The organism is Eikenella exigua (genome assembly GCF_008805035.1).
GTDB classification, from domain to species: Bacteria; Pseudomonadota; Gammaproteobacteria; order Burkholderiales; family Neisseriaceae; genus Eikenella; species Eikenella exigua.
Genome location: NZ_CP038018.1, coordinates 1 through 112,149, shown reverse-complemented (window position 1 = coordinate 112,149; position 112,149 = coordinate 1). Strand labels below are relative to the sequence as shown.

Here is a 112,149-nt window from a genome sequence, read left to right as displayed (position 1 = left end):
CAACTCAGCACCATTAGACTTAAACACTCTCACACGTCTAACCTTGCCATTCTCATCAATCAACTTAATACCAACTCGATCCGCTTTCTGCGTCTCTTTGTTATAAATAGCGACGTTTGAAATGTGAATAGGCATATTTTTAACAACCACACCACCCTCAATATTACGCATAGGATTAGGCTTTTGGTGCCTCCTAACAAGATTCACTCCCTCAACAACCACCTTATCACCTAACAAACGGGTAACTTGCCCCTGCTTACCTTTATCTCTACCCGAGATAACAACAACATGATCGCCCTTAATAATTTTACTCATAATCTTATCTCTCAGATCACTTCAGGAGCCAACGAAACAATCTTCATAAACCGCTCAGTACGCAATTCACGCGTTACCGGCCCAAAAATGCGCGTGCCCATAGGCTCAAGCTTAGTATTCAGCAGTACAGCAGCATTATTATCAAATTTAATTAACGCACCATCTGCACGACGAATGCCTTTAGCTGTACGAACAACAACAGCATTATATACATCACCTTTTTTCACTCGGCCACGTGGAGCCGCATCCTTAACCGATACCTTAATAACATCACCAACGCTTGCATAACGGCGCTTAGAACCGCCAAGCACCTTAATGCACATAACGCGACGAGCACCAGAGTTATCAGCCACATCCAAAATAGTCTGCATCTGAATCATGTCATTACCTTTTTAAAACCAACTTAACCTATCATTAGTCTCAAATAGATGACCAGCATCTACCAAAATAGATCAGTTTTGGCCCCGACAGGGAGAAACTCCTAGGAAACTAGAAGCTAGAAAGGCGAGGAGTTTACAGCTTTTTCTTTCCTACTGCAAGACCTCGCCTACAAAAATACCAAAATTACAACTAAATTTCTTGAGACTTCTCAAGCAGGCTTTGGACAACCCATGACTTTGTCTTGGACAAAGGGCGACCCTCAGCAATTACCACCACATCACCCACTTTGCACTCATTTCGCTCATCGTGAGCGTAAATTTTAGTGGATCGCTGGATAATCTTACCATACAAGGGGTGTTTTACTCTGCGCTCAATCAAGACGGTTACTGTTTTATCCATCTTGTCGCTGATCACCCTACCTTGCAAAGTTCGAATAATTTTGGCATCACTCATTGCCAACCCCTTTCTCAGCTAACTTGGTTTTTACGCGAGCAATATCACGACGAACGCGCTTCAGCTCACTATTCTTGCTTAGCTGGCCAGTAGCATGTTGCATACGCAAACTAAATTGCGTCTTTAACAAACCAACCAGATCAGCCTCCAGCTGCTCCAATGATTTTTCTTTTAAATCAATCATTTTCATCATTTACCTACCTGCCTGGACACAAATGTTGTACGTATAGGCAATTTTGCAGCCGCTAAAGCAAACGCCTCTCTAGCCAAGGATTCTGATACTCCATCCATTTCATAGAGCACTTTGCCAGGCTTGATTTCAGCGACATAATACTCTACAGAGCCTTTACCGCCACCCATACGTACTTGGATTGGTTTTTCAGTAATAGGTTTATCTGGAAACACACGAATCCAAATACGCCCACCACGCTTAATATGACGAGTCATAGCACGTCGAGCCGCTTCAATCTGTCGAGCCGTTAATCTGCCACGACCAATTGCCTTCAAACCAAAATTACCAAAGCTGACATCATATCCATTAGTAGCGACACCAGTATTGCGACCTTTATGCTGCTTGCGATATTTCATTCTAACCGGCTGTAGCATGGCGGCCACCTCCTTTTCTACGCTTATTCTCAGTGTTGGTATTTTCCAACAACTGCCCAGTCTCGCCCTTATAAACCCATACTTTCAGGCCTATAACACCATAGGTGGTATGAGCCTCGCTAGTGGCATATTCAACAGCTGCTCGCAAAGTATGCAACGGCACACGACCCTCACGATACCACTCGCTACGAGCGATATCCGCGCCATTCAGACGCCCTGAAGTCATAATTTTGATACCTTTAGCTCCAGCACGCATAGCATTTTGCATAGCGCGCTTCATTGCGCGACGGAACTGTACACGTTTTTCCAACTGCTGAGCGATACCATCAGCAATAACTTGCGCATCCAATTCAGGTTTACGAATTTCTTCGATATTCACATGAACAGGAACACCAAGCAATTGGTGCAAATCTTGCTTCAATACCTCAATATCCTCGCCCTTTTTACCAATCACGACACCAGGGCGTGCAGTATGAATGGTGATGCGAGCAGATTTAGCCGGACGCTCAATCACTACGCGGCCTACTGAAGCATTAGCTAAGCGCTTATGCAAATAATCACGCACATCGATATCCTGCTTCAATACAGCAGCAAATTCTGTGCTCTTAGCAAACCACTTAGATGACCAGTCTTTATTTACAGCTAGGCGAAAGCCAGTTGGATGAATTTTTTGTCCCATAGCTTTTCCTTAGTTTCCTACTGTCACATTAATATGACACGTTTGTTTTTCAATACGGTTGCCACGACCTTTTGCCCGGGCACGGAATCGTTTTAAGCTCGGCCCCTTGTCCACAAAAATCGTTACAACTTTAAGCTCATCAATGTCAGCGCCTTCGTTATGCTCAGCATTAGCGATAGCAGACTCTAATACCTTTTTAATCAGCTCAGCACCTTTCTTTGTGCTAAATGCCAAAATATTAAGAGCTTGCTCTACCTCTTTGCCTCGAATTAAATCAGCAACTAACCGGGCTTTTTGAGCAGAAATACGGGCATTTTTATGTTGTGCAGATACTCTCATAATTCACCTTATTTCTGAGCCTTTTTATCAGCCAAGTGTCCTTTAAAAGTACGAGTAAGCGCAAACTCACCCAACTTATGGCCAACCATATTATCGCTAATAAACACAGGCACATGAGTGCGGCCATTATGTACCGCAATAGTCAACCCAATAAAATCGGGGAGAATTGTTGAGCGGCGAGACCATGTTTTAATAGGACGCTTATCATTACCGGCGCGAGCAGCATCAACCTTTTTCAGTAGGTGCAGATCGACATATGGACCTTTTTTCAATGAACGAGCCATATCAATTAACCTTTATTTGAATAGCGGCGACGAACAATCATATTGTCCGTACGCTTATTATTACGAGTTCGGTAACCCTTAGCCGGAGTACCCCATGGGCTGACAGGCTCACGAGCCTCACCGGTACGACCCTCACCACCACCATGTGGGTGATCCACAGGATTCATTACCACACCGCGGACGGTCGGACGAATACCACGCCAGCGATTAGCACCAGCTTTACCAATTTTCTTCAGACTTTGCTCTTCATTACCAACTTCGCCAACAGTGGCACGGCAATCGATATGGATCTTACGCACCTCACCTGAACGCAGACGAACTTGAGCGTAAACACCTTCTTTAGCCAGCAAAACCGCGGAAGCACCAGCTGAACGAGCAATCTGAGCACCTTTGCCAGGTTTCATCTCGATACAGTGGATGGTGGTACCAACCGGAATATTACGAATCGGCAAAGCATTACCAACTTTGATTGCAGCTTCTGCGCCAGAAACCAACACGGCACCCGCTTGGATACCGCGAGGAGCAATAATATAACGGCGCTCACCATCAGCGTAGCAAAGCAGCGCAATGAAAGCAGTACGGTTCGGATCGTACTCAATACGCTCAACTTTCGCAGGAATATTATCCTTATCGCGTTTAAAATCTACTACGCGGTAGTGATGTTTATGCCCACCACCTTTATGACGAGTAGTGATATGACCGTTATGGTTGCGGCCAGCGATAGAGTTTTTCTTCTCCACCAGCGGCGCATAAGGAGCACCCTTATGCAGACCCTCTGCAACCACGCGAACCATGCCGCGGCGGCCTGCAGAAGTCGGCTTCATTTTTACAATAGCCATAATATTTATTCCTTATCTGCAGCTGCTGCAACAGATTCCAAATCCAGCTCCTGTCCGGCAGCCAAGCTGACATAAGCTTTCTTCACATTACTGCGGCGACCCAGAGTGCGACCAAAACGCTTTACTTTCCCTTTGATTGCAACTGTAGTCACAGAGGCTACCTGAACACCAAACAACAATTCAACAGCAGCTTTAACTTCTGCCTTGGTTGCATCAGGCAACACTTTAAAAGTCATCTGGTTGCGTTTCTCAGCCAACAAATTGCTCTTTTCAGAAACAACAGGAGCCAAAATTACTTTCATCAAACGTTGTTGATTCATACCCATTGCTCCTCAAGTTGTGCAACCGCTTCCTTAGTTACCACTACTTTTTTATAGCGAAGCAAGCTGTACGGATCAATCTGCTGAGCTTCCAGAACCAACACATTTGGCAGGTTACGTGAAGACAGATATACGTTTTCGTCCAGCTGATTGGTAACAAACAAAACCTGCTCCATACCCAAATTTTTCACTTGCTCAGCAAAAGCTTTGGTTTTAGGAGTAGCAACAGACAGCTCTTCAATCACAAACAAGCGCTCATCACGCACCAACTGGGACAAAATAGTCGCCATACCGGCACGGTACATCTTACGATTAACCTTCTGAGTAAAGTTTTCATCGGGTTTGTTTGGAAACGCACGACCACCCCCTCTCCACAACGGAGAGGAAGACATACCAGCACGAGCACGACCTGTGCCCTTCTGACGCCACGGCTTTTTGGTGGAGTGTTTTACTTCAGCACGAGTCAGCTGTGCACGGTTACCAGAACGGGCATTTGCCAAAAAAGCAGTAACCAGCTGGTGGACCAATGCCTCGTTATACTCACGGGCAAACAGCGCATCGGAAGCAGCAAGGCTACCTGAAACCTGGCCTTTAGCATCAATTACTTTTAATTCCATTACGCACCTACTTTCATGCTGGGGCGAACAACCACATCACCATTGGCGGCACCAGGAACCGCACCCTTAACCAACAGCAGATTGCGTTCCGCATCCACACGAACCACTTCCAAACGCTGCACGGTCGCAGTGGTATTACCATACTGACCAGCCATACGTTTACCCGGGAACACACGACCCGGATCTTGGTTCATACCGATAGAACCAGGAACACGGTGAGAACGGGAGTTACCGTGAGAAGCACGTTGCGCACCAAAGTTATGGCGCTTGATAGTACCGGCAAAGCCCTTTCCTTTAGAGGTGCCGGTTACATCCACAAACTGGCCAGCTTCAAAAATAGCAACAGTTACTTCGTCGCCCACTTTCAATTCAGCCAATTTTTCTTCAGTCAAAGCAAACTCATGCAAACCACGACCTGCCTCAACACCCGCTTTCGCAAAGTGGCCGGCTTCCGCCTTGTTTACACGATTGACTTTCTTCTGACCAAAGGTAACCTGAACAGCAAAATAGCCGTCGGTATCTTTGGATTTTACTTGAGTGACGCGATTAGGAGACATTTCCAACACGGTTACCGGCACGGAAACACCTTGCTCAGTAAACACGCGAGTCATGCCCACCTTTCGCCCAACCAGACCTAAAGTCATGATTCTTCCTTATATAACAACGGGTCAGCTACGATTGGCCGACCTTTTGAACAAAACAAAAACTTGGCCAAAAATGCCAAGATACTAACTATACTATATTTTCACCAAAACTTTCAAGTAGAACCTTTGCCTTAATCCCACACAGTAAGGCTACCTGAAATTAATGCATGCCTTCCAAATGCAAGCATATAGCCACGCGTTATATCGACATGGCAACAGAACAGGTTTCAGGTAGCCTCAAGGCCGTTGTTAAAATAACCATAGCGGCATAACGCCTGCCAGTTTCACCAACTAATCTCGAGGAACTCATCATGTACAGCTTGGGGGGGCATGAACTGCAACACCCCAATCGACATCGTTTTCTCCTTTGAAGAATTCCGCTTGTGCGGCAGGCCTACCGATCGACACGACGATAAGCCCTGCGCCAACTCGCCGATGGCCGAGTTTGTGGTAAAAACCTACCAAATCAAATCCACCAACGTCATCGCCCACATCCGCAAGGCTACCCAAGGCAGCGTCGGCCTGGCCAACACCCACCCCTTCATCCGCGAAATATTGGGCAAATACTGGCTGTTTGCCCACAACGGCCACCTTGGTGGTTTCCAACCTAAAGAAGGCAAATACTACCGCCCCATCGGCAGCACTGACTCCGAACGTGTTTTCTGCTTTATATTAACTGGAGCAACTGCACAGCCGTTTTGAGCACAAACTGCCGATGGGCAGACTATTTACCGAAGTGGCCACATTCACCGCCCAAATCCGCCATCACGAATTATTCAATTTCATGCTGTCCAACAGAGAAATCCTGTTTGCCCACGCCAGCACTCTGCTGTATTACATCATCCGTATCATCCGCCCCCCCTTTCGGCGAAGCGCACCTTATCGACAACGACGTAACTGTAGATTTCGCCGCGGCGACTACGCCCACGACTGCGTGACCATTATTGTCACACAACCCCTGACCGCCAACGAACCCTGGACACGAATGCCCCGATAACCCGCGCTACCTCAGCCAACAAAAGGCTTGGCCATCGCCCGCGCTGCCGACATGGCCGCATAAATCCTTTCGCGCCGCAATAATCTAGTTGTTCTGCAGACAGATTGTTTTCATTATTGCCACACCTCAAGCATTAACACTTGAAAAAATTTTGATTTACCCGCTTGACATACACCTCGCCTTTCCTTTACTTTACAGCCATGCCTTTGCGTAAAGCTGCGAGGTTTGCCGCAAATGAATGTACAAACATTGATCCTCGTCAACCTCACGGTAAGGGCGATTGATGCAACGGCATCTTCAGAAATGAAGTTCTTCAACCACAGAGACAGGCCGTCTGCCCGAGACCGCTGCTTCTCATTAATATATGGATGGATATCATGAATGAATCTCAACATACCGACACCCCCCAATTAGACGAAAGTCAGGTCATGGCAGTTCGTCGCGAGAAATTGGCAGAAATCCGCAAGCATGGCGTAGCATTCCCGAACGACTTCCGCCGCAATGCTTTTGCTGGTGACCTGCAGAGCCAATACGGCGAACTGTCTAAGGAAGAGTTGGAAGAAAAGAACGTAACCGTCAAGGTAGCCGGCCGCATGATGCTGCAACGCGATATGGGTAAGGCCAGTTTCGCCACCCTGCAAGACGTTTCCAGTCAAATCCAGCTCTACGTAAATGACCAAGGTGTTGGTGAGAAGATTCACGAAGAGTTCAAGCACTGGGACTTGGGCGATATCCTCGGCGCAGAAGGCGTGCTGTTTAAAACCAACCACGGCGAGCTGACCGTACGCGTAAGCCAAATCCGCCTGTTGGCCAAAGCCCTGCGCCCCCTGCCTGATAAAGTGCACGGCCTGAAAGACCAGGAAACCCGCTACCGCCAGCGGTATGCCGATTTGATCGTAAACGCCGAATCGCGCGAAGTCTTCAAAAAACGCGGCCGCATCATCCAAACCATTCGCAACTTCATGACTGGCGAACAGTATCTTGAAGTGGAAACCCCGATGATGCACCCGATTGCCGGTGGTGCAGCAGCCCGTCCGTTCGTTACCCACCACAACGCGCTGGACATCCCGCTGTTTATGCGAATTGCTCCCGAGCTCTATCTGAAACGTTTGGTGGTAGGCGGTTTCGAACGCGTGTTTGAAATCAACCGTAACTTCCGTAACGAAGGCGTGTCTGCCCGCCACAACCCCGAGTTCACCATGATGGAGTTCTACGAGGCATTCTCCGACTACCACCGCATGATGGACATGACAGAAGGCGTGATCCGCGCTTGCGCCAACGCCGTTTGCGGCAGCCTGCACGTTCCTTACAACGGCAAAGAAGTGGATCTGGAAAAACGCTTTGACCGCCTCACCATCGTGGACGCGATCAAAAAATACAATCCGCACTACACCGACGAGCAGCTGAACGATGAAGAATGGCTGAAAAAAGAAGTGGTGAAACACGGCGAAGACCTGCCTGCCGCCCCAGGCATCGGCAGCCTGCAGCTGGCCTTGTTTGAAGGCTGCGCCGAAGGCAAGCTGTGGAACCCCACCTTCATCATCGACTATCCGGTTGAAGTGTCTCCCTTGGCTCGTGCTTCCGATACCAATCCGAAGCTCACCGAACGTTTCGAACTGTTTGCAGTAGGCCGCGAGCTGGCCAACGGCTACTCAGAGCTGAACGACCCGGAAGACCAGGCTGATCGCTTCAGATCACAAGTGGCTCAGAAAGAAGCCGGCGACGACGAAGCCATGAACTACGACGCCGACTACATCCGCGCCATGGAATACGGCCTGCCGCCCACTGGTGGCTGCGGTATCGGTATCGACCGCTTGGTAATGTTGCTGACCAACGCCCCGAGCATCCGCGACGTTATCCTGTTCCCGCATATGCGTCCGGAAGAAGGCCAGAACTAATCCTTCAGGCTTAATCAAAGGCTACCTGAAATTTCAGGTAGCCTTTTTATTGGCCGCTGCGCTTGTGAAGGCTACCTGAAAAATAGCTCTTTTCTGACAGTCTTCAACATTACAGCAGCAAGCTGTTTCTTCGCACCTGCGAAGAAATGAAACCGGGCAGCAAGTCTCCGACAGTAAAGACAGTGCAACAAGTCTAGGGAACACTGCATTCTTTAAGAATACCAATAAAGTTTACCACCTGCCGATACATCCGCCATCACAGGCTACCTGAGACCGCTCAGTAACAGGTAATGCCAATCCATCACGCTCAATAGCTTTTAGGTAGCCTGTTCAACCAAGAAGGCTACCTGAAAACATCTTCCTCAAAAAACATAGAGAATGATAACAAGACTGCGCTACTGCATTGGCTCATCTAGCCGAACTGCTTGCACATCCACCCCGCCCGCCTTGTTCCACACTTTTTAACCCACTATAAATCCTACCACTCCAAACAAAAGGCTACCTGAAACCCTGTATCCGGTTTTCAGGTAGCCTTTGATACCCAATTTAAACGGGCTGTTTAGCTCAATTTGCCGTGGCACTGTTTGTAGCGCAGGCCGCTGCCGCAGGGGCAGGGGTCGTTGCGGTGTACCATTTGGCCGCGGGCAGCCAGGGCTTCGGGGCTGAAGTCGTCTTCGGCAAAATCAGCGGCTTCGGCGGCGTTGCCATTGGCAGCCAGGTAAGTGATGTCCGGTGCCGGCGCATGCGTTTCTTGATAAGCTATTTGCGCGGGCGCACTTTCCTCGGCCACCGGCTCGTTCATCTCGAAGCGAACTTGCGACAGAAGCTTGGCGGTTTCGCCGCGAATGCTCTGCCACAAGTTTTGGAACATCTCGAAGGATTCCATTTTGTATTCCTGCTTCGGATTCTTCTGAGCATAGCCGCGCAGGTGGATGCCTTGGCGCAGATAGTCCATAGCAGAAAGATGTTCGCGCCACTGGCTGTCCATCACTTGCAGGAAGATATTGCGCTCAAACTGACGCATCAACCCGGCACCGACCATTTCGGTTTTAGCGGCATAGTCGTCTTGCGCCAGTTTCCAAGCACGCTCTTTCACGTCTTGGTTGTCGAGGGTGGGGTCTTGCTTGAGCCACTCGGCCACCGGAGCATGAATGTGGAAGTCGGCAAACAGCTGCTTCTCCAGCGCCACCAAATCCCACTGCTCTTCGATGCTGTCGGCGGGCATATACAAATCAACCAAGTTATCGAGCGCTTCTTGGCGCATCTCGGTCATCATGGCAGAGTTGTCTTCGGTTTCCAGCACTTCGTTGCGGCGGCTGTAGATAACCTTGCGCTGGTCGTTGGCCACGTCGTCGTATTCCAGCACTTGTTTACGCATGTCGAAGTTGCGGCCTTCCACTTTGCGTTGGGCGCTTTCAATCTGACGGGTAAGCAAATTGGCTTCAATCGGCACACCACGTTCCGGCGCCAGTTTATCGAGCAAGGCAGCGTGGCGGTCGAGTGCGAAGAGGCGCAGCAGCGGGTCTTCAAACGAGAGATAGAAGCGGCTGGAGCCGATATCGCCCTGACGGCCGGAACGGCCGCGCAACTGGTTGTCGATACGGCGGCTTTCGTGGCGCTCGGTGCCGACAATATGCAGGCCACCGGCAGCGATCACACGATCGTGCTCCTCCTGCCAGCCATCTTCCAGTTCTTTGATGCGGGCGGCTTTTTCCTCTTCGCTCAAATCCGGATTGTTACGGATGATGTGGCTGAGGTGTTTCACGTTGCCGCCGAGCACGATGTCGGTGCCGCGGCCGGCCATATTGGTGGCCACGGTAATCATGCCGGTTTTGCCTGCCTGCGCCACGATATCGGCTTCGCGGGCGTGCTCTTTGGCGTTCAAAACGTTGTGTGCCAAGCCGGCGCGGGAGAGCATGTTAGACACCAGCTCGGAGTTTTCAATGCTGGTGGTGCCCACCAGTATAGGCTGGCCTTTGGCATGGCGCTCTTTAATATCGGCCACCACGGCTTCGAATTTCTCTTCGGCAGTACGGAACACTTGGTCGTTGAAGTCTTTGCGGATCATCGGCCGGTTGGTCGGGATGATCACGGTTTCCAAGCCGTAGATGCTTTGGAACTCGTAGGCTTCGGTGTCGGCGGTACCGGTCATGCCGGAGAGTTTGCTGTAGAGGCGGAAGTAGTTTTGGAAGGTAATAGAAGCCAAAGTTTGGTTTTCTTGGCGGATTTCCACACCTTCTTTGGCTTCCACGGCCTGATGCAGGCCTTCCGACCAGCGGCGGCCGGTCATCAAGCGGCCGGTGAATTCGTCCACAATCACGATTTCGCCGTCTTGCACCACATAATGCTCGTCCAAGTTAAACAGACTGTGGGCGCGCAGAGCAGCCATCAGGTGGTGCATCAGGGCAATGTTGGCGGTGGAATAGAGCGAATCGCCTTCTTGCAGCAGGCCCATTTTGGTGAGGATTTGCTCGGCATGTTCGTGGCCAGCCTCGCTGAGCAATACGGTGCGATTTTTCTCATCCACCCAATAATCGCCCTCACCCTCTTCTTCTTTCTGGCGCACCAGTTGGGCGGGCACTTTATTCATCACCAAATACAAATCAGTGTTGTCGTCGGCCTGGCCGGAGATGATGAGCGGAGTACGGGCTTCGTCGATCAGAATGGAGTCCACTTCGTCCACCACGGCGAAGTTCAGCTCGCGCTGCACTTTGTCGCTCAGCTGGTGCACCATATTGTCGCGCAGGTAGTCGAAGCCGAACTCGTTGTTGGTGCCGTAGGTGATGTCGGCGTTATAGGCTTCGTGCTTGGAGGCCTGATCCATATTGGCCACAATCACGCCCACTTTCATGCCCAGGAAATTGTAGAGCGGGCCCATGATATCGGCATCGCGGGAGGCAAGGTAGTCGTTTACCGTTACCACGTGCACGCCTTTGCCGGCAAGCGCGTTCAGATACACGGCCAAAGTGGCCACCAGGGTTTTACCCTCGCCAGTGCGCATTTCGGCAATTTTGCCTTGGTGCAACACCATGCCGCCGATGAGCTGCACATCAAAATGGCGCATGCCCAGCGTACGACGAGAGGCTTCGCGGCACACCGCAAAGGCTTCTTCCAAAATATCATCCAAGCTTTCGCCTTGGGCGAGCCGTTGTTTGAATTCTGCGGTTTTGGCTTGCAGCGCCGCATCGTCGAGCTGCTGGATATCTTTTTCCATGCCGTTGATGCGTACCACGGATTTGCGGTATTGTTTCAGAAGCCTGTCGTTGCGGCTGCCGAACACTTTCTTGGCCAATGAAGTAATCATAAAATATTTAATCCCTTATGCGGTATTGCTGTTGCCCTGTGTGCTCGATTCAAACCGCGGCAGCACTGCCCGCCGGCTTATTCCGGTTCAAATCTAATCCACTGCGATAGTAAAATAACGGGTAATTCTAGCATAATCAAACCTGTTCGCGCTTAGGAATATGGCTCGCCCTGGCAGGATTTCAAGCGCATCGGGCAGGCTTTTTTGCTTGCAGCGGCAGTTTGCCTGTTTTCAGGTAGCCTCTTCCCGCACTATCAACGATAATGTTTTGAGGTACAGCCTGCCTGCTTTGATTTTGCCCAACCACACTTTCAGGTAGCCTTTAATTATGTCCGACCTCAACCGCCTCAACCCCGGCCGCCACAGCCTGCACAGCCACGACAACCTCAGCCGTGGCGAATCGCTGCTACACGATTTAATCGTACGGGCCGAGAGCTGGCGGCATGCCGCCCAAGCACTGGAAGCACGGCTACCGGCCAAGCTGCAACAGCATTGCCGGGCGGTACGGGTGCGCGAAGGGGTTTTGGTTTGGTATGCAAGCAACAATATGGCAGCGGCACGGCTGCGGATGCTCGCGGCGGGACTGCTGCCGGCTTGGCGAGCGGTGTGCCCGGAGGTGCGCGAAGTGCAGGTAAAAATCAGCCCGCCGGAGCAGGAGCGTCCAAAAGAAAAACAGGCCAAACTGAGCCGCACCGCTGCCGAACAATGCTTAGCGGCAGCGGATGATTTGGCGCACCACCCAGAGCTGGCGGCGGCGCTGCGGCACTTGGCAAGGCATGCAGAGGAAGACGAATAAGGCCGCTATCGGTTGGCAGCCAACGGTAGCAAATATTTTTTCAGGTAGCCTCTCCCCCACACATAAAAACAGCATGACATAAAATCATGCTGTTTTCTTGTTTCCCACTTCAGGCTACCTGAAAGCTTACACTCAATGCGCACAGCCGCAATGTCCCCCGCCGCAACCACCGGCTGCGTGGTGGTTTTCAGGTAGCCTTTCCACCGCCTCACCGGTTTCGGCATGGTATGACAGCGGCACCAAATCCAGCTTGGCCATCAGCAGGCGGTCGCCGTCTTCATCGAGGTTTTCCGTGGTTAAGAGCTTGTCGCCGTAAAAAATCGAGTTCGCGCCTGCCATAAAACACATCGCCTGCATGGATTCAGGCATATTGCTGCGCCCGGCAGAAAGGCGAACGAAACTGTGCGGCATGGTAATCCGCGCCACGGCAATGGTGCGAACGAATTCCGTCCAATCCAAATCTTCGGCATCGGCCAGCGGCGTGCCTTCCACTTTCACCAGCTGGTTAATCGGCACGCTTTCCGGCTGCGGGTCGAGGTTGGCGAGGCTGGCAATCAGCCCGGCGCGCTCGGCGCGGGTTTCGTTCATGCCCACAATGCCACCACAGCAGATTTTCAGGCCGGCGTTGCGCACCTTGCCCAAGGTGTCCATGCGGTCTTCGTGTTTGCGGGTGTGGATGATGTCGTTGTAGCGCTCGGGGTCGGTGTCGAGGTTGTGGTTGTAGTAGTCCAGGCCGGCTTTTTTGAAGTCTTCCGCCATGCCGTCTTCCAGCATACCGAACGTGCCGCAGGTCTCCATGCCCAAACCCTTCACGGCTTTGATGATTTCGGACACCACCGCCACATCTTTCGGCTTCGGCCCGCGCCATGCCGCACCCATGCAGAAACGGCTGGCACCGCGCGATTTGGCGATTTTGGCTTTTTCCACAATTTCGCCCACATCCATCATCTGCTCTTTGCCCAGATTGGTGTTGTGGTGCGCCGATTGCGGGCAGTAGGCGCAGTCTTCCGGGCAGCCGCCGGTTTTGATGGAAAGCAGGGTGGAAAGCTGGATTTCGCGCGGATTGAAATTTTGGCGGTGGATTTCGGCGGCACGGAATACGAGGTCGAGAAAGGGCAGCCCGAACAAGGCTTCAACATCGCATTTTTTCCAATACTGCGCAGTGGGATGCGGCTTAGGCTCGGATTGACGGCGCAAAGCCACCGGGGAGAGGGTGGTCATAGGAGTGTTCCTTCAATAAGAGTTTGCGGCGGCGCAATGTCGCCGACGGGCAACGCCGGGTCGCAATGTCCACGGCCTGCCCTGACTGGTCGGAATCTTTGTCCCGAAGGCGGCAAGTGTAGCCAAAAACCAAACGGCAGGCTACCTGAAACATTCAAATCCCGTTTCAGGTAGCCTTTTCATTACAGCATTCGGGAAACAAGCCCGCACGTACGGTTTATTCGCCTTCCAACCGCTCTATTTGCCGATACAGAAGCGGCTGAAAATCACGCCCAGGAGATCGTCGGCGTTGAATTCGCCGGTGATGGTATTGCAGGTGTTTTGTGCCAGGCGCAGGTGTTCGGCGAAGAGTTCGAGCTGGTGGCGACCACACAGGGCGGCAAGTTCGAGCTCGGATTGGGCGGCTTCCAGCGCGCGCAGGTGGCGGCTGCGGGCGAGAAACAGGCTTTCGCTTTCGCCCTGCCAGCCGATTTGCCGCAGCAGCGCCTGTTTGAGCAAATCTAGCCCGGCACCGTTTTTGGCGGAAAGTTTGATCAGGGTGTCGGCGCCGCTGGGTTGGCCGCTTTGCCCGCGGCTTTCCGCCGCTTCGCCGCTGAGGTCGATTTTATTGCGGATTTCAATGCGTTTGAGCCCGGGCGGCAGCTGGGCGAGGATTTTACAGGTAGCCTCGTTCAGCCCTTCGTTCGGGTCGATGAGAATCAAGGCCACATCGGCCTGCTGCACGGCCTGGCGGCTGCGCTCAATGCCGATTTGCTCTACCGGGTCGGTAGTATCGCGCAGCCCGGCGGTGTCGATGATGTGTACGGGGATACCTTCGAGCGTAATCTGCTCGCGCACGGTATCGCGGGTGGTGCCGGCGATGTCGGTTACGATGGCGATGTCGTCGCCTGCCAAGGCGTTGAGCAGGCTGGATTTGCCCACGTTGGGCGCGCCCACCAGCACCACGTTCATGCCTTCGCGCAAAATCGCACCCTGCTCGGCCTGGGCGAGCACTCGGGCAAGACGCTTTTGCAAGGCGGCAAGGCGCTCATCCACCTTGGCTTCGGCCAGGAAATCGATGTCTTCTTCGGGGAAATCCAGCATGGCTTCCACCAGCATGCGCAGGGTGATAAGCTCGTCCACCAGCTCGTAAATCTGCTGGGAAAACGCGCCTTTGAGCGAACGCACTGCCAGGCGGGCGGCGGATTGACTGGCGGCATCGATAAGGTCGGCCACGCTTTCGGCCTGCGCCAAATCGAGCTTGCCGTTTAAGAAGGCGCGCTTGGTGAATTCGCCCGGCTCGGCCGGCTGCGCGCCCAGATCGAAGCAGCGTTGCAGCAGCATCTGCAACACCACGCGCCCGCCGTGGCCGTGCAGCTCGATCACGTCTTCGCCGGTGAAGCTGGCGGGAGCGGGGAAATAGAGCAGAAGGCCGTTATCGATGGTTTCGCCGGCGGCATCAACAAAATCGGTGAGGAGCGCACGGCGCGGCTGCGGGGTTTTGCCGCCGCTGATTTGCTGCGCCAGCGGCAGCAGCTGCTTGCCAGAAAGCCGGATAACGCCCACCCCGCCCTGCCCGGCGGCAGTGGCGATGGCGGCGATGGTGGGAGTGGATGGCGATGACATAAGGCTACCTGAACCGTAAAAATAAAAAGCAATATAACACAACCACAAAAGGCTACCTGAAAACTTGAAACACGGTTTTCAGGTAGCCTTTTATATGATGGGGCTTATTCGTCTTCGTCCTCTTCCTCGTCGCCCAAATCCACTTTCTCAAGCGGAATCACCCGGGTGCGGTAGCGTAGTTTGTGGTAGAGGTAGAAACCGAAGAATATGGGCAGGCCCATATAGGTCACCACAATCCGTTGCCAATCGATTTCGCCGCTCATCACCAGCTCGGTGTCCTGACCCAGAATCACCAACACACACAACACCAGCGCGATCAGCGGGCCGAAGGGAAACCATTTGGCGCGGTAATTCAAGTCTTTCAAATCAAAACCCTGGGCGATATAGGCGCGGCGGAAGCGGTAGTGGCTGATGGCGATGCCCAGCCAAGAGATGAAGCCGGTTAAGCTTGAAGCGGCCAGAATATATTCATAGGCGTGGTCGTTGAAAATTTCGATTAAAAACAGCAGCAGCACCACCGCTGCCGTGGCCAGCACCGAACGTACCGGTACGCCGAAGCGGTTTACCTTGCGGAAGCTCTTGTACGCCATACCGCTTTTGCCCATGGCATACAACATGCGCACCGAGGCATACATGCCGGAATTGCCGGCGGAGAGGATGGACGTGAGGATCACCGCGTTCATCACCGCTGCCGCCATGGCTAAGCCAGCGCGCTCAAACACCAGCGTAAACGGTGATTTGGCAATCTCAGACACGTTTTCCGCGCCCAACAGCTCCGGGCTGGTGTATGGAATCAGCAGGCCGATCACAAAAATCGACAAGATATAGAAAATCAGGATGCGCCAAAACACCTGTTTCACGGCTTTCGGGATGCTCTCTTTCGGGTTTTCTGATTCACCGGCGGTGATGCCAATCAGCTCCGTCCCTTGGAAAGAGAAACCGGCGATCAGGAACACGCCCAGCATGGTTAAGAAGCTACCTGAAAAACCGTCACCTAAAAACGGCGCGTCGCCCACGGTAAAGTTAGCCAGACCCACATAGTCGCCGCCAAGAATACCGAAAATCGTCAGCATGCCCACGCCGAGAAATACGACAACCGTAACCACCTTAACCAGCGAAAACCAATATTCCGATTCGCCGAAAGCTTCTACCGACAACATATTCAACAGCACAATCAGCCCGAAAAACAGCAGGCTCCAGCCCCAAGGCGGCATAAAGCGCATCGGCTCCCAATACGTGATTACCAGCGCGGCAATGGAAATGTCTACTGCCACTGTGATGACCCAACTAAACCAATAATTCCAGCCTAGGGCATAACCCAGCGAGGGATCGACAAACTTGGCGGCATAAGTGGAAAACGAGCCGGACACCGGCAGATAAGTGGCCATTTCGCCCAATGAAGTCATCAGGAAATACACCATCAGGCCGATGGCGGCATAAGCCACCAATGCGCCGCCTGGGCCTGCCATGTGGATGGCGCTGCCGCTGGCCATAAACAGGCCGGTGCCGATACTGCCGCCGATGGCGATCATCGAAAGATGGCGCGACTTTAAATGACGACGCACTTTGGTGCTGCCGGAAGAAGCCGGTGCGGACGCCACGGCCACCGCCGCAGCAGAACTACCATCGAAAGAACTCATTTCGGTTCCTTTCAAAAAGGCGTATAGCCAAAACCTTTTCTGCCATAAATTATTGAACAGCAACGAAAAATGATTTTAGCTATACGTTGTTACGCACAGCGGCGCACCAGCACCGCAACTCAATTTTGGGCGGATTATAAACCCTGATCGCCCGCTGCAAAACCCATAATTTTCCCTGGCAGCCAAATCAGCCAAATTAGCTGCCTTTTTTAATTGACACATTCCTCAACCAGCACCAAACCCGTTGCCCTGAAAGCCGCTTGATACCTGGCCTCACGTGCCAAGCAAGCCCCGCGTTGCCGCTGCAGCAAAACGTAACATAAAAACCACATTTGGCCAGGGGACTCTGCAAAAACACTTACAGGCTACCTGAAAACACCAGATCAAAACGAAGATGCCGCCCTCAGCTGCACTTCCCGAGTTTCAGGTAGCCTTCACCTCCCAATCACGGCCTACCGCGCATCACTACTCGCCGCGCCGGAACACCCATTCATTTTCCGAAGAAGCCGCCGCACAGAAGGCGTAGCCCTCGCTGTTGAAATCCAGCAGCTGCTCCGGCTCAGTGATGGCGCGTTCGGCAGCATAGCGCAACATCAGGCCGCGGGTGCGTTTGGCGTAGAAACTAATGATTTTGTAGCGGCCGTTTTTCTCGTCTTGGAACACGGGGGCAATCAGGCGGCCGCCGAGTTTGGCCGGTTGCACGGCTTTGAAATATTCCTGCGAAGCCAGGTTCACCAACACATCGGTTTGCGCCTCGGCCATGCGTTCGGCCAGCAATTCGGTAATCAGGCCGCCCCAGAAGGCGTATAAATCCTTACCGCGCGGGTTGGCCAGCTTGGTGCCCATTTCCAAACGGTAGGGCTGGATTAAATCTAAGGGGCGCAACAGGCCATAGAGCCCGGAGAGCAGGCCGGCATGGCCTTGCAGCCAATCGATTTGCGGCAGGGTGAGGCTCTCGGCATCGAGGCCTTCATACACATCGCCGTTAAACAAATACACCGCCTGCTTGGCATTTCGCAGGCTAAACGGCGGCCGCCAGGCCGCATTGCGCTCGGTATTAAGACGAGCGATTTTGTCCGACACGCCCATTAACGCCGACAAATCCTGCGGCGCCAACTCGCGCAGTTGCTCCATCAGAATGGCAGACTGCTCAAGCAGCGCAGGCTGGCTGTGTTCCTTGGTGGGCGCGGCGGAGGTTTCGTTTAGGTTTTTAGCGGGCGAGAGGATGAAAAACATGGCGTTCTCTTTAATTAAGGGTGTGCAAATTGGCGGGCAGTTTAGCCGCCTGCGGGGTAACAGGCAAACGGCGGAATAAATCGGCGTGATAGTTTTCAGGTAGCCTTCACCCCGCCTGCCTCATTAAAATAGCCGCCTCCATAAAAGGCTACCTGAAAACCATGTTCGGCATCATCAATCCCCTCTCCTACCTAATCGGCACCATCATCCTCATCATCATGCCCGGCCCGAACAGCATGTTTTGCCTCTCCGTAGCCGCACAACACGGCGCACGCAAAGCCTACCGCGCCGTATTCGGCGTGCTGCTGGGCGATTTAGTGCTAATCCTGCTTACTGTACTCGGCGCCGGCACCGTGCTCAAGCTCTATCCCGCCCTATTTCACGCCATGAAGCTCGCCGGCGGCCTGTATCTGGCCTACATCGGCTTCGGCCTTTTGCGTGGCGCATTGCGCAAATGGTTTGCCCCAGCGCCCGTTTTGGCAGCCGGTTTGCCGCCCACCCCGCCCGCCGGGCACATCTTCAAACGCGCCCTACTGCTCAGCCTCACCAACCCCAAAGCCATTCTGTTTTTGCTGTCGTTTTTCGTTCAGTTCGTCGATCCCGCCTATCCGCACCCCGCCCTCTCCTTCCTGCTGCTGGCACTGGTTATGCAAACCGTCAGCTTCAGCTACCTCACCCTGCTCGTTTTCGCCGGACACCGCCTCGCCAACCTGTTCCGCCGCCACCGCCGCGTTACCACCGCCTGCACCGCCGCCACCGGCCTGCTCTTTATCGGCTTCGCCGTGAGCCTGTGGCTGGCCGGAATCGAGTTTTAGCTACAGTTTCAGGTAGACTCATTCAGATAGAAATAACTGCTCAGGCTACCTGAAAAGCAAAACAGATTGCCGTATAATTGGCGGCATTTGGCCTCGCGCCCCATCTTTGCCGAATTTAAGGAATCCTCATGCGCAAACTCATCCCCCTCCTCTCCGCCCTCGCCCTTTCCGCCTGCTCCAGCCTCGGCAACCAAGCCTTCAGCGGCGAAAGCGCCACTTTCGGCAGCGACAACATCCTGCGCGACGACGTGCTCAAAGTCGTGCGCACCGCCGAAGCCGCCTCGTTCAACTGCCGCAACATCGAATCCATACACAGCAAAATCAACAGCGCCCACAAAGTGCACAGCCGCATGCAGGTGCGCGAAGTGTGGACCGTCCGCGCCTGCGGCCAGGCCCACCGCTACAACATCGGCCTTTTCGAAGACGCACGCGGCGAAACCGACTTCACCGTCAGTCTGATTTCCCGTTAAACACCAAAGAAAGGCTACCTGAAAATAAAATAATGTCTTGCTGAGCAAGGCTGAGTTTCTACGAAGCTAAAAAGGATTGGCAGGCTTTCAGGTAGCCTTTTGAAGCAAGGACTATTCAAGCATTCTTTGAATCCTCAGTAGAATGTGTGCCTCAAGGCACGCACGCGGTGAGTTGAGGTTGCCGGGAAAATGGAGAACGCGTGCGGGCGTACCGCACACGCCCTACATGCGGGCTACGGCTTGCTTAGGAAATATTTCAGGGGAAATATTTCAGGGATACCATATGTCATAATAATGTAATTATTATATAAGATGAGGATAATAATATGTCTGAAGGATTCATTATTGTTAACAAAGGCGTTTTTGAAAAACTAATCATTGGGAAATTTGAGCTAGAAATTAAACCCAAACCTAATAAAGATGGAATAGTAAAAAGATTTTACAGATATGATGAACGTGGCCACAAAAGATATATAGCTGTTGCCGATGAAGACAAAAATGATTTTAGAATAGATAAAGAAATTTATACTGAACTAGACCTTTAATATTCTTACAACTTAGAACTAGAGACCCCACTCATGCCCAAACGTACCGACCTAAAATCCATCCTTATCATCGGCGCCGGCCCTATCGTTATCGGTCAGGCCTGCGAATTTGACTATTCGGGCGCACAGGCCTGCAAAGCCTTGCGTGAAGAAGGCTATAAAGTCATTTTGGTAAACTCCAACCCCGCCACGATTATGACCGACCCTGAAATGGCAGATGTTACCTACATCGAGCCGATTATGTGGCAGACGGTGGAGAAGATTATCGCCAAAGAGCGGCCCGATGCGATTCTGCCCACGATGGGCGGCCAGACCGCGCTGAACTGTGCGCTGGATTTGGCGCGCAACGGCGTGTTGGCGAAATACAATGTCGAATTAATCGGCGCGACGGAAGACGCCATTGACAAGGCGGAAGACCGCGGCCGCTTTAAGGAGGCGATGGAGAAAATCGGCCTCTCCTGCCCAAAATCCTTTGTCTGCCACACAATGAACGAAGCTTTGGCGGCGCAGGAACAGGTCGGCTTTCCGACGCTGATTCGTCCGTCTTTCACGATGGGCGGTTCGGGCGGCGGCATTGCCTACAATAAAGACGAGTTTTTGGCGATTTGCGAACGCGGTTTCGATGCGTCGCCTACGCATGAGCTGCTGATTGAGCAGTCCGTGCTCGGCTGGAAAGAGTACGAGATGGAAGTGGTGCGCGATAAGGCCGACAACTGCATCATCATCTGCTCGATTGAAAACTTCGACCCGATGGGCGTGCATACGGGCGACTCGATTACGGTTGCACCGGCGCAAACGCTGACGGACAAGGAATACCAAATCATGCGTAACGCAAGCTTGGCGGTATTGCGCGAAATCGGCGTGGACACGGGCGGCTCGAACGTGCAGTTTGCGGTGAACCCTGAAAACGGCGAGATGATTGTGATTGAGATGAATCCGCGCGTGAGCCGTTCGTCCGCGCTGGCTTCCAAAGCGACGGGCTTCCCGATTGCGAAGGTGGCGGCGAAGCTGGCGGTCGGCTTTACGCTGGACGAGTTGCGCAACGACATCACCGGCGGCCGCACGCCCGCGTCGTTCGAGCCTTCCATCGACTATGTGGTAACCAAAATCCCGCGTTTCGCGTTTGAAAAATTCCCTGCCGCAGACGACCGCCTGACCACGCAGATGAAATCGGTGGGCGAAGTGATGGCGATGGGCCGCACGATTCAGGAAAGTTTCCAAAAAGCCCTGCGCGGCTTGGAAACCGGCTTGTGCGGCTTCAATCCGAGAAGCTCCGACAAAGCGGAAATCCGCCGCGAACTGGCCAACCCCGGCCCCGAGCGTATGCTGTTTGTGGCAGACGCATTCCGCGCGGGCTTCACGCTGGAAGAAATCCACGAAATCTGCGCCATCGACCCTTGGTTCTTGGCACAAATCGAAGACTTGGTGAAAGAAGAGCAGCAGGTAAGTGCAGGCTGCCTGCAAGATTTGGATTTCGCCGCCTTACGTCGTCTGAAACGCAAAGGCTTTTCCGACAAACGCATCGCGCAGCTTTTAGGGCTACCTGAAAAAGCAGTGCGCGAACACCGCTACGCGCTGAAGCTGCATCCCGTGTACAAACGCGTCGATACCTGCGCCGCCGAGTTCGCTACCGAAACCGCCTACCTCTATTCCACTTACGAAGAAGAATGCGAAGCGCGTCCTTCCGACCGTAAAAAAGTGATGATTCTCGGCGGCGGCCCGAACCGCATCGGTCAGGGCATCGAGTTTGACTACTGCTGCGTTCACGCCGCGCTCGCCCTGCGCGAATCGGGCTTTGAAACGATTATGGTGAACTGCAACCCCGAAACCGTGTCCACCGACTTCGACACCAGCGACCGCCTGTATTTCGAGCCGCTGACGCTGGAAGACGTATTGGAAATCGTCCGCACCGAAAATCCGTGGGGCGTGATTGTTCATTACGGCGGCCAAACCCCGCTCAAACTGGCCAATGCCTTGGTGGCAAACGGCGTGAACATCATCGGTACATCCGCCGACAGCATCGACGCCGCCGAAGACCGCGAACGCTTCCAAAAAGTGTTGAACGACCTCGGCCTGCGTCAACCGCCTAACCGCATCGCCCACAACGAAGAAGAAGCCCTCGTTAAAGCCGAAGAAATCGGCTATCCGCTGGTTGTCCGTCCTTCTTACGTCCTCGGCGGCCGCGCCATGCAGATTGTTCACTCTGCCGAAGAGTTGCAAAAATACATGCGCGAAGCCGTACAAGTTTCCGAAGACAGCCCCGTGTTGCTCGACTTCTTCTTGAACAACGCCATCGAAGTGGACGTAGACTGCGTTTCAGACGGCCAAGATGTCGTAATCGGCGGCATCATGCAGCACGTCGAGCAGGCAGGCATCCACTCCGGCGACTCCGGCTGCTCGCTGCCGCCCTACTCGCTCAGCGAAGAAATCCAAGACGAAATCCGCCGCCAAACCAAAGCCATGGCATACGCGCTGGGCGTGGTCGGCCTGATGAACGTACAGTTTGCCGTGCAGGACGGCGTAGTGTTCGTGTTGGAAGTGAACCCGCGCGCCAGCCGCACCGTTCCCTTCGTCTCTAAAGCCACCGGCGTGCCGCTCGCCAAAGTCGGTGCGCGCTGCATGGCAGGCATTTCCCTGCAAGAGCAAGGCGTGGGAAAAGAAGTCGTCCCCGATTTCTATGCCGTTAAAGAAGCCGTGTTCCCCTTCATCAAATTCCCCGGCGTGGACACCATTCTCGGCCCAGAAATGCGCTCCACCGGCGAAGTGATGGGCGTAGGCGAGACCTTTAGCGAAGCCTACCTCAAAGCCCAGCTCGGCGCAGGAGAACGCATGCCCGCCACCGGCAAAATCTTCCTTTCCGTGCGCGAAGAAGACAAGCCGATCATCGTCCAAACCGCGCAAAACTTCCAAGCCTTAGGCTACGGCGTCTGCGCCACGCGCGGTACTGCAGGCTACCTGAAAGAGCACGGCGTGGTGGTACAGGCAGTCAACAAAGTGCCCGAAGGCCGCCCGCACATTGTGGACGCGATTAAAAACGGCGAAATCGCGCTGGTGGTAAACACCGTGGCCAGCAACCCGCAATCCATCGCCGACAGCCACAGCATCCGCCGCAGCGCCCTCACCCAACGCGTACCGCAATACACCACCGTGGCCGGTGGCGAAGCCATGAGCGAAGGGATGAAAAGCTTCAACCTCCTTGGTGTGTATAGCGTGCAGGATTTACATGCCCGCTTGAAAGGCTAGCCGGCATCTGCGAACATGCCATGAAAGAATGGGGGCTGCTGCGCGAGAACCTCGTACGCAAAATCAGCAACCCGAAAAAAGGCAGAGAGAGAACTAGGTGGCCAACCGAACAAGAGATTACCAATATCTGCGCCGCTCTCTTATATCAGCCGGACGGCAAGTCGGAACTGATTGTACAACGGGTAGCCATTGCCGTTCTATTCACCATCGAAACTGCCATGCGGGCAGGCAAAATTTACGGCCTGAAATGGGCAGATGTGGCTTTCACGCGCCGCCTTGCCCATCTACAGATTACCAAAAATGGCGACAGCCGAGACGTGCCATTATCCAAGCGTGCGCTGGAACTGCTCGAGCAACTGCGCAGCATTGATGATGTGTGGGTATTTAACGTGGATGCCAAAAGTTTGGACGTGTTATTTAGGCGGGCGCGGGATAACTGCGGCATTATCGACCTGTATTTTCACGATACCCGCCGCGAAGCTCCCACACGTTTATCCAAAAAAGTACCGGTTGAAGTGCTGGCAAAAATCAGCGGCCACCAGGATTTAAGAATACTGCTCAATGTGTACTACCGCCCTGATATGGCGGATATTGCGCAAATGCTGGACTACCTTGGCCATGCCTTAATCAACCCGTCATGCCGTGCCGCACAGTCGTTATACAGATGCACCACTTCCAGCGCCCACGGCAGCATCACCTTGCCCGTTGTTCCCGACAATTCGGGCAGCCTTGGGCAGGGCATAGCCAAATCGGCCGGCGGCTCAATGGCGCTCGGCAATGGCGGCGTTGAGGACTTGCACCCCGGAAGCATCAACGCAATCGCCAGTAAACACAGGCCGCTCGATAATTTGCTGTACCACTTCACGCCTTACCCTCACTTTCTCGTCCGCTTTGGACTTCTCTTGTTGATATTCCACGCTTGCCGCATGGGCGGTTTTTTGATGCTTCTGCTTTTGCTCGGCCAGTTTGGCATTGATGGCTGCCGTGGCCGCATCGTAGCCCGCTTGGTAGCGTTGCCTACCATACCAATATTCCCCGCCTACCACCGCCGCCAACAGCACGGCAAGGGCAAGTGGTTTCCAGTATTTCAATATCCATGTCATGGGATTCCTTTCTTCTTCCTGTTTACATCTGCAAACACTTTCACTATAATCAGGCTACCTTAACCAATCGGACAGTCAGCATGAGCAAGCACCCCGACAAACACATCAGAGCTGCATTGGCTTATGCCAAGCAGCACGGTTGGGCGGTTGTTCCCGCCGGCAAGTCCGCCCATGCGTTCTGCCGCTTGCGTTGTCTGCAAGGACATACCGAACACCAAATGAGCGTGTGGAGCACACCGCGCAATCCGGAAAACCATGCCAAACAAATCATCCGTAAAGTAAACGAATGCCTGCCCGAACAGGAGTGACCCATGAATACCTACCATTTCAGCATCCTCATCCGCGATACCGACCTGCACGATTTGGAAGACCGCCTGTATGAAGCGGGCTGCGACGATGCGCTGCTGTGCTTCTATAACCAAACCCCATATCTCGAATTCGACCGTGAGGCCGAGAGTGCCGAAGCTGCCGTGCGCAGCGCCCTAGACAATATCCGTGCTGCCGGTTTCGGCAATTTGGTGTTGCAGGAATCCGGTGTGGCTACCTTGGCCGAGATGGCCGCCCGCGCCGGACTGACCCGCGCTGCCCTCTCCAACTACGCCACCGGCAAACGCGGCGGCGGCTTCCCTGCGCCGATGTATGGGGTGGGCAGCGGCTCTGCCCTGTATTCGTGGCCGGAAGTGGCCGGCTGGCTGCACCGGCACGGCCAGCTGTCGCAGGCGCAATACGATATCGCCCATGTGGCCGGATAGTTTCAGGCAGCCCGCAGCATTCCCCGCTGCGGGTTTTGTTTACGCCTCGTTTCTGCTCAGCTTCCCGTCGCTCTGCAACAGCGGCAGCGTATAGCGCCCTTCTGCGGGATAAGCGGGTTTGCCGCCTTTGTTCGGCCACAGGTAGGCAATCACGCGGCTCTTGGCAAACGGTTTGATATTGACCGCGTCGCCCTGGTTGCCGCCCAATACCATCAGGTTGCCCTGCCTGTCCTGCCCGACCACAAAGCCCACATGCCCGCCGCCCTGCCGCTCGAATACCACGATGCAGCCGTAGGCCGGCTTCGCCAAACGGGTTGCGCCTTTTGCCCAGGATTTCGCCCGATACCATTCTTTTGCAATATCCCTGCCGGCTGCCTGCAGACAGTGGCCGACAAACGTTCCGCACCACGGCGTTTTGGTATCGCTCCACCAGCCTTTCAAAGCCCGTACCCACATAGGGATGGTTTTTAAGCCGCGGGCATCCCGTTCGTGCATACCGATGTATTTTCTTGCTTCGTCAATCCACGGCAATTCTGTCATTTCGTTTCCTTTCTGGTTTTCAGGTAGCCTAAAATTCTGCCGTCTAGCGGCGTGCCTTGAAGGCGGGATTAGCGCGGCAGCTGTCGGCAAACTCTTCCAGCCTTTTGGTGTACACGGCGGCGGTGTGCAGGGATTGGGTCAGCAGTTCCACGGCCTTGTCTTGGCCGGTATCCCCTCCACGAAGGCGCGCTCTTCGCTCAAACGCCAAGCGGCCGAATTACCGTTCAAATCGGCCAGGGCCTTATCGGTCAGCGCATAGCTTTCCAGCATGCCCATACTGTCTTTGATGGTAACCGTGGTTGATTTCTCCGGCTGCACACCGTAGTTCAGCATACGCCAAGTACCCTGCGGCAGGCCGCTGCGCACCGTGGTCTTATGCTCGGTGAAACCATTGGCTTCCAACCAAGTGGCATCCTCCAAGATTTCGTTGGTTTCCGTCAGCATTTCGATGATGTCGGAGATATTCCCCTTGTCATCCATGCGGCTGGCCACATCGGCCAAAGTCGGATTGTTGTGTTTCAATACACCCATTGCTTACCCCTTTTAAGGATTCATGTTGCTTGCGTTGTAAAAACTTTGCGCAGAACGCGCCTCACCCTTGTTGGCATTGACCATACCGTCTTCCCGCAAAGTCAAACCAACCCGGTAGAACATCCGGATAAAGGCCGGATGGTTGCCCAAGCCGGACTAATTGAGCAGGTCAGTCAGTTCCGGCGAGCCGTATTGCTGCAAAGCGCGCTTCGCCACCGCCATGTTTTCGTTCAGCTTGTTCTTCCTCTTCCTCGCGGATAAGGTTGTCGGCTTTATCCATCATGTGCTTGATGATTGCAGCCCGCAACCTCTGGGCTTAGCCCGTCTATGATTTCATTCAGCGTTGTGCCTTGGATAAGGTTTATGCCGCGCTGCAGTACCTTAATGGCGCGGCTGCCCTTCCAATCTGTATTGCTTTACATGATGTTCTCCGTTAATTGGCGGCAAGGACTGCCACGCACTCTTGCCATGTGGGCATGGGTATATCGAGCGGCTGGCGCTCTTCATCTCTGTCAAGCAGGAAATCATCTATCCAGCTTTCCCATGTGGCTTGGTCGTTGAGGTCGTAGTTCTCTTCGCCATCTCTGATGGATACTTCCGCCCATTCGCGGATGATGGCGCTGCGGTATTCTTTCTCCAGCCGCAGGGCTTCGGCTTCCCGCCTGCTCTCTTCGTCCTGCTCGGCGATGATACAGTCCAGATAGCTGCCCAGCATGCCGTCGTAGTCTGGTTGGATGCAATACATAAGGCTCTCTCCTTATATCGAATGTTTAATCAAGCCATCTCCTTGAAATGGCTCTGTTAAAAATTCGCCTCGGCTTTTACTCGCCAATTTTGTTCTGCTGCCCGCTAGGGCTTATCGGCCTTGCCCCCAGCTTTTAAACTGGGCTTGCCCTCTTGTATCCCGCCAGGGCTTGGCTCGTGCGGTCTGTTTCGTGTTTCGTTGGGGTGTATTAAACACTATATTTACACGCAATGCAACACTTTGTTTAAATATTTTGTGTAGTTTTTGCGTATGTGTTTAATTTTTGTTGAATTTATTTTTTTGCGGGCAACAAAAAAGCCGCACTTGGCGGCGGGAGTCGGCTACGGGTTTACGGTTGGGATTGCTTAAATCTTGTTGCAACTGTAAAATAGTTGCATATAGCAAACAAAGGCAAAATAATGGGCAAGGCGGAAAAACTGCTGGCACGGCTGTTGAGCCTGCCGCGTGATTTCACTTGGGGCGAGCTGACTGCCGTGATGAACAAACATGGGTTTGTGCTGCACAAGGGCAGCGGCTCGGGTAGGAAGTTTCTGCATCGGGAAACGGGGATTGCGGTTACGCTGCACGAACCGCACCCGGGCAAGATTTTGAAGCGTTACCAACTGCAAGACGTGATTGAGGGCTTGCGTAAAATTGGAGTGATGGATGATGAATGATTTATTGAGCTATAAAGGCTACGAAGGCACGGTGCAATACAGCAAAGAAGACGACTGCCTGCACGGGCGGGTGCTGCATATCCGCAGCGTGCTGGGCTATGGCGGGGAGACCTTGGCCGAAGTGAAGGCGATGTTCGAGCAGGCGGTGGACGAATACTTGGCGATGTGTGCCGAAGAAGGGATCCCGCCGGAGAAGCCTTATAAGGGCAGCCTGAACGTGCGGCTGGGGGCGGAACTGCACCGGCAGGCAGCCGCGATGGCGGCACGACAACATACCTCACTGAATGATTTGATTGTGCAGGCGGTGGAAAGGCAGGTGCGGGAAACACTGCCTGCCTGACTTTTAATTACGGCGAATTCGCCATATTTGAATTGAAGGAGCGGTAAATGAAAATGCAAAAATTTGATATAGCCGAATACTTGGACAGCGAGGAAATGATTGCGGCCTATCTTTCTTCTGTGCTGGAAGACGGGGATGCGGACGAATTTATCGCCGCGCTGGGAGACGTGGCGCGAGCCAAGGGGATTAGCGAGCTGGCCGCGCAAACCGGGCTGGGCCGGAAAAGCCTGTATAAAACCCTGTCCGGCAACAGCAAGCCGCGTTTTGATACGGTATTGAAGATTACCCGGGCGCTGGGGGTGGAGATGACCTTGGCTCCGGCTGCCTTGATTGGATAATAGACACAATCGCCTGTGGGCGGTTTTTTGATGGGCAAAAGAAAAGCCAGCCCGCACGGGCTGTGGTTGAATTAATTAAGCGAAAGCGTGCTGCATCATTTCTTGATGCTGTTCAGCGTCCTCCGCTTGCCTACGAATTAGGATAGCTTCGGCAATGTTCCTTTCTGTAATGCCGTTTCCGTTTCGCAAGCGGAGTTTATTTTTAACCTTGTCCCATCCGTAGATTTTTACCAAGATGGCAATGCTTTCATCAGCAAAAGAGCCAGAGATAACATCAACACCTTGCAGGTCAATTATAATTCTGCTAACGGCTGGGTTCTCAAAAGCTTTAATAATTTGGTCTCGGATTGGGATGGCAGCTCGGCGGTAAGCAAGACTGCCTCTTGGCAAGTGGATAATTCTTTCCATGTCAGCCTCCTTTAATTTAACCTATTAATGTATCTAATATATCTGCAATTTCTGCATTAGCAGACGGTGTTGTGATTTGGTTTAGATTACTAGTCTGCAATCTGCATTGGATAATTACCCCATCCCCAAATAGGTCTTGGGGAAGAGTAAATTATACGGGCGTAGAGTCTCTACGAGGCTCGTTATTCATGACTCGTCTGAGGATGTCTAGCTCGCGTTGCGCGGCTTCGTTTTGGATCTCTTGAATCCTTTTCCACGACTCCTGGCTCTGCTGTTGCCTGTCCGACTGGGCTGTTGCTAGTCGATTGCCCTTTACTTGATATTCCATGCTGCACCTCTTTGACTTCTGCCGCATCTTGGCTTGACGGCAAGAATAATTCTACAAACGGCTAATTATTACTGATATTTCTGATAATTGTCGTTTCTATCTGCTTGAATATTGCAATCATTGTATCACATGGGGCAAAAACTTCTAGGAACAATTCAGCAGCTTCTTTGCGGTCAATCACAAAGCCATGAGACGGGTAGCCACCAACCAAGCGGTTTAGTGCATCCGGTTGTAATGCGTGCGTCATCTCATTCAGCCTGAACCCGTATTCTTGGGCTATCCCGATGGCTCGCTGATGCTCTCCTATTTTAATGGGGTCGATTTGGCAGGCAATCGGCTTGATAATGGAGTCGGTAAGTTTTGTTGCAATCTCGGCAGAAAGCTTGGTTGTAATACCTGTTCCGGCTTTGATGTCAATCATGTACTTACGCAGTTCCATCAACGCTCTATCTTCAAGAAAATTTACTGCCTTAAAAATATCCAAGCCGGAGCTTTGTTCAAAAATTTCATCTCGTTTTTGAAGTTGGATATCGAGTGGTCCAAGTTCCCCTTGGTTGCCGATAATCAAATTATTGGCGGCAATAGCCAATAACGTACCTGAACTCTTGCAATAACTGGGTGCATAAATTGCCACCCGTCCCGGGTAGTGGTGCTAAAGGCAGCGTCCAATACGATAGGCCGCATTCGGATCGCCACCATAGGTTGCCAAGCATAGCAACAGGTCTTTCTTTTTATCCTCCATCCCATCTAAATACTGCGATATTGTATGATAGCCGAAGCGGTTAATGTCTCCGCTGTATACATAAATATCCGTATTTTCAATGTTTAAATTAAGTTGTTGCATAACTTCCTCCTATCTCGATTCGACACACCGCCTACTCCTCCCCCAACCCCTGCGGCAATATCCCGCCCTGCCACAGCACCTCAATCCAACACGCTCCACCAGAACACGCGGCCTATGACTTGGATGCCTTCTAAGCTGGCTTCCTCCTCAGGATAGACGGCCTCGTTATGGCTTTTGATTTTCACGCGGCCACCGGGTAGGCGGCTGAGGTATTTCACGCGGAACAGGTCGTCATGGCGGAAGGCGTAGATTTTGCCGTCTTTGATGGTGTTGTCGCCAATATCAACGGCAATGGCCGCTCCGTCAGCTATGCGCTCTTCCATGCTGTCGCCGGTAAGGGCGCAGCAAAACACGTTATCAGGCCGGATGCCTTTGCGGTGCAGGGTGGACTTGCCGAACGGCAGGCGGAAGCCGTTGTAATCCGGGATTTCAAACGAACCATTGCCGCCGCAAAACTCCGTTTCTTTGAGGTAGGGGGCGAAGGTGTAATCTTCTTCGGGCAGCGGGTCTTTGCTGCTCCATAGCGCCGGGCGGTGGATGCCGGTTATCTCGTTTTGGCGTTGAGCTGTATACCGCATCTCCCCTTCTCCACTATTCAACCATTCGGGCGATATGCCCATAATTTTTTGAATATCAAGCAACCCTTTCTTTGAAATGCCGCGCGTTTCCCAATTTTTCACAGTTTGGGAAGAGGCGTTGAGCATGCGGGCAATCTCTGCCTGCTTGTCTATTCCATGCAGTTCTTTGGCTGCTGCATACAGCCGTTCCATTGTTTTATCCATAGCTCATATTTTCCAACGAATTAAACAAAACGTGTTATACAAAATGTTTGACTTTTGTTTAAACGTAGTGTGTAATAATGCTTATATTTGTGTAAGAGGTAAGCAAAATGAATGCTGAACAAGTAATTACTAAGCTAGGCGGTTCTGCGGAAGTCGCCCGGCTGATGGGCTACTCGAAGCATCTCGGCACGCAGCGCGTGAATAACTGGAAAAAGCGCGGTATCCCGGCCAAGGTACGGCTGGAACGTCCTGATTTGTTTCCGAGAGTGGCAGGCTAGGCCATGACTTAATTATCGGTAGAAGTGATAACAAAATCCCATAAGGTGCAAGCTACTGTTTTGAGAATGCTTGCGGATAAATCACAGCACGAAATAGCGCTGATGCTTGGTGTGGATGATGCCACCGTGAGCCGTTGGAAGTCTGACGAATGCGGGCTATTGAAGGCGGCGCGAATGATTGCTGCCTGCGGCGGCAAGGTAGTGGATGAAGATGCTGTGGTTGTGAACGCCGAAGAACATCGGCTGATGTGCCGTATCTCGGCTGAATATTTTGGCCGCCGGGCGGATAGATGACGGTCGCAAATATTTTTGAGGAAAGGAAAGAAGATGAGGGAAAGACAAGAGATTGAGCAAGTACTGTCTTTGGAAGACCGCAACGAGATTATCAATGCGTTGCTGCGGACGGCGGAGGCGCATCCGATGATTGACCTGCGGGCAACGGCTTACGGAATGTGCCGTGCGGTTGCCGCCGTGCGGCGCTATGACGACCGTCTGACGGCAACGGATGGGCTGCCTATAGAAGCCGGGCCTTGCAGCCAAGATTCGGATGACTGCGAAATTAGCGAAAAAGATTTTGCAAACGCAATTGCATCAATGGCTCTAGGTTATGCCAGCCGATATTGGAAAGCTCAGCAATGACGATGCTGTCGTTGAAATCGGTTACTTCAGCCTGGTCATGACTTCTTTGATGCTGAGTGTGGTGGAAACCAACCAAGCGGATTCCAGTAAATGAATGGTGCTGATTCCCCCAATGACTTTAATGACGTTGGTTAGTCCGGAGTAGCCTCTCCCTGGTTTCTTCAGATCGTAGCTGATTAGTAGGTAGCGGGCCATGATTTTACCTTTCGTGGTGGGTTGTTGTGAGATGTAGCCATTCTGCCACGGCGGGCAAAGCGGAAAGACGCTTGGCAGCCCGGACAGATGATGGGCAAAAGAAAGCCCGCTAAGGCGGGCTGGAAAATCACACTTCTTTAACCTGGGTGTTAGCAGTAGTGGATTTAACTAAGTCTATCGAATGGGAACAACTTTGTTTGGATGCGTAGCCTTCGGAGCTGACGGCAATGATTTCATGATTACCGGCTTTTAACCGCCAGCGCCATTCATTACGGGCATCTCTATACATTTCAAAATACATAAAGGAACTCCTATGGATTATGCGAAAAAACGAATACACGTTCTCCTACCGTTTCAAAGGCAGGACGTGGTCATTGAGCATTTGGGCGGACAGCCCGGAGGAAGCTAGGGAGAAACTGGGGGCTGCGGCCAATGCGCGTTATGACGGGCAAATCATGCAACGGATTTATGTGCCGGTCAAGGCTGCTTGGTTTCGGCGGTTTCGGGAATGGTGGGAGTGAAAAAAAGCCCGCCGGAGCGTGGCGGGCAAAAGTCGTATGAAGAAATTCCCTTTTCAAGGAGACTTGATTATGACAAATAAAGCCATGCAAAGCAAGCGCAAATCGATAACAAAAAAACTTAGGTTTGAAGTTTTAAAGCGAGATTCCTTTACTTGTCAGTATTGTGGCAAAGCCGCCCCTGATGTGGTGTTGGAAATACCTTATCGCTATCTGCACAATACGGCGTTATACGGCATTAGGCTGGATTAAGGATAATGCGAAGCAAAATAAAACACCAGCCCGCCTGCCGGTGTCTTGTTTTTCAGGTAGCCCAATCTGTTGCAATCAAGGCTTGGGCTTGGCGGTATCGCTCCCGCAGATAGTCTGAATACCATTGCATCATCTCCCGCCGCTCGGCCAGATACTCCGCCCGGTTGTAGGCGGCTCTAATCCGGTTGCTTTCTTCATGCGCTAACTGGCGTTCTATGGCATCTGGGTTGTAGCCCTGTTCGTTCAGGATGCTGCTTGCCAAACTGCGGAAGCCGTGCGGTGTGGCAATGCCCTTATAGCCCATGCCGTTCATGATTTTGCCTAGGGTGTTTTCGCTGATATGGCCGTTTTGTTTGGTACGGCTGGGGAATAGATAGGAGGTATTGCCGGTTAAGTCTTGCAGCTCCCGCAACAGCTCTAGCGCCCAATCGGAAAGCGGCACGGTATGGCTGCGTTTCATCTTCATGCGCTCGGCGGGAATAATCCATTGCGCTGCGGCAAAATCCACTTCTGCCCATTGTCCGCCGCGTAGTTCGGTATTACGTACAAACACCAGCATCAGCAGCAATAGGGCGATTTTATTTGCCGGTTCAATCTCGGCCAGTATCAGGCGGCAGTAAAACTCCATCAGTTCTTCACGCGGCAGGGCTGCTCGGTTTTTGGGCGGTTGCTTGGCAATGTATTTGCGCAATGCACGGGCGGGGTTGCGGTCGGTTACTTCCAGCATGGCCGCATAATCGAAAACTGCGCCTATCCATTCCCTTACTTTTTCGGCGGTGTTGCTCACGCCCCGCGCTGTGATGCGGTCTAAGACTTGTTTGATTTGCCCTACCGTGATGCTGTCTATCGGTATTTCTCCAATCAGCGGGAAAACGTCGGTTTCAAAATAACGCATGATGCGCTCTGCATGGTTTGGCTTCCAGCGGTGCAGATTGTCGGCGTGCCAGCGGCGGGCAAGGGCTTCAAAGGTATTTAGGGCGGCGGCTTTTCGCTCTTGTTTTTCCTGTTGCTTGGCGGCAGCGGGGTCTTGCCCGCCTGACAGCAGACGGTGGGCGTTTTCGGCAGCTTGCCGGGCTTCGGATAGGGAAACGGCAGGATACTTGCCGATAGTCAGCGTTTTTTCTTTACCGTCGATACGGTATTTCCAGCGGAAGATTTTACCGCCTGCCGGGGTAACTTCCAGATACAGGCGGCCGCCGTCAAATAGCTTGGCTTTCTTTCCTGTGCCGGTAGGTTTCGCGTTCTTGATTTGGCGGTCGTTCAGGGGCATTCTGGGGGTATATTTTTGAGGGTATTTTCTGGATGCCCCCAATCATACCCCCACAAAAGGGGCAATTCAATTAGACGGCATTAGACGGGATTAGCTGAATAGGGAAGGGGAAAGGATAGACTGAATCAGCCTGAAATCCTTGCCTGTATTGAATTTGGCTAATTGCATTGGATGGCGTTAGACGTAAAAAAACAGCCCGAAAAATTGGGCTGTTTTGTGAAGATGGTGCGGACGGAGAGACTCGAACTCTCACACCTCTCGGCGCCAGAACCTAAATCTGGTGCGTCTACCAATTTCGCCACGTCCGCGGGAAAGGCGGCATTATACTGCAATATGCCGGTTTGGCAAGATGCTGTTTGAAATCGGATTATATTGTGGAATAACGAATCAACCGACACCGATACAGCTTTGGCATGCCCTGCATGAAAAAATGTGCAGCCGCCCTACTCTTTTTCTTCGAGCTTCGGCCGCCACAACACCAGCTGTTTGCCGATGTGCTGCACCAGTTCGGCGCCGGTGGCGGCACAGAGGGCTTCGGCAATGGCGATGCGTCCTGCCTGTCGTCGCCGGCCACTAGCACTTTAATCAGCTCGCGGGCGGTAAGGCGGGTGTCGGTTTCTTTGATAACAGCCTCGGTGAGCCCTTGTTTGCCGATGAGCACGGTGGGGCGCAGTTGGTGGGCTTGTTGTTTGAAGCAGTGGATGTCTTCGTTGCTGAGTGTTGCCATTTTATTGATTGGTATTTGCTAAGTGATTGGAATTGGAAAAGGCTACCTGAAAATGCCGAACGGGCTTTCAGGTAGCCTGTTTCAGAAAGATAGACACTTAAGCAGCCACGCTTTCAAAACGGCGGGCGGCTTCGTCCCAGTTTACTACTTGCCAGAAGGCTTTGATGTAGTCGGGGCGACGGTTTTGGAATTTCAGGTAGTAGGCGTGTTCCCACACATCCAAGCCGATAATCGGGTAGCCGGACACACCGGATACGGCCTGTCCCATCAGCGGGGAGTCTTGGTTGGCAGTGGAAACGGCTTTGAGCTTGCCGTTTTCATATACCAGCCAAGCCCAACCAGAGCCAAAACGGGTAGCAGCAGCTTTTTCAAACTCGGCCTGGAAAGCTTCCACGCTGCCGAAATCACGCTCGATGGCGGCTTTGAGCTTGCCTTGCAGAGTGGTACCGGTTTTCAGGATTTGCCAAAACAGGCTGTGGTTGGCGTGACCACCGGCATTGTTACGCAGAGGAGTACGCACGTTTTCGGGCAGCTCGGCAAGGCGGGCAATCAGCTCTTCGGCGGACAGTTTTTCCCACTCGGGCAGTTTGGCCAACACGGCATTGGCATTATTTACATAGGCCTGATGGTGCTTGCTGTGGTGGATTTCCATGGTTTGCGTATCGAAATGTGGCTCCAGCGCGTCATAAGCATAGGGTAGTTCGGGCAGTTGGTATGCCATAATTTGTTTCCTTTTTCAGATGTGTTTTGCATAGCTGAAGCAATTATTTCTTCCTGCTACGTTGACTCGCCTTGTTAGGAAGAAATAATTGCTTCAGCTACAAGGGTGGCAATGATAAGTGTTATCCCCTGGCAATTCAAGGTTTTTTACAGCCTTCCATAATAGGGGTGATACGGCTTTGACTCACCTTGCCGTACTATTTATACTTATACCATCTACAGCTCGCCACCTTGTCTCATCCCTATTGGGAACGACTACACAAGATGGAAGTTTACCTGAAACTTTCAGGTAGCCTTCCCCTTCCCTGCCCTTAATCCCTCAGCTGCTGCAAAATCCTGTTCCACAGGCCGCGCAGCAGGTCGATGTCTTCGCGGCTGGGGGAGGCGCGGTCGAAGAGGCTGTGCAGGCGGCGCATCATGCGTTCTTGGTTGCGGCGGTTGGCAAAGCCGGTTTGCTCAATGATTTGCTCCAAGTGGTCCACCATGCCGCGTGTTTGGCTTTGTGTAGCGGGCGTGTGTGCCTGTTGCAGCTGGCTCATGCCGATGCCGGTTTGGCTGAAAATTTCGTAGCACACCACTTGCACGGCCTGGGCGAGGTTGAGCGAGAAATAGGCGGGATTGCCGCTGATGGTGAGCAGGCGGTTGCAGCGCTGCACTTCGTCGATGTTCAGGCCGAAGGTTTCGTTGCCGAATACGAGGGCTACCTGAAACCCTTGCTGCGCGGCCTGTAATAGCTCGGGCACGAGTTCGCGCGGGGTGTGTAGCGGGGCGGAGAGTTCGCGGCGGCGGCTGGTGAGGGCACAGCTCAATACGGTGTCGGCCAGCGCTTCGTCCAGGGTGGCCACAATTCGCGCCTGTTCCAGCACGTCGCGCGCGCCGGAAGCGAGGATGAAGCTTTCTTCCGGCAGCCGGAACGTGGCAGCCTGGGCGGCATCGAAAGTGGGCGGCTCGGGGGTCATCGGCGTGGCCATCAGGTTGGGCGCGACCAGGGTGAGGCGGCTCAAGCCCATGGTTTTCATAGCGCGGGCAGCGGCGCCGATGTTGCTAGGATGACTGGTGCGGGTGAGCACCACATGAATGTGGCGCAGATCATCGGGAACGGTGGGGGTGTCTGTCATATCACTTGGTTTCGGCTATAGCTAAAGCAATTATTTCTTCACTACTGTGTTAGCTTACTGCCTTGTATAAGAAAATAATTACCTCGGCTAAGTTTGGTTTTCACGCAGAGGTAGAGACAAACGCTTCTTATGGCGCGGCTCGATACCGCGAAACAGCGCGGCCAGGGCGGCGTGGTCGGCGACCATATCATCGGTGGGGGTAAACAGCGGCAGGAAGCGCACTTCGCGCCGCCCGTAGTCGATCGCCACCGGCAATACCGGCACACCGGCGCCGCGGGCAATCCGCCAGTAGCCGCTTTTCCATTTGGGCGCGGCGTAGCGCGTGCCTTCCGGCGAAATGCCGAGAAACAGCTGCTCGCTGCGGTGGAAGGCGGCCACGGCCTCGTCCACCACGCCGCCGGCGCGCTCTCTATCCAGCGGCATCACGCCAGCCCAGCGCAAAAACGCTGCCAAGCCGGGCACGGCAAATAGGCTTTTCTTGCCGAAGATGCTCATTTTCAAATCTAAGGCCAGCATGGCGGGCAGCACATACAGCCCGTCGAAATTCGACGTGTGCGGCACAGCCACCACCACGCATTTGGCCACATCCGGCACGCTGCCGGCTATGCGCCAGCCCAACAGCCGGAGCAAAGCGGCCGCCACACGGCGGCTGATTCCGCCGCCCCGGCGCGGCACTTGCGGCGGAAGCGGCATCATGCCTTTGCCCTCTCCGCCAGAATCCGCGCCACGGTGTCTACAATCACCTGCGTTTGCGGATCGATTTCCACATTCACCCGCTCGCCCGCCTGGCGGCTGCCAAACAGCGTGCGGCTCAAGGTTTCGGGGATTAGGTGGACATTAAATTCGCTGTCGGTTACCGTGCCGATGGTGAGGCTGCAACCATCCAAACCTATGAATCCTTTTGAAAATACATAACCTTTCAGATTTTCAGGTAGCCTAAACCACACGGTACGGTTCAAGCCGTGGGGTTCGATGCGGCTGATTTCGGCGGTGGCCGTGATGTGGCCGCTCATGCTGTGGCCGCCGATTTCGTCACCGAAGCGGGCGGCACGCTCGATGTTTACCTTGTCGCCCGGCTGCAATGCGCCCAAATTGGTTTTGGCCAGCGTTTCGCCCATCAGGTCGAAATCCGCTGCGCCGTTTTCGTGTATGCGGGTAATGGTGAGGCAGCAGCCGTTGTGCGCCACCGATGCGCCCACACGCAAATCGGCATCCGCGCCCTCGGGCAGGCGCACGGTGTGGCTGCGGAAATCGGGCGCACGCTGATCCACGGCCAGTACTTCACCCAAGCCTTGTACGATTCCTGTAAACATGGTTTCTCCTTGATTGCTTTATGGTTGGATAGGCTACCTGAAGGCTCCCTCATCCTATTTTCAGGTAGCCTTTTGCTGTTGTAGGGCTACCTGAAAATTTAGCTTCGCAGAAACTCCACCTTGTCTGCGCCAAAGCCTCGTTTTTAGGCAGCCTTTCTCAGCGCACTTCCTGCCGCCTAATCAGCCAGACGGCGACAACGGCAAACACCGTGCCAGGCAGGATGGCGGCACCGAAGGGCGGCATGCTGGAGAGTTGGGCAACGTAGCCGGATAGCAGGCCGGCGAAGTGGAAGGCGAGGCCCAGGCAGATGCCGAGGAACAGGCGCACGCCGATGTTGCCGTGGCGCGAGCTTTGCGGGGTGAAAGCAAGAGCCACCAAGGCCATTACCGTGCAAATCAGCGGGTAGAGCAGTTTGCGCCACCAGGCGGTGGCATAGGCGGCGGTTTGCTGGCCGTTGCTTTGCAGGTGGTCGATATACATTTTCAAGCTGCGGGCCGACATTTGGTCGGCGTTTACCAAAAGTACGCCGAGCAGCTCCACGCCCACATCGCTTGGCCATTCGGCGCTGGCAAGCCGTTCGGTTTGGGTGCGCTCGGCGGCAATATGGGTGCGCGCCACCTGTTTGAGCGTCCAAGTGTCGTTGCCGTTTACGCGGCCTTCGTCTGCCTGCCAGGCGGATTCCAGCGCAGCGTGTTGGTTGTAGCGGTAGATGCGGATGCCCAGCAGGCGGCCGTCGGGCAGCATTTCACGCACGTTGATGTTGTCGCTGCCCTGCCGAAACCACAGGCCGCTGCTACCCAGGCTCACGGTTTGCTGCACGGCGTACAGACGCAGCCGTTCGGCGCGTTGCTCCATATAGGGGGCAACCCATTCGCCCAAAGCCACGCCGAGCAGCCCGGCCAGCAAGCCCACCGAAGCCACAGTGGCAATGATGCGCTTGAGCGGAGCGCCGCTGGTGCGGATAACCGTCCATTCGCTGGCGGAGGCGAGCTGGCTCAAGGCGGCCAGGCAGCCGATGAGCACAGCCAGTGGCAGCAGGGTATACATATGCCCGAACAGGCGCATGCCCACATACAGAATCAGGGTGAGCACGGTGTAGTTGCCGTTGCCCACGTCGTCCACGGCATTAATCACTTCAAAAAACGAAAACAGCGCCACTAAGGCCAAGAGCGCATACAGCGTGGCCGTGCCCAAACGGCGGATCAGATAACGGGTGAGCAGTTTCATGCCGGCTTGCCTCCTAAGGCCAGGCGCAAGGCCTGCCAAAATGGCCGTGAAGGCTGGCTGCGTACACGCAGCAGTAATACGGCTAGCATCAGCATCAAGAGATGCGGCACAATCAAACCCGGCCACAGCGGAATCTTGCCGCTGCTGATGCCATCGCGCACCAGCGTGAGGCCGTTCTGATAGAGCAGAAACATGCCGATGGCGATTAAGAGGCTGTAGCTGCGGCCGCTGCGGTTATCCATATATGAAAGTGGTAGCGCCAACAGCGCCAAAATCAGCACACTCACCGGCATGGTGATACGCCACATTAATTCGCCGCGCAACTCTGGGTTGGTATTGCCCCACAGTTTGGCGGTGGGCACGGTACGGCGGTGAATATCGCGCTGCACCAGCTTGGGCGCGGTGCCCACCACCAAATGCAGCCGCTCAAACGATACTTCGTCGTAATCCGCCATGCCGGGTGTGCCGCTGTAGCGGCGGCCGTTAAACAATTCCAGCGTACGCTTATTGCCTGCTTCGGCAAAACGGCCGCGCTCGGCGGTAATCAGCGTGTCGCGCCCCTGCGCGTTTTGCTCGCGGATAAACAGATTGGCTGCATCACCACTGCCCGCATCGAATTTTTCCACAAAATACACGCGCGGTGTGCTGCTGCCGAATTCCTGAAACACCCCCGGGCGCACCATGGAAGTATCCTGCCGCTGCTTTAGCACCTCGGCAAACTCGTGGCTACGCGCATCCGCCCACGGCATCACCAGCATCGACACCAGCGCCGTGAGCAGGGCGAAAGGCACGGCAAAAGCCATCAGCGGCTTAATCCAGCCGTAGAGGGAGAGGCCGGAAGAAAGCCAAACCGTCATTTCGCTGTCGCGCCAATAGCGGGAAAATACCGTGAGCGCGCTGATGTAGGCCGTGAGGATGAGCACGATGGGCATCAGCGCCACCGTCCAAAACGCCACCAGCGTGGCCACTGCATCCGCCGCCACCTTGCCGCCGGCTGCACCGCCCAACAGTTTCACCGCCTGCACCACCACCAGCGTAGCCAAGAGCAGTACGAATACGCCCACCGCCGTTTGCGACACTTCTTTAATAAATTTTCTTTGATAAACCATATCGTTCCGTAGTTGTGCCGATTTCAGGTGGTCTGAAGCACATTCTTTCATACAAGGCGAACCACTGTTGTAAAAAGAAATTAAGTGCTTTAGCTATATAATAAAGAAACGGCGCGGATTGTACGGCAGAAGGCCACTGCCTGTCATGCCGTGCGCTGCAAAGCCGTAATCTTGATTTCCACTTTCCAGCCTGCATCTGCTAATGCGGCTTGTACGCAGGCGCGGGCGGGGGCTTTGCCAGGGGCTACCCAGGCATCCCAAACACGGTTCATGCCCGCGTAGTCAGCCATATCGGGCAAATAGATTACCGCTTCGCAGATATGTGCCTTGTCTGAGCCGCAGTCGGCCAGAATCCGGTCGATTTGCGCAAGCACATCGGCGGTTTGCGCTTCGATATCGGCTTCGGGGTTGGCAGGTACTTGGCCAGAGAGGAAAACGAAACCGTTGGCTATCACAGCTTCAGAATAGCGTGCGGTGGGGAGATGGTGGCAGATAGTCATGGCAAATCCTTTCTTTGGAGGAGTGGGAGAAACGGGGGAAGGCTACCTGAAATTTTTAATTTCGTTGAAACTCATGCTTTCAGGTAGCCCGTAGGCTGGGTATGAGTGCCCGACTTATTGCGGCTGCGGATTGGACAAAAATTCCAACAAAATCATAGACATTTGCACTACAGCTCATCATAACCAGCATTTTATAAACATTTGCTGGCGGCTATACAACGTGCTGACATCCCAGTTTATCAACGCAACCCATAAAAACAAAACTGCTGCACCAATCACTTCAACAAAATCGACTCGGGAAATCCAGCCGTTTTGAAACCATAGGTAAAAAGCCATCAACCACACCTCCAGCGGGCCACCTAATAGTGCGCGAACAATCGGCACCCGCCATGGGTAAGGCGGTTTGGCGGAAACTGCTTCTTGCGGTTTGTTTTGTTCCATTTCCATTGACCTTTCTGTATCACTGTGAGGCTACCTGAAATGTTAGCTCCGCAGAAACTCAGCTGCCTTTGGAAACCTCGTTTTCAGGCAGCCTCTTCCAATGCCATGCATATGGCTTCGGCGATCCGCTCGCTAGCGCCTTGGTGCGCTTGGATAAAGCCGGCGGCTTGGGCGGAGAAGCATTCGCGTTCAGCGGGGTTGGCCAGCCAGCGTTGCACGGCGGCATACCATTCGGCGGGGGTGGCGACCTGAAGCGCGGCGCCTGCGGCCAATGCGCCCGCGCAGGCGGCGGCGAAGTTGTAGGTGGAATAGCCAAATAGGGCAGGCTTGCCGCATGCGATGGGTTCGATGATGTTTTGGCAGCCGGTGTCCACCAGGCTGCCGCCCACAAAGGCCATATCGGCGGCCAGATAGTAGGTGAACAGCTCGCCCATGCTGTCGCCCAGCCACACTTGCGTGTCGGGGCGCACGGCGGCTTCGTCGCTGCGCCGCTGCACGCGCAGGCCGAGTGCAGCCGCGCCTTCGGCCACGGCATCGAAGCGCTCGGGATGGCGCGGCACGATTACTAAAAGCGCATCGCCTTGATACTGCCGCCACTCTTGCAGCAGCAGCAGCGCTTCGTCTTGGTTTTGATGAAACCGCGTGCTGGCGCACACCACAACGGGGCGGCTGCCGATGCGTTGCTTAAATGCCGCGGCCAGCTCGCGCATGGCTGCGGGCGGGGCGATGTCGTATTTCGTGTTGCCGCACACCAGCACGTTTTCCGCGCCGATGCTGCGCAGGCGCTCGGCATCGGCTTCGGTTTGGGCGAGCACGCGGCGGAAGGATTGCAGGGCGGGGGCGAACAGGGACGGCCAGCGTCGATAGCCCTGCGCGGATTGCTCGGAGAGGCGGGCGTTGGCCAGGAATACGGGCAGATTGGCCGCGCGGCATGCGGCCAGCAGGTTCGGCCAGATTTCGGTTTCCATGATGATGCCGAAACGCGGCTTATGCTGGGCGAGGAAGGCGGCTGTCCAAGCCGGGTGATCGTAGGGCAGATAGCGGCATTGGGCATCGGGAAACAGGCTCTCGGCGGTGGCGCGGCCGGTGGGCGTCATTTGCGTGAGCAGCAGCGGGGCATCGGGAAAACGGCGGCGCAAAGCCTGCACCAGCGGCACGGCGGCGCGGGTTTCGCCCACGGACACGGCGTGCACCCAAATGGCGTGCTGCACAGGATTATCCAGCGGCTCGCCGAAACGCTCGCCTTGATGCAGCAGATAGGCGGGGGAGCGGCGGCTGCGCTTGGCGAGCAGGTGGCGGGCCAGCGGGCGGCCGAGGAGGCGGGTGAGCAGGCGGTAGAGGGCGGGGAGCATGGGATGGTTTGTTTTTGCAGAGATTCAGCCTTGGCTGCGCCAAGACATTATTTTAGCTGCACCGAAGCTTACGCTTTCAGGTAGCTTGGGGGTAGTTTGGAGGCTACCTGAAAAAATGAATTTGGTGAAGTGAAATATGACGCTACGGCCGGTTTTTTCAGGTAGCCCTTAGTTATTGCGTGGATGAGGTTACCTGAAAACGAGATTTCCGAAGGAAGCCGGGTTTCTGCAAAGCTAAAATGTGAGCTTCAACGCTGTTCAAACGGGCAACGCAAATTTCCGCACAACCAAACATCCAGCCAAGCCAAAACTTTGTAGCGGCAGCAGCTTGGTCGAATGGCGCGCTAATCGAAGCGGATGGTGTAGCGCACTTCACCGCCCACAGAGTCAGTGCCCACGCGGCTGATGGCCTGTAGGGTGCTGTTGATCTGCCAAATCAGCTTCACGGCCTGGTTGGCGCTGGTTACGCTGTATTCGTAGCCTAGATAGAGCTCGTTGGTGATGCGCTTGCCGAAGGTGATGACTTGTTCGGCGGGGTTGAGCTCGCCGGTTTGGGTGTTGCGGGTACGGCGGGTGGTCATGCCGAAGTCGTCGAGGAGGCCGATTTTGTCGTTGATGTTGCCGGCCAGGAAGGCGCCGGCGGCAGCGGCCACGGTGGCTTCGTCACTTTCGTTGCCGCTGCTGGCGCGGCCGAGGATGAGCCAGGATAGTTTATCTTTGTCGCTCATCGGCTCGTTGGATACCAGGCTCACGCGCGGGTTGTCGAGACTGCCGAGCACTTCCACGCCGGCGCCTACGGGGGAGTATTTGCGGGTGGCGCGCAGGTTGAGGTTGGGCGAGGCGATGGGGCCGACGAAGGAGATGTGGCCTTTATTGATGACGAGGTCTTGGCCGTAGGCTTTGTATTGGCCGCGCACGATGTTTACGGTGCCCACGGCGCGCACATTCTCTTTAGGTTTGGCGCTGAGGGTGAGCTTGCCGCCGAGCAACACATCCAGCCCTTGGCCGCTGAAGCGGAAGTTGTCGTTCAAGTCGAGGGTTATGTTCATCTCGATGGGGGTGGCGGTGCTGGTTTCGGCGGGTTTTTCTTCGCCGAGCACCACCACGTCGTCATCGAGCCCGGGCATGCTGGATTTTTGGAAGCCGAAGTGGCCGCTATCCACTTTGAGCTCGCCGTTGAGCGCCATGCCGCGCCCGGGGTTGTAGAGCAGTTGGCTGTTACCGCTGAGGGTGAGCTTGCGGTTGGGGTTGTCGAGGATGGGATAGCGGGTGAACTGGGCGTTGACGTCTACATCGGGGGTGGTGCCGGTGAGGTTGACGCGGCCTTTGAGCTCGACGCTGCCGTCTTTGCGGGTGAATTTAAGCGAGTCGATCACCCAGTCGCGGCCTTGGAAGCGGGAACTGAGGCTGCCGTTATCCAGAATCACGCCGGTGTTGCGGTCGCGGTAGTAGAGGTTTTTGCCGGTAGCGGTACCGTTGAGGTGGGGCTCGCCCACGTTGCCGGACACGGTGGTGTCGATGGCGAGTGCGCCTTTGGCGCTCATGCCGCCGGGCAGGAGGTTACGGATGGCGTCGAGCTCGGGGATGTCGAGTTTCAGGTAGCCGTTGATCGGGGCTTGGCTGATGGCATTGCCGAACTGCTGGCTCACGGCCACGGAGGCGTCGAGCGTGCCGTAGCGGGTTTTGCCGGTGAGGCGGTTGTCGATGCGACCACTGTGGAAGCGGGTGTCGAACACGAGGTTGCTCAAGCCCAGCGCCTGCTGGCGATAGGGGATAACCACGTCGCCGGATTGCTGGGTGAGTTTCAGGTAGCCTGTGGCGTCGCGGCTGTAGCGCAAGTCCCAATCGCCGGCCACTACGAGCTGCAGCTTGACGGATTTGTCGTCTTTGCCCAGGCCGATCAGGTTGTCCAGCTCTTGCAGGTGCAGATTGGTGGCGTTGCCTTTGCTGCTGATGCCGGTTTGTTTTTCCCACATGAACGTGTGCAGATTGAGGCTGCCGCCCATGGCTGCCCAGCGGGCGTTGTCGAGGCGCACGTGTTTGGCGCCGGCTTCGATTTGGATGGGGTTGAGCAGCTTGAGGTTGAAGGCGCCGCTGATGTCGAGCTGGCCGATGCGGCCGTTCCATTGCTGCTCGTTGTTCAGCCCGCCGTTGGCGGCCAGATTAAGGCGGAAGGGCTTGCCGCTGAGGCTGAGGCTGCTGTTACCGGTGATGCTGTGGTTTTTGCCGCTGCCGTTGGCGTTGAGGTTGATGTTGTCGATTTGGGTGCTGCCGATGTGGATTTTCCGGCCGTCGAGCTTGATGTTGAGCGGCTGGTTGAGATCGGGAGAACCTTTGAGGTCGAAATCGAGGCGGTCGATGTGCACGGCGTTTTGCACGGCAAGGCTGTCGGCGTGGCCGCGCAGGTCGGCAGTGAGCTTGGCGGGATCGCCGGAAAGGAAGCCTTGGGCTTTCAGGTAGCCTGTGAGGCCGAAGCCGAAGAGGTTGAGGTTGGGCGCGTCGATGTCGAGATTAAGGCGGTCGCCTGCCTTACCGAAGCTGCCGTCGGCGTGGATGCGGTTGCGGCCGAGCAAAAGGTGGAGGTCGGCTTTGGGCAGGTGGTCGTTTTGATAACGCAAATCGGCCTTACCGGCGAGCGGTGCGCCGGAGAGCTGGCTGTTTTGCCAATCGAGCAGGAGGTGCAAATCGGGGTTTTGGCCGAGGCTGCCGTCGAGCTTCACGCTGCCGTTCACGCTGCCTTGCGGCAAATCGGCCAGCACGGCGGCGGGGTTGAAGCGGGTGCTGTTAACGCGGGCGGTGATTTTGCGGCCTTGGAAGAGCTCGAGCAGGGCTTCGCCATGCATTTCGCCGCCGTTTTCGGGAGTAATTTTCACTTGTTGCAGGCGGATGCTGCGCTGGCGGTTGGTTTTGTCGGTGAGCAGTTGGAAGGTGCCGCTGGTGGCGGTTTGGCCGGCTTTAAGCTGCCAATCGGCCTGCGGGCTGCCGAGGCTACCTGAAAGCTTGATGTCGCCGTCTAGGCTGAGGTCGAGCTTTTGTTTGAGGATGTCTTGCAGTTTGAATTGCTGCACGGCGGCATCCACGGTCATGTTTTGGTTGGCGCTGTCGATGTTGCCGTTGAAAGTGATGCGGCCGCCGGCGGCCAGCTCGGTATCGACATTGTCCAAATGCAGTTTGCCGCTGGTGTCTACTTTGAGTTTGCCGTTGATGCCGGCTACGGGGATGCCGTTGCCGTTGATGGGCGCGGGGGCTTGGTTGCGCACTTCGAGCAGGCCGGCGAGGGTGTCGGCTTCTTCGGCGGGATTGAGCGCGAGGTTGAACACCAAATCGGCGGCGGGCAGGGAGGGATCAAACCATGCGGGGTTGATTTGGCGGCCGTCGATGTTGAGGTTGACGATTTTGCGGTTGAGCAGCGGCTCAAAGGGGCGTAGTTTGCCGTTTACGGCAAAATGGGAATCGCCGTTGTCCAGCTGGACGAGCAGCTCGGGGTTTTGCAGGCTGCCGTTCATGGCCACGGCGCTGTCGGCTTGTTTGCCGTCCAGCTCGCCGCTGCCCACGATTTGGCCGTCGAGCTTGAAGGGCGTGGCGGTGTTGAGCGTGGCGTTACCGCTGAAATTGTGCCAGGGCAGGCGCAGGGAAACGATGTTGAGCTTGTGGTTTTGGTGGTCGAACTGGTAGCTGACCACGCCGGATTCCACCACCGGGTTGTTGCTTTTGCCCAGCAGGATGCGGCCGACTTCGATTTTCTCGATCTGTACGCCCAAGGGCAAATCCACGCTTTCAGGTAGCCTCATCGGCGGACGGTCTTCTTTGGGCGGGGTGGGCTTGCTGATGATGCGGATATCACCTGCGGCCAGGCGGTTGACGTGCAGCTGCCGGTGCCACAATTCATTGGGCTGCCATTGCAGCGCCACGCTGCTGATGTCTAAATCGGTACCCTCGGTGGCTACCTGAATGCCACTGCCTTGAAAGCCGCGCCACAGGCTGCCGTTCAATTCCTTCACGCTGATGTTCACACCGAACCAGGAAGGGATTTTGGTGATGCCGAAGCGCAGGCCGGATTCGGTGCCCACCAGCCACACCACGGCGGCCACCAGAAGCGTGAGCAGCAGCAAAAAGGCGGAAAGCAGGCGGCGCAGCCAGCGGCGGCGCGGCTTCTTCGGTGGAGTGTTGCCTGCAGCGGCTTCATTTTCGGCTTCGGGCGGCAGGGTGTCGGAATCAACGGGTAGGGCGGTGTCGGTCATTTAGAATCGGGTTCCCAGGCTGATGTGCCAGCGCAGTTTGCGGTCTTGGTGGCCGTAGGCCAAATCGAAGGAGAAGGGGGCAATCGGGCTAAACCAGCGCAGGCCGACGCCGCTGCCGTGATGCCAGTTCATATTGGTGAAGTTGTGGCTCACCGAGCCCATGTCGTGAAACAGCGCCAGCGCGAAGTTTTTGCCGATCGGTTTTTGATATTCGAAGCTGGCCACGGCCAAGGTGCGGTCGGGCAGCACAGAATTATTCGGGCCTTTGCGGCCGATGCTGTCTTGTTCGTAGCCGCGCACGCTGTTGGCGCCGCCGCTGCGGAACAGCAATACGGAGGGCACATCCAAATCTTGGTTGGAATGGGTATAGCCCAGTTCGCCGCGCGCGATGAAGGTGCCGATGTTTTTGTGTTCTTCAGGCGTGAAATAGTAGCCGGCGCGGCCGTGCACGCGCTGCACCACGGCGGACGAGCCGAGCGAGCCGACGGTGGAACCTACCTTGCTTTCCAAATAATAGCCGTTGGCCGGACGCAGCAGGGTTTCGATGTTTTGGCGGCGCCAGGCAGCAGTGAGCATCAGCACATTGCTGCGGCCGAAGTCGGGGCCGCCCACAACGCGACGTGATTCGGTGATGTATTCCAGCCCGAAACGCGCTTCGATGCCGTCGCGGTCGCGCACGCGCCAGATGCCGGATCGTAGGGTGTTTTTATCCAGCTTCTGCGTGGTGGAGCTGTCGTAGGCGATGTTGCCCGTCCAATACCAGCCGTTGCTGTTGCGCGGCTGGCTCAGGCCGATGCTGGCGCTTTTTTCGTAGCGGTTTACGTCGGTGGCGCCGGCAAACACATAGCCTCGGTTGAACACATTGTAGTGTTCGTAGCCTAGGCGGATGCCGGGGCCGTCTTTGGAATCGTAGCGCAGGCCGATGTCGAACTTCTGGCGCGGCACTTCGCTCACCGACACCAACAGCGGTACGCGGTCGTTCACCATTTTGGAAAAATCAGCCTCCACCTGCGCGCGGCTGTAGTGGCTGTCTTGTTCCAGCGCCTGCTGGTAATCCAGGATTTTGTCGAAATCGTAGGGTTCGCCGGGCTTGAACTGTGCCATGCCGGTAATCACCGAGGCGGGGTAACGTTCGTTGCCGCTCACTTGAATATCGCCGAAATACACCGGCTGTTTGCTGTCCACGCTCACGGCGAGCACGGCTTGGCTGGTTTGCGGATTGATGGTGGCGCGGCTTTCAGTGAGCGAGGCCAGCGGGTATTTATAGCGGCGCACGGCGGAGAGAACCGCATCTTTGCTGCTGCTCCATTCGCTGTTCACAAACGGCTGGCCCACCGGCAAGGCCCAGTTGGCTATGGCGCGTTTGTAGTAGTTGGCCAGCTCGGCGTCTTCCAACACTTTACCCACAATCGACACTTCCACATTACTCACCCGCGTGCGCGGCCCGGGTTTTATCGTGATGCGCCAACCGCGGCCATGCGGGGCTACCTGAATATCGGCGCGGAAATAGCCTTGCGAACGCACAATCTGTTTGATTTCGTCCGGCGCTTCCTCGGCCAGAAACTGCATTTGTTCATAATCAATATCCGCGTCCGGCTCGGTTTGGCGGTTGATAATAGAAAGATGCTCGCGCAAAAGTGCGGCCAAATCGGCAGGCGCATTGATGGAAATGGGGAAAGGCAGTTTGTTTGGATTAACCGTGGTGGGCTGCTCGATTGATTCTTTTTCTTTATTTTTTTGCACCGAATTAGCAGCCGCCTCTCCTGCCTTGCCGTCGGCACGGGCGGGCAGGCTCAATAGCAGGGCGGCGATCACGGCAAGGGGAAATAGTGGGGTTCTCATGGGCAATCTGTAATCGATAAACATCAAGCCGGTGTGTGCGGCAAACGGCGGCATATTAGCATTTTTGCCTTACGTTTTATAGTAAAGGCAGGCAAAAGAAATCAAGGTAGTAAAGGCTGCCCGAAAGGTATGGTTGAGTTTGATTATCTAAATTGCCTGTTATTGTGTTTTTCAGGTAGCCTCAATCCATCTAAAGGTTACCTGAAAAACTTGCCTGCCCCGCCACAGGCGGCCCGTGCAGGCAGTTGCTGTTGGTAAATATTTGTGCTGATACGTTCGTTTCTGTTAAACTGGGCTCCTTTTTTTCACCCGGAACCATAGCTGAAGCGAGCCGATACACTAGAAAACAATGGGCTTTAGCTATAACAATCACACAATCTAGGGATTCGTATGCAAAACAACACTCAAAGGAAAAGCCCGTTCGGCCTTTTCAGCAGCCTGGGGCTGGTAACGCAGATTGCCATCGGCCTCGTGCTCGGCATTTTGGTAGGCGTACTGGCGCGCAACACCACTGCCGCCGGGGCAGTGGTGGAAGTAGGCGTGATTTTGGGCAGCCTGTTTGTGGGCGCGCTCAAAGCTGTGGCACCGATTTTGGTGTTTGCTCTGGTAACTTCCGCCATCTCGCAGCACCGTAGCGGCAACCCCACCAATATCCGCCCGATTTTGGTGCTGTATCTGGTGAGCACGTTTGCTGCCTCGGTAGTGGCCGTGGGTGCGAGCTTCCTTTTTCCCTCGCAGCTGCTGCTCAGCGGCGTGGAAGCGGCCAGCAATGAAGCGCCCACCAGCATTGGCGAAGTGATGCGCCACCTGCTGATGAACCTGGTTTCCAATCCGATTCAGGCACTGGCCAATGCCAACTATATCGGCATCCTCGCCTGGGCGTTGGTGCTCGGCACGGCTTTCCGCCAAGCCAGCAAACAAACCCGCACACTGATCAACGACATGGCCGAAGCCATTTCCAAAGTGGTGCGCGGCGTCATCCGCTTTGCCCCCTTGGGCATTTTCGGGCTGGTGCTGGTTACCATCGTGAAAGAAGGCTTCGACAAACTGGGCTTCTACCTGCACCTGTTGGCCGTATTGCTGGGCGCGATGCTGTTTGTGGCACTGGTGGTGAACCCCATCATCGTGTTCACCCAAACCCGCCGCAACCCCTTCCCGCTGGTGTTTACCTGCCTGCGTGAAAGCGGTGTAACTGCCTTCTTTACCCGTTCTTCCGCTGCCAATATCCCGGTGAACATGGCTTTGGCGAAAAAACTCGGTTTGCATGAAGACACCTATTCCGTATCCATCCCGCTGGGTGCTTCCATCAACATGGCTGGTGCCGCCATCACTATTACTGTGCTCACCTTGGCCGCAGTGCACACCTTGGGTATCACCGTGGATTTCTGGACGGCTCTGCTCTTAAGCGCGATTGCCGCCATCGGCGCCTGCGGTGCATCTGGCGTGGCCGGCGGCTCGCTGCTGCTGATTCCCATGGCCTGCAGCCTGTTCAACATCTCCAACGACATCGCCATGCAGGTGGTGGGGGTGGGCTTCATCATCGGCGTGATTCAAGACTCTGCCGAAACCGCCCTTAATTCCTCCACCGACGTGCTTTTTACCGCTGCCGTGGATCAGTCAAACAAACGCTGATTGTTTGGATTAAGAGCTAAATAAGAAAGGCTACCTGAAAATTTTCAGGTAGCCTTTCCCATCTATCTGCCGCAAACCTATAACTCACTACCGCGCGGATGGGTTTGCCAAACGCTGTGTTCAGCTTCCAGGGCGTGTTGCAGTGTTTCTTTTGCTGCTTCAGGCCGCAGGTGGCCGCAGAGGAAGATATCGATGGCGGCGAAACCGTGTTCGGGCCAGGTGTGGATGCTGAGGTGGGATTCGGCCAAGAGCAGCACGCCAGTTACACCACCTTCGCCACCAAAGGTGTGGAAACGGCTTTCGAGTACAGTGGCGCCGATGTGGTGGGCGGTGTGCTCCAATGCGGTTTTCAGGTAGCCTTCGTTGCGCAGCAATTCAGGCGGGCAGCCGTATAAGTCAAGCAGACCGTGGCTGCCGGGGCTGTGGCTCATTTATGCCATCCAGAAGAATAGCCACCACCCACGCGCGAGCCGTTGTAGGAACGGTTGCTGCCGCTGCTGCCCATGAAGCTGTAGTTGTAAAAGGTGCTGACCAGCATAGCTATGATGCTGAAAATCAAATAAGTATTTCTCGACATTTTGTTTCACTCATCTTCATCGTCGTCATCGCCACTGAACACATTGCCGCGTTTCCCCAGGAAATACAGCACCATCACCGACAGCATGGCGGCAAGGGATACATCTTCTTCTGAAGCCAGCATATTCAACCACGCCGGCACGTTGATGATGACAAACACTATTATAAGCAGCAGCATCAGCCCGTTCGACGGACGGTCCGCATGCATATTGGTGCTGTATTGCGGAGTATCGTTCTCGATACCGAACCAGCTAAACACGGTACGGTAGGGAACGGTGGTGCTTTGGCTCCAGGCGGCTTCGTGCCGGTTGCATTCGGCGCAGAGTTTGCCGTTGCTGTTGAGGCGGTAGTCGCTGTAGAAATCCACATCACCTTGGCGGATGTGCCAGTAAAACGCGCCGGCGGCGAAAACCACGCGGCCACCATAATCGTAGAGTTTGGGTAGGCATTGCGGCTGGAACAAATCGCCATACAGGCGCGGCCACACATTGAGCGTTTCCGACACGCTCCATTCACCGTCACCGCTTTCCACCAGCCACATAAAGCCGGCCTGCGGCTCGAAGAGCAGGTATTCCGTCCAACGCCCGACGGGCACGATGCCGAGCGGCTTTTGGCCGAACATCAGGTTGAACGCATCTTCCGGCTCCAGTTCGTCTTTACGCACCGCGCCGATGAGGGTGTAGGTGCGGTTGTTAATGCGGGCTTCCGAGCCGATTTTCAGGGTGAACGCATAGGCTTGCGCATCGCGCCTATTATTGGCTTCTAGCAATTCCAGCTTGCCTTCTGCCGCATCCAGACCGCTGCCGCAGCTGGGGCAGAGGATGGAAGGCGTGAGGCCGGTAATCCATTGGACGGGCGAGCCGCAGTTCGGGCAACTTTCGGCCTGGCGTGTGCCTTTTAGCCGACCTGCACTATCGGCCACCTGCTCGCTGCTACGGATGTTGGCGAGTTGTAAGTCGGCCAGCCTCACTCCCTGCCCGATAAAGATTTCGGGCGGCGATTCGGCATAATCCAGTGTGAGGAAGGCTTGCTCGCAGCGCCAGTCGGCTACTTGGTTCTTCATCTGCGGCGGCACGGCAAAAGGCAGCTCGCCCTGTGCGGCGGCCTGCTCCAGCACAATATCACGCACGTCGGCCGCCCAGAAGCGTTTGTTGCGGTACACCAAGTTGCTGCGGCCGGCCACTAAGCTGGAAAAATCGGGGATTTCCTGCAAGGGCTCGGCAGCGGGCAGGGTGAATACGTATTGGTCGTCCGATTCGGAGAGCCAACCGTTGCTGCCGTCGTCAAACTGCACATACCACTCATTCCACATGCCGGCATCGTATTTGGCCTGCAGGCGGCCGATGATGGAAAACGGGCGGTTGGCGAATGTGCCGGTCGTGCCGATTTGCAGCGGGCTAAAGTCTTCCAAAAGGGCAGAATCGCGGCCGCTGTTGATAATGTCTTCGCCCTGGCACACCAAGAGGCTGTGGCAGAAGCCGCACACCAGCGTAACCACCGTGGCCGAATGCGCGTGCACGGGCGCGCCGCAGCTGGGGCAGTCGGCTTTGAAGAAGGGTTCGCTCATGATGGGTTCCTAAAGGGCGGGCGGTTTGGCGGCAAATTTAGCAGCAATCTCGGCGGCCGTTAAATCGAAGCCGTCGCACAAACGGGCATAATCACGGCTGGCTAATTGGGCAACGGTTTTCAGGTAGCCTGCAAACTCCAGAAAGATAGGCTGGTTTTGCGGCGTAAGGCAGAAAATGCCGTTAATTTGATGCGAATCGCGGAGGCAGTTCACCACGGCGCTGAACGCATCCCAATCAGCGGCAGCCTGCTCCAGCGCCACAGCCTGCAAGTCGGCAATGGCTTGCAATTCCTCTGCAAAATCGAGAAAGTGGGCCGAGTTTGCAGATGCTGGGCGATGACTTGTATGGGGTTTGTGGTTGGCATGATGGTGGGGCTTGGCTTTCAGGTAGCCTCAGCGGATCAACCAATCAGCTGCTTGAGCACTTCGGCTTTGGCCTTCTCGTAGTCTTCGGCAGAAATCAGGTTGCCGTCGAGCAGAGTTTTGAGTTTGGCCAGCTTGGCTTGCGGGTCTTCGGCGGCGGGAGCAGCCGGAGCAGCAGGCTGGGCGGCAGGAGCGGGGGTGGCTTGGGCAGGCTGTTGAGGCTGCGTCATGCCGCTCATGGCGCCGGCCATGGCCTGACCAATACCGGCACCCACACCGAGGCCGGCACCGATGCCGGCGATGCCGCCTTCGTTTTGCGCGGCCATCGGAATGGCGGTGGCGGTTTGGTATTGGGTGAATTTGCCCATGTCGCCGATGATGCCCATCGACATTTTGCTGTCCAGCGCTTTTTGCACATTTTCGGGCAGGGTCACGCTTTCCACGGTGAAGTTTTCCAGCGTGAGGCCGAGTTTGGCAAACTCAGGCAGCAGCAGCTCGTTCATTTTCTGTGACAGCAGCACTTGGTTGGCAGCCATATCGAGGAAGGGGATGCCGGAGGTGCCGAAGGCGGCGGCCAGCTGGGTCATGGCGAGGTTGCGCAGCTGCTGTTCGAGCTGCTCGCCGCTGTAGGAAGCGCCCACGCCGGTGACTTCGCGGAAGAAGGCGGTGGGATCGCTGATGCGGTAGGCATACATGCCGAAGGAGCGCAGCTGGATCACGCCGAAATCGGCATCGCGCACGGTAACCGGCTGGGAAGTGCCCCAGCGGTGGGCGAGCTGCTGGCGGGTGTTGAAGAAGTAAACGTCGGATTTGAAGGGCGACTGGAATAATTTATCCCAGTTTTTCAGGTTGGTGAGGATGGGCAGGGTTTGGGTGGTGAGCGTGTAGCGGCCGGGCTGGAACGCGTCGGCGGCTTTGCCTTCGTCCACAAACAGGGCGGCCTGCGCTTCGCGCACGGTGAGGCTGGCGCCGTTTTGGATTTCCTGGTCGGCCACGGGGAAGCGCCACATCAGCAGCCCTTCTTCGGGATTCGGCCATTCGATAACGTCGATAAACTGCTTCTTGATGAAATTGCCCAGCATGGGGATTCCTTTCTTGATTAGGATAAGGGGAAGGCTACCTGAAAACGAGGTTTCCGCAGGAAGCTAAGTTTCTGCGAAGCTAAAATGGGACAAATTTCTGTGAAACGAAATTTCAGGTAGCCTGTTGTGCATGCGTTATTACGCCAAACAGGCGGCGTTGAGCAGCCCCACCGCCACGGAAATCACGGCACAGAGCGTGCCCACGGCCACGTTATTGCCAGCCAGCTCGGCAGCGGAATCAGGCACGAGGCGGGTGGCGGCGAAATACACCACAATCTGAATCGCCGCAGCAGCCCAACCCCAAAGCACGAAATCCAAAAGCCCAACGCTGTGGGCGATGCTGGAGGCCAAAGGCAGGCAGAAGCCGATGAGCGCGCCACCGAAGGAAAGGGCGCAAGCCAGGTTGCCGTTTTTAATCAGCTTCAATTCGTCGGCCGGGGTGATGCGCAGATACACGGCGGCAAACAGTGCGGTCATGCCCAGGCCCACGGCCAGGTATTGAAGGTACGACAGATATTGTTGCAGGGAAATGCTCATGGGTTGCCTTTGTAATCAGGGTGGAAAGAGAAGCCGCGGCGGCGGTAGCTGAAACAATTATTTTTTACCAGGCAAGCCGGCGCAGTAGGAAGAAATAAGTGTTTCAGCTATATTATGATGCGACTGATTATGCCACACAAAAGCCCGTTGTTCATCCAGCATCTACTGCCTGCTATATAATTCGGCACATAATCAAAGCTACCTGAAAGCGTCAGCTTCAATGAAGTTAAAAATTAAACCCGACCGTACCCTAATCATCTCCGTTTTCATCGTGGCCAGCTGCGGGCTGGCGTATGAACTCATCATTGCCGCGCTGGCCAGCTATTTGCTGGGCGACAGCATTTTGCAGTTTTCCTCCATCATCGGTCTCTACCTCTTCGCCATGGGCATTGGCGCACATCTCACCAAATACATCCGTGATGAAGACGCACTTTCGCGCTTTATCGAAATCGAATTGCTGGTGGGCATCATCGGCGGGGTGTCGGCCTTGGTATTGTTTGTGGTGTTCGGGCTAGCTGCCGCGCCGTTCCGCACGCTGCTGTATGCGCTGGTGCTGGTGGTGGGCATCGTGGTGGGCATGGAAATCCCGCTGGTGATGCGCGTGCTGAACCGGCGGCAGGCCGATTTTAAAGACCTGGTGGCCAAAGTGCTCACCTTCGACTACCTGGGCGCGCTGGCCGTGTCGCTGCTGTTCCCGCTGGTGCTCGCGCCCCGGCTAGGCATGGCGCGTTCCGCCCTGCTGTTCGGCCTGCTCAACGCCGCCGTGGCCGTGCTCACCGCGCGCGCCTTCAAAGCAGAGCTGCCGCGCTACCGCGCCATCCAGCTGCGCGGCGGCATCGTACTGGCCTGCCTGCTGGCCGCCTTCGCCGCCGCCAACCGCATCACCTTTCTGGCCGAACAAAGCTATTTCGGCGACCCGGTGGTATACGAAAGCCATTCACCCTACCAGCGCCTGGTGATCACCAAATGGCACGATGACTTGCGCCTCTACATCAACGGCAACCTGCAATTTTCCTCGCGCGACGAAGCCCGCTACCACGAAGCCCTCGTGCTGCCCGCCATGCAGATGGTGGGCGGGCAGGCGCAAAACGTGCTGATTCTGGGCGGTGGCGACGGCCTGGCCGCGCGCGAAGTGCTGAAATACCCGCAGGTGAAGGGCATCACCCTGGTCGACCTCGATCCGCAAATGACCAACACCTTCCGCACCTCCGCCGAATTAAGCCGCCTCAACGCCGGCTCGCTCGCCAGCCCCAAAGTGCGCGTGGTGAACGACGACGCGGCCAAATGGCTGGAACAGGCGCAGGAAAAGTTCAACGTCATCATCATCGACCTGCCCGACCCCTCCAACTTCTCGCTGGGCAAGCTCTATTCCGTGCCCATGTATCGGCTGGTGGCGCGGCATCTCGCGCCCGGCGGCAAAATCGTGGTGCAATCCACCTCGCCCTATTTCGCCCCGAATGCCTATTGGTCGGTGGTGGCCACGCTGGAGGCCGCCGGGCTCGCCACCGCGCCCTACCATGTGTATGTGCCTTCTTTCGGCGAATGGGGCTTCGTGCTAGCCGCCCGCGAACCCGATTTCCCCGTGCCCGCGCAATTCAGCGTGCCCACCCGATTTTTAAACGCCGACACCGCCGCCGAAATGTTCCGTTTCCCGCCCGACATGGCGCGCCGCGATGTGCAGCCAAATTATTTGAACACGCAGATTCTGGTGCATTATTTCGAACAGGATTGGCGCAATGTGATGCGCTGAGAAAAGGCTACCTGAAACTTTCAGGTAGCCTTTCCCAACCGCTCAAACAAAACAGCCTGATTAAGAAAGCCTTTATCGAGCAAACATAGGGTTTGCCCGCCGCAAACCGCGTATTGATTTCCCTATGTCCAGCCCCACTTGTTCTTTGTATTTGCAGCGGCAACACCTCTGCCCTACGGCTCTCAGCAAGCCCAGCCTCGCGTTCATCGCAAGAGGTGCCTCCTAATTTTTATCCATTCCACGGAATATCCAATATATGAGTGCCAACCAGAAAACCTACTACGACATCCTCGGCGTGGCCAAAGATGCCAGCCTGGCCGATATCAAAAAAGCCTACCGCAAGCTGGTGCGCCAATACCATCCCGACATCAGCAAAGACCCCGATGCCGACCAAAAAACTAGCGAAATCAACCTCGCCTACAACACCCTGAAAGACGAGGCCAAACGCGCCGAATACGATGAAATGCTGGCCAACCCCTTCGGCCGCGCCGGCAGCGCCCACGGCGGCGCGGGCGGTTTCGACCCCGGCCAAGACTTCGGGCAATACTACCACTTCGACAGCAGCCGCTTCGGCGAAGGCCAGCCCTTCGGCAGCGGCGACTTCCGCTTCGACGACATCTTCTCCGCCTTCGGCCACGCCGGTGCAGGCCGCCAGCGCCAAACCGGCCCCATCCCCGGCGAAGACCAGCATGCCGAACTGACGATCGACCTCGCTGCGGCCTACACCGGCGGCGAACGCTCGCTCAGCCTCGATATGCCCACCCTCGGCGCGGGCGGCCAAATGGCCTACGAGCGCAAAACCCTGCAGGTGAAAATCCCCAAAGGCATCAGCGAAGGCCAGCAAATCCGCCTGCGCGGTCAAGGCCTGCCCGGCTTCAACGGCGGCGCAAACGGCGACCTCTATTTAAAAATCCGCTTCCGCGAAAGCGACACGCTGTATGTGAAAAACCGCAAAGACGTGTACCAGCGCATCGATGTGATGCCCTGGATAGCCGCGCTCGGCGGCAAAACCGCCATCGACACGCCCGCCGGCAAACTCAATATCAACATTCCCGCCAACAGCCGCAGCGGCCAAAACCTGCGCCTCAAAGGCAAAGGCATTCCCGCCAAAGAAGCCGGCGACCTCTACCTCATCATCAACATCACCCTGCCGGAAACCATGAGCGAAGCCGACCGCGCAGCCTGGCGGCAGCTGGCCGAGCATTACGGCGTGAAAGGATAAACCATGAACCGCGAACAAGATATTCAGCTCACTTTCAACGAAATCGTGCGCGCCTGCGACGGCGATGCCGATTGGGTGGTTAATGTAATCGAGGAAGAAATCATTTCTGTGCAGGGCAGCCCACGCGAGGCCGGTTTCAGCGGCTGGCAGCTCGCCCGCATCCGCCGTGCCCGCCGTATCAGCCGCGATTTCGAAGCCAGCGTGCCCGCTACCGCGCTGATTCTGCAACTGCTGGATGAATTGGAAACCCTGCGCAAAGGCCGCTTGGAGGATTCAAACCGAGCTTTGCCGCTGTAATGTCGCTAAGTAAAAAGGCTACCTGAAACTTTCAGGTAGCCTTTTTCGTTTTAGCGAATCTCTTCGCCGAACACTTCGCGCCATAGTGCGGCCACTTGTTCGTAGTGTTCGCGCAGGGTGTCGTCCACTTGTACTGCGCCGGCGCCGTGCAGCTGCTGGCGGTGTTGCACTTGGCGGTAGTGGCGGTAGGCGGCAGCGGTGCGCGCGGCGGCATCTTGGCTGAGCAGGCCGCGGCGGGCGGCCATATCGAGCAGGGCGATGTTGCCGTAGTTTTCCAATAGTTCGGGATACTGCCGGGCATGGAGCAGCACGAAGAATTGCACGATGAATTCCACGTCCACCACGCCGCCGCGGGCGTATTTCACGTTGTCTTCGCGGGCGGGGTGGGTGGGCAGCATTTTTGCTGCGCATTTGGGCGACTTCCTGCCGCAGCGGGTTTTCTTCGCGCGGCAGGCTGAGGATTTGGCGGCGGACGGCTTCAAATTTGCGCCCCACTTCGGGGCTGCCGGCCACGAAACGGGCGCGGCTGAGGGCTTGGTGTTCCCAAATCCAGGCGTTTTCGTGCTGGTATTTGGCGAAGGCTTCGAGGCTGTGGGCTTGGAAGCCGCTGTCGCCGTTGGGGCGCAGGCGCAGGTCGGTTTGGTAGAGGCTGCCGGCGCCGGTGTTGCCGGAGAGCCAGGTGGTGAGGCGGCGGGCGTATTTGCTGTAGATGTCGGCGGCTTCGGGCGCGCTGTCGTCATACAGATACACCAAATCCAAATCGGAGCCGTAGGCCAGCTCTTTGCCGCCGAGCTTGCCGTAGCCGATGATGGCGAAGCGGGGGATGGGGCGGTGGGTTTTGGGCATGGCCTGCCATACTTGCTGCATGGTGTGTTCGAGCAGGATGTCGGCCAAGTAGGAGAGCTGGTCGCTCAGGGCTTCGAGCGGCCAGCGGCCGGCCAAATCCTGCACGGCCAGGCGGAAGGTTTGGGCGTGTTTGAAGCGGCGCAGCACGTCCATTTTGGCTTCGGGGTCGCCGGCGGCTTGGAGGCTACCTGAAAGTGCGCCGATGAATTGCGGCCAGTTGGGGTGTTCCATTAATTGGGCGGACAATAATTCGTCCAGCAGCACGGGGTGTTGCTGCAAATATTCGGCCAGCCAGGGGCTTTGCGCCATGAGCTCGGCCACTTGGGCGAGCGCGGCGGGGTATTCCTGCAAAAAGGCGAGATAGGCGGAGCGGCGGCTGATGCTGTCGAGAAAGTCGAGCAGGCGCGGCAGGGCGGCTTCGGGGCGGCTGCTTTCGGCGGCGGCGGCCACCACGCGCGGCAGCACGGCATCGAAACGCTGCTGGGCGCGGGCCGACAAATGCCGGTAGCGGCTGCTGCTGCGGATGTGCGCCAGCCGCTCGGCGGCTTCGGCTGCGTTGGCAAAGCCCAAATCGGCCAGCTGCGCCGCCCATTCGGCTGCTGCGGCATCGTCTTGCCATAGGCCGGCCAGCGGCTGTTCGGCTTCGCTGTCGTTCTCTTCGGGGCTGCTTAAGGTTTGGTTGAACTGAGCGCTTACCTGGGCGCGTTGTGCGTTGAGGCTACCTGAAAATTCTTCGTAATCGGCAAAACCCATGCTTTCGGCCAACAGCTGCTGCTGTTCGGGGTTTTCAGGTAGCGTTTGGGTTTGCTGGTCGTCCCAGTATTGCAGGCGGTGTTCGAGGCGGCGCAGGAAGCGGTAGGCTTCGAGCAGCTGGGCGGCAGCTTCGGGCGCGAGGATGCCGGCTTCGGCCAGCGCGGCCAGTGTTTCCTGCGTGCCTTTGAGCTGGAGGCTGCGGTTTTGCCCGCCGCGGATCATCTGGAACACCTGCGCGATAAATTCCACCTCGCGGATGCCGCCCGCGCCGAGCTTGATGTTGCCGGCCATGCCTTTTTTGCTCACTTCGCTGCGGATTTGGCGGTGCAGCCCGCGCAGGGCTTCGTAGGCGCCGTAGTCCAGATATTTGCGGAACACGAAGGGCTGCACCACGCTGCGGATGCCGTTGGCGTGCGGCGTGACCACGCGGCCTTTGCACCAGGCATAACGCTCCCACTCGCGCCCCTGCGCCACCAAATACTGCTCCAGTGCGGTTTCGCTCAACACCAGCGCGCCGCTGTCGCCATCGGGGCGCAGGCGCATATCGATGCGGAACACTTGGCCGTCGGCGGTGATGTCGTTCAATAGCGCAATCAGCTTCTGCCCCACCTTGGTGAAAAATTCCTGATTGCTGCGGCTGCGCCGCCCGTCGGTTTCGCCCGATTCGGGATAGACGAAAATCAAATCCAAATCAGACGACACGTTTAATTCAAACCCGCCCGCCTTGCCCATGGCCACCACGCTCAAATGCTGCGCCGCGTCGCTATAGCGGCCGATGGGCGTGCCGTAGAGCGCGGTGTAGTGCGCTTCGGCAAAAGCGAGCGCGGTGTTCACCGCAAAATCGGCCAAATGCGTGATGGAAGCCGTTACCTCCGAAAGCTCAGCCGCGCCGCACAAATCGCGCACCATAATCTGCGCGAGCACATAACGGCGCAACAGCCGCAACTGCCGCGCCAATTCGGCCTCATCCGCCGCTGCCGCGATGTCTACCCACGGCGCGAAGCCGGCCAAATCCTGCGGCTGCAAAGGCTGCGCGAGCATAGGCTGCAAACGTGCAACATCGATTTGCCCGCCATCCAGCTGGCGCGACAGCCAAAGGGAAAAACGGCGGGCGTGGGCAATCATATCGGCAGGCATGGGGATTCCTTGTGTGCGGAGGGTATAAATCAAACGGGCAGATTATAGGCTACCTGAAGCTTTCAGGTAGCCTTAGATTGAGTAGATTAAGAATGGAGGGGCAGATTCGGCATGGCTGCCAGCTAAAACAGGCTTTCCTGCCGGGTGTTGGTTTCGGGGGTTTCGGGCTGCGCCAGCATATAAGTGCGCACAAAGGTGAAGAAGTCTTCGCTGATTTCAAAATGGCCGTAGCGCAGCCGGGCGGCATATTTTTTCCATTCCGGATGAGTGCGGATAACGGCAATCGGGCATTCGCGCCGGATTTCGGCATAGGCCACGTTGCGGCGGAAGGGGATAAAGCTTGCGCTCATCTGAAACGGGTAGGCCTGGTCGTCGGTAATCTGCCCGAGAGCGGTGAAGGCTTGCAGTTTGTCGTGGCCGTCTAAGCGGATTTTCGGGCTGTAGTAGAGCAGCCAGTCGCCGCGTTGCATACGGTTGAGCGGCGCGGCTTTGCCGTGGCACACTTGGCAAAAGCCACCTGCCACGCCGCGCAGGACGTGCTCTTTGGAAACCGTGCCGATCCAGTATTTCATGGGTGTCCTTTTTCAGAAGGGTTTCAGGTAGCCTCATCGGCGGGCAGAAGGCTACCTGAAAATTTATTTTGACGGCTTGGGCAGGAATACTGATAACACGAAAGCCGCTGCCGCGCCGCAGGCAGTAAAGGCGAATCCGCCGAACATATCCATCACCAGCCACCAAATGCCCGATAGCAGCGCTCCCACAGCTGTCATGGCGGCGATGCTGGGCAGGTTGCGCTTCAGGCGCAGCAGCATAGACAAGAGGCCGGTGAGGAAGGCGGGAATGCCGCCTACCGGGTAGCTGAATAGAGTGGCAATAGGAATCAGCCGGAAAGCCTGCTGCGAATTGGGGTCGGACAGGCCGATCAGCAACAACACCGCGCCCAAGGGCGGGCCGAACAGGCTGTAAATAATCAGCACCCGCCACGAATACGGCGGTTTGGAGGCGGGGTGGTGGTTATCTGATTTGATTTCTTCAAGCATTTCTTTTCCTTGCAGGCTACCTGAAAATTATGCGGCAGTAAGCGTAGCCCGGATACTGGTATCCGACAAAACCTGCAACGCTGCCATTATTACCCGTTATCGTCATGCCTGAAATGTCGGGTTCAAGAATCCGATCTGCGGCTGCTTCGCCCAAACCTTTTTCAGGTAGCCTTTACTTGAGTGCAGGCCAGATTCTTGAATCCACCCTTCCCAATCAATTAAAATTATTGAATAGTTTCCCCATCGCAAAAGGAGTTTACCATGGTCCAACTGCAAAAAGCCCTGTCGCATGTTTCCCTCGGCACGAATCAATTCGAGCAGGCCGCCGCCTTTTATGATGCCGTACTCGCCCCGATGGGCATCCGCCGCGTGCTGGATTTGAGCGAACACCGCGCCATCGCCTATGGTCGCGCTTTCCCTGAATTCTGGATTCAGGCGCCGCACGACGGGCAGCCCGCGCAAACCGCCAACGGCGTGCACATCGCCTTTTTGGCAGAAAACAACGCACAAGTGGACGCCTTCTACGCCGCCGCCCTCACCCATGGCGCGAAGCCAGACGGCGCGCCCGGCAAACGCCCGCACTACGGCGACGCCTACTATGGCTGCTTCGTGCGCGATTTGGACGGGCACAAAATCGAAGCAATGGCTTGGAACGAATAGATTCGGCGGAGAGAGAGGCTACCTGAAATTTTCAGGTAGCCTTTTTTCTCTCGGCAGTAAGCATAGGTCGAATACCGGTATCCGACAAACCCTGCAACGCTGCCATGATTGCAACCTGTTGCCGTCATACCTGAAATGCCGGGTTCAAGAATCCGAGCTGCTGCTTCGCCCAAACCTTTTTCAGGTAGCCTTTCCCTGCCCGCTATGCCGCTATTTGCTCGGCGCAGCGGGCTTTTTCTCGGCTTCGGGCGTGTCGCTCGGCGGGAAGAACAGGCTTTTGGGTTTTTGTTTCACCAGCGAGATGGTGCTGCCGATGATTTGCAGCGGGTTGTCCAGCACGGCGTCGCGCGAGCGTAGGGCCACCCATAGGGTGATGGAGAAGCTCACCAGCAGGTTCACTGCGCCGATGAGCAGCACCATCAATAAATGGGCGGCGAAGGAGAGGAAGCCGATGTCGCCGCTCACGGCGGCGTAGCCCAGGTTGGCGGAGGAGAAGGCAACGTGGCGGATGTCGAGCGGCAGGCCGGTGAGGTGGCCGAGGTAACCGGTCATGCCGAGGAGCCAGCCGAAGCAGAAGTTGCCCATGATAGCGCCGTAGTGGTTGTGGATGTAGTCGGCCAAACGCTGCCGCCAGGCGGCGGGCAGGATGCGTTTGAGCAGGGGGTGTTCGCGTAGGCGCAGTTTGAGGTTGAGGTAGTCGGCGCGGTTGTCGAAGAAGCCGGCTATGATGCCGGAGCAAAACAGCCACACGCCGGCGATGGCGGCAAACAAGAGCGCGGGGGTGCTGAACACGGCGAGGGATTTGAGCTGGTAGGCAGTAGTGGTCGTATCCAGCAGGGGGCTGCCGAAATGGTGGGCGAAGGCGTGGCTGATGAAAACGGCAAGCAGCACAGACACGATGACGTTGCCAAACACGGCCACGCCCTGCGAGCGGATTACGTCAATCAATAACTGGGCGAGCTTCTGGTTCACAGCGCGGCCGCTGCTGCTGCGTTCCACGGCTTGGGCGAAGCGGGCAGCGGTCATGGCGGGCTGTTTGGTAGCCACGGTGAAGTGCAGCATGTGGATGAGCACGAAGCCGATGCCGTAGTTGAGGCTGGCGAGCACGGCGTGGTAGAGGTGGCCGCCGGGCAGGCTGCCGATGTGGATTTTGAGCAGCGCCATCAGGGCGATGAGCATGCCGCCGCCGGCTGCAGAGCGCAGCATGCCCCAGTATTCGCTGCGGTTGCGGGTGATGTAGTGTTCGCCGTGGCGGCTGGAGTTTTGGCTGATGCTGCGGGCGAGCATTTTCACGTTGCTGCGCCACAAGGGCATGATACGCCGCTGCGCCACCACGGCCACGGCGATTTCGTTGGCCAGGAGCAGGGTGCGCAACAGGCTTTGGGTGCGGGTGCGCGCGGCAAACAGCGCCATGAGCCGTTCCATGCGGGTGAGGGTTTGCTGGAGGCGTTGCAACAGGTGCGCCACGGCCATGGAAGAGCCGGCGCCAGCGCCGGTGCCTTTGCGTTGCAGGCGGTCGATGAGGGTGCGGCATTGCGCCAGCATCACGTTTAAATGGCCGGCATCGTAGGTGGTGCGGGAGCCGGGCTGGCGGCTGCGTTGGAAGTCGAGCCAGTCGGACACTTCGCGCATGAGGCCAACGAAGGGCGAATCCACATCCAGCAGCCTGGGCTCGAGGCGGATGAGGTCGTGATCGAGGTCTTCGGCGGCCACCCATATGGAGAGCATTTCCACGGCATACAGGCTTTCGTCGCGCAGGTGGCGGCCGCACATTTCGCGAACGGCGGGCTCGGTTTGCCGTTGGATGGTGCTGAGGAGGCGCAGCCAGGCGGAAAGCGGGATGGCGGCGAGCCATTCGCCGTCGTTGCTGCCGCAAAACAGCAGCGCGAGCACGTCGCGCAGGTCGTTGCAGTCTTTGTAGGCGGGATTGATGTGCTCGTAGAGGCGGTGGCGGAATTCGTGGCCGAAGCCGGAGCGGGAGAAGATGCCGATGGTGATCAGGGTGGGATACACGCGCACGCTGGAGAGCCAGCGGCATAACAGGGTGGCGATGGTTTTGCCTTCGCCGCCCTCTTGCCGCAAATGGCGGCACAAGATGCCTAAACGCACCGGCGCACCCGCCGCGCTGCCCTGCCGCAGCCAAGTCGCCACTGTCTGCAACACGCGCAGCGCATTGCCTTCGGCGGCGGCGCGGCTGATGGTTTCAGGTAGCGTGTGTTGGGGTTTGCGTGTGAACATGGGCTTCCTTTTTGTTGCTCCGGCCAGAGTCGGCAGCGGATGTGCGAAAAACTGCGGCCACCTTTTCAGGTAGCCTTTATCGGTATGGCATCAGGCTACCTGAAAAATGTTTTTAGAGCTTTCAGCTAGCCTGTGGCTATTAATGGCTCTTGGCTTTGAATTCTTGCAAATGCCGGCTGCCGGCCAGCCAGGCGCCGGCCATGCCCAGGCCGCACACCACGGCGATAATCACGGCCATTTCCCAGCCGTGGAAGAAGCGCCAGTCTAAGTTCAGGCCGTAGGGGCTGAAAATTCGGTCTACCAGCGGGCGGGTACTGCGCATCAGCCAGCTGCACAGCACCAGGCTCAAGGCGGAAGACAGCACGCCCTGCCATAAGGCCTGATAGAGGAAGGGGCGGCGGATGAAGGAAGCGGGCGCGCCCAACAGCTTGGTGATTTCTATTTCTTCGCGCCGGCTGAGAATTTGCAGGCGGCTGGTGTTATACGCCACCAACACCAGCGCCGCGCCCAGCGTGATCACTAAGAAGCGGAACACCTGATGCACGAATTCGTTGATTTGGAACAGGGTTTGCATCCATTCGGCATCCATCTGCACGCTCTCGGCCTTGGGCAGCGCGGCCAAATCGGCCCGCAGGGCGGTTTGCTCTTCGGGGGTGGCGCCGTCTTTGGGCGTGATCACGAAGGCATCGGGCAGCGGGTTGGCATCGAGCATCGACACCAAATCCTGCCCCTGAAACGCCTGCTGCAGCTCGGCCATGCCCTGCTGTTTGCTCACGTATTCGGCTTTTTCGATGCGGCTGTCTTCCGCCAGCTTGGCGCGGATGGCGGCGATGTCGGCCTCGGCGGCTTCGAGCGTGAGGTAGATTGTCATCTGCGGGGCTTGGTTGAGCCGACCGAGCACTTCGGCGCTGCTTTGCACGCCCAAATAGAGCATCAGCGGCAAGGTCATAGCGGCGGCCAGCATCAGCAGCACCATCAATGTGCCCAAGGGCTGGCGCACGAGGCGGGCAAAGGCCTGGCAGGCGGCTTCCAGATGCAGTGAGAGATAGTGTTTCATGCGGCAAACCTGCCTTCCTGCAAACGCAAAATGCGGTGGCCGTAGTCGGCCATCAGGGTTTCGTCGTGGGCGGCCACGATGACGGTGGTGCCGGCTTCGTGGAAGGTTTTGAAGAGCTCCATAATATCGAGCGCGTAGGCGCGGTCGAGGTTGGCGGAGGGCTCGTCGGCAATCAGGAGGCCGGGCTGGTGAACCACGGCGCGGGCAATGCACAGGCGCTGCTGCTCGCCGCCGGACAGGGTAATCGGATCGGCCGTTTCACGCCCGCCCAAACCCACTTTTTCAATGGCGATGCGGGCGCGTTTTTCGGCAGTTGCGCGGTCGTAGCCGATGATGCGCAGCGGCAGCAATACGTTTTGCAGCACGTTGCGGTCGAACAGGATTTTGTGGTCTTGAAACACCAGGCCGATGTGTTGGCGCAGATAGCCCAGGCGGCTGTCGTTGAGCGTGCCGAGGTCTTGGTTGTTCATCCACACTTTGCCGGAGGTGGGCTTAGTGATGCCGGCAATCAGCTTGAGTACGGTGGATTTGCCCGCGCCGGAATGCCCGGCCACGAAAATCATCTCGCCCTTGCTGATTTTGAAGCTGACGTTTTGCAGGGCGTGAAAACCGCCGGGATAGGTTTTGGAAACTTGTTCGAAACGGATCATGATGTGAGGTTTGGAGTGAATGGGTTTCAGGTAGCCTTTTGGGAAACGCCGTTTGAGGCTACCTGAAAACAGCCTGCAGATTATACGGCAATTCCCGCCCGCCCAACACCAAGCGGCGGCGCAGAAATGGTATCATCCGCACTTTATTATCTTGGAAGAGCTGCCATGACTGCCTGGCCCACCCCCGATTTCGAACGCAAAATCTGCCCGCCCGAGGCACTGGCCGGGAAATTGGCCGGGCTGCCGCGCCCATTGGTGTTCACCAACGGCTGCTTCGACATCCTGCACCGCGGCCACGTTACCTACCTCGCCCAAGCCCGCGCGCTTGGCGCGGCGATGGTGCTCGCGCTCAATACCGACGCTTCCGTGCGCCGGCTGGGCAAAGGCAGCGACCGCCCCATCAACCCGCTGGCCAACCGCGCCGCCGTGGCCGCCTCGCTGGCGAGCGTGGATTTGGTTACCTGGTTCAACAGCGACACCCCGGCCGAACTCATCGAATTGGTGCGCCCCGATATCTTGGTGAAAGGCGGCGACTGGCTACCTGAAAACATCGTCGGTGCCGCCGAAACCCTGGCGCGCGGCGGCAAAGTGTATTCCATCCCCTTCCTGCACCAAACCTCCACCACCCAAACCCTGGCCAAAATCCGTGCCGCGGAGCAAGGCTCATGATGCAGGCCGTACACTGGCAGCTGCTGGCCGCCTTGGCAGACGGCCGGCCGCACCACGTTACCGAGTTGGCGCGCCGCATCGGCCGCAAGCCGCCGCAGCTCAACGCGCTCTGGCAGCAAGTGCCGCCGCACATCCGCGGCTTGCTGCGCCAGCAAGACGGCCGCTGGCGGCTGGTGCGACCCTTGGCAATTTTGGATAACGCTATTTTGCAACAGCAGGCTGCAGCCGCCGGCTGGCAGGCCGAACTGCTGCACGAGCACCCTTCCAGCAACAGCTACCTCATCGCACAAGCCAAATCCGGCAGCCCTATCCACCGCCGCATCGCGTTTGTACACGATCAAACCCAAGGCCGCGGCCGCCAGGGGCGCAGCTGGCAGAGCCGCATCGGCGAATGCCTGATGTTCAGCGCCGGCTGGTGCTTTTCCCGCCCGCCCGCCGAACTGGGCGGCCTCACGCTCTCCGCTGTGCTGGCCTGCTGCCGCGTGTTGCGTGATTTGGGTGTGCCCGCGCAGATTAAATGGCCGAACGATTTGGTAATCGGCGGTGAGAAGCTTGGCGGCATCCTCACCGAAACCGTACGCTACAACGGCCAAACCGCTGTCGTGATCGGCATCGGCATCAATTTCGTGCAGCCCAAGGCCGTGGCCGATGCAGAAGCCGTGCAGGGCAGCGCGCCCCACATCGCCGTGAGCCGTCTCACCGAACGCCTGCTGCCCGAGCTGGCGAGCACTTTCGAGCAGTTCGACCGCGAAGGCCTCACCCCCTTCCTCTCGGGTTACCATGCCTGCCACCGCGACCAAAACCAGCCCGTGCGCCTGCTGCGCGATGGGCAAAACCTGCTGCAAGGCACGGCCTTGGGCGTGGATGAGGGCGGTGCGCTGCGGATTCTCGACGCCGAAGGCACGGAGCACCATGTGGTGAGCGGCGAAATCAGCCTGCGCCCGCTGCACAATCAAAATGCCACAGCGTCCGATGATAAACAGGGCAAAATGCTGCTGCTCGATGCCGGCAACAGCAAGCTCAAATGGGCATGGGTGGAAAACAGCCGCATCACGGCGTCAGACAAAGCGGCCTATTGGAATCTCGAGCCGCTTGCCCACAGCTGGCAGCAGCACGGCGGCGAAAACGTGCGCATCATCGGCTCGGCAGTGTGCGGTGAAGCCAAACAGCAAGCCGTGGCCGAACAACTTGGCCGCGAGCCGGAATGGCTCAGCTCCATGCCGCAGGCTTTGGGCATCCGTAACCACTACCGCCGCGTGAGCGAGCACGGTGCCGACCGCTGGTTCAACATCCTCGGCAGCCGCCTTTTCACCGAGCACGCCTGCGTGGTGGTGAGCTGCGGCACCGCCGTAACCATCGACGCCCTCACCGCCAACAATCACTACTTGGGCGGCAGCATCATGCCCGGCTTCAACTTGATGAAAGAGGCGATGGCGCAACACACCGCCAATCTCAATCGCCCCGCCGGCCGCGCCTACCCCTTCGGCACCACCACCGCCAACGCCATAGCCGGCGGCATGCTCGATGCCATATGCGGCGCGGTTTTGCTGATGCACACCCGCCTGCAGCAGAAACACCCTGGCCAAACCGTGGCCGTGATTATCACCGGCGGCGGCGCTGCCAAAGTAAAACAAGGGCTACCTGAACAATTTGCTTTGGACAACCCCATTCAAATTGTGGATAATCTCGTGCTTCACGGATTACTCAACTGGGCTGCACAAACATGAAGTGGCTGTTTGCTGTTTTGGTGGCATTAAACATCATCGTCTTCGGCGGGATGCTGGTAACGCGTATGGCGCAACAACAGCAGCCCGCGCCCGTTGTGCAGCCGCAACAGCCGCAGCCCACCACCGTAGTGGTGCACGCCGCGCCCGCCCAGCACGCTGCACCGCAGCAAACGGCCACACCCGTGCTGCCGGTGGACGCAGGCCGCCCCCGCACCGCACCTGCCGCCCCCGGCCGTTCCAACACCCCGGCTAAACCCGCCGGCGAAGCCCAGTCCAAGCCCACCCCCGAAAGCGGTATCCGCGCGCCCAACACCGCCTGCACCGCCGTGGCCGTGTTGCCGGAAGACGACTACCACCGCATTAAAGGCCTGCTCGCCCGCTGGCCGCACGCCGCCACCCGCGTGGTGGAGCGCCGCCGCGATTCCGGCCGTCCGCAGCGCGGCAGCGAACGCTACCAAGTGAGCGTAACCATCGAAGGCGACGTGCAGGAATTCACCGCCAAAGTGCGCTCGCAGGGCTTCCGCAATGCCAGCGTCGCCGGCGGCCGTATGAGCCTCGGTTCGTTCAGCAGCGAACAGCAGGCCGAGCAAACCGCCGCCAGAGCCCGCCAAGCTGGCCTCAATCCGCAAATCATCCGCACCGGCTCAAGCGGCGGCGAACAATCTGCCGAATTGGGCGAATCCAAAATGCAGATAACGTTTATGAACGTAGACGATAACGCTGCCGCCGGCATCAGCAGCGTTATCAGCCGCTACTCCCACCTACGCCGCGCCCCTTGTCGTAGATAAACGATTTGAGCGAATAAGCAAAAGGCTACCTGAAATTTCAGGTAGCCTTTAAGCATATTGGCAACTAGGACAGCATAGATACGCAAATCAGACCCATAAAGCTCAATCGAACAATGCGAGTTGCTGCGAAGCTAAATTCAAAAGGCGCGAAATTTAAAATATTGGCCTAACAATGCTGAGCTGCAATAGCTGCGCGGTAAAGCAACGTTGCCCCGCGCCGCCGTTTTGAGGCTACCTGAAATTTTTCAGGTAGCCTTTCCCATCACCGCCCTGCCCTGCTAAAACGAACGTCCAAACTGGATAAACACGTTGCCTTTGCGGTAGGGGTAGAAGAAGTGGCTGCTGTTTACGCGCTGCCAGGTGGCCACCAGCTGCGGGGTAATGCCGGCGAACTGGAGCTTGCGGTGAGAGAGCGAGAGGCTGGCGGTAAGCTCGTGGTCACGGCGAGTGATGCGGAATAGGTCGGGGGCGTCGTAGCTGCGGTGGCCGGCGCTGATTTGGGCGGAGGTGGTGAGCCCCCAGCCCCATTGTTGCGTCCAGCCTAGGCGCAGGCCTTTGCGGGTATAGGATTCGCTGTTGTCGACGGCGGTTTTACGCAGCCAATCGAGGCCGAAGCTGAAATATTGGGTGTGACGGCGCACGAAAAGCCAGGTGCCGGAAGCGGTGTAGCTGTCGCCGTCGAGCCAGCGGCGGCGGTCGTGGCGCTGCTCGCCGATTTCTAACGCGCTCAATATTTTATGGCGCGGGGTGAGCCAATATTGCCATTCGGCGCGCACGCCGACTTCGCGCGAGTATTTGTGTGTGCCATACCAGCGGCGTTCGTAATAGGGGGTAACGGCGGCTTCGACACGGGCGGTTTTATAGGCGGGGCCGCTGCTGAAGCGGGCGATTTGGTCGTCGTATTTGTGGTTGTTCCAATAGAATTTGCCGTAGTCGTCGAGGCTGAGCCGCCAGTAGAGGTTGCCGTGTACGTTCCAGTCGCGATCGGCGTTGAGGCGGTAGGCGAAGCCTTGGGCGGATTCAGGCTCGGGCAGCGTCCACACACCGCGCGGGGTGCGGATTTCGCGCTCGCGGCCGGCGTTGTTTACATTGCTGTCGCTGATAAAGTTTACGCTGCCGCCGAAGCTCCAGCGGTCGCGTTTGCGCAGGGCTTCGAGGTATTGCCCGGCAATCTGTTGCAGCTCGGGCGCGAGATTGGGGGTTTGGCGGAAATGTTCGAACTCTTGCCGCGCATCTTTGTCGGCACGGTTTTCAAACAGGCTCTGCGCCAGCGAAAGGCGCACGGGTGGGATGTCGGGGTCGGCTGCTAATACGGCGCGGTAGAGGCCGATGGCGTGTTGGTAGTCGCCCTCAGCGCGAGCAATCAGCGCCTGTGCCAAAGCCACCAGCAGCGCATCGTGCGGCCCGGGCAGTTCAAGATAAATCGGCAGCAACAGCGCCGCGCCTTCGGCATTGTGGGTGAGCACGGCATAGCTGAGCGCCTGTTGCAGCATCTCGGGGCGTTGCAGCAGCTCTTCGCGGCTCATTTGCAGGCGCCTGTCGGGCGGCGCGGCGGGTGTGGGCGGGGTTTCCGCCTGCGGCGCGGCAGCAGGTGTGATGTCGAAACCGGTATCTGGCTCGGTTGCCAGCCTATCTTCCGGCGGTGCGGCTAAGGCCACCTGAAAAGGCAACAGCAGCAGGCAGGCAACCACCAGCCAAGGCTTTCTCTGTATGCTCATTAAACGCTTTCCTTGAGGCAAATCCATAAAACGGGCGGATTATAGCGGATTCAGTATGCCCACCAAACCTAAACCAACATTCGTAAAACACAGAAAACTATAACGATTACACTCTTCCACAGTAGGTTTTGTAGAAAAAATGGCGAATTTCCATTCTGTTTTCAAGCAGGTTAGCTGCTTTATCTCAACCATTCACGTCCTCTTTAATGCACTTTATATCCAAAAAAAGAACATAACTTTTATTGCCAAAATTAACCAACAAGCTTGTCGCTATCACGCTATAAATTCCAAATATTTTAATATTCACCCATATTTCCTACCAAGAGGCGTGCTATACTGTCTCTGCTTTAAGCAGTGTTCCCTGAAAAATGAAAGGATTTCGCCATGAAAAAACATCACACTCTTTACATCATGATTACAGCCCTCGCTTTGGGAGGCTGCGGCAGCGCCGGCAACTCGCTGGCCAATGCGATTACCGACCCGTTTACACCAAAGCCGCACGGTAAACCTTCTCTTGCGATTAACGACCAGAACGGTAACGGATTGTTGCGAACTGGTAATAATATGGTGGCAGACACAATCAATATTGACGGTCGGGATTATAGGAATAACAGCACGTTGGATATCGGCCATAACTGGCAAAACAGGCTAACCGGTTTTCACTATGTACTGAAAGATAACGGTCGTAGTTTGGAAGACGGCCAATTAGAGATGTACAAACGTTCTTATAGCGCTATCGTTGGTGCGCACGTTAGAAACCGCTATGCTCCAGATGGCACGGCGACAAGAGCAAACGAATTCCAGATCAGAAGCATCCAAGGCACGCTTACTCAAGAAAACCAACTGCCAACCACCGGTACCGTTCGTTATCAAGGCCATGCTTTCGCCGGCTCGGATGAACGCAACGGCAGGTTGGATTACAGCATCAATTACGGCGGTCGTACGGGCTCCGGCCGAATTACCGGCCTGCCGGATTTCGGCGACATCACCCTGCGCACCGGTAATTTAGACCGCCATAATTCCAACATTGCCGGCGTTGCCGAATCCCAACGCCGAGGAAACGGCAATTACCATCTCAATATCTTCGGCCCGAATGCCAACGAAATCGCTGGTAAAGCACATAACTTTACCACCCCTCCCGGCAGTGTTAATCGGGAAGTCGGCTTCTCTGGCAGTCGTGTGAATTAACCCTGCTTAAAGCGATAGCTGAAAAGTTTTGCTCATGCGTTTTTTCTCGGTTTCCCAACAAAAACGCGCCAACCCATAACGGCAAAACACAGCCATCGCAAATTGCAAAAGGCTACCTGAAAACTTTCAGGTAGCCTTTCCTACATCTGACATAGCACAAGGCATTCAACTGTTTTGCACTCCTACAGCACCCGGGCTGACGGCATCGACAGCTTTGCAGCTGTGCACAGCAATATAGCCCATGGTTTTGGCCGGGTCGTTGAAGGTGCGGTACATCCGTTTGAAGGCGGCGCGGTTTTCGGCTTTGAGCGCGTTTTTCACGATTTGGAAGGCGCGCCGCCAGCCTTCGTCGTAAATCAGGCCTTTGGGCGAAAGCAGGGTCATGCCGCCGCTGATGGTGGTGATGTTGCTGAAGCCACTGCGGTGGAAAAGATCGGTCCAGGCGCTTTCAGTGAGCGGGGTAACTTTCACTTGGATGGTGTCACGCAGGCGTTCCACGGCTTCTTCGGTGTTGTGCTCGCTCACCACCACATCGTGCGTGAGCAACACGCCGCCAGGTTTGAGCACGCGGAAGTATTCGGCCACGGCCATTTCTTTGTTGGCCAGCGGCAGCATGGTGAGCATGGCTTCGTTGATGACGACATCGAAGCTGTTGTCGGGGAAGGGCAGCTCGGTGGCGTTGGCGTGCTGCACCTGCACCAGGTGTTCCAGCCCGGCGACACGGATGTTTTGCCGGGCTTTCTCCAGCGCGTTTTCGTCCAAATCCACGCCGGTGATGTGGCAGCCGAAGCGCTGCGCCAGCCCCACGGCGGTGGTGCCCATATTGCAGGCCACTTCCAGCACCTGCGTATCGGGGGCGAAGCGGGTTTGGTTGATCAGCCATTCGGTAGCGAAACGGCCGCCGGGGCGCAGGCGGGTTTTGCCGAGGCGGGCGAGGAAATGATGGCCGGTTTGGTCTTTCTTCATAAGATTCTCCTATGCGGATGCGGTGAGCGGGGCTGCCGCGCCAAAGGGCTTGCGTGTGTCATGACCACGCAAATGATTTCCGAAAGGCTACCTGAAAAACAGGCGGCGGTTTCAGCCACACGCGCTGATGCGGTGCGGCTGGCGGCAGTTTGGGAAAACGGAAAAGTGGCTTGAAGCGCCGATGAATGATGGTGTTGTTTTATGTGGCGCGGGGTGGTTATACTGCAAAAACGTGCTCGCGGCAAGCGGCTGGCTACCTGAATAAAGAAAGGCTACCTGAAACGCCCTATCGGGTTTCAGGTAGCCTTTTGTGCGTTTGGCTGCCGCCTTAGTCGAACAAATCGTTTTTCAAATCGCGCAGTTTGTCCATAAACGATTTCTGGCGCGGGGTTTGGGCGCGGTCGAGGCCGGTGGAAATTTTTTCAAACTCTTCCAGCAATTCGCGCTGGCGCTCGGTGAGGTTGACCGGGGTTTCCACCACGATGTGGCAATACAGATCGCCAATAGAGGAAGAACGCAGCGATTTCATGCCCTTGCCTTTCACGCGCATGCGGCGGCCGGTTTGGGTTTCTTTCGGAATATTCAGCTTCACGCGGCCGTTGAGCGTGGGCACTTCCACTTCGCCGCCCAGCGCGGCGATGGTGAAGCTCACGGGCAATTCGCAATGCAGATCCAGCCCGTTGCGCTCGAAGATTTCGTGGCGGCGGATGTGCACCACCACATACAAATCGCCGGCGGGCGCGCCGTGCGAGCCGGGCTCGCCCTCGCCGGAGAGGCGGATGGGCTGCTCGTTCTCGATGCCGGCGGGGATGTTCACATCCAGAGTTTTGCGGCTCTTCACGCGGCCTGCACCGTGGCATTTAACGCACGGCTCTTTGATTTCACGGCCGGAGCCGCCGCAGGTGGGGCAGGTTTGCTGCAATTGGAAAATGGCCTGGCGCACGTGCACCACGCCGGAACCGTGGCAGGTGGAACAGGTGGTGGCAGAGGTGCCGGGTTTGGCACCGGAGCCGTGGCAGATGTCGCACTCTTCGTGCGAAGGGATGGTGATGCGTTTTTTGCTGCCGGCTGCGGCTTCTTCCAGCGTGATTTCAATATCGTAGCGCAGGTCTTTGCCTTGGAAGTTCTGCTGGCGCGCACCACCCCCGCTGCCAAACATCTGGCTGAAAATATCGCCGAAATCGAAGCCGGCTGCGCCGCCGAAACCACCGAAACCGCCGGCATTGCCGTCTACGCCGGCCTGGCCGAATTGGTCGTAGTGGCTGCGTTTTTCGCGGTCGGAAAGGATTTCGTAGGCTTTTTGGATGATTTTGAATTTCTCTTCCGCTTCCTTATTATCGGGGTTGCGGTCGGGATGGTATTTCATCGCCAGCTTGCGGTAGGCCTTTTTGATTTCGTCATCGGAAGCATCGCGGGAGACGCCGAGGGTTTGATAATAGTCTTGATCGCTCATGGTTGCTAATGGGTAAATAAACGGTTTGCCGCGCAAGATTAGGGCAGGAGCGGGAAAAACAAGCTCTATGGCAGATTAACTTTGCTTCCACCCGCCGGCGTTGCAGCGTGTGAATCCGCTGCACCACCCCGCCCGCACAAATTCACCCGTTTTAGCTATCGCGGGAAACGGGATTTTCAGGTAGCCTTAGCGGCTTCCGCAGCTATGTAAAGAAAAGAAACGCCATGCCCAACACCATCTATCTGGCCTCGGCCAGCCCGCGCCGCCGCGAAATTTTGGTTTCATTAGGTTTCCAGCCCGTGCTGCTGACGGCGGAAACCGACGAAACGGCGCAGCCGGGCGAGGCGGTGGCGGATTATGTGGCACGAATGGCACGGCAGAAAAACGCGGCAGCACGCCGGCTGGCGGCGCAACGCGGCCTTGCCTTGGCACAGCCGCTGTTGAGCGCCGACACGGTGGTGGCGCTGGACAATGCCATTTTGGGCAAACCGCGCGATGCGGCGCACGCCCGCGAGCTGCTGGAAAGCCTTTCCGGGCGCGAACACCAAGTGTGGACGGCAGTGTGCGTGTCGCTCGGCCAGCAAACGCTGGAAGCGGCACAGCGCAGCGATGTGCGGTTTAAAGGGCTGAGCGCACAGGAAATCACTGCTTATATCGCTAGCGGCGAACCGCTGGATAAAGCTGGCGCATACGGTATCCAAGGCATCGGTGGCGTGTTTGTGTCGCACCTTTCCGGCAGCTTCAGCGGCGTGATGGGGCTGCCTGTATTTGAAACCGTGCAGCTGCTGCGCCAATTGGGCGCGCCCGTGCCGCCGTTTGCCGAGGCTAGCTGAAAAACTATTGCAAGCATAATTAAAGCATTAGCTGAAACAATTATTTTTTCATACAAGGCTGTAAGCCGCAGACAGTATGAGTAATACGGCAAGATGAGCCAACGCAGTAGGAAGAAATAAGTGTTTTAGCTGTACCTGAAAGCCTGCCGCTGTTTTTCCGGTAGCCTTCCCTGTTTGACCCTTACCCTCAAAATCAAAATCGACACCTCATGAATCTGCTTTCCCAAAACCATCCCGTTGGGCATGGCCTTCCGCCCCTTCTACCCGCTGGCCGCCCTCTACGGCACGCTTTCCATCCTGCTGTGAAGCTTCGGCTATCAAGGCACGGCCGCGCTGCCCAATTATTTCTGGCATGCCCACGAAATGATTTGGGGCTATGCCAGCGCCATCATGGTGGCCTTCCTGCTCACAGCAGTGGCCACTTGGACGAAACAGCCACGCACCTGGGTACGCCTCCATGCCGCTGGCGTTTTGGCTGATGGCAGCCGCTGCGCTGGCGCGTGCCGCCACGGCAGTGTTGATGTATCTGCTCCCCGCCGCCTACCAGCCCGGCCTGTGGCTCTCCGGCCTGCTGTTTGCCGCTTCGCTGCTGCTCTACACCTGGCGCTACCTGCCCTGGCTGACCGCGCCGCGGGTGGACAGTAAGGAAGGCTGAGTTGCAGGCTACCTGAAACCGCGCCGACATTTTTCAGGTAGCCTTTGGCTGGCTTATAGAGGCTACCTGAAAACAGAATAAACGCTGCTTTCTATCAAACACCAAACGAAAACAGGGCGGGCAAAGATTGCCCACCCTGTTTTTTATTGATACAGCAATAGCCTTGAACCCGCAGGCTGAGGCTACCTGAAACCGCCAACTCAATGATGGCTGCTGCCGATCTCGAAGGTTAGCGTGGCATAGGCAGTCAGCTGGTCGCATACAGCCTGATCGGCGAAATCGGTTTTGTGCACCACGCGCACTTTCCAGCTGCCTTGGCGCAGCGGAATGTGCTCACCATGCCGTCGGCGCGGGTGGTGCCGGAGAACGCCTGTGGTTCGAGGCGGTGTGATTTATCGACCGGATCGCGGTGGGAGAAGCCATCAAACGTGGCCACCACCGTAGCATCCGGTAGCGGCTCGCCACGGAACAACACCCGCACCGGCAACACTTTATCCACGCGCACGTTGGCCGGGTTTTGCAACGGCACAATCTCCAGCAAATCACCCACCAGCCGGCTGATCAGCTCCTTACTCGCGCTCTCGTGCCCTATGTTCACCACCGCTTTGCCAAACATACTGGTTTGCTCGCAATAAGTGGCATCTTTCATCTGCGTCAGGTTCTGCCACCGCACGCGGCATTTCAAACTGATAATTATGCTGCCCGCGCCGCATCAAATCGATTTTGCCCTGTGGCGTGAGCAATTGCAGTGGCTTGGGAAACAGCAACAAACGGTCGGCAGTAATCGGCCCCAACTCGGGATAGTGCCCATAGCTCAGTTCGGCCTTCAACACCCCGCCGCCATGCGTGTGCGCAGCATTCATCCACACCTCATGACCGTGCGCGGCCACTGATAAGCCGGCCAACAGCACGGTAGACAATGAACGGCGAAAATAAAAACTCCTTTGCAGATTGTTTGCACAAATTGGATGTTATACCATAACTATTTCATCCAAAAAACATATATAACAAAAGCACTTATCTCTTCTTATGGCATTAGCTCGCCTATTCGGGAAAAATCGCCCAGCCCTGTCGCCGCCCTTCCCGAGCAGCACAGCTTACGTGTAAGATGCGCAACAGCCTCCTTACCATATCGACATTCATTACCATGCAAGGCAAACCAGACTGGAAACGATACCGGCAGCAGCTGCAGGCAAAACTGCAAGCCCTGCGGCAAAAACAGCAAGCTAAGCCGAACGCCCGGCCATCCAAATGGCGGGGAAACTTGCGCGCTCAGTGGCAGAAACTGCGGGGAAAACTGCGTACCCTGCCACAGCAAGTGCGTGAAAAACCGCAGCTGTTGGCCGTAGCCGCCGTAGTGGCCGGCTGCCTGCTGCTCGCCTTCGGGCTCTTGGCAGGCGGCAGCCGCAAACATCCTGCCCCCGCCGCTGAGACTGCGGCTTCACAGGCCTCGGCATCGGCCGCAGGCAGCGCATCCGGCATCGAAACAGCTACTGTGTCGGTTGAGCTGGTTACTCCCGAAGTGTCGGACGGCAATACCGAAGACGACCCGCTCACTGCTGCTGAAGCCAACCCCGAACCGGAGCACGCCCTGCCGCCCACCACTGCCGACCACATGAACCCCGTGTGCGAAACCTATTTCCAACGCGCCCGCGCCTGCTTCCGCCAAGCCCCCGACGGCCAGGCCGATGCACTGTTGCAATCGCTAGAAGCCACACGCGGCGACCTCTCGCAATTAGATGCCGAAGGCTGTGAAGTGGTGAGCCGGCAGTTTGAAGAAATGGTGCAGCAGATGGATTGCGAACAAAAAGCCGCAGACAGCAAGCCGGCTAATACCAACCCGCCGCCAGCCAAGCCCGCCGAAGCCAAACCGCAAGCTGCTTCGGCAGTGCATAAGCGCTGAAGCAAAATGATCAAAAGGCTACCTGAAATACTTGATTGGCTTTTCAGGTAGCCTTTTACACAGTTCGTATAGCTAAGGTACTTCACTGCATACTGCGCTGGCTCACTTTGCCGTACTAGCTGTGCTGTCTGCGGCTTGCTGCCTGGTATGAATCAATAATTGCCCCAGCTATAGCAGGCTACCTGAAAACCTAACCCCCATCAGCCAGCCAAGCCACCCGACCACGAAAAAGGCTGAAACCGCTTATTACGGTTTCAGCCTTTTGCTTTTCAGGTAGCCTTATTCGGCTTCATCCACCTGCTCGTTCACTTGCGCCTCGTGATGCGCCTGCCACTGCGCACGGCGGCTGCGGTGGTAAGTGAGGCCGGTACCGGCCGGAATCAGCCGGCCGACAATAACGTTTTCCTTCAGACCGCGCAGGTCGTCTTTCTTGCCCATGATGGCGGCTTCGGTAAGCACGCGGGTAGTTTCCTGGAAGGAGGCCGCAGAAATGAAGCTGTCGGTAGAGAGCGAAGCCTTGGTGATACCCAGCAGGATATTGTCGAAGCGTGCCGGTTCTTTGCCTTCGGCAACGGCGCGTTCGTTGGCCTGCATTACGTCGCCACGCTCCACCTGCTCGCCGGTGATGAAACCGGTTTCGCCGGCGTCGGCAATGTTCACGCGGCGCAGCATCTGGCGGATGATCACTTCGATGTGCTTATCGGAAATGCGCACACCTTGCAGGCGGTATACTTCTTGCACTTCCTGCACGATGTAGCGTGCCAGCGCTTCGATGCCTTGCAGGCGCAGAATGTCGTGCGGGTCAACCGAGCCGTCCACGATAATCTCGCCGCGATTCACCACTTGGCCGTCGTGCACCAGAATCTGTTTCTCTTTGGAAATCAGAGTTTCGTGTGCCGCACCCTCCAAATCAGTAATCACCAGGCGCTGTTTGCCTTTGGTTTCTTTACCGAAAGACACCGTGCCGGTTACTTCGGCCAGCATGCCGGCATCTTTGGGCACGCGGGCTTCAAACAGCTCGGCCACACGTGGCAGGCCACCAGTAATGTCGCGGGTTTTGGAAGAGGCCTGCGGGATACGCGCCAGTACGTCGCCCTTGCCCACTTCCTGATCTTCGCGCACGGTAATCACCGCACCCACGGGAAAGGCCATGGAAACAGGAGTTTCAGTGCCGGGCATAGTTACCTCTTCGCCGTTCCCATCCAACAGTTTCACGGTGGGGCGCAGCAGCTTGCTGGTGCTGGTGCGGCGTTTACCATCGATCACCACCAAAGTGGAGAGGCCGGTGATTTCGTCAGTTTGACGGGTAACGGTTACGCCTTCTTCCACGTTTTCAAAGCATACACGGCCGGCGTATTCGGTAATCATCGGGCGAGTGTGCGGATCCCAAGTGGCTAGGGTTTGGCCGGCTTTAACCGCAGAGCCGTCCTGCACCAGCAAAGTGGCGCCGTAGGGCACTTTGTGGCGTTCGCGCTCGCGACCTACTTCGTCGTGAATCACTAACTCACACGATCGGCCGATGACCACCAACTCGCCTTTGTTGTTGGCTACATAGCGCATCTGGCTGCTGAAGCGGGCAGTGCCGTTGGATTTAGCTTCCACCTGGCTGGCGGCGGCAGCACGGGAGGCGGCACCACCAATGTGGAAGGTACGCATAGTCAACTGTGTACCGGGCTCACCGATGGATTGGGCGGCAATCACGCCCACGGCTTCGCCGGTGTTCACCAGCTTGCCGCGCGCCAAGTCTCGGCCGTAGCACTTGGCACACAAACCATAGCGGGTCTTACAAGTAATCGGGGTGCGGACTTTCACTTCGTCCACGCCGGAACGGTCGATTAAATCTACCAGCTGCTCGTTGAGTAGGGTTCCAGCCTCCACCAAGGTGGCGCTACTGGAGGGATCCACCACGTCTTGTGCAGTTACGCGGCCCAAAATGCGGTCGCGCAGGGCTTCAATCACATCGCCGCCCTGTACCACAGCTTTCATCACGAAGCCGTCGTTGGTACCACAATCGTCTTCCACTACCACCAAGTCTTGGGTCACGTCCACCAAGCGGCGGGTTAGGTAACCTGAGTTGGCGGTTTTCAGCGCAGTATCGGCCAAACCTTTGCGTGCACCGTGAGTAGCAATAAAGTATTGCAATACGGTGAGGCCTTCGCGGAAGTTTGAGGTAATCGGGGTTTCGATAATCGAACCGTCAGGCTTGGCCATCAGACCGCGCATACCGGAAAGCTGTTTAATCTGGGCGGCAGAACCACGCGCACCAGAGTCGGCCATCATGTAGATGGAGTTGAACGACTCCTGATCCACTTCTTTGCCTTCGCGGTCGATCACTTTCTGTTTAGAAAGATTATCCATCATCGCCTTGGCAATTTTATCGCCGGCACGACCCCAAATATCTACCACTTTGTTGTAGCGCTCGCCATTGGTAACCAAACCTTGGCGGTATTGATCTTCGATTTCCTTCACTTCGGCGTTGGCTTCGGCCAAGAGTTTGACTTTCTCTTTCGGTACCTCCATATCATCCACGCAGATGGAGATGCCACCTTTGGCTGCAAAGCTGAAGCCGGTATACATCAGGTGGTCTGCAAAAATCACTGTATCGCGTAGGCCACACAGGCGGAACGAGGCATTAATCAGTCGCGAGATTTCTTTTTTCTTCAACGCCTTGTTGATGTATTCAAACGGCAGGCCTTTGGGCAGAATTTCGGAAAGCAGGGCACGGCCGACTGTGGTTTCATAGCGCTTGGTAATCGGCTCGAACTCGTCTTGGTCGTCTTTCACCCATTCCTGCAGGCGCACGGTAATTTTGGTGCCCAATTCCACCTGCTTGGTGTAGTAAGCGCGGTGCACTTCTTTCACGTCGGAAAACAGGCTACCTTCGCCTTTACCATTGATTTTGTCGCGAGTCATGTAGTATAGACCCAACACAATATCTTGAGACGGCACGATAATCGGCTCGCCATTAGCGGGAGAGAGCACGTTGTTGGAGGCCAGCATCAGAGTGCGGGCTTCCATTTGTGCTTCCAGGCTCAAGGGAACGTGTACGGCCATTTGGTCGCCATCGAAGTCAGCGTTGAACGCGGCGCACACCAAGGGATGCAGCTGGATAGCCTTGCCTTCAATCAAAATTGGCTCAAAAGCCTGAATTCCCAAGCGGTGCAGAGTCGGGGCACGGTTGAGCATAATCGGGTGCTCACGGATGACTTCGTCCAAAATATCCCACACCACTGGCACTTCCTGCTCCACCAGTTTTTTGGCAGCTTTCACGGTAGCCGCCTCGCCGCGCACTTCCAGTTTGTGGAAGATGAATGGTTTGAATAGCTCCAAGGCCATGCGTTTGGGCAGGCCGCACTGGTGCAGGCGCAGATAGGGGCCGACGGTAATCACAGAACGGCCGGAGTAGTCTACGCGCTTGCCCAACAGGTTTTGGCGGAAGCGGCCGCCTTTGCCTTTAATCATGTCAGCTAGCGATTTGAGCGGGCGTTTGTTGGCGCCGGTCATGGCCTTGCCGCGACGGCCATTATCCAACAGGCTGTCCACCGCTTCCTGCAGCATGCGTTTTTCGTTGCGCACGATGATGTCGGGCGCATGCAGCTCCAGTAGGCGTTTGAGGCGGTTGTTGCGGTTGATGACGCGGCGATAGAGGTCATTCAAATCGGAAGTAGCGAAACGCCCGCCATCCAACGGCACCAGCGGACGCAAATCAGGCGGCAGCACGGGCAACACGTCCATAATCATCCACTCCAGCTTCATGCCATTGCGCTGGAAGACTTCCAGCACTTTCAGTCGTTTAGCTAGCTTCTTGATTTTGGTTTCGGAGCTGGTGCTTTCCAATTCCTGTCGCAGGATTTCGATTTCGGCTGGCACATCCAATGAGCGCAACAGTTCGCGGATGCCTTCGGCGCCCATTTTGGCATCGAAGTCTTCGCCATACTCTTCCAGCTTGGCGTAGTAGTCTTCCTCGGTCAGCAGCTGGCGGCGTTGCAGCGAGGTCATGCCAGGGTCGGTTACCACAAAAGCTTCGAAATACAGCACGCGCTCAATATCGCGCAAGGTCATATCCAACACCATGCCGAGGCGGGAAGGCAGTGATTTCAAGAACCAAATATGGGCAACAGGCGCGGCCAGCTCAATATGCCCCATGCGCTCACGGCGTACTTTAGAAAGGGTAACTTCCACACCGCATTTTTCGCAGGTTACACCTTTGAACTTCAATCGCTTATATTTTCCGCACAAGCATTCGTAGTCTTTTACCGGGCCGAAGATTTTGGCGCAGAATAAGCCGTCGCGCTCGGGTTTGAAGGTACGGTAGTTGATGGTTTCCGGCTTCTTCACTTCACCGTAAGACCAAGAGCGGATGGTTTCGGGCGAGGCAATACCGATTTTAATGGCATCGAATTCTTCTTCCATGCCGGCAGCTTGCAGCGGGTTAAACAGGTTCGACAGATTCATTTTTGCTCCCAATCAGGATTTTGTATTTTGCTCACTCTGTTTCAGACAGCCTGTGAGGCTACCTGAAAAATATGGGCGGGCGGCTTGGCCGGGTTTTGCTCGGCGGCAAACGGCGGCTCGGCGGAAAATATCGCGCCGGCACAATGGCCGTTTCTATTTTCAGGTAGCCTCAGAGGCTACCTGAAAAGCCCCGTTTAATACCGCTCCATATCGATATCCAAGCCCAGCGAACGGATTTCCTTTACCAACACGTTAAACGATTCGGGCATGCCGGCTTCGATTTTGTGTTCGCCTTTAACGATGTTTTCATACATCTTCGTACGGCCGGTTACGTCGTCCGATTTCACGGTCAGCATTTCCTGCAGCGTGTAGGCGGCACCATAGGCTTCCAGCGCCCACACCTCCATCTCACCGAAACGCTGGCCACCGAACTGGGCTTTACCGCCAAGCGGCTGCTGGGTAACGAGTGAGTACGGGCCGGTAGAACGGGCGTGCATTTTTTCGTCCACCAAGTGGTGCAGCTTCAGATAGTGCATCACGCCCACGGTTACCTTGCGGTCGAACGGTTCGCCGGAACGGCCGTCGTACAGGGTGATTTGGGTCTTGGTGTCGTTGAAGCCCAGTTTCTGCACTTCGGGATCGTCGCTCGGGTAGGCCAATTCGAGCATATCGTAGATTTCCTGCTCTTTGGCACCGTCGAACACCGGCGAAGCGAAGGTGGCACCGCCCTTGAGGTTTTCCGCCAAAGTGAGGATTTCTTCGTCGCTGAGCGATTTCAGATTCTCTTTTTTGCCGCTGCCGTTATAGAGTTTTTCTAGGAAAGCACGGATTTCTTTCACTTTGCGCTGTTCGGCCAGCATTTTCTCAATGCGTTGGCCAATACCTTTGGCGGCCCAGCCCAAATGCACTTCCAAAATCTGGCCGATGTTCATACGCGAAGGCACGCCCAACGGATTGAGCACGATGTCCACGGTGCGGCCATCGGCCATGTAGGGCATGTCTTCCACCGGCAGAATGCGCGATACCACGCCTTTGTTACCGTGGCGGCCGGCCATTTTGTCGCCTGCCTGCAGGCGGCGTTTGATGGCGATGAACACTTTGACCATTTTCTGCACACCGGGCGGCAGCTCGTCTCCCTGGGTCATTTTTTTCTTCTTGATCTCATATTGCTCGTCAGCCTCTTCGCGTTTCTGCTGCAGGCTGAGCTTAATCAGCTCAAGCTGTTTGGCCAGCTCTTCGTCCGACAAGCGGATGTCGAACCAATCGTGTTTGGTCGGTAGGGAAGCCAGGTATTCGGCAGTAATTTCTTTGCCTTTGCCCAGTTTCATTGGGCCACCATTGGCTTTTTGACCAACAATCATGCGCTCGATACGGTCGAAGGCATCGTTGTCAAAAATACGCAGTTGGTCGTTCAAATCCAAGCGGTAGCGTTTCAACTCGGCATCAATGATGGACTGGGCACGTTTGTCGCGCTGGATGCCTTCGCGGGTAAACACCTGTACATCGATTACCGTGCCGCTCATGCCGGTGGGCATGCGCAGCGAGGTATCTTTCACGTCGGAAGCTTTTTCACCGAAAATGGCGCGCAGCAGTTTTTCTTCTGGCGTGAGCTGGGTTTCACCTTTGGGCGTTACTTTACCCACCAATACATCGCCGGCTTCCACTTCGGCACCGATGTACACGATGCCGCTTTCATCCAAACGGTTTTGCATGCGTTCAGATAGGTTGGGAATATCGCGGGTGATTTCTTCCGCACCCAGCTTGGTGTCACGCGCCACCACATTGAGTTCTTCGATGTGGATGGAGGTGTAGCGGTCGGCGGCAGCCACTTTCTCGGAAATCAGAATCGAGTCTTCGTAGTTGTAGCCGTTCCAAGGCATGAAGGCGATGGTCATGTTCTGACCAAGCGCGAGTTCGCCCAAGTCGGTAGAGGCGCCGTCGGCAATCAAATCACCGCGCTGCAACACGTCACTGACCTTCACAGCGGGGCGTTGGTTGATGTTGGTAGATTGGTTGGAACGGGCGAATTTCACCAGATTGTAGATGTCCACACCCACTTCTCCGGCAGCGGTTTCTTCGTCGTGTACGCGCACCACGATACGGTTGGCGTCCACATATTCCACCACCCCACCACGACGGGCCACGATAGCAGTGGCAGAATCCACGGCCACGGAGCGTTCGATGCCGGTGCCAACCAGCGGTTTTTCGGCACGCAGGCAGGGTACAGCCTGACGTTGCATGTTGGCACCCATCAAGGCACGGTTGGCGTCATCATGCTCCAAGAAAGGAATCAGAGAGGCAGCCACAGACACCACTTGGCCGGTAGCCACATCCATATACTGCACGCGGTCGGCGCTGGCCATGATGGTTTCGCCTTTTTCGCGGCAGGTAATCAAATCACCTTTCAGGTAGCCTTTCTTATCCACTTCGGCGTTGGCCTGCGCAATTACATAACGGCCTTCTTCAATGGCAGACAGATAGTCGATTTTATCAGTAACTTTGCCATCCACCACGCGGCGGTACGGAGTTTCCAAGAAGCCGTAATCGTTGGTGCGAGCATAAACAGATAATGAGTTAATCAGGCCGATGTTCGGGCCTTCAGGCGTTTCAATCGGGCACACACGGCCATAATGAGTCGGGTGTACATCTCGCACTTCGAACCCAGCACGTTCACGGGTCAGGCCGCCCGGACCGAGTGCAGATACACGGCGTTTATGGGTTACTTCCGACAGCGGATTGGTCTGATCCATAAACTGTGATAGTTGGCTGGAGCCAAAAAATTCTTTGATGGCAGCCGATACCGGTTTGGCATTGATCAAATCGGTCGGCATCAGGTTGTCAGCTTCCGCCTGATTCAGGCGCTCTTTTACTGCGCGTTCCACACGGGCCAAGCCGGAGCGGAACTGGTTTTCAGTCAATTCGCCCACGGAACGCACGCGGCGGTTACCCAGGTGGTCAATATCATCCACTTCGCCATGGCCGTTGCGCAATTCAACCAGCGTGGCAATAGAAGCAACAATGTCTTCCGTGCTAAGAATAAACCCACCTTTTTCAGCTGCACCGGCCAGGGTTTCGTTTAACAGACGGCCATACCAAGACCGCTGCTGGTCTTCAGACAGTTTTTGCTCATAGGTGCGGGTATTGAATTTCATGCGGCCAACGCGCGACAAGTCATAGCTGGCCTCATTAAAGAACAGGCGATCAAACAGCATTTCTACTGCTTCTTCGGTGGGCGGTTCGCCAGGGCGCATCATGCGGTAAATGGCAATACGTGCGGCCATTTGGTCAGCAGTTTCATCTACTTGCAACGTAGAGGAAATATAGCCGCCATACCCCAACTCGCTGATATATAAGGTTTGGATTTCATTCACCCTCTGAATTTCCAACTGTGCCAGCAATTCTTCGGTAATTTCGCTATTGGCTGGCGCCAGAATTTCACCGGTATCGGGTACAATAACGTCTTTAGCCAGCATTTTGCCGATCAAAGCCTCGGCATCCACCCGTAAGCGCTTCAAGCCAGCTTTCTCAATATCACGCAACCCTTTGGCGGTAACCCGCTTGCCCGCGGCAACCAGCACCTTGCCGTCCGCATCGTAAATATCGGTTTTCACGGTTTCACCCTTTAAACGCGACAAAACCAGCTCGGTCTCCACTCCATCTTTGCTTAGGTAAAATGTTTCTTTGTCATAGAAGGTATCCAAGATCTGCTCAGCGCTGTATCCCAATGCTTTCAGCAAAATGGTTACCGGCATTTTGCGACGGCGGTCGATACGGAAATAGAGCAAGTCTTTCGGGTCAAACTCCAAATCTAGCCATGAGCCGCGATAGGGGATGATGCGGGCAGAAAACAGCAGCTTGCCTGAAGAATGGGTTTTACCCCGGTCATGCTCGAAAAACACGCCCGGAGAGCGGTGCAGCTGAGACACGATGACACGCTCAGTGCCGTTAATGATGAATGAACCATAAGGAGTCATCAGCGGGATTTCGCCCATATAAACTTCATTCTCGCGCACTTCTTTCACCACATTAGGCTTGGAAGATTCTTTATCTAGAATCACCAAGCGAATTCGGGCTCGTAAAGGGGCAGCATAAGTAATGCCACGCAGTTGGCATTCAGCAATATCAAATAAAGGTTCACCTAAGATGTAATGAGTAAATTCCAACCGAGAATATCCATTGTGGCTCACAATCGGGAAAATAGAATTAAATGCGGCCTGCAAGCCTTCATCCAAGCGCTTATCGAAAGCAGTTTCCTGCTGGAGAAATTTGTGGTAAGACTCCAGCTGGGTAGCCAACAAATACGGCACTTCCAACACGCTATCGCGTTTGGCAAAACTCTTTCGGATACGCTTTTTTTCGGTAACTGAATAACTCATTGTTGAACACTCCAGATAATGAGAAAGGTTGACTCCAACTTGAACAGCAGCAATATCCGCCGCCACCTGAAATTTGCATATATTTGCCATTTGAGTGGCGGCATATGGTAAATATATGCAAATTATTATTTATTCCCAATCTCCAAGCAAAACAAGGCTGGCAGAAACCTGCCAGCCTGTTAGCAAGAAAATACTTATTTGATTTCCACTTTGGCACCAGCTTCTTCCAGCTGTTTCTTGATTTCTTCAGCTTCAGCAGGAGTAACTCCTTCTTTGATGGTTTTCGGAGCGCCGTCAACCATATCTTTGGCTTCTTTCAAGCCCAAGCCAGTAATGGCACGAACCACTTTAATCACGCCTACTTTCTGATCACCAGCAGCAGCCAAAATTACGTCTACCTCAGACTTAGCTTCAGCTTCACCACCAGCAGCACCAGGACCAGCAGCAATAGCAACGGCAGCGGCAGAAACACCAAACTTGGTTTCAAATTCTTTTACCAAGTCGTTCAACTCCATTACAGTCAAACTGCCAATTGCTTCCAAAATGTCTTCTTTAGTAATAGCCATGCTATCAAACTCCTAAATTTAATGAATAAGTAAAATATAAATAATGGTTAAGCAGATGCTTCTTCAGCAGCTTTTTTCTCAGCCAGAGCAGCCAAGCCGCGAGCCATGCCAGACAATGGAGCCTGCATGAGGAACAGCAATTTGGACAGCAATTCTTCACGACTCGGAATTGCAGCCAGCTGACCCACCTGAGCGGCATCCATCACCGCACCGTCATAAGAGCCTGCTTTAATGATCAGCTTCTCATCTTTTTTAGAGAATTGGTGCAACACTTTTGCAGCAGCTACAGCATCTTCAGATGCTGCATATACCAACGGGCCAACCATATGTTCGGCTAACCCTGCAAAAGAGGTGCCTTCTACCGCACGACGAGCCAACGTGTTTTTCAAAACACGCAAATACACACCTTCCTTACGTGCATTGGCACGCAATTCGGTCATGCTAGCAACGCTGATACCGCGGTATTCGGCAAGCACCATGGTCTGAGCATTGCCGATACCGGCAACAATCTCTTCCACAACTGCTTTTTTAGTTTCAATACTAAGACTCAAGGTCTACCTCCTACTGTTTATCAAAGAATGTCTAATGACATCCACCAGTTCGGCAACCTGAAAAGACATTTTGCAAGCAATTGCTTGCTCATAATCTCAGGACCACCGTCTACGTAGGGTAAAATATTAAATCTTACGATCCCTACGGTCTTGGACTCTACTTACAATCAAGTATAAGCAGTCCATATTTCAGGTAGCCTCAGCAACCCGCAAAGGCTACCTGAAAATTTCTTTTAACTAGACACGCTACCAACATCTACACGGACACCAGGTCCCATAGTGCTAGATAATGCGATTTTCTTCAGATATTGGCCTTTGGTAGCAGCGGGCCTCGCCTTTACTACCGCATCCAACAAAGTATTAAAGTTTTCGCGCAAATCAGTCGCCGCAAAAGAAGCGCGGCCAATGGTAGCATGCACTACACCAGCCTTATCAGTGCGATACTGAACCTGACCAGCCTTGGCATTACGCACGGCCTCTGCCACATTTGGCGTAACCGTACCCACCTTCGGATTTGGCATCAAACCGCGCGGCCCCAAGATAGTACCCAACTGACCAACGATACGCATCGCATCAGGAGAGGCAATAACAACATCAAAATCTAAATTTCCTGCCTTTACTTCTGCAGCCAGATCCTCAAACCCAACCACATCAGCGCCTGCTTCTTTTGCAGCCTCAACATTGGCACCTTGAGTAAACACTGCCACACGAACAGTTTTACCAGTACCTTTTGGCAACACAACAGACCCACGGATTACTTGATCAGATTTACGCGAATCCACGCCCAAATTGATAGCAACATCAACAGACTCATCAAATTTGGCTGTAGCAGTTTTCTTCACCAATTCAATTGCTTCATCAATTGAATAGTGCACATTTGAATCAACAGAAGAGCGCAAACCCTGGAAACGTTTAGATAACTTAGCCATTACACACCCTCCACATCCAAGCCCATGGAACGGGCAGAACCAGCAATAGTACGAACCGCCGCATCCAAATCAGCCGCAGTCAAATCAGGCTCTTTAGTCTTGGCAATTTCTTCCAACTGGGCACGAGTAACCTTACCCACCTTGCTAGTCAACGGATTTGAACTGCCTTTCTGCAAACCAGCAGCTTTTTTCAGCAAAATACTGGCCGGAGGAGTCTTCATTACAAATGTAAAAGACTTATCTGCAAACGCGGTAATTACCACAGGAATCGGCAATCCAGGCTCCACATTTTGCGTAGCCGCATTAAATGCCTTACAAAATTCCATAATATTTAAACCACGCTGACCCAGTGCCGGACCAACTGGAGGAGAAGGATTAGCCTTCCCTGCAGGAATCTGCAACTTAATATAACCTACAATTTTCTTTGCCACATTTAGCTCCTAAATAACGGGTAATACGCAGAAATTCTGCTCCCCAAAAAATCAAGCCGTATATTATAAATAAAATCCTACTTATTGCCAAGCAATCAGGCTAAATCTTCTCTACCTGACTAAAATCCAATTCAACTGGCGTTTCTCGACCAAAAATTTGCACCAAAACTCGCAACTTATTGCGTTCATAATCAACAACATCAACCAACCCATTAAAATCAGAAAATGGGCCTTCGCTCACCCTAATCTGCTGCCCCACCACAAACTCAACTCGCGGCCTAGGCTTTTTCTCAGAACCAGCAACATCCGACACTTGGGACATGATCGCATCAACTTCTCGCTGAGAAATTGGCAAGGGCCTATTAGCCATACCTCCAATAAACCCATTAACCCTGGGCGTACTCTTAACCAAGTGCCATGACTCATCCGTCATTTCCATCTCTATTAACACATAACCTGGAAAAAATTTACGCTCACTAACCGTCTTCCGGCCATTCTTAATACCAACAACTTCCTCAACTGGCACCAGAATCTGACCAAAAAGCCCCTCCATCCCCTCTCTCGCAATCCGCTCCTTTAAAGTTTTCTGAACATTCTTTTCAAATCCAGAATATGCTTGGATAACATACCAATCTTTAGCCATTCTCTCGACACCCCCCTGCAAATTACGTACTTTGCGTAAATAACCACACTAAAAAAGAATCTACCAGCCACAAGAATAAAGTCAGCACAGCCGTGAACACTAAAACAAAAAATGTATTCCGCCAAGCCTCATTTTTAGGCGGCCAAACAACTTTCTTAATTTCTACAACAGAATCTTTGATATATCGAATTAAACTAGGACTGGCATCACACCAAAAGAGAACAATTAATCCAGACAGCAACAACGGAACTCCTAAAATAGTGCCTCGCACATACAGCGGCTGTTGGGACAAAAATGAAAAGCCAATCACCCCCCCGGCAACTAAGACAGCTGCCAAACATAATTTAGCGACATTTTCTCTTCCAGTCTTTCGCTGAACATCCCGCCTTCGATCACGCAACTCCTGGCGAGACTGTTTCAGCGAGGCTACCGCCATCTCTTTTACCTTCTGCTTACGATCACTCATTTGCAACCACCCTAAATTTCATATTTTTCTATTTAATATAAAACAAAAGACTAACCGGTTGGCCGGTTAGTCTTTCTTTTGGCAGGCCAGGAGGGTCTCGAACCCCCAACCCTCGGTTTTGGAGACCGATACTCTACCAATTGAGCTACTGGCCTCTACCCTTTAAGCAATCACGGAAGCCACCACACCGGCACCTACCGTACGACCACCTTCGCGAATTGCAAAGCGCAGGCCTTCTTCCATAGCAATCGGAGCAATCAACTCTACGATGATTGTTACGTTCTCACCGGGCATGACCATTTCCACACCAGGCTCCAGCTCTACGGCACCGGTTACGTCAGTGGTACGGAAGTAGAATTGGGGGCGGTAGTTGGCAAAGAACGGGGTGTGACGACCTCCTTCTTCTTTGCTCAGCACATATACTTCGGCTTTGAATTTGGTATGCGGGGTAATAGTGCCGGGTTTGGCCAACACTTGCCCGCGCTCCACTTCTTCGCGTTTGGTACCACGTAGCAGTACTCCTACGTTATCGCCTGCCCGGCCTTCGTCCAACAACTTGCGGAACATTTCCACACCAGTACAGGTAGTTTGCTGGGTGGGCTTCAGACCAACGATTTCGATCTCTTCACCCACCTTGATAATACCGCGCTCTACACGACCGGTTACCACGGTACCGCGACCAGAGATAGAGAATACGTCTTCAATCGGCAACAGAAAAGGTTTGTCTACGGCGCGCTGGGGAGTGGGGATGTAACTATCCAGAGCGGCGGCCAGTTCGAAGATTTTTTCTTTGTAGCCAACATCTCCCTCGAGGGCTTTGAGGGCGGAACCTTGTACGATCGGGCAGTCGTCGCCAGGGAAATCATAGCTGGAGAGCAGATCGCGGACTTCCATCTCAACCAGTTCGAGCAGTTCGGCATCATCTACCATATCGCATTTGTTCATAAATACGAGAATGTAGGGTACGCCTACCTGACGGGCAAGCAAGATGTGTTCGCGGGTCTGCGGCATGGGACCATCGGCAGCGGACACCACCAGGATAGCGCCGTCCATCTGGGCAGCACCGGTAATCATGTTTTTTACATAGTCGGCGTGACCAGGACAATCTACGTGAGCATAGTGACGGGTCTCGGTTTCATATTCTACGTGAGCAGTGTTAATAGTAATACCGCGAGCTTTTTCTTCCGGGGCGTTGTCAATCTGGTCATAAGCCTTGGCCTGACCACCGAATTTTTCGGCCAAAATGGTGGTCAATGCTGCTGTCAGTGTGGTCTTACCATGGTCAACGTGACCAATGGTACCAACGTTTACGTGCGGTTTGCTACGTTCGAATTTTTCCTTAGCCATGGCAATTTCCTATGTAGTTAAACAAGTAAAAAATGAGGTGGTGCCCATGGGCAGATTTGAACTGCCGACCTCTCCCTTACCAAGGGAGTGCTCTACCCCTGAGCTACATGGGCTTTAAAAATTTATTGGAGCGGGCGAAGGGAATCGAACCCTCACTGTAAGCTTGGAAGGCTTCTGCTCTACCATTGAGCTACACCCGCCCTTAATGCCCCAAGCAATAGCAATAGTATTGGTGGTGGGAGAAGGATTCGAACCTTCGAAGCTCTCGCAACAGATTTACAGTCTGCCCCCTTTGACCGCTCGGGAATCCCACCAAAAGAGAAAATAAATATAGCGGTTTTCCCAACCGCTCGTCAAGCAAAATTTGCCCGTCTTTCTAAAATTAACTGCAAATCAGTATTTTTAATTGGAATTCTAGCTTATCCCCCTTTCAACAAAATAATCTTTTCATACTTAGCACGCAGCTGTTCTTCAGTTTCTGGATGCTCTTCATCAATCAAAATACAGTCCACCGGACACACCTGCTGGCATTGTGGCTCATCGTAATGTCCAATACACTGTGTGCACAGATTCGAATCAATCTCGTAAATTTCCTCACCCTGTGAAATGGCATCATTCGGGCACTCCGGTTCACACACATCACAATTGATACACTCATCGGTAATAACAAGAGACATGCTTTCCTCTTAATATTTATTCTTCTAAAATTATCCAAAATTAAAGAGTGAGATTATAGCATAAGCCCTCCTTCAGGCAGCCTACACCCTTAGCAAGACATAAAGTTTTCTTCTTTGATAACAATTATTAAAGCCACTTATTCCCACTCCTTCTTGAGCAGTGCATACTTACTCAAACCCGATCGTCCTACGTTCAATTCCAACAAATAATCAGGCCAAACAGGCAAATCTCCTGCTTCAACATATATATATGCACCACTATGCAAATGCCGCTGCAAGCGCATAAACAGTTTAGCCCATTCTCGCCAAGTAAATGGCGGATCTAAAAACACCACATCAAACTGCTCATGTGTTTTTGACAAATATTCAAAAGCATCAAGTGCTCGAACTTCCATCTTTTCGGATAGTCTCAATTCTTGTATTTGCTGTTGTAAACTTGCTGCAGTCCGCCGATTATTTTCTACCAGCACAACCCGTTTCACCCCTCTCGAAATAGCCTCAAAGCCCAGCGCCCCGCTACCAGCAAACAAGTCCAGCACCGTTCGGCCTGTTAACTCGTGTCTCAACCAGTTGAATAAACGCTCACGCACGCTATCGGCGGTTGGACGTAGACCTTCTGCATTTGCAAATCGGATTTTCCGCCCACGCTGCTCACCGCCAATGATGCGGATTTGATTTTTGTGTTTGTTGTGCATGTTGTGTTTTTGCATATCTATTCCACAAAGAATACGTAGAATCCATAGCTGGTTATTTTTAATAATACAGCTAAACATTTACTTTTTCATATAGTGTCAATTTACTTTACCTTGTCAAGTAAACCTCTTAACCACAAAAAGCCGAACAGAGACTCCGTTCGGCTTCGATATTATCTGCAAGTAGATTACTGAACCTTGATTTCCACATCCACCCCGGCCGGCAAATCCAGCTTCATCAATGCATCGGTAGTTTTATCAGTCCAATCTACAATATCCATCAAACGCAGATGAGTACGGATCTCCAACTGCTCGCGTGAGGTTTTGTTCACGTGCGGAGAACGTAGGATATTGAAACGCTCGATTTTGGTCGGTAGTGGAATCGGACCTTTTACTACAGCACCAGTGCGCTTGGCGGTTTCAACGATTTCCTGAGCAGAACGGTCAATTAGGCTGTAATCATAAGCTTTCAGACGGATACGGATTTTTTGATTTGCCATTTACTCGATATCCTTCTTTAAGCAATCACGGAAGCCACCACACCGGCACCTACCGTACGACCACCTTCGCGAATTGCAAAGCGCAGGCCTTCTTCCATAGCAATCGGAGCAATCAACTCTACGATGATTGTTACGTTCTCACCGGGCATGACCATTTCCACACCAGGCTCCAGCTCTACGGCACCGGTTACGTCAGTGGTACGGAAGTAGAATTGGGGGCGGTAGTTGGCAAAGAACGGGGTGTGACGACCTCCTTCTTCTTTGCTCAGCACATATACTTCGGCTTTGAATTTGGTATGCGGGGTAATAGTGCCGGGTTTGGCCAACACTTGCCCGCGCTCCACTTCTTCGCGTTTGGTACCACGTAGCAGTACTCCTACGTTATCGCCTGCCCGGCCTTCGTCCAACAACTTGCGGAACATTTCCACACCAGTACAGGTAGTTTGCTGGGTGGGCTTCAGACCAACGATTTCGATCTCTTCACCCACCTTGATAATACCGCGCTCTACACGACCGGTTACCACGGTACCGCGACCAGAGATAGAGAATACGTCTTCAATCGGCAACAGAAAAGGTTTGTCTACGGCGCGCTGGGGAGTGGGGATGTAACTATCCAGAGCGGCGGCCAGTTCGAAGATTTTTTCTTTGTAGCCAACATCTCCCTCGAGGGCTTTGAGGGCGGAACCTTGTACGATCGGGCAGTCGTCGCCAGGGAAATCATAGCTGGAGAGCAGATCGCGGACTTCCATCTCAACCAGTTCGAGCAGTTCGGCATCATCTACCATATCGCATTTGTTCATAAATACGAGAATGTAGGGTACGCCTACCTGACGGGCAAGCAAGATGTGTTCGCGGGTCTGCGGCATGGGACCATCGGCAGCGGACACCACCAGGATAGCGCCGTCCATCTGGGCAGCACCGGTAATCATGTTTTTTACATAGTCGGCGTGACCAGGACAATCTACGTGAGCATAGTGACGGGTCTCGGTTTCATATTCTACGTGAGCAGTGTTAATAGTAATACCGCGAGCTTTTTCTTCCGGGGCGTTGTCAATCTGGTCATAAGCCTTGGCCTGACCACCGAATTTTTCGGCCAAAATGGTGGTCAATGCTGCTGTCAGTGTGGTCTTACCATGGTCAACGTGACCAATGGTACCAACGTTTACGTGCGGTTTGCTACGTTCGAATTTTTCCTTAGCCATGAGCTAATTCCTTTTCATATAAAGATCGATTATAAAGAACAAAAGCTACCTGAAAATCGGCTTCATCACCTGAAATGGTTTTCAGGTAGCCTGAAATGGCTGCCCATCTCAACGGACAGCCTAGATTGCAAAGTTAACCTTTGCGGTCTGCTACAACTTTCTCTGCTACATGAGCCGGAGCTTCTGCATATTTCTTGAACTCCATGGTGTAGGTGGCACGACCCTGGGTAGCTGAACGCAGGTCGGTTGAGTAACCGAACATTTCAGCCAACGGTACTTCGGCACGAACTTTCTTACCGCCAATACCATCGTCGTCCATACCCAGTACGACGCCACGGCGACGGTTCAAGTCGCCCATCACATCACCCATGTATTCTTCCGGGGTTTCCACTTCTACAGCCATAATCGGCTCCAGCAGAACCGGAGCGGCCTTACGCATACCGTCTTTGAATGCCATAGAAGCGGCCAATTCAAACGCGATTTGCGAAGAGTCCACATCGTGGTAAGAACCAAAAGTCAGACGAACGCGGACATCTACCACCGGATAACCGGCCACGATACCGTTTTGCAGCGTATCACGGATACCTTTATCGACAGACGGAATGAATTCGCGAGGAATCACACCACCTTTGATTTCATCGACAAATTCGTAGCCTGCGCCGCCCGGCTCCATCGGTTCCATTTTGATCACAACGTGACCATACTGACCTTTACCGCCAGACTGTTTAACGTGTTTAGCTTCGGATTCCACTTCTTTACGGATGGTTTCGCGGTAGGCTACCTGGGGTGCACCCACATTAGCCTCCACACCAAACTCACGCTTCATGCGGTCCACGATAATTTCCAAGTGCAGCTCGCCCATACCAGAGATAATGGTTTGGCCAGACTCTTCATCAGTGCGCACACGGAAAGACGGGTCTTCTTTGGCCAAACGGTTCAGAGCGATACCCATTTTCTCTTGGTCGGCCTTAGTTTTCGGCTCAACGGCAATGTGGATTACCGGCTCGGGGAATTCCATGCGTTCCAAGATAATCGGAGCATTTTCTGCACACAGAGTTTCACCAGTGGTTACGTCTTTCAAACCAATAGCAGCAGCGATGTCGCCAGCACGTACTTCTTCAATCTCAGTACGATCAGCGGCAGTCATCTGCACCAAACGGCCGATACGCTCACGAGTGCCTTTAACAGAGTTCAGTACAGTGTCACCAGATTTCACCACACCAGAGTAAACACGGATAAAGGTCAGCTGACCAACGTATTTATCATTCAGCATCTTGAAAGCCAAAGCGGAGAATTTCTCGTCATCGCTGGCTTGGCGGCTGTCGGCTTCTTCGGTATCAGGGTTAACACCTTGAACCGGAGGAATATCGGTCGGAGCAGGCAACAGTTCAACCACAGCATCCAGCATACGCTGAACACCTTTATTTTTAAATGCAGAACCGCACAACATCGGCTGGATTTCACCGGCCAACGTACGCTGACGCAGCGCGCCAACGATTTCTTCTTCAGACAGCTCTTCACCGCCCAAGTATTTGTCCATCAGCTCTTCGCTGGCTTCGGCAGCGGCTTCGATCATATTCTGACGCCACTCTTCGGCAGTCGGAACCAAATCAGCCGGGATATCGCCATATTCGAAAGTTACGCCTTTGTCGGCTTCATTCCAAATAATAGCTTTCATCTTCAGCAAGTCCACCACGCCTTCGAATTTATCCTCGGCACCAACCGGAATCACGATCGGCACAGGATTGGCGCGCAGACGGGTTTTCATCTGCTCAACTACGCGGAAGAAGTTGGCACCTTGACGGTCCATTTTGTTTACAAATGCCAAGCGCGGAACTTGGTATTTGTTGGCTTGGCGCCACACAGTTTCAGACTGAGGCTGCACACCACCTACCGCACAGTAAACCATTACTGCGCCATCCAATACACGCATAGAACGCTCCACCTCTACGGTGAAGTCAACGTGTCCGGGAGTATCAATGATGTTGAAGCGATGCTCAGGGAACTGCTTCGCCATACCAGACCAATAGGAAGTTACCGCAGCAGAGGTAATGGTGATACCACGCTCTTGCTCTTGTTCCATGTAGTCGGTAGTAGCCGCACCGTCATGCACTTCGCCCAACTTGTGGGTCAAGCCAGTGTAGAACAGGATACGTTCGGTAGTGGTAGTTTTACCCGCATCGATGTGGGCAGAAATACCGATATTACGGTACAAATTAATCGGGGTTTTACGAGCCATTTCAATCGCCTTTCAAAATTAGAAGCGGAAGTGAGAGAAGGCTTTGTTGGCTTCAGCCATGCGGTGTACTTCTTCACGTTTTTTCATGGCACCGCCACGGCCTTCGGCAGCATCAATCAGCTCACCGGCCAGGCGCAAATCCATGGATTTTTCGCCACGTTTGCGGGCTGCGTCGCGCACCCAGCGCATTGCCAAGGCCAAACGGCGGGAAGGACGAACCTCAACAGGAACCTGGTAGTTGGCACCACCAACACGGCGGCTTTTCACTTCCACGATGGGTTTGGCATTGTCGATGGCTTCGTTAAACACTTCGATTGCTTCTTTGCCCTGTACTTTCTTGGCAATTTGCTCCAGAGCACCGTACACGATGCGCTCGGCAACCGATTTTTTACCGTCAACCATCAAGACATTCATAAACTTGGTCAGTTCAACGCTGCCGAACTTCGGATCCGGCAATACGTCGCGCTTGGGGACTTCTCTACGTCTTGGCATTTCAATTTCCTTTAATCTATTCAGCTGGGATAATTCCCGCGAATGCCCATTGGGGAGCATTCACTTACTCGGCCGGCTTATATCAGCAATAACGGCCGACGTGCCTGTATTAAAAAATTATTTCGGGCGTTTAGCACCGTATTTGGAGCGTGCCTGTTTGCGATCTTTCACGCCGGCAGTATCCAAAGAACCACGAACAGTGTGGTAGCGCACACCCGGCAAGTCTTTCACACGACCGCCGCGGATCAGCACCACGCTGTGCTCTTGCAAGTTGTGGCCTTCACCGCCGATATATGAAATCACTTCAAATCCGTTGGTTAGGCGCACTTTGCACACTTTACGCAAAGCAGAGTTCGGTTTTTTCGGAGTAGTGGTGTACACACGGGTGCATACGCCGCGTTTTTGCGGGCAGGCTTCCAATGCGGGCACCTTGTTTACGTACTCGGGCTTTTTGCGACCCTTGCGTACTAACTGATTAATAGTTGGCATATTTTCTCGTCCTGTTGAGTTAATATTTGCCGACACCATGCCGGCAAGAGCGGAATTATAGTTCTTTTGCAAGCAGTGGGTCAATGGCAGCAGCGGAATATACCTTAGCTTTTCGTGGTTTACGGTCGGAGCTGTTGTTTTCTGCACAGAAGCAGAGAGGCTCTCCGCATCAACCGACAAACAACGAGGCTACCTGAAACCATCCTAGTCGGTTTTCAGGTAGCCTTTTAATACTCTATATAAAGCATCTGCTTTTGGCTTGGCCGAGTCTCTGTTTCTAGCAGCAAACCCGGCTACAACTTTCAGGTAGCCTTTACTTTATCGCGCTGCGGATCACTCCCATAATGCTGCGGGTAATGCTGCGGGTGATCTGCTTGTTCACCTGACTGCCGAGCGAATCGGCCAAATCGTAGCCCAAGCCTTGGTTGGCGCGTTTGCGGCTGCCGAATAGGCCGCCGAGGAAACCGTCCAGCACGCCGCCTTTGTTGCTTTCAGCTTTTTGGGCAGACGCGGCTGCAGCATTTTGCGCTTTGGCTTCGGCTTCTGCCTGAGCGGCGGCGGCCTGTTCCTGCTCCAGCTGCTGCAAGGCTTCGTAGGCGGAGAAGTTGTCCACCGCATCTTTATAGTGCCGGTAAAGGATGTCGTTTTGGAAGCGGCTGTTGCGCTCAGCGGCAGAAAGCGGAGCAAGCTGGGATTGCGGCGTTAGCACGAAGGCGCGCTCCACAATACCGGGCATGCCTTTTTCATCAAGGAAAGACACCAGCGCCTCACCCACGCCCAATTCAGTAATCTCCTGCGCCACATCGAGATTCGGATTGCTGCGGAAGGTTTCGGCAGCGGCACGCACGGCTTTTTGATCGCGCGGGGTAAAGGCACGCAGGGCGTGCTGCACGCGGTTACCGAGCTGGCCAAGCACAGTGTCGGGCAAATCGAGCGGGTTTTGGGTAACGAAATAGACACCCACGCCTTTGGAACGGATCAGGCGCACCACTTGCTCAACTTGCTTGAGCAGGGTGTCGGCGGCGTTGTCGAACAGCAAATGAGCCTCATCGAAGAACATGACGAATTTGGGTTTGTCTAAATCACCGGCTTCGGGCAGGGTTTCAAACAGTTCGGCCAAAAACCACAGTAAGAACGCGCTATAGAGGCGCGGCGAACGCATTAGTTTTTCGGCATTTAGAATATTGATTACACCCTGTCCGCCTTCGGTTTGCAGCCAGTCTTGCAGATTAAGCTCCGGCTCGCCGAAAAACATATCGCCGCCCTCGCTTTCCAGCTGCAACAGCTGGCGCTGAATAGCGCCGACGCTGGCGGCGGAAACGTTGCCGTATTGGGTGCGGTATTCCTTGGCGTGCTCAGCCACGTATTGCAGCATGCCGCGCAGGTCTTTCAAATCGATCAGATGCCAGCCTTTGTCGTCGGCAGCTTTGAATACCAGGTTGAGCAGACCTTCCTGCGTGTCATTCAACCCCATCAGGCGGGAGAGCAGCAGAGGGCCCATTTCGGAAATGGTTACGCGCACGGGAATGCCGGTTTCGCCGTATACATCCCAAAAACGCACCGCGCAGCCTTTCAGGTAGCCTTCCGCATCCAGCCCGAATTGGGCCATGCGCTCGCCCACCTTGCCCTGCCCGTCGCCCGGGTTGGCGATGCCGGAGAGATCGCCCTTCACATCGCTCATAAACACGGGAATGCCTTGCGCGCTGAAGCCTTCGGCCATTTTGCGCAGGGTAACGGTTTTGCCCGTGCCGGTGGCGCCGGCAATCAGGCCGTGGCGGTTGGCCATCTGGCCGAGCAAGAATAAATCGCGGCCTTCGGCCACGGTTTTGGCAATGTGGAATTCAGCCATTGCGCCTCTCCAACTGAAAAATTGATAACGGGCGATATTGTAACGGAATTGTGGCGTTTGACGGCAAATTTGTTTGGCTGCGGAGAGAGCATATTTTCAGGTAGCCTGTTGCGCCAGCATAAGGCTACCTGAAAGCACTCACTGCCACGAAGTATTAAAGAAGTGAAAACTGCTCCTCCAAATTTTCAGGCAACCTGATTGCCAATTTTAAAGGAGCTCGCTGAAAGTATGCGGCTGTCTGAAATATATACAGTGGATTTAAATTAAGAATGAGACAAGGCGGCGAGCCGCAGACAGTACACTCGATGCGGCAAGGCAAGCCAACGCTGTCGCATTCTTAATTTTGATTCACTATAGCAGCCAGACCTCCCCACTGTTTTCAGGTAGCCTCTTCCCGGCAAACAGCGCATAATACGCCCGTTTGCCAACCCGCCTGGAGCCACCCATGCCCAACCCACTCTACGGCCAGCACCTCATCTCCATCCCCGACCTGAGCAACGAACAGCTCGAATGCCTGCTGGATACTGCCCTACGCCTCAAGCGCGAACCGCGCCGCAACCTGCTTGAAGGCCGGCTCATCGGCTCCTGCTTCTTCGAGCCCTCCACCCGCACCCGCCTCTCCTTCGAAACCGCCGTGCAGCGGCTCGGAGGTAAAGTTATCGGCTTTTCCGACGGCGCCAACACCAGCGCCAAAAAAGGCGAAACCCTGGCCGACACCGCCCGCATCATCTCCAGCTACACCGACGCCATCATCATCCGCCACCCCAAAGACGGCGCCGCCCGCGTGCTTGCCGAATTCTCCGCCGTGCCCGTCATCAACGCTGGCGACGGCACCAACCAGCATCCCAGCCAAACCCTGCTCGACCTCGTTACCATCCAAGAAACCCAAGGCCGGCTGGACAAGCTCGTTATCGCCATGGCCGGCGACCTCAAATACGGCCGCACCGTCCATTCCCTCGCCCAAGCCATGAAACGGCACCAAGCCGAATTCATCTTCGTCTCCCCGCCCAGCCTCGCCATGCCCGACTACATCACCGAAGAACTCGACGAAGCCGGCTGCCGCTACCAAATCCTGTCCAGCCTCGAAGAAGCCGCCCGCCACGCCGACATCCTCTACATGACCCGCGTGCAGCGCGAACGCTTCGACGAGCAAGAATTCGCCAAAATCCAAGGCAAATTCAACCTCGAAGCCGCCACCCTCGCCCAGGCCAAACCCAACCTGCGCGTACTGCACCCTCTGCCCCGCGTCGACGAAATCCATCCCAACGTGGATGGCACGGTTTATGCTTATTATTTTGAACAAGCAAAAAACGGTGTATTCGCACGCATGGCCATGCTGTCATTAGTGTTAAACGAAATAATCTAACCCCGGTATCTAGACAGACTGCCTAAAAGCCGATCCCCTAACAAAAGTAATATAAAGGCTGCAAACCGGCCTGATTTGCGGTGCTGGCGAACATCATCGACTTGCTTGAATGACTAAATTCTGTCTAGCAAAGGAATTTGAATAATGCACGTAAAAAACATGTTAGCCGTTATGTGCCTGGGCGTACTGGCCGGCTGCGGTGACGGCAAAAGCAGAGATGGACAATCAGTACAGTCGATACGATTTGCCAACGGCAGTGGCAGTTCAGGGCAATCATTGACAATGTCCGTCCCTATGAAGCAACAGAGACAGAATCAAGAGCAACCTCAAAATCAGCCACAACCGCAGCCTCCGCAACCGCAGCCTCCGCAACCGCAGCCTCCGCAACCGCAGCCTCCGCAACCGCAGCCTCCGCAACCGCAGCCTCCGCAACCGCAGCCACAGCCCCCTTCCAACGGTTGCGAAAGTGCGACTGATGCGTCAGGACAATGGCGCAGCCTCAAGTGTTATGAGTTTAAAGATAATAATGTGCCAAATGATTGGGAGGCAAAAACCATACTCAACCATTTAGGCAGCCACCTCTCTTATCTTCCCGGAAATATTGGATTCGTAAATAATGATTTCGCCAGAATTACCACACGCCGCCATTGCGTGCGGAATGACAGCGAAGCCCTAACCGACAGCAACACCAGGGAAACACCCTGCCAGGCCGGTGAGAAAACCAAATACTCAAGCGGCAGATTGGAATCCAAACCCATAGTTGATGCCAGCAAACCCTTCCGCGCCGAAATCCGCGCCCTAATCAACTGGAACGGCTCAAGAGGCATGCGCACGGCGCTATGGATGCGCAATAGCGAAACCTTGCAAAATTGCGGCAGCAACCCTGCTGCCAACGACCCCTATGGTGAGCTCGATATTCTCGAGTGGTATTCCTCTGCACGGGCATATGCTTGGTCCTCAACACATGCCAGCTGTTTCTATAGCCACAAAAGGAGCTCTTGGCGTACGCGCGTTTTCGCACACCGTTTGGAACAGCACATCAACCGGCAAGCCACACCGTTAGATGGCGAGTGGCATGTATGGGCAATCGAGTTTGACGGCCAGAAAGTGCGCTACTATCTAGACGGTAAGCTCATCCCCGTGTCCCACTACACAGTGGACGACAACACCACAGTGGATGTGATCGACCGCAGCCGCACCGACGAATCAGGTGGCTACCCTTCCACCATGCCGGATGAAGACTTTGCAAAACTCAACGTTAACCGCCAAATGCTGGATCAGATATTCAGAACCAAAGGCCCTTGGTATTTCATTCTGAATGACTACGCGGAATGGGAAGACAAGCTCAAGCCACCACGCCCCACCGATAACTTCCGCATCCAAACCACCTTGATCGACTACGTGCGGCTGTATCAGAAAAACTAACCCAGCTCTTGCAGGCTACCTGAAATTTCAGGTAGCCTGTATTCCATCCAATCCCCATCGGAAATCCAAATGGACAAGAAAAGACTCAGCGTCGAAGCCATCGAAAACGGCACCGTTATCGACCACATCCCCGCCGGCCTCGCCCTCACCATCCTACGCCAATTCAAACTGTTGCGCGAAGGCTGCGCCGTAACTGTTGGTTTCAACCTGCCCAGCAAACGGCATGGCCGCAAAGACATCATCAAAATCAACGGTATCAGGCTCAACGAAGCCGCCGCCAACCGCCTCGCCCTGTTCGCCCCCGAAGCCACGGTGAACCTCATCGCTAACTTCAAAGTCGAACAAAAAATGCCGCTCAGACTGCCCGAAACTATCAGCGAAGTCTTCCGCTGCCCCAACCTCAACTGTGCCAGCCACAACGAACCTGTTTCCAGCCGCTTCTACGTGCGCCGCCCGGGCGGCCAAACCCGCCTCAAATGCCACTACTGCGAAAAAACCTACGACCGCAGCCTCGTGGCCGAAGCTTGAAACAGCAGGCATAGCAAAAGCTATCTGAATTTTTCAGGTAGCCTCTATATTAGGCAAACACCCTCATCCCAAAATATAATTTGATCAATCTACATACTTAACTAAAAAGGAGAACCACCATGAATTCTGACGAACGCTACCACGCCCCGCAAAGTGAAGGCCTCGGCTCGGGCACCGGCCAAGAAGCCCCTGAGCTGTGGAACCCAAACGTCGCTGCCTGCTGGTCGCTGCTATTTTCGCCCGTATTCGGTGCAGCACTGCATATGCTCAATGCCCGCGCCATGGGCGACAAAGAATTGGAAAAACTGAATAAAGGTTTCTTGTGGGGCATGGTGGTCGTTATCCTAGTAGCCATTCCAGTCATCCTCATTTTCGATATTGCCAACAATGTTCTCAGCATTGCGCTGTTGGGTGCTTGGTATGGTGCAGTGGGGCGCAAGCAAGTGACGCTGGTCAAAGATAAATTCGACACGAATTACCCGCGTCGCTCGTGGGGCAAGCCGATATTGTTCGGCATTCTCGGCGTGGGAGGGTTGTTCTTATATGCCAGCGTTGTTGTCTTTATACTTATACTGATGGGTGCGCCCTCTTCATAACGAAGACGGCTGTGTTTCCCTAACATTTTATTTTAGTCTTTCAGGTAGCTTCTTGAAAAAGGCTACCTGAAAATTTGTTCCGCCTGGTTTTCCTTTTCCCTATAGACTACCCGAAAGACTACTATGACCCTCACCTGGCACACCTTTCCCACTCCCGCCGCCCAAGCTACTGCACTAGCCGAAGCCGTGGCCGGCAGACTGTGTCGATACCTGCAGGTGCAAAGCCGCGCTGTGCTGGCCGTATCTGGCGGCCGCTCGCCCGTAGCATTTTTTGAAGCCCTGGCACAGGTAAAACTAGATTGGCTGAACGTTATCGTCACTCTGGTGGACGAACGGCTCGTGCCGCCACAGCACCCCGACAGCAATGCCGCACTGGTGCGCCGCCACCTGCTGCAACACGCTGCCGCAGCCGCCCACTTCCTACCGCTGGTGAATGAACAAACCGATGTGTCCGACCCCGCCGCCGCCCTGGCCGAAACCGAGGCCGGCTTTCCCATGCCCGACATCGCCGTGCTCGGTATGGGCACGGACGGCCACACCGCCTCGCTGTTCCCGCAAGCCCCGCAGCTGGCCGCAGCCGTGTCGCCCGACTGCCGCACCAAACTGGTGCACACCAGCCCGGTTACCGCTGCACACGAACGTATCGGCATGAGCCTAAACACGCTCGCCGCCGTACCGCAGCTGTTTTTGTCGATTCAGGGCGCAGACAAACGTGCCTTACTGGAACAGGCTGCCGCCACGGCCACGAGCGAATATCCCATTAGCCTGCTGCTGCACCAAACAAACGTACGCTGCGAAGTGTATTACATCGATTGAAACGGCGGGATCGGTAACAAGCTTTCATGCCCGGCCATGCCATGCTGAAAGGCTACCTAAACTTTTCAGGTAGCCTTCTTCTATTGCAAAAAACAATCCATAGTCTTTGACAATTTTTAACCGCTATCCTAATATTTGTCCGAGGCCTGCTGGCGAACAACAGGCCTGTATTTAATTGTTTCTTTATTTTCAATGGGGATAAGCCATGATAGAAGTGAACAGCTACTACACCCTGATTGCGGCCACTTTGGTGCTGCTATTAGGCAAACTGATGGTTAGCAAAATCAAATTTCTGCGGGATTTTAACATTCCCGAACCGGTGGCGGGCGGCTTGGTGGCAGCCATCTGCCTGTTTAGTCTGCATAAATTTACAGGCATCGGTTTCCAGTTCCAAAAACCACTGCAAGATGCGTTTATGCTGATTTTCTTCACCTCCATCGGCCTGAGCGCGGATTTCTCCCGTCTGAAAGCCGGCGGCATTCCATTGGTGGTGTTTACTGCCATCGTGGGCGCATTTATCTTTATTCAAAACGCTATCGGCGTGGGCTTAGCCAGTGCCTTCGGCCTACACCCGATGACCGGCCTGATTACCGGCTCCATCACCCTCACTGGCGGCCACGGCACGGCAGCTGGCTGGGCGCCCGATTTAGTCAAATACGGCGTACCTGCCGCAGCCGAGCTGGGCTTGGCTTCGGCCACCTTCGGCCTAGTAGCCGGCGGCTTAATCGGCGGCCCAGTTGCTCGCCGCCTCATCAACAAAATGGGGCATAAACCCTTGGATTCCGAAACCGTACAGGCTGAACACCTGCGCTGTGCCGACGACGATCCGGACAACAACACCGACAATATGTTTGAACGCGCCGAGCAAACCCGCCTGATTACCGCCACCTCGGCTATCGAAACCCTGGCCATGTTTGCCGCCTGCCTCTCGTTTGCCGAAATCCTGGACGGTATCGACAAACAATATCTATTTGATCTGCCTAAATTCGTGTGGGCACTGTTTGGCGGCGTGGTATTGCGCAACGTATTGGTGAGTGCATTTAAATTCAATATGTTCGACCGCGCCATCGATGTGTTCGGCAACGCCTCACTCTCACTCTTTCTGGGCATGGCGCTGCTGAACCTACAACTATGGCAACTCACTGGTTTAGCAGGGAAAGTTACTATAATCCTACTGATTCAAACCATAGTGATGATTCTGTATGCCACCTTTGTTACTTATGTATTTATGAACCGCGACTACGATGCCGCCGTACTGGCTGGTGGCCACTGTGGCTTTGGCCTCGGTGCCACCCCCACGGCCGTGGCTAATATGCAGTCCATCACCGAACACTTCGGCCCTTCGCACAAGGCCTTCCTGATTGTGCCGCTGGTGGGTGCGTTCTTCGTGGACATCATCAACGCGCTGATTTTATCGGGCTTCGTGAACTTCCTGAAATAAGCCGCCCCGATGTGAGCAAACGGCATCCAACGGCCGAGTGTGTTTCGAAACCTGCGACTACTTCACCGACCAAATCCAACCCCCCGCCGACACCTTCGACCATCTCAACTGGAACCGCATCAATCCCACCACCAGACTCCTGTTTGTGAAAGGCGCCGAGCCGAGAGGCTCCCTACCGGCACAGGCATGGCCGGCAATCGGCTGGAACGCGGACGCATCAACATCGTGCCGTGGAGGACGGCCACATTGTCTTGTTTGGCTAAAGTGCGCCTGCCGCCCAACCCGATGATCGGCGTTATCGGTACCGCACAATCAACTGTGGCACGCCTGATGCACACGGCGGCAATATTGGGATCGAAACCATCGCCAAAGGCACCACATTCCTCTTGCCGATAAATGTGCCCGGCGCACTGCTGGCCATGGGCTATTTACATGCTGGCATGAGCGGCGGCAAGGTGGGCATCTCTGGCTTGGAAATCAAAGGTGTGATGGAAGTGGAAGTGAGCGTCATCAAAAGCCACCTCTATCCCCTGCCACTAGCCGTTACCACCGACTGCTGTACACCATCGCCTCCAGCCCCGATTTGGACCAGGCCACCGAAACCGCCACCCTAATGGCCACCGGCCTACTCACCGCCCACGGCGGGCTCGACACCAACCAAGCCATCGCCCTGCAAAGCATCGCCGGCGATTTGCAGATTTGCCAAGTGGTCGATCCCAACAAAACCTGCTGCTTCGCCATGCCGCGCACGGTAACGGAACAATTAAGGATGGAGAGGATGGAGTTGCCGTAACACATTTGGCCTAGGGCTAAACAGCAAAAGGCTACCTGAAAACGGAAAAACTGTTTTCAGGTAGCCTTTGGTTTATTGGCTGCTGTTGTTGCCTTCGCTGCTAGTTTTCCCGCTTGAAGACGGGAGGATTACATTGAGGCGTTGCAGGGTTTCCTGCAATACGGGTTTATCACCACCTTTGCGCTGGGCGGCCTGCCAGATAACGATGGCTTCGTTTTTGCGGCCGAGTGTCCACAGCACTTCGCCAAGATGGGCTGCCACTTCGGCTTCGGGCAGTTTGGCGTGGGCGCGCTGCAAATATGGCAGGGCGGCTTGAGGTTGGCCTTGCTTGAACAGCACCCAGCCCATGCTGTCTTGGATTTCGGGCGAATTGGGGCAGCGCTGCAAGGCTTGTTCAATATAGCGGCGCGCCTGGGCCAGGTCGGGGTTGGGCAGGGAGAGCATGGTGTAGCCGAGGGAGTTGAGGATATCGGGATTTTTGGGCACGAGTTCTTGTGCCTGTTTGAGGTCGGCTACGGCTTTCTCGGGTTGTTGTAGGCGGTCGGCATACAGGATGGCGCGCTGCTCGAGGATGATGGCGATCATGGCGGGCGGGGCGGAGTTGTCGCTGTAGCGGCGATAGAGGCTACGGATGCTGTTGAGGGCTTCGGCAGGCGGCTGCTCGCGGGCGATGCGCAGGTGGGCAACAAGGAGGTCGTCGGCATTGAAGATGGCATTGCTGCGGCCAGCCGATACAATGGATTCGGCACACAACAGGGCATCTTCGGCTGCCGGCCAGTTTTTCTCGGCCTCGGCAATGCGCGCTTCTAGGATGTGTTTGTCGAACTGGGCTTCGGGGGCGCTGGCGCGGTTGAGCCAGTTGCGGCTTTCGGCTATGTTTTTGTCTTCAATCAGGCGCATAGCGGCAAGCAAGGCGGCGCGGCTTTTCTGCTGCTGGGTGCCGTGCAGGTAGGCTTTTTCAAAGTAGTTTACGGTAGTAGCCACGGGCTCTTTGCGACGCACAGAGAGGATGCCGGCTTGAATATAGAGGTCGGCATCGGGAGTTTTGGCCAGCATATTTTGCAGCAGTCGGTAGGCTTCTTCTTCGCGTTTGGCGGCGATGAGGGATTCTACTTGCAGGTTTTGCCACATGAGGGAGAGGTGGCGGCTGTCAGCGTGGCGGAAGAAGTATTCGAGTACTTCAGGCTGGCGCTGGGCAATCAGGCGCAGGGTGATGCCAGTAATGGGGCGGATGTCGCTGTCGAGGTGGGAGAGTCGGCGCAGGGCAGCGTTGGCATTGGCCGTGCGGTTGGCGTGGGCGGAATAAATGGCATCGGTAATGGCGGCCTCAGCCAGGCCGGGGAAGCGGCCGGCGGCTTGGTGCACGAGGCGGGCGGTTTGCGCATCAGCGGCTTCAGGATGATAGAGGGCAAGCTGGGACATGCGCAGAAAGATGTTGCGCATGCGGTGGCGGTCGGTTTGGGTGAGGATTTCGGGCAGGCCGGCGCGCACAGTGGCGATATCACCTTTGGCAGCGGCTACAATCCAGTGCATACGTTTTTGCTCAGTAGAGGGGTTGGGCTCAGCTTCCTGCCAGCGCTCAAGCACTTGCTCGGCCAAGCGGACATCGGCGGAGAAGGCGATTTCTACGGCGCGTTCGGCCACGGCGGGGTCGTTGGTGCGACGGAACAGGCGCATATAGGCAGCGAGGGCTTCGCTGCCTTTGCCTTGCTGGAGGGCAATCTCGGAGGAGAAGGCCGTCATCAGATTGTTGGCGCGGTCGATGATTTGGCGGTGGGTAAGCGGGGTTTGCGAACCAGGTTTGCGCGGTGCGGGCGCGGCTTGGGCAGCTAATGGCAGCAGGAGGGTGGCGAGAGCGAGGGCGCAGATACGGGAATGCCGTGAAGACATGGTGGTTCCTTAGAATGGGTGTGCGGTGGCGAGGCTACCTGAAAGCAGGACTTCAATGAAAGCTAAACCGCGAAGGGCGGAGTTTATAACGCAATCACGGACTGCTTACCAAAAGTCAAGCTTTTAGAGAGGATGGTTTGATTGTTTGTGTTCAAAGCGGGGCTACTTTACTTACTTGCTCCGGCAGCTCGATAATGTTTCCGCGCATATCTTTAATCGTCTTCGGTTCATTTGCGGTGGCTTTTAGACAAAGCGTTAGAAACAAAGTGCCGTCGAGTGCCAAATTTTCTTTACGAAGATACTCTTTCTTTAGTATTGAAATCTTATAAAACATTTAGGGTTGTGGCACTGCGGTGTACCCTAGGGGTTTATTCACCCCTTATTTAAATAAAAAATATCTCGGCGTCTTGTGCTTATACTCCAAATACTCCTGCCCATAAATTTGCTCGCAGTAGCGCTCCTCGCTTAGGACTAAGAGGTGGTTATACAAAACAAACGGCACTAGCACTATCAATAACCACAGCGATACCGAAGCGATGCAAACGCCCGCCATACCGAGGAAGAAAAAGAGATACATCGGATTGCGCGACAGGCGGTAGATGCCGCCTTGTGCGGCTTTGTCCACAGATGCCGCCGCATAATCGTAAAATGCCTTGATGAAGCCCGCAAAAGCCGCTACATAAATCACCGATCCGATCCAAAACCACACGGTGCCTGCTTTAAGCGGCACGAACACCGACAAAATAAGCAACACCACTTGTAGTAGCGTGCTTATGATCGCATTTCGTCTATCTTCGGCGCCGTACCACGAGGTATCTGTGGCACGCCTGCCGACCTCTTTATAGATAAACATATACACGAATTGTATCAGCACCATCGCAAATGAGGGTATCCAAGCGCCCACTAAGCTAGGCTCAAGCGTCGTAAAAAATGAAATTCCCATGGGCGCTCTTTTCGCATTTATTTAAATAAAATTTTTACCACCATCTTGCGGTTTGAACTTCGTTGAAGTTTCGCTTTCAGGTAGCCTCTGCCGGTATCAAGCGACACAGCTTAAATGCGCATCGGCATCACGATGTATTTGAAATCAGCGTTGTCGGGGATGGTAAACAGGGTGGAGCGGTTGGCATCGCCGAAGGCCAGTTGGATGTCTTCGGCATGCACGTTGCGTAACACGTCCATCAGATAATTGATGTTGAAGCCCACCTCCAGCTCTGCGCCCTGATAGGCGATTTCCAGCTCTTCACGCGCTTCTTCCTGTTCGCTGTTGCTGCACAACACGCTCAGCAGGCCGGGGCGCAGCTGTAGGCGCACGCCGCGGAATTTTTCGTTGGCCAAAATGGCAGCACGTTCCAGCGCACCCAAGAACGGCTGGCGGCCAAGCAGGAAGATTTTGTCGTTATCTTGCGGGATCACACGGTTGAAATCGGGGAACTTGCCGTCCACCACTTTGCTCACCACTACGGTGTCGTTGCAGCGGAAGCGCACTTGGTTGTTCAAGAGCTCCACGGTAACGGGTTCTTCCGGGCGGTTGAGCAGTTTGAACAGCTCGAGTACGGTTTTACGCGGCAGGATCACTTCGGCTTTGGGCAAGTCGGCATCAATCACGGCGGCGGAGTAGGCCAAACGGTGTCCGTCGGTGGCTACCAAGCGCAGATTGCTGCCTTCCACCTGCATCAACAATCCGTTGAGATAATAGCGAATGTCTTGCACGGCCATGGCGTATTGCACTTGCGAGAGCATATTGCGGAAGGTTTCCTGCGGCAGGGTAAAGGCGGAAACCACTTCTTCGCCGATGCTCATCAACGGGAAATCTTCGGCCGGCAAGGTTTGCAGGGCGAAGCGGGATTTGCCGGCCTTAAGGGTAAGGCGGTTTTGCGCCCAATCCAGCACCACAATCGCGCCTTCGGGCAGGGCGCGCAGGATGTCTTGCAGTTTTTTGGCATTGGTGGTGATGCGGAAGTCTTCGGCATCGGTGTGCGGGCCATGGGTGTGGATTTGGATTTCCAAATCGGTGGCCAAAATATTGGTTTGCCTGCCGGTGCGCTCAATCAGCACGTTGGAGAGAATCGGCAAGGTGTGCTTGCGCTCCACAATGCCGGTAACGGCTTGCAGCGGTTTGAGCAGGGTGTCGCGCTCGGCTTCTAAAATCAACATACAGATTCCTTAGGTTTAATTTTTGATTATAATCAATAGTTTTTCGTAATCTTGGGCAATTTCGGCATCTTCCTGCCGCAATTCGTCGGCCTTTTTCACGGAGTTGAGCACCGTGCTGTGGTCGCGGCCGCCGAAGGCTTTGCCGATGTCTTCGTAGCTGTGGGTGGTCAGCTCGCGGGCAAGTTTGATGGCCAGATGGCGCGGACGGACGATGCTTTGCGCGCGCTTTTTGCCGATAAGGTCGGCGGTGCGGATACCGTAATATTTGGCCACCGCATCCATAATCAACGGCAGGTTAATCGGCTTGAAGTTGCCGGCCACAATATCTTGCAGGGCTTCGGTGGCCAGCTCCACATCAATCGGTTTGTGTTCGAAGCGGCTGCGCGCTTCCACCCGCTTAAACGCACCTTCCAGTTCGCGCACGTTGGAACGGATATGGGTGGCGATGAAAAAAGCGGCTTCTTCTTTTAATTCCACTCCCACGGAATCGGCTTTTTTCTGCAAAATCTCCACCCGCATTTCCAATTCCGGCGGCTCCAACTCCAGCGTCAAACCCCATGAAAAACGGGATTTCAGGCGGTCGTCCATGTCGTCGATTTTGGTGGGCAACACATCGCAGGTAAGGATAATCTGTTTTTTGTGGTGGTGGCAATGGTTATACAGGTGGAAAAACTCTTCCATGCTGCGGTCTTTGCCTTTGATGAACTGGATGTCGTCGATAATGAGGAAATCGTAGGGCTTGTATTGCTGGCGGAAGGCATCGTGGGCATGGTTACGGAAAGCCTGAATCATGCCGCGCACGAAATCTTCAGCATGCATATAGTAGACCTTGGCTTCAGGTTTGAGGCGCAAAAGCTCGTTGCCTACGGCCTGCGCCAGATGGGTTTTGCCCAGGCCGGTACTGCCGTATAAAAAGAATGGGTTGTAGTTTTTGCCAGGATTTTCGGCAATGGAACGGGCAGCGGCCACTGCTAAGCGGTTGCCTTTACCTTCCACCAAGGTGTCGAAGGTATATTCCGGCGACAAATTGGTTTGCGCATAGTGTTGCTGCTGCCGCTCTTCGCGTTTGGCAATGGGTTTGGCCCGGGCGGACTTGGCTTCTAGTTTGGTCGGTACGGATTGCTTAGCCGGCTCGACCTGCGGGTTGATGCCCAAACTCTCTAAGCGGAATTGCACAATTTCTAGGGCGCTGCGTTTATCGGCATGTTGCGAGGCAGCTGATTTACTAACTTGCTCGGTTGGCGCAACAGCTTTGGCAGCATACGCCGGCGGTGGATTGCCTGCCGGAGCATAGTGTTTGCCTTCCCCTTGCTCGAACAGCAGTGTGGGTGTGTTTTCAGGTAGCCTTTCCGCCAGCAGCTTGCCGATTTTGGCAGCATAGCGAGAGCGCAACATATTCAATACAAAGCGGCTGGGTGCGTACACCACCCATTCGCCACCCGCCCCTTCGCCCACGCCCAAGGGCGCAATCCAGCTTTGATACTGTTTGGCGGGCAGAGTGTGGCGCAAATGATGCAGACAGTGTGGCCAGAATTGGTCGAGCGTCAT

At 55.1% G+C, this 112,149-nt stretch carries 112 protein-coding genes, 5 tRNA genes and 4 pseudogenes (1 of these 121 only partly in view); 41 read left to right on the top strand and 80 right to left on the bottom strand.

The window, feature by feature from the left end; translation table 11 throughout:
• The 12 genes from rplX to rplC form a co-directional block, all read right to left on the bottom strand.
• A protein-coding gene (gene rplX, locus EZJ17_RS00590; RefSeq protein WP_067442701.1) for a 50S ribosomal protein L24 crosses the window boundary here: on the bottom strand, positions 1–315 show its 5' portion. It extends 6 nt beyond the left edge of the window; the window shows 315 of its 321 coding nt (coding positions 1–315); it begins with the start codon at positions 313–315; its stop codon lies beyond the left edge, outside the window.
• An 11-nt stretch (positions 316–326) separates the two neighbouring features.
• Positions 327–695 (bottom strand): 50S ribosomal protein L14, encoded by a 369-nt coding sequence (gene rplN, locus EZJ17_RS00585; RefSeq protein WP_067442699.1) that lies wholly within the window; start codon positions 693–695, stop codon positions 327–329.
• 190 nt (positions 696–885) lie between these two features.
• On the bottom strand, positions 886–1,149 hold the full coding sequence (gene rpsQ / locus EZJ17_RS00580; protein WP_067442697.1) for a 30S ribosomal protein S17: 264 nt from the start codon (positions 1,147–1,149) through the stop codon (positions 886–888).
• Positions 1,142–1,339 carry a 50S ribosomal protein L29 gene (gene rpmC / locus EZJ17_RS00575; protein WP_067442820.1) on the bottom strand — a complete coding sequence of 66 codons (198 nt, stop codon included), beginning with the start codon at positions 1,337–1,339 and terminating at the stop codon, positions 1,142–1,144. The genes rpsQ and rpmC overlap by 8 nt, the downstream gene beginning before the upstream one ends.
• Positions 1,339–1,755, bottom strand: coding sequence for a 50S ribosomal protein L16 (gene rplP / locus EZJ17_RS00570; protein WP_003823806.1), 417 nt, complete (start codon positions 1,753–1,755; stop codon positions 1,339–1,341). Before rplP ends, rpmC begins: the two co-directional genes overlap by 1 nt.
• On the bottom strand, positions 1,739–2,434 hold the full coding sequence (rpsC, locus tag EZJ17_RS00565; protein WP_067444103.1) for a 30S ribosomal protein S3: 696 nt from the start codon (positions 2,432–2,434) through the stop codon (positions 1,739–1,741). The genes rplP and rpsC overlap by 17 nt, the downstream gene beginning before the upstream one ends.
• Before the next feature lie 9 nt (positions 2,435–2,443).
• On the bottom strand, positions 2,444–2,773 hold the full coding sequence (gene rplV / locus EZJ17_RS00560; RefSeq protein WP_064083613.1) for a 50S ribosomal protein L22: 330 nt from the start codon (positions 2,771–2,773) through the stop codon (positions 2,444–2,446).
• Positions 2,774–2,781: 8 nt separating this feature from the next.
• Positions 2,782–3,057 carry a 30S ribosomal protein S19 gene (gene rpsS, locus EZJ17_RS00555; protein WP_003823801.1) on the bottom strand — a complete coding sequence of 92 codons (276 nt, stop codon included), beginning with the start codon at positions 3,055–3,057 and terminating at the stop codon, positions 2,782–2,784.
• A gap of 5 nt (positions 3,058–3,062) precedes the next feature.
• A complete protein-coding gene (rplB, locus tag EZJ17_RS00550; protein WP_003823800.1) occupies positions 3,063–3,896 on the bottom strand; it encodes a 50S ribosomal protein L2 in 834 nt (277 codons plus the stop codon).
• 5 nt (positions 3,897–3,901) lie between these two features.
• The gene (gene rplW, locus EZJ17_RS00545; protein WP_023887662.1) at positions 3,902–4,216 is read right to left on the bottom strand and encodes a 50S ribosomal protein L23; all 315 of its coding nucleotides are present in this window, start codon (positions 4,214–4,216) and stop codon (positions 3,902–3,904) included.
• Positions 4,213–4,833: a 50S ribosomal protein L4 gene (gene rplD / locus EZJ17_RS00540; protein WP_067442694.1), complete on the bottom strand. Its 621-nt coding sequence runs from the start codon at positions 4,831–4,833 to the stop codon at positions 4,213–4,215. The genes rplW and rplD overlap by 4 nt, the downstream gene beginning before the upstream one ends.
• Positions 4,833–5,477 carry a 50S ribosomal protein L3 gene (gene rplC, locus EZJ17_RS00535; protein ID WP_067442691.1) on the bottom strand — a complete coding sequence of 215 codons (645 nt, stop codon included), beginning with the start codon at positions 5,475–5,477 and terminating at the stop codon, positions 4,833–4,835. The genes rplD and rplC overlap by 1 nt, the downstream gene beginning before the upstream one ends.
• Positions 5,478–5,807: 330 nt before the next feature.
• Between rplC and EZJ17_RS10485 the strand changes: the two genes are divergently transcribed.
• The 3 genes from EZJ17_RS10485 (at position 5,808) to lysS (ending at position 8,372) form a co-directional block, all read left to right on the top strand.
• Positions 5,808–6,179 carry a class II glutamine amidotransferase gene (locus EZJ17_RS10485; RefSeq protein WP_067442689.1) on the top strand — a complete coding sequence of 124 codons (372 nt, stop codon included), beginning with the start codon at positions 5,808–5,810 and terminating at the stop codon, positions 6,177–6,179.
• 13 nt (positions 6,180–6,192) lie between these two features.
• Positions 6,193–6,474 carry a class II glutamine amidotransferase gene (locus EZJ17_RS10480; protein ID WP_240746209.1) on the top strand — a complete coding sequence of 94 codons (282 nt, stop codon included), beginning with the start codon at positions 6,193–6,195 and terminating at the stop codon, positions 6,472–6,474.
• A gap of 377 nt (positions 6,475–6,851) precedes the next feature.
• A complete protein-coding gene (gene lysS / locus EZJ17_RS00525; protein WP_067442685.1) occupies positions 6,852–8,372 on the top strand; it encodes a lysine--tRNA ligase in 1,521 nt (506 codons plus the stop codon).
• Between the two features lie 559 nt (positions 8,373–8,931).
• Here lysS and secA read toward each other — a convergent pair.
• Positions 8,932–11,676 carry a preprotein translocase subunit SecA gene (secA, locus tag EZJ17_RS00520; RefSeq protein ID WP_067442682.1) on the bottom strand — a complete coding sequence of 915 codons (2,745 nt, stop codon included), beginning with the start codon at positions 11,674–11,676 and terminating at the stop codon, positions 8,932–8,934.
• Between the two features lie 328 nt (positions 11,677–12,004).
• Between secA and EZJ17_RS00515 the strand changes: the two genes are divergently transcribed.
• Positions 12,005–12,472 carry a DciA family protein gene (locus EZJ17_RS00515; RefSeq protein ID WP_067442680.1) on the top strand — a complete coding sequence of 156 codons (468 nt, stop codon included), beginning with the start codon at positions 12,005–12,007 and terminating at the stop codon, positions 12,470–12,472.
• A 132-nt stretch (positions 12,473–12,604) separates the two neighbouring features.
• Here the strand turns inward: EZJ17_RS00515 and bioB are convergent, their stop codons facing one another.
• The 4 genes from bioB to yaaA all read right to left on the bottom strand — a co-directional run bounded on the left by bioB (position 12,605) and on the right by yaaA (position 18,174).
• Complete coding sequence (gene bioB, locus EZJ17_RS00510; RefSeq protein ID WP_082888176.1) at positions 12,605–13,693, bottom strand: biotin synthase BioB; 1,089 nt, start codon at positions 13,691–13,693, stop codon at positions 12,605–12,607.
• 237 nt (positions 13,694–13,930) lie between these two features.
• A complete protein-coding gene (gene mnmE, locus EZJ17_RS00505; protein WP_067444099.1) occupies positions 13,931–15,298 on the bottom strand; it encodes a tRNA uridine-5-carboxymethylaminomethyl(34) synthesis GTPase MnmE in 1,368 nt (455 codons plus the stop codon).
• Positions 15,299–15,402: 104 nt separating this feature from the next.
• On the bottom strand, positions 15,403–16,830 hold the full coding sequence (locus EZJ17_RS00500) for an amino acid permease (RefSeq protein ID WP_067443965.1): 1,428 nt from the start codon (positions 16,828–16,830) through the stop codon (positions 15,403–15,405).
• Positions 16,831–17,403: 573 nt separating this feature from the next.
• Entirely contained in the window at positions 17,404–18,174 is a 771-nt protein-coding gene (gene yaaA / locus EZJ17_RS00495) for a peroxide stress protein YaaA (RefSeq protein WP_067442055.1), read from the bottom strand.
• Between the two features lie 161 nt (positions 18,175–18,335).
• On the opposite strand from yaaA, the gene leuE reads away from it, so the two are divergent.
• The 7 genes from leuE to EZJ17_RS00455 all read left to right on the top strand — a co-directional run bounded on the left by leuE (position 18,336) and on the right by EZJ17_RS00455 (position 25,102).
• A complete protein-coding gene (leuE, locus tag EZJ17_RS00490) occupies positions 18,336–18,989 on the top strand; it encodes a leucine efflux protein LeuE (RefSeq protein WP_067442052.1) in 654 nt (217 codons plus the stop codon).
• Between the two features lie 128 nt (positions 18,990–19,117).
• Positions 19,118–19,459, top strand: a complete 342-nt coding sequence (locus EZJ17_RS00485) for a hypothetical protein (protein ID WP_067443933.1) — start codon at positions 19,118–19,120, stop codon at positions 19,457–19,459.
• A gap of 326 nt (positions 19,460–19,785) precedes the next feature.
• Entirely contained in the window at positions 19,786–20,004 is a 219-nt protein-coding gene (locus tag EZJ17_RS00480; protein WP_067442046.1) for a hypothetical protein, read from the top strand.
• 33 nt (positions 20,005–20,037) lie between these two features.
• Complete coding sequence (gene carB, locus EZJ17_RS00475) at positions 20,038–23,247, top strand: carbamoyl-phosphate synthase large subunit (protein ID WP_067443935.1); 3,210 nt, start codon at positions 20,038–20,040, stop codon at positions 23,245–23,247.
• Positions 23,248–23,267: 20 nt separating this feature from the next.
• Entirely contained in the window at positions 23,268–24,413 is a 1,146-nt protein-coding gene (locus EZJ17_RS10475) for a site-specific integrase (RefSeq protein ID WP_067442041.1), read from the top strand.
• 17 nt (positions 24,414–24,430) lie between these two features.
• A complete protein-coding gene (locus EZJ17_RS00460; RefSeq protein WP_067442038.1) occupies positions 24,431–24,658 on the top strand; it encodes a hypothetical protein in 228 nt (75 codons plus the stop codon).
• A gap of 3 nt (positions 24,659–24,661) precedes the next feature.
• Positions 24,662–25,102, top strand: a complete 441-nt coding sequence (locus tag EZJ17_RS00455) for a transcriptional regulator (protein ID WP_067443937.1) — start codon at positions 24,662–24,664, stop codon at positions 25,100–25,102.
• A 39-nt stretch (positions 25,103–25,141) separates the two neighbouring features.
• On the opposite strand, the gene EZJ17_RS00450 is transcribed toward EZJ17_RS00455, so the two are convergent.
• The 3 genes from EZJ17_RS00450 to EZJ17_RS00440 form a co-directional block, all read right to left on the bottom strand.
• Positions 25,142–25,642, bottom strand: a complete 501-nt coding sequence (locus tag EZJ17_RS00450) for a TIGR02594 family protein (protein WP_067528328.1) — start codon at positions 25,640–25,642, stop codon at positions 25,142–25,144.
• Positions 25,643–25,780: 138 nt separating this feature from the next.
• Positions 25,781–26,173, bottom strand: a complete 393-nt coding sequence (locus tag EZJ17_RS00445) for a major capsid protein (RefSeq protein ID WP_197478819.1) — start codon at positions 26,171–26,173, stop codon at positions 25,781–25,783.
• 433 nt (positions 26,174–26,606) lie between these two features.
• Positions 26,607–26,918, bottom strand: a complete 312-nt coding sequence (locus EZJ17_RS00440; RefSeq protein WP_067442198.1) for a hypothetical protein — start codon at positions 26,916–26,918, stop codon at positions 26,607–26,609.
• Positions 26,919–27,337: 419 nt separating this feature from the next.
• Here EZJ17_RS00440 and EZJ17_RS00435 point away from each other — a divergent pair, with 419 nt between their 5' ends.
• Genes EZJ17_RS00435 through EZJ17_RS00425 form a run of 3 tightly spaced genes read left to right on the top strand, consistent with a single transcriptional unit; the run spans position 27,338 to position 28,273 of the window.
• Positions 27,338–27,595: a type II toxin-antitoxin system HicA family toxin gene (locus EZJ17_RS00435; RefSeq protein ID WP_067442196.1), complete on the top strand. Its 258-nt coding sequence runs from the start codon at positions 27,338–27,340 to the stop codon at positions 27,593–27,595.
• Complete coding sequence (locus EZJ17_RS00430) at positions 27,585–27,935, top strand: type II toxin-antitoxin system HicB family antitoxin (RefSeq protein WP_197476454.1); 351 nt, start codon at positions 27,585–27,587, stop codon at positions 27,933–27,935. The genes EZJ17_RS00435 and EZJ17_RS00430 overlap by 11 nt, the downstream gene beginning before the upstream one ends.
• A gap of 47 nt (positions 27,936–27,982) precedes the next feature.
• Positions 27,983–28,273, top strand: a complete 291-nt coding sequence (locus tag EZJ17_RS00425) for an addiction module antidote protein (RefSeq protein ID WP_067442194.1) — start codon at positions 27,983–27,985, stop codon at positions 28,271–28,273.
• 75 nt (positions 28,274–28,348) lie between these two features.
• Here EZJ17_RS00425 and EZJ17_RS00420 read toward each other — a convergent pair whose 3' ends face one another.
• From EZJ17_RS00420 to EZJ17_RS00410, 4 genes are all read right to left on the bottom strand, one after another.
• The gene (locus EZJ17_RS00420) at positions 28,349–28,681 is read right to left on the bottom strand and encodes an STAS-like domain-containing protein (RefSeq protein WP_151085897.1); all 333 of its coding nucleotides are present in this window, start codon (positions 28,679–28,681) and stop codon (positions 28,349–28,351) included.
• A 389-nt stretch (positions 28,682–29,070) separates the two neighbouring features.
• Positions 29,071–29,598, bottom strand: a complete 528-nt coding sequence (locus EZJ17_RS00415; protein WP_067442191.1) for a hypothetical protein — start codon at positions 29,596–29,598, stop codon at positions 29,071–29,073.
• A gap of 63 nt (positions 29,599–29,661) precedes the next feature.
• Positions 29,662–29,853: a hypothetical protein gene (locus EZJ17_RS10385; protein ID WP_067442189.1), complete on the bottom strand. Its 192-nt coding sequence runs from the start codon at positions 29,851–29,853 to the stop codon at positions 29,662–29,664.
• 80 nt (positions 29,854–29,933) lie between these two features.
• Complete coding sequence (locus EZJ17_RS00410; RefSeq protein ID WP_067442187.1) at positions 29,934–30,635, bottom strand: LexA family transcriptional regulator; 702 nt, start codon at positions 30,633–30,635, stop codon at positions 29,934–29,936.
• 107 nt (positions 30,636–30,742) lie between these two features.
• Here EZJ17_RS00410 and EZJ17_RS00405 point away from each other — a divergent pair, with 107 nt between their 5' ends.
• From EZJ17_RS00405 to EZJ17_RS00395, 3 genes are read left to right on the top strand one after another with little or no spacing between them, the layout of a single operon-like run.
• Positions 30,743–30,913 carry a helix-turn-helix domain-containing protein gene (locus tag EZJ17_RS00405; RefSeq protein ID WP_151085895.1) on the top strand — a complete coding sequence of 57 codons (171 nt, stop codon included), beginning with the start codon at positions 30,743–30,745 and terminating at the stop codon, positions 30,911–30,913.
• Positions 30,914–30,937: 24 nt separating this feature from the next.
• Positions 30,938–31,207: a CII family transcriptional regulator gene (locus tag EZJ17_RS00400; RefSeq protein WP_369799464.1), complete on the top strand. Its 270-nt coding sequence runs from the start codon at positions 30,938–30,940 to the stop codon at positions 31,205–31,207.
• A gap of 33 nt (positions 31,208–31,240) precedes the next feature.
• A complete protein-coding gene (locus EZJ17_RS00395) occupies positions 31,241–31,552 on the top strand; it encodes a hypothetical protein (RefSeq protein WP_067442185.1) in 312 nt (103 codons plus the stop codon).
• A gap of 21 nt (positions 31,553–31,573) precedes the next feature.
• Here EZJ17_RS00395 and EZJ17_RS10205 read toward each other — a convergent pair whose 3' ends face one another.
• Positions 31,574–31,747, bottom strand: coding sequence for a hypothetical protein (locus tag EZJ17_RS10205; RefSeq protein WP_156496454.1), 174 nt, complete (start codon positions 31,745–31,747; stop codon positions 31,574–31,576).
• A gap of 127 nt (positions 31,748–31,874) precedes the next feature.
• Positions 31,875–32,048: a YegP family protein gene (locus EZJ17_RS00390; RefSeq protein WP_082886566.1), complete on the bottom strand. Its 174-nt coding sequence runs from the start codon at positions 32,046–32,048 to the stop codon at positions 31,875–31,877.
• 19 nt (positions 32,049–32,067) lie between these two features.
• Here EZJ17_RS00390 and EZJ17_RS00385 point away from each other — a divergent pair, with 19 nt between their 5' ends.
• The gene (locus EZJ17_RS00385; protein WP_067442183.1) at positions 32,068–32,268 is read left to right on the top strand and encodes a hypothetical protein; all 201 of its coding nucleotides are present in this window, start codon (positions 32,068–32,070) and stop codon (positions 32,266–32,268) included.
• A gap of 69 nt (positions 32,269–32,337) precedes the next feature.
• Positions 32,338–32,517 carry an HNH endonuclease gene (locus EZJ17_RS10380; RefSeq protein ID WP_067442181.1) on the top strand — a complete coding sequence of 60 codons (180 nt, stop codon included), beginning with the start codon at positions 32,338–32,340 and terminating at the stop codon, positions 32,515–32,517.
• A 52-nt stretch (positions 32,518–32,569) separates the two neighbouring features.
• Here EZJ17_RS10380 and EZJ17_RS00375 read toward each other — a convergent pair whose 3' ends face one another.
• The 14 genes and pseudogenes from EZJ17_RS00375 to EZJ17_RS00310 all read right to left on the bottom strand — a co-directional run bounded on the left by EZJ17_RS00375 (position 32,570) and on the right by EZJ17_RS00310 (position 48,378).
• A complete protein-coding gene (locus tag EZJ17_RS00375) occupies positions 32,570–33,787 on the bottom strand; it encodes a tyrosine-type recombinase/integrase (protein WP_151085892.1) in 1,218 nt (405 codons plus the stop codon).
• A gap of 223 nt (positions 33,788–34,010) precedes the next feature.
• Positions 34,011–34,095, bottom strand: a tRNA-Leu gene (locus tag EZJ17_RS00370).
• 135 nt (positions 34,096–34,230) lie between these two features.
• Positions 34,231–34,514 (bottom strand): annotated as a pseudogene (gene yhbY, locus EZJ17_RS00365) (ribosome assembly RNA-binding protein YhbY).
• Between the two features lie 97 nt (positions 34,515–34,611).
• Positions 34,612–35,235 carry a superoxide dismutase [Mn] gene (gene sodA, locus EZJ17_RS00360; protein ID WP_067442411.1) on the bottom strand — a complete coding sequence of 208 codons (624 nt, stop codon included), beginning with the start codon at positions 35,233–35,235 and terminating at the stop codon, positions 34,612–34,614.
• Between the two features lie 310 nt (positions 35,236–35,545).
• Positions 35,546–36,352: an RNA methyltransferase gene (locus EZJ17_RS00355; RefSeq protein WP_067442409.1), complete on the bottom strand. Its 807-nt coding sequence runs from the start codon at positions 36,350–36,352 to the stop codon at positions 35,546–35,548.
• Positions 36,353–36,439: 87 nt separating this feature from the next.
• Positions 36,440–37,048, bottom strand: a complete 609-nt coding sequence (locus tag EZJ17_RS00350) for a lysophospholipid acyltransferase family protein (protein WP_067442407.1) — start codon at positions 37,046–37,048, stop codon at positions 36,440–36,442.
• Complete coding sequence (locus EZJ17_RS00345) at positions 37,045–37,665, bottom strand: riboflavin synthase (protein WP_067442405.1); 621 nt, start codon at positions 37,663–37,665, stop codon at positions 37,045–37,047. Before EZJ17_RS00345 ends, EZJ17_RS00350 begins: the two co-directional genes overlap by 4 nt.
• Positions 37,666–37,822: 157 nt before the next feature.
• Positions 37,823–38,893: an LPS export ABC transporter permease LptG gene (lptG, locus tag EZJ17_RS00340; protein ID WP_067442403.1), complete on the bottom strand. Its 1,071-nt coding sequence runs from the start codon at positions 38,891–38,893 to the stop codon at positions 37,823–37,825.
• Positions 38,890–40,002 carry an LPS export ABC transporter permease LptF gene (gene lptF / locus EZJ17_RS00335; RefSeq protein WP_067442401.1) on the bottom strand — a complete coding sequence of 371 codons (1,113 nt, stop codon included), beginning with the start codon at positions 40,000–40,002 and terminating at the stop codon, positions 38,890–38,892. Before lptF ends, lptG begins: the two co-directional genes overlap by 4 nt.
• Before the next feature lie 143 nt (positions 40,003–40,145).
• Positions 40,146–40,502 carry a RidA family protein gene (locus EZJ17_RS00330; RefSeq protein WP_067442399.1) on the bottom strand — a complete coding sequence of 119 codons (357 nt, stop codon included), beginning with the start codon at positions 40,500–40,502 and terminating at the stop codon, positions 40,146–40,148.
• A gap of 177 nt (positions 40,503–40,679) precedes the next feature.
• Positions 40,680–40,949 carry a hypothetical protein gene (locus EZJ17_RS00325; RefSeq protein WP_067442397.1) on the bottom strand — a complete coding sequence of 90 codons (270 nt, stop codon included), beginning with the start codon at positions 40,947–40,949 and terminating at the stop codon, positions 40,680–40,682.
• Positions 40,950–41,026: 77 nt separating this feature from the next.
• The gene (gene waaA, locus EZJ17_RS00320; RefSeq protein ID WP_067442395.1) at positions 41,027–42,295 is read right to left on the bottom strand and encodes a lipid IV(A) 3-deoxy-D-manno-octulosonic acid transferase; all 1,269 of its coding nucleotides are present in this window, start codon (positions 42,293–42,295) and stop codon (positions 41,027–41,029) included.
• A gap of 344 nt (positions 42,296–42,639) precedes the next feature.
• A complete protein-coding gene (locus tag EZJ17_RS00315) occupies positions 42,640–46,536 on the bottom strand; it encodes a translocation/assembly module TamB domain-containing protein (protein ID WP_067442393.1) in 3,897 nt (1,298 codons plus the stop codon).
• Positions 46,537–48,378 (bottom strand): autotransporter assembly complex protein TamA, encoded by a 1,842-nt coding sequence (locus tag EZJ17_RS00310; protein WP_067442428.1) that lies wholly within the window; start codon positions 48,376–48,378, stop codon positions 46,537–46,539.
• A gap of 390 nt (positions 48,379–48,768) precedes the next feature.
• On the opposite strand from EZJ17_RS00310, the gene sstT reads away from it, so the two are divergent.
• Positions 48,769–50,010, top strand: a complete 1,242-nt coding sequence (gene sstT, locus EZJ17_RS00305) for a serine/threonine transporter SstT (RefSeq protein ID WP_067444274.1) — start codon at positions 48,769–48,771, stop codon at positions 50,008–50,010.
• Positions 50,011–50,087: 77 nt separating this feature from the next.
• On the opposite strand, the gene speD is transcribed toward sstT, so the two are convergent.
• From speD to EZJ17_RS00280, 5 genes are all read right to left on the bottom strand, one after another.
• The gene (gene speD / locus EZJ17_RS00300) at positions 50,088–50,441 is read right to left on the bottom strand and encodes an adenosylmethionine decarboxylase (RefSeq protein ID WP_067442389.1); all 354 of its coding nucleotides are present in this window, start codon (positions 50,439–50,441) and stop codon (positions 50,088–50,090) included.
• Between the two features lie 152 nt (positions 50,442–50,593).
• Entirely contained in the window at positions 50,594–52,153 is a 1,560-nt protein-coding gene (locus EZJ17_RS00295) for a DUF4178 domain-containing protein (protein WP_082886595.1), read from the bottom strand.
• Positions 52,154–52,162: 9 nt separating this feature from the next.
• The gene (locus EZJ17_RS00290) at positions 52,163–52,441 is read right to left on the bottom strand and encodes a hypothetical protein (protein ID WP_067442385.1); all 279 of its coding nucleotides are present in this window, start codon (positions 52,439–52,441) and stop codon (positions 52,163–52,165) included.
• A gap of 113 nt (positions 52,442–52,554) precedes the next feature.
• Complete coding sequence (locus EZJ17_RS00285; RefSeq protein ID WP_067442426.1) at positions 52,555–53,595, bottom strand: SPFH domain-containing protein; 1,041 nt, start codon at positions 53,593–53,595, stop codon at positions 52,555–52,557.
• A 141-nt stretch (positions 53,596–53,736) separates the two neighbouring features.
• Complete coding sequence (locus tag EZJ17_RS00280) at positions 53,737–54,135, bottom strand: DUF350 domain-containing protein (RefSeq protein WP_067442383.1); 399 nt, start codon at positions 54,133–54,135, stop codon at positions 53,737–53,739.
• A 202-nt stretch (positions 54,136–54,337) separates the two neighbouring features.
• Here EZJ17_RS00280 and EZJ17_RS00275 point away from each other — a divergent pair, with 202 nt between their 5' ends.
• From EZJ17_RS00275 to EZJ17_RS00265, 3 genes are all read left to right on the top strand, one after another.
• Positions 54,338–55,885, top strand: a complete 1,548-nt coding sequence (locus EZJ17_RS00275) for a polyamine aminopropyltransferase (protein ID WP_255361776.1) — start codon at positions 54,338–54,340, stop codon at positions 55,883–55,885.
• A 256-nt stretch (positions 55,886–56,141) separates the two neighbouring features.
• Positions 56,142–57,107, top strand: a complete 966-nt coding sequence (locus EZJ17_RS00270; protein ID WP_067442379.1) for a DnaJ C-terminal domain-containing protein — start codon at positions 56,142–56,144, stop codon at positions 57,105–57,107.
• Positions 57,108–57,110: 3 nt separating this feature from the next.
• A complete protein-coding gene (locus EZJ17_RS00265) occupies positions 57,111–57,404 on the top strand; it encodes a chaperone modulator CbpM (RefSeq protein WP_023887636.1) in 294 nt (97 codons plus the stop codon).
• 50 nt (positions 57,405–57,454) lie between these two features.
• On the opposite strand, the pseudogene glnE reads toward EZJ17_RS00265, so the two are convergent.
• From glnE to EZJ17_RS00250, 3 genes and pseudogenes are all read right to left on the bottom strand, one after another.
• Positions 57,455–60,140, bottom strand: a pseudogene (gene glnE / locus EZJ17_RS00260) (bifunctional [glutamate--ammonia ligase]-adenylyl-L-tyrosine phosphorylase/[glutamate--ammonia-ligase] adenylyltransferase).
• A gap of 122 nt (positions 60,141–60,262) precedes the next feature.
• Positions 60,263–60,712 (bottom strand): EVE domain-containing protein, encoded by a 450-nt coding sequence (locus EZJ17_RS00255; protein WP_067442375.1) that lies wholly within the window; start codon positions 60,710–60,712, stop codon positions 60,263–60,265.
• A gap of 63 nt (positions 60,713–60,775) precedes the next feature.
• A complete protein-coding gene (locus tag EZJ17_RS00250; protein WP_067442373.1) occupies positions 60,776–61,180 on the bottom strand; it encodes a hypothetical protein in 405 nt (134 codons plus the stop codon).
• 261 nt (positions 61,181–61,441) lie between these two features.
• Between EZJ17_RS00250 and EZJ17_RS00245 the strand changes: the two genes are divergently transcribed.
• Positions 61,442–61,840 (top strand): VOC family protein, encoded by a 399-nt coding sequence (locus EZJ17_RS00245; RefSeq protein ID WP_151085890.1) that lies wholly within the window; start codon positions 61,442–61,444, stop codon positions 61,838–61,840.
• 210 nt (positions 61,841–62,050) lie between these two features.
• Here the strand turns inward: EZJ17_RS00245 and EZJ17_RS00240 are convergent, their stop codons facing one another.
• The 3 genes from EZJ17_RS00240 to EZJ17_RS00230 form a co-directional block, all read right to left on the bottom strand.
• Positions 62,051–64,078, bottom strand: coding sequence for a site-specific recombinase (locus EZJ17_RS00240; protein ID WP_067444276.1), 2,028 nt, complete (start codon positions 64,076–64,078; stop codon positions 62,051–62,053).
• A gap of 139 nt (positions 64,079–64,217) precedes the next feature.
• Positions 64,218–65,135, bottom strand: coding sequence for a permease-like cell division protein FtsX (ftsX, locus tag EZJ17_RS00235; protein ID WP_067442367.1), 918 nt, complete (start codon positions 65,133–65,135; stop codon positions 64,218–64,220).
• Positions 65,132–65,785, bottom strand: a complete 654-nt coding sequence (locus EZJ17_RS00230; protein WP_003823759.1) for a cell division ATP-binding protein FtsE — start codon at positions 65,783–65,785, stop codon at positions 65,132–65,134. The genes ftsX and EZJ17_RS00230 overlap by 4 nt, the downstream gene beginning before the upstream one ends.
• A gap of 165 nt (positions 65,786–65,950) precedes the next feature.
• Here EZJ17_RS00230 and EZJ17_RS00225 point away from each other — a divergent pair, with 165 nt between their 5' ends.
• Genes EZJ17_RS00225 through EZJ17_RS00215 form a run of 3 tightly spaced genes read left to right on the top strand, consistent with a single transcriptional unit; the run spans position 65,951 to position 68,969 of the window.
• Positions 65,951–66,454, top strand: a complete 504-nt coding sequence (locus EZJ17_RS00225; RefSeq protein ID WP_067442365.1) for an adenylyltransferase/cytidyltransferase family protein — start codon at positions 65,951–65,953, stop codon at positions 66,452–66,454.
• Positions 66,451–68,181, top strand: a complete 1,731-nt coding sequence (locus EZJ17_RS00220) for a biotin--[acetyl-CoA-carboxylase] ligase (RefSeq protein ID WP_067442363.1) — start codon at positions 66,451–66,453, stop codon at positions 68,179–68,181. Before EZJ17_RS00225 ends, EZJ17_RS00220 begins: the two co-directional genes overlap by 4 nt.
• On the top strand, positions 68,178–68,969 hold the full coding sequence (locus tag EZJ17_RS00215) for an SPOR domain-containing protein (protein WP_067442361.1): 792 nt from the start codon (positions 68,178–68,180) through the stop codon (positions 68,967–68,969). The genes EZJ17_RS00220 and EZJ17_RS00215 overlap by 4 nt, the downstream gene beginning before the upstream one ends.
• A gap of 278 nt (positions 68,970–69,247) precedes the next feature.
• On the opposite strand, the gene EZJ17_RS00210 is transcribed toward EZJ17_RS00215, so the two are convergent.
• Entirely contained in the window at positions 69,248–70,687 is a 1,440-nt protein-coding gene (locus EZJ17_RS00210; protein ID WP_067442359.1) for a porin family protein, read from the bottom strand.
• A gap of 384 nt (positions 70,688–71,071) precedes the next feature.
• On the opposite strand from EZJ17_RS00210, the gene EZJ17_RS00205 reads away from it, so the two are divergent.
• The gene (locus EZJ17_RS00205) at positions 71,072–71,875 is read left to right on the top strand and encodes a factor H binding protein domain-containing protein (RefSeq protein ID WP_067442357.1); all 804 of its coding nucleotides are present in this window, start codon (positions 71,072–71,074) and stop codon (positions 71,873–71,875) included.
• A gap of 165 nt (positions 71,876–72,040) precedes the next feature.
• Here EZJ17_RS00205 and EZJ17_RS00200 read toward each other — a convergent pair whose 3' ends face one another.
• Both EZJ17_RS00200 and dnaJ read right to left on the bottom strand, forming a co-directional pair.
• Positions 72,041–72,841, bottom strand: a complete 801-nt coding sequence (locus EZJ17_RS00200) for a class I SAM-dependent methyltransferase (RefSeq protein ID WP_067442355.1) — start codon at positions 72,839–72,841, stop codon at positions 72,041–72,043.
• A 328-nt stretch (positions 72,842–73,169) separates the two neighbouring features.
• Positions 73,170–74,294: a molecular chaperone DnaJ gene (gene dnaJ, locus EZJ17_RS00195; RefSeq protein ID WP_067442353.1), complete on the bottom strand. Its 1,125-nt coding sequence runs from the start codon at positions 74,292–74,294 to the stop codon at positions 73,170–73,172.
• 224 nt (positions 74,295–74,518) lie between these two features.
• Between dnaJ and EZJ17_RS00190 the strand changes: the two genes are divergently transcribed.
• From EZJ17_RS00190 to EZJ17_RS10915, 3 genes and pseudogenes are all read left to right on the top strand, one after another.
• Positions 74,519–75,127, top strand: coding sequence for a Maf family protein (locus EZJ17_RS00190; RefSeq protein WP_067442351.1), 609 nt, complete (start codon positions 74,519–74,521; stop codon positions 75,125–75,127).
• A 243-nt stretch (positions 75,128–75,370) separates the two neighbouring features.
• Positions 75,371–75,701 (top strand): annotated as a pseudogene (locus tag EZJ17_RS10870) (NnrS family protein); the annotation flags it as partial.
• Entirely contained in the window at positions 75,648–75,782 is a 135-nt protein-coding gene (locus EZJ17_RS10915; RefSeq protein ID WP_369814478.1) for a hypothetical protein, read from the top strand. The pseudogene EZJ17_RS10870 and the gene EZJ17_RS10915, both read left to right, overlap by 54 nt.
• 200 nt (positions 75,783–75,982) lie before the next feature.
• Here the strand turns inward: EZJ17_RS10915 and EZJ17_RS00180 are convergent.
• Positions 75,983–76,732 (bottom strand): annotated as a pseudogene (locus tag EZJ17_RS00180) (DUF4198 domain-containing protein).
• A gap of 158 nt (positions 76,733–76,890) precedes the next feature.
• Between EZJ17_RS00180 and EZJ17_RS00175 the strand changes: the two are divergent.
• On the top strand, positions 76,891–77,685 hold the full coding sequence (locus EZJ17_RS00175; protein WP_067442345.1) for a DUF5339 domain-containing protein: 795 nt from the start codon (positions 76,891–76,893) through the stop codon (positions 77,683–77,685).
• A gap of 279 nt (positions 77,686–77,964) precedes the next feature.
• On the opposite strand, the gene rpoC is transcribed toward EZJ17_RS00175, so the two are convergent.
• The 21 genes from rpoC to EZJ17_RS00070 all read right to left on the bottom strand — a co-directional run bounded on the left by rpoC (position 77,965) and on the right by EZJ17_RS00070 (position 99,589).
• Entirely contained in the window at positions 77,965–82,140 is a 4,176-nt protein-coding gene (rpoC, locus tag EZJ17_RS00170; protein ID WP_067442343.1) for a DNA-directed RNA polymerase subunit beta', read from the bottom strand.
• 194 nt (positions 82,141–82,334) lie between these two features.
• Positions 82,335–86,516: a DNA-directed RNA polymerase subunit beta gene (gene rpoB, locus EZJ17_RS00165; RefSeq protein ID WP_067442342.1), complete on the bottom strand. Its 4,182-nt coding sequence runs from the start codon at positions 86,514–86,516 to the stop codon at positions 82,335–82,337.
• 194 nt (positions 86,517–86,710) lie between these two features.
• Positions 86,711–87,082: a 50S ribosomal protein L7/L12 gene (rplL, locus tag EZJ17_RS00160; protein WP_067442341.1), complete on the bottom strand. Its 372-nt coding sequence runs from the start codon at positions 87,080–87,082 to the stop codon at positions 86,711–86,713.
• A 47-nt stretch (positions 87,083–87,129) separates the two neighbouring features.
• On the bottom strand, positions 87,130–87,633 hold the full coding sequence (rplJ, locus tag EZJ17_RS00155; protein WP_067442340.1) for a 50S ribosomal protein L10: 504 nt from the start codon (positions 87,631–87,633) through the stop codon (positions 87,130–87,132).
• 233 nt (positions 87,634–87,866) lie between these two features.
• Positions 87,867–88,562, bottom strand: a complete 696-nt coding sequence (rplA, locus tag EZJ17_RS00150) for a 50S ribosomal protein L1 (protein ID WP_067442339.1) — start codon at positions 88,560–88,562, stop codon at positions 87,867–87,869.
• Positions 88,562–88,993 carry a 50S ribosomal protein L11 gene (gene rplK / locus EZJ17_RS00145; protein ID WP_035573849.1) on the bottom strand — a complete coding sequence of 144 codons (432 nt, stop codon included), beginning with the start codon at positions 88,991–88,993 and terminating at the stop codon, positions 88,562–88,564. Before rplK ends, rplA begins: the two co-directional genes overlap by 1 nt.
• Positions 88,994–89,093: 100 nt before the next feature.
• A complete protein-coding gene (gene nusG, locus EZJ17_RS00140; protein ID WP_067442424.1) occupies positions 89,094–89,636 on the bottom strand; it encodes a transcription termination/antitermination protein NusG in 543 nt (180 codons plus the stop codon).
• A gap of 22 nt (positions 89,637–89,658) precedes the next feature.
• Complete coding sequence (gene secE, locus EZJ17_RS00135) at positions 89,659–90,102, bottom strand: preprotein translocase subunit SecE (protein ID WP_151085887.1); 444 nt, start codon at positions 90,100–90,102, stop codon at positions 89,659–89,661.
• Positions 90,103–90,181: 79 nt separating this feature from the next.
• Positions 90,182–90,257: transfer RNA gene (locus EZJ17_RS00130), tRNA-Trp, on the bottom strand.
• A 7-nt stretch (positions 90,258–90,264) separates the two neighbouring features.
• Positions 90,265–91,449, bottom strand: a complete 1,185-nt coding sequence (tuf, locus tag EZJ17_RS00125; RefSeq protein WP_067442335.1) for an elongation factor Tu — start codon at positions 91,447–91,449, stop codon at positions 90,265–90,267.
• A 38-nt stretch (positions 91,450–91,487) separates the two neighbouring features.
• A tRNA-Thr gene (locus EZJ17_RS00120) sits at positions 91,488–91,562 on the bottom strand.
• A gap of 13 nt (positions 91,563–91,575) precedes the next feature.
• Positions 91,576–91,649: transfer RNA gene (locus EZJ17_RS00115), tRNA-Gly, on the bottom strand.
• Between the two features lie 30 nt (positions 91,650–91,679).
• A tRNA-Tyr gene (locus tag EZJ17_RS00110) sits at positions 91,680–91,763 on the bottom strand.
• A 105-nt stretch (positions 91,764–91,868) separates the two neighbouring features.
• The gene (locus tag EZJ17_RS00105) at positions 91,869–92,126 is read right to left on the bottom strand and encodes a YfhL family 4Fe-4S dicluster ferredoxin (RefSeq protein WP_067442337.1); all 258 of its coding nucleotides are present in this window, start codon (positions 92,124–92,126) and stop codon (positions 91,869–91,871) included.
• 137 nt (positions 92,127–92,263) lie between these two features.
• Complete coding sequence (gene rsmD, locus EZJ17_RS00100; protein ID WP_067442421.1) at positions 92,264–92,836, bottom strand: 16S rRNA (guanine(966)-N(2))-methyltransferase RsmD; 573 nt, start codon at positions 92,834–92,836, stop codon at positions 92,264–92,266.
• A gap of 170 nt (positions 92,837–93,006) precedes the next feature.
• Positions 93,007–93,318, bottom strand: a complete 312-nt coding sequence (gene rpsJ, locus EZJ17_RS00095) for a 30S ribosomal protein S10 (RefSeq protein ID WP_002642322.1) — start codon at positions 93,316–93,318, stop codon at positions 93,007–93,009.
• Between the two features lie 17 nt (positions 93,319–93,335).
• Positions 93,336–94,520, bottom strand: coding sequence for an elongation factor Tu (tuf, locus tag EZJ17_RS00090; RefSeq protein ID WP_067442335.1), 1,185 nt, complete (start codon positions 94,518–94,520; stop codon positions 93,336–93,338).
• A 133-nt stretch (positions 94,521–94,653) separates the two neighbouring features.
• A complete protein-coding gene (gene fusA, locus EZJ17_RS00085) occupies positions 94,654–96,759 on the bottom strand; it encodes an elongation factor G (RefSeq protein ID WP_067442333.1) in 2,106 nt (701 codons plus the stop codon).
• A gap of 18 nt (positions 96,760–96,777) precedes the next feature.
• On the bottom strand, positions 96,778–97,251 hold the full coding sequence (gene rpsG / locus EZJ17_RS00080) for a 30S ribosomal protein S7 (protein WP_023887596.1): 474 nt from the start codon (positions 97,249–97,251) through the stop codon (positions 96,778–96,780).
• Positions 97,252–97,368: 117 nt separating this feature from the next.
• Complete coding sequence (gene rpsL, locus EZJ17_RS00075; protein WP_003824684.1) at positions 97,369–97,740, bottom strand: 30S ribosomal protein S12; 372 nt, start codon at positions 97,738–97,740, stop codon at positions 97,369–97,371.
• Positions 97,741–98,053: 313 nt separating this feature from the next.
• Entirely contained in the window at positions 98,054–99,589 is a 1,536-nt protein-coding gene (locus EZJ17_RS00070) for a helicase HerA-like domain-containing protein (protein WP_067444296.1), read from the bottom strand.
• Positions 99,590–100,034: 445 nt separating this feature from the next.
• Here EZJ17_RS00070 and pyrB point away from each other — a divergent pair, with 445 nt between their 5' ends.
• The 9 genes from pyrB (at position 100,035) to EZJ17_RS00025 (ending at position 106,554) form a co-directional block, all read left to right on the top strand.
• A complete protein-coding gene (gene pyrB, locus EZJ17_RS00065; RefSeq protein WP_151085885.1) occupies positions 100,035–100,955 on the top strand; it encodes an aspartate carbamoyltransferase in 921 nt (306 codons plus the stop codon).
• A gap of 528 nt (positions 100,956–101,483) precedes the next feature.
• Positions 101,484–102,380 (top strand): glycoside hydrolase family 16 protein, encoded by an 897-nt coding sequence (locus EZJ17_RS00060; RefSeq protein WP_082886587.1) that lies wholly within the window; start codon positions 101,484–101,486, stop codon positions 102,378–102,380.
• 69 nt (positions 102,381–102,449) lie between these two features.
• Positions 102,450–102,908: an aspartate carbamoyltransferase regulatory subunit gene (gene pyrI / locus EZJ17_RS00055; RefSeq protein ID WP_151085880.1), complete on the top strand. Its 459-nt coding sequence runs from the start codon at positions 102,450–102,452 to the stop codon at positions 102,906–102,908.
• 119 nt (positions 102,909–103,027) lie between these two features.
• Positions 103,028–103,504, top strand: a complete 477-nt coding sequence (locus EZJ17_RS00050) for a hypothetical protein (RefSeq protein ID WP_067444304.1) — start codon at positions 103,028–103,030, stop codon at positions 103,502–103,504.
• Between the two features lie 123 nt (positions 103,505–103,627).
• On the top strand, positions 103,628–104,320 hold the full coding sequence (pgl, locus tag EZJ17_RS00045) for a 6-phosphogluconolactonase (RefSeq protein WP_067442317.1): 693 nt from the start codon (positions 103,628–103,630) through the stop codon (positions 104,318–104,320).
• A 205-nt stretch (positions 104,321–104,525) separates the two neighbouring features.
• Entirely contained in the window at positions 104,526–105,761 is a 1,236-nt protein-coding gene (gltS, locus tag EZJ17_RS00040) for a sodium/glutamate symporter (protein WP_067442315.1), read from the top strand.
• A 186-nt stretch (positions 105,762–105,947) separates the two neighbouring features.
• Entirely contained in the window at positions 105,948–106,157 is a 210-nt protein-coding gene (locus EZJ17_RS00035; protein ID WP_151085878.1) for a hypothetical protein, read from the top strand.
• Positions 106,073–106,375 carry an acetamidase/formamidase family protein gene (locus EZJ17_RS00030; RefSeq protein WP_082886585.1) on the top strand — a complete coding sequence of 101 codons (303 nt, stop codon included), beginning with the start codon at positions 106,073–106,075 and terminating at the stop codon, positions 106,373–106,375. The genes EZJ17_RS00035 and EZJ17_RS00030 overlap by 85 nt, the downstream gene beginning before the upstream one ends.
• Positions 106,375–106,554 carry a hypothetical protein gene (locus tag EZJ17_RS00025; RefSeq protein WP_067442312.1) on the top strand — a complete coding sequence of 60 codons (180 nt, stop codon included), beginning with the start codon at positions 106,375–106,377 and terminating at the stop codon, positions 106,552–106,554. Before EZJ17_RS00030 ends, EZJ17_RS00025 begins: the two co-directional genes overlap by 1 nt.
• A 72-nt stretch (positions 106,555–106,626) precedes the next feature.
• On the opposite strand, the gene EZJ17_RS00020 is transcribed toward EZJ17_RS00025, so the two are convergent.
• From EZJ17_RS00020 to dnaA, 4 genes are all read right to left on the bottom strand, one after another.
• Positions 106,627–108,444, bottom strand: coding sequence for a tetratricopeptide repeat protein (locus EZJ17_RS00020; RefSeq protein ID WP_151085873.1), 1,818 nt, complete (start codon positions 108,442–108,444; stop codon positions 106,627–106,629).
• Positions 108,445–108,823: 379 nt separating this feature from the next.
• Entirely contained in the window at positions 108,824–109,387 is a 564-nt protein-coding gene (locus EZJ17_RS00015) for a methyltransferase family protein (protein WP_067442306.1), read from the bottom strand.
• Between the two features lie 110 nt (positions 109,388–109,497).
• Positions 109,498–110,601 carry a DNA polymerase III subunit beta gene (gene dnaN, locus EZJ17_RS00010; RefSeq protein ID WP_067442304.1) on the bottom strand — a complete coding sequence of 368 codons (1,104 nt, stop codon included), beginning with the start codon at positions 110,599–110,601 and terminating at the stop codon, positions 109,498–109,500.
• 15 nt (positions 110,602–110,616) lie between these two features.
• Positions 110,617–112,149 (bottom strand): chromosomal replication initiator protein DnaA, encoded by a 1,533-nt coding sequence (gene dnaA, locus EZJ17_RS00005; RefSeq protein WP_067442303.1) that lies wholly within the window; start codon positions 112,147–112,149, stop codon positions 110,617–110,619.

Bases quoted from the DNA above. Each gene is read 5' to 3' on its own strand.
- EZJ17_RS00460 (WP_067442038.1), top strand. From the start codon at position 24,431: ATGAGCAAGCACCCCGACAAACACATCAGAGCTGCATTGGCTTATGCC.
- EZJ17_RS00345 (WP_067442405.1), bottom strand. From the start codon at position 37,665: ATGTTTACAGGAATCGTACAAGGCTTGGGTGAAGTACTGGCCGTGGAT.
- bioB (WP_082888176.1), bottom strand. From the start codon at position 13,693: ATGACCACCCTCTCCCCGGTGGCTTTGCGCCGTCAATCCGAGCCTAAG.
- EZJ17_RS00255 (WP_067442375.1), bottom strand. From the start codon at position 60,712: ATGAAATACTGGATCGGCACGGTTTCCAAAGAGCACGTCCTGCGCGGC.
- tuf (WP_067442335.1), bottom strand. From the start codon at position 91,449: ATGGCTAAGGAAAAATTCGAACGTAGCAAACCGCACGTAAACGTTGGT.
- rpsJ (WP_002642322.1), bottom strand. From the start codon at position 93,318: ATGGCAAATCAAAAAATCCGTATCCGTCTGAAAGCTTATGATTACAGC.
- EZJ17_RS00450 (WP_067528328.1), bottom strand. From the start codon at position 25,642: ATGACAGAATTGCCGTGGATTGACGAAGCAAGAAAATACATCGGTATG.
- rplD (WP_067442694.1), bottom strand. From the start codon at position 4,833: ATGGAATTAAAAGTAATTGATGCTAAAGGCCAGGTTTCAGGTAGCCTT.
- EZJ17_RS00205 (WP_067442357.1), top strand. From the start codon at position 71,072: ATGAAAAAACATCACACTCTTTACATCATGATTACAGCCCTCGCTTTG.
- EZJ17_RS00325 (WP_067442397.1), bottom strand. From the start codon at position 40,949: ATGGAAATGGAACAAAACAAACCGCAAGAAGCAGTTTCCGCCAAACCG.
- dnaN (WP_067442304.1), bottom strand. From the start codon at position 110,601: ATGTTGATTTTAGAAGCCGAGCGCGACACCCTGCTCAAACCGCTGCAA.
- speD (WP_067442389.1), bottom strand. From the start codon at position 50,441: ATGAGCCACAGCCCCGGCAGCCACGGTCTGCTTGACTTATACGGCTGC.
- EZJ17_RS10485 (WP_067442689.1), top strand. From the start codon at position 5,808: ATGAACTGCAACACCCCAATCGACATCGTTTTCTCCTTTGAAGAATTC.
- yaaA (WP_067442055.1), bottom strand. From the start codon at position 18,174: ATGTTTTTCATCCTCTCGCCCGCTAAAAACCTAAACGAAACCTCCGCC.
- waaA (WP_067442395.1), bottom strand. From the start codon at position 42,295: ATGCTCCCCGCCCTCTACCGCCTGCTCACCCGCCTCCTCGGCCGCCCG.
- rplW (WP_023887662.1), bottom strand. From the start codon at position 4,216: ATGAATCAACAACGTTTGATGAAAGTAATTTTGGCTCCTGTTGTTTCT.
- EZJ17_RS10915 (WP_369814478.1), top strand. From the start codon at position 75,648: ATGTATCTGCTCCCCGCCGCCTACCAGCCCGGCCTGTGGCTCTCCGGC.
- EZJ17_RS00355 (WP_067442409.1), bottom strand. From the start codon at position 36,352: ATGACAGACACCCCCACCGTTCCCGATGATCTGCGCCACATTCATGTG.
- EZJ17_RS00385 (WP_067442183.1), top strand. From the start codon at position 32,068: ATGCGAAAAAACGAATACACGTTCTCCTACCGTTTCAAAGGCAGGACG.
- lysS (WP_067442685.1), top strand. From the start codon at position 6,852: ATGAATGAATCTCAACATACCGACACCCCCCAATTAGACGAAAGTCAG.
- EZJ17_RS00500 (WP_067443965.1), bottom strand. From the start codon at position 16,830: ATGATCGCCATCGGCGGCAGTATCGGCACCGGCCTGTTTATGGCCAGC.
- rpsC (WP_067444103.1), bottom strand. From the start codon at position 2,434: ATGGGACAAAAAATTCATCCAACTGGCTTTCGCCTAGCTGTAAATAAA.
- dnaA (WP_067442303.1), bottom strand. From the start codon at position 112,149: ATGACGCTCGACCAATTCTGGCCACACTGTCTGCATCATTTGCGCCAC.
- EZJ17_RS00050 (WP_067444304.1), top strand. From the start codon at position 103,028: ATGAATTCTGACGAACGCTACCACGCCCCGCAAAGTGAAGGCCTCGGC.
- rpsS (WP_003823801.1), bottom strand. From the start codon at position 3,057: ATGGCTCGTTCATTGAAAAAAGGTCCATATGTCGATCTGCACCTACTG.
- pyrB (WP_151085885.1), top strand. From the start codon at position 100,035: ATGCCCAACCCACTCTACGGCCAGCACCTCATCTCCATCCCCGACCTG.
- EZJ17_RS00225 (WP_067442365.1), top strand. From the start codon at position 65,951: ATGACTGCCTGGCCCACCCCCGATTTCGAACGCAAAATCTGCCCGCCC.
- EZJ17_RS00015 (WP_067442306.1), bottom strand. From the start codon at position 109,387: ATGGGAATTTCATTTTTTACGACGCTTGAGCCTAGCTTAGTGGGCGCT.
- EZJ17_RS00270 (WP_067442379.1), top strand. From the start codon at position 56,142: ATGAGTGCCAACCAGAAAACCTACTACGACATCCTCGGCGTGGCCAAA.
- rpoB (WP_067442342.1), bottom strand. From the start codon at position 86,516: ATGAGTTATTCAGTTACCGAAAAAAAGCGTATCCGAAAGAGTTTTGCC.
- mnmE (WP_067444099.1), bottom strand. From the start codon at position 15,298: ATGTCATCGCCATCCACTCCCACCATCGCCGCCATCGCCACTGCCGCC.
- EZJ17_RS00035 (WP_151085878.1), top strand. From the start codon at position 105,948: ATGGCCGGCAATCGGCTGGAACGCGGACGCATCAACATCGTGCCGTGG.
- rpsQ (WP_067442697.1), bottom strand. From the start codon at position 1,149: ATGAGTGATGCCAAAATTATTCGAACTTTGCAAGGTAGGGTGATCAGC.
- EZJ17_RS00230 (WP_003823759.1), bottom strand. From the start codon at position 65,785: ATGATCCGTTTCGAACAAGTTTCCAAAACCTATCCCGGCGGTTTTCAC.
- rpmC (WP_067442820.1), bottom strand. From the start codon at position 1,339: ATGAAAATGATTGATTTAAAAGAAAAATCATTGGAGCAGCTGGAGGCT.
- EZJ17_RS00515 (WP_067442680.1), top strand. From the start codon at position 12,005: ATGTCCGACCTCAACCGCCTCAACCCCGGCCGCCACAGCCTGCACAGC.
- EZJ17_RS00105 (WP_067442337.1), bottom strand. From the start codon at position 92,126: ATGTCTCTTGTTATTACCGATGAGTGTATCAATTGTGATGTGTGTGAA.
- rsmD (WP_067442421.1), bottom strand. From the start codon at position 92,836: ATGCAAAAACACAACATGCACAACAAACACAAAAATCAAATCCGCATC.
- rpoC (WP_067442343.1), bottom strand. From the start codon at position 82,140: ATGAATCTGTCGAACCTGTTTAACCCGCTGCAAGCTGCCGGCATGGAA.
- EZJ17_RS00070 (WP_067444296.1), bottom strand. From the start codon at position 99,589: ATGGCTGAATTCCACATTGCCAAAACCGTGGCCGAAGGCCGCGATTTA.
- tuf (WP_067442335.1), bottom strand. From the start codon at position 94,520: ATGGCTAAGGAAAAATTCGAACGTAGCAAACCGCACGTAAACGTTGGT.
- EZJ17_RS00020 (WP_151085873.1), bottom strand. From the start codon at position 108,444: ATGTCTTCACGGCATTCCCGTATCTGCGCCCTCGCTCTCGCCACCCTC.
- EZJ17_RS00295 (WP_082886595.1), bottom strand. From the start codon at position 52,153: ATGAGCGAACCCTTCTTCAAAGCCGACTGCCCCAGCTGCGGCGCGCCC.
- rplA (WP_067442339.1), bottom strand. From the start codon at position 88,562: ATGGCTAAGTTATCTAAACGTTTCCAGGGTTTGCGCTCTTCTGTTGAT.
- leuE (WP_067442052.1), top strand. From the start codon at position 18,336: ATGTTCGGCATCATCAATCCCCTCTCCTACCTAATCGGCACCATCATC.
- EZJ17_RS00405 (WP_151085895.1), top strand. From the start codon at position 30,743: ATGAATGCTGAACAAGTAATTACTAAGCTAGGCGGTTCTGCGGAAGTC.
- EZJ17_RS10385 (WP_067442189.1), bottom strand. From the start codon at position 29,853: ATGCAACAACTTAATTTAAACATTGAAAATACGGATATTTATGTATAC.
- rpsL (WP_003824684.1), bottom strand. From the start codon at position 97,740: ATGCCAACTATTAATCAGTTAGTACGCAAGGGTCGCAAAAAGCCCGAG.
- carB (WP_067443935.1), top strand. From the start codon at position 20,038: ATGCCCAAACGTACCGACCTAAAATCCATCCTTATCATCGGCGCCGGC.
- gltS (WP_067442315.1), top strand. From the start codon at position 104,526: ATGATAGAAGTGAACAGCTACTACACCCTGATTGCGGCCACTTTGGTG.
- rplN (WP_067442699.1), bottom strand. From the start codon at position 695: ATGATTCAGATGCAGACTATTTTGGATGTGGCTGATAACTCTGGTGCT.
- EZJ17_RS00430 (WP_197476454.1), top strand. From the start codon at position 27,585: ATGATGAATGATTTATTGAGCTATAAAGGCTACGAAGGCACGGTGCAA.
- rplB (WP_003823800.1), bottom strand. From the start codon at position 3,896: ATGGCTATTGTAAAAATGAAGCCGACTTCTGCAGGCCGCCGCGGCATG.
- EZJ17_RS00265 (WP_023887636.1), top strand. From the start codon at position 57,111: ATGAACCGCGAACAAGATATTCAGCTCACTTTCAACGAAATCGTGCGC.
- EZJ17_RS00210 (WP_067442359.1), bottom strand. From the start codon at position 70,687: ATGAGCATACAGAGAAAGCCTTGGCTGGTGGTTGCCTGCCTGCTGCTG.
- EZJ17_RS00375 (WP_151085892.1), bottom strand. From the start codon at position 33,787: ATGCCCCTGAACGACCGCCAAATCAAGAACGCGAAACCTACCGGCACA.
- EZJ17_RS00025 (WP_067442312.1), top strand. From the start codon at position 106,375: ATGGCCACCGGCCTACTCACCGCCCACGGCGGGCTCGACACCAACCAA.
- EZJ17_RS00250 (WP_067442373.1), bottom strand. From the start codon at position 61,180: ATGCTTGAAGAAATCAAATCAGATAACCACCACCCCGCCTCCAAACCG.
- EZJ17_RS00440 (WP_067442198.1), bottom strand. From the start codon at position 26,918: ATGTATTGCATCCAACCAGACTACGACGGCATGCTGGGCAGCTATCTG.
- rplV (WP_064083613.1), bottom strand. From the start codon at position 2,773: ATGAGAGTATCTGCACAACATAAAAATGCCCGTATTTCTGCTCAAAAA.
- EZJ17_RS00315 (WP_067442393.1), bottom strand. From the start codon at position 46,536: ATGACCGACACCGCCCTACCCGTTGATTCCGACACCCTGCCGCCCGAA.
- EZJ17_RS00425 (WP_067442194.1), top strand. From the start codon at position 27,983: ATGAAAATGCAAAAATTTGATATAGCCGAATACTTGGACAGCGAGGAA.
- secA (WP_067442682.1), bottom strand. From the start codon at position 11,676: ATGATTACTTCATTGGCCAAGAAAGTGTTCGGCAGCCGCAACGACAGG.
- EZJ17_RS00350 (WP_067442407.1), bottom strand. From the start codon at position 37,048: ATGATGCCGCTTCCGCCGCAAGTGCCGCGCCGGGGCGGCGGAATCAGC.
- pgl (WP_067442317.1), top strand. From the start codon at position 103,628: ATGACCCTCACCTGGCACACCTTTCCCACTCCCGCCGCCCAAGCTACT.
- pyrI (WP_151085880.1), top strand. From the start codon at position 102,450: ATGGACAAGAAAAGACTCAGCGTCGAAGCCATCGAAAACGGCACCGTT.
- EZJ17_RS00215 (WP_067442361.1), top strand. From the start codon at position 68,178: ATGAAGTGGCTGTTTGCTGTTTTGGTGGCATTAAACATCATCGTCTTC.
- fusA (WP_067442333.1), bottom strand. From the start codon at position 96,759: ATGGCTCGTAAAACCCCGATTAATTTGTACCGTAATATCGGTATTTCT.
- EZJ17_RS00410 (WP_067442187.1), bottom strand. From the start codon at position 30,635: ATGGATAAAACAATGGAACGGCTGTATGCAGCAGCCAAAGAACTGCAT.
- EZJ17_RS00220 (WP_067442363.1), top strand. From the start codon at position 66,451: ATGATGCAGGCCGTACACTGGCAGCTGCTGGCCGCCTTGGCAGACGGC.
- EZJ17_RS00480 (WP_067442046.1), top strand. From the start codon at position 19,786: ATGTCTGAAGGATTCATTATTGTTAACAAAGGCGTTTTTGAAAAACTA.
- EZJ17_RS00175 (WP_067442345.1), top strand. From the start codon at position 76,891: ATGCGCAACAGCCTCCTTACCATATCGACATTCATTACCATGCAAGGC.
- rplC (WP_067442691.1), bottom strand. From the start codon at position 5,477: ATGACTTTAGGTCTGGTTGGGCGAAAGGTGGGCATGACTCGCGTGTTT.
- dnaJ (WP_067442353.1), bottom strand. From the start codon at position 74,294: ATGAGCGATCAAGACTATTATCAAACCCTCGGCGTCTCCCGCGATGCT.
- EZJ17_RS00390 (WP_082886566.1), bottom strand. From the start codon at position 32,048: ATGTATTTTGAAATGTATAGAGATGCCCGTAATGAATGGCGCTGGCGG.
- EZJ17_RS00240 (WP_067444276.1), bottom strand. From the start codon at position 64,078: ATGTTCACACGCAAACCCCAACACACGCTACCTGAAACCATCAGCCGC.
- rpsG (WP_023887596.1), bottom strand. From the start codon at position 97,251: ATGCCAAGACGTAGAGAAGTCCCCAAGCGCGACGTATTGCCGGATCCG.
- EZJ17_RS00200 (WP_067442355.1), bottom strand. From the start codon at position 72,841: ATGAAGAAAGACCAAACCGGCCATCATTTCCTCGCCCGCCTCGGCAAA.
- EZJ17_RS00435 (WP_067442196.1), top strand. From the start codon at position 27,338: ATGGGCAAGGCGGAAAAACTGCTGGCACGGCTGTTGAGCCTGCCGCGT.
- EZJ17_RS10480 (WP_240746209.1), top strand. From the start codon at position 6,193: ATGGGCAGACTATTTACCGAAGTGGCCACATTCACCGCCCAAATCCGC.
- lptF (WP_067442401.1), bottom strand. From the start codon at position 40,002: ATGGTTTATCAAAGAAAATTTATTAAAGAAGTGTCGCAAACGGCGGTG.
- EZJ17_RS10205 (WP_156496454.1), bottom strand. From the start codon at position 31,747: ATGGCCCGCTACCTACTAATCAGCTACGATCTGAAGAAACCAGGGAGA.
- rplL (WP_067442341.1), bottom strand. From the start codon at position 87,082: ATGGCTATTACTAAAGAAGACATTTTGGAAGCAATTGGCAGTTTGACT.
- EZJ17_RS00245 (WP_151085890.1), top strand. From the start codon at position 61,442: ATGGTCCAACTGCAAAAAGCCCTGTCGCATGTTTCCCTCGGCACGAAT.
- EZJ17_RS00280 (WP_067442383.1), bottom strand. From the start codon at position 54,135: ATGAGCATTTCCCTGCAACAATATCTGTCGTACCTTCAATACCTGGCC.
- lptG (WP_067442403.1), bottom strand. From the start codon at position 38,893: ATGAAACTGCTCACCCGTTATCTGATCCGCCGTTTGGGCACGGCCACG.
- EZJ17_RS00310 (WP_067442428.1), bottom strand. From the start codon at position 48,378: ATGAGAACCCCACTATTTCCCCTTGCCGTGATCGCCGCCCTGCTATTG.
- nusG (WP_067442424.1), bottom strand. From the start codon at position 89,636: ATGGCTAAAGATTGGTATGTTATCCAAGCATATTCTGGATTTGAAAAG.
- EZJ17_RS00445 (WP_197478819.1), bottom strand. From the start codon at position 26,173: ATGGGTGTATTGAAACACAACAATCCGACTTTGGCCGATGTGGCCAGC.
- EZJ17_RS00485 (WP_067443933.1), top strand. From the start codon at position 19,118: ATGCGCAAACTCATCCCCCTCCTCTCCGCCCTCGCCCTTTCCGCCTGC.
- EZJ17_RS00395 (WP_067442185.1), top strand. From the start codon at position 31,241: ATGAGGGAAAGACAAGAGATTGAGCAAGTACTGTCTTTGGAAGACCGC.
- EZJ17_RS10380 (WP_067442181.1), top strand. From the start codon at position 32,338: ATGACAAATAAAGCCATGCAAAGCAAGCGCAAATCGATAACAAAAAAA.
- sstT (WP_067444274.1), top strand. From the start codon at position 48,769: ATGCAAAACAACACTCAAAGGAAAAGCCCGTTCGGCCTTTTCAGCAGC.
- EZJ17_RS00420 (WP_151085897.1), bottom strand. From the start codon at position 28,681: ATGGAAAGAATTATCCACTTGCCAAGAGGCAGTCTTGCTTACCGCCGA.
- rplP (WP_003823806.1), bottom strand. From the start codon at position 1,755: ATGCTACAGCCGGTTAGAATGAAATATCGCAAGCAGCATAAAGGTCGC.
- EZJ17_RS00330 (WP_067442399.1), bottom strand. From the start codon at position 40,502: ATGACTATCTGCCACCATCTCCCCACCGCACGCTATTCTGAAGCTGTG.
- EZJ17_RS10475 (WP_067442041.1), top strand. From the start codon at position 23,268: ATGAAAGAATGGGGGCTGCTGCGCGAGAACCTCGTACGCAAAATCAGC.
- secE (WP_151085887.1), bottom strand. From the start codon at position 90,102: ATGAGTGATCGTAAGCAGAAGGTAAAAGAGATGGCGGTAGCCTCGCTG.
- sodA (WP_067442411.1), bottom strand. From the start codon at position 35,235: ATGGCATACCAACTGCCCGAACTACCCTATGCTTATGACGCGCTGGAG.
- EZJ17_RS00190 (WP_067442351.1), top strand. From the start codon at position 74,519: ATGCCCAACACCATCTATCTGGCCTCGGCCAGCCCGCGCCGCCGCGAA.
- EZJ17_RS00455 (WP_067443937.1), top strand. From the start codon at position 24,662: ATGAATACCTACCATTTCAGCATCCTCATCCGCGATACCGACCTGCAC.
- ftsX (WP_067442367.1), bottom strand. From the start codon at position 65,135: ATGAAACACTATCTCTCACTGCATCTGGAAGCCGCCTGCCAGGCCTTT.